The sequence below is a fragment of the Neobacillus sp. B4I6 genome (assembly GCF_050434045.1).
Lineage (GTDB): Bacteria > Bacillota > Bacilli > Bacillales > Cytobacillaceae > Neobacillus.
Genome location: NZ_JBNPWB010000002.1, coordinates 6,073,529 through 6,188,871, shown reverse-complemented (window position 1 = coordinate 6,188,871; position 115,343 = coordinate 6,073,529). Strand labels below are relative to the sequence as shown.

The window sequence follows — 115,343 nt, the reverse complement described above, 5'->3', positions numbered from 1 at the left end:
AAATCTACGTAGTTTATCCTCCTTCGGATCCTCGTGAATACGGTAAATAAACGGAACTTCCATCCAGTGAAAGTGCTCTGCCACGGTTTCATTGGCGGCAAGCATAAACTCTTCAATTAATTTTTCAGCCACCGAGCGCTCGCGAAGCACGACATCGGTCGGCTTTCCTTCCTCATCGACTAGAACCTTTGATTCCTTAAAATCAAAGTCGATCGCTCCCCGCTTCATCCGTTTGTTTCGTAAGATAGCGGCCAGCTCTTCCATCATTTCGAACATGGGCACAAGCGGTTCGTATCTAGCTCGCGTTTCTTCATCATGTTCAGCAAGAATCATATTTACAGCATGATAGGTCATCCGTTCGGTTGTCTTAATCACACTTTGAAAAATTTCATGCGAAACAACGGCGCCCTCTGAGGTAATTTCCATTTCGCAAGATAGTACCAAGCGGTCTACCTTCGGATTTAAGGAACAGATTCCATTCGATAAGCGATGGGGAATCATCGGGATGACTCGGTCGACTAAATACACACTCGTAGCCCGTTCTTCCGCTTCCAGGTCAATTGGCGTGCCTTCTTTTACATAATAGCTAACATCTGCGATATGAACGCCAAGCTTATAGTTGCCGTTCTCAAGTCTTGTTACAGTTACCGCATCATCAAGGTCTTTGGCATCGGCCCCATCAATCGTGACAATCGTTTCATTTCGAAGATCGCGGCGATTGGCCAATTCACTTTCATCAATGGTGTCAGGCACCTCGTTGGCTTGTTTTAACACCTCGTCTGGGAAGGCCATTGGTAAGCCGTGCTTATGTATGACTGAAAGGATGTCCACACCCGGGTCGTTTTTGTGTCCGAGAATGGTAATGACTTCGCCCTCTGCACTTTTTCGCCCTTCTGGATACGTAACCAGCTTAACAACAACCTTATGTCCCTCGACTGCCCCTTTGGACGCTGCCTTTGGAATAAAAATATCACTCGCAAATTTTTTATCATCCGGAATGACAAAGCCAAAGCTTTTGCTTTCTACATACGTTCCGACAATTTGCTGCACACCGCGTTCAATGATGCGGATAATACTTCCTTCCCGGCGCTGCCCCGCGCTTTCAGAGGAAACACGCGCTAAAACGATATCACCATGCATGGCTGTGTTGGTTTCATTTGGCGGGATAAAAATATCATCCATCCCTGGCTCATCTGGTGCGACAAAGGCAAATCCTTTCGCATGACCGATGAGCTTTCCGCGGATTAAGTTCATTTTCTCCGGAAGTCCGTAACGGTTGCTGCGTGTTCTGACAACTAAGCCCTTTTCCTCCATTTGCACGAGTGCTTTCACAAACTCCTTAAAATCACTAGAATCCTGGATGCCAAAGGCAGTTTCAAGTTCCTGCACGGTTAATGGTTTGTATGCTTCATCCTTCATATATTGTAAAACCTTATCAATATGCTTTTGTATATTATCTTCCAAACTAATCCTCCTTTGTGGGTGCTTTGTTAATCGCGCCAGTCGAGCTTTTCTAAAAAGGTATAGACATCCTCATGCAATTGTTCCCGTTCTTTGTCGAGCGTGATCACATGACCGGATTCTTCATACCATTTCAGTTCCTTCACAACTGATTCGATTTCATTGTAAATAATGTTGGCACTTTCTGTGTTTATCATTTTGTCATGACGTGCCTGAACGACAAACGTGGGTGCATAAATCATATCCACATTTTCACGCACATCTGCGATCAATGCCTGTAAGGCCTTTAACGTTTTCATTGGTGTTTTCTTAAACTCATTCATTTCCATTTCGATTTGCTCGTCTGTTTTTCCTTCACGTTTTTTAAATTCACGGGCATAATCGAGAATTCCTTCGTACATGACCTCTTCACTTTTTATATGCATCGGTGCGCACATCGGTATAATGGCTTTTATAGGTACAGTGTAACCCAATTTCAAGGAAAATACGCCCCCAAGTGATAATCCCGCCACGGCTATTTCTGAGTGACCTTGATTTTTTAAAAACTCATATCCATTTATCACATCCTGCCACCAATCCGATGGTCCTGTGTGAACAAGCTCTTCGGGTAGAACTCCATGACCCTTATAGTGTGGAGCATGACAAGTATAGCCTTTTTTTTCTAAAAAACGTCCTAGCATGCGAACATCCGCTGAATTTCCGGTAAAGCCATGCAAGAGAAGTATAGCTCTTTTTCCTCCTTTGAAAGTAAATGGCTTAGGTATAACAACTTTCATGATAAAAACTCCCTTAATATCAATTCATTTAGTTTAGTTTTAACAAAGCAAGGGTGAACATTCCAGAAAAAAGCTTATGTTTTTATAAAACAAACAAAAAACCCGGCGCTTGAGGCCAGGTTTGAGTGTAAATAATTAGATTTTAAAGTAAGTTACTGCGATAGAAAGCAGGATAAATAATACTGCTAATACAATCGTAATACGATGTAGAATCAAGTCAAGTCCTCTTGCTTTTTGCTTGCCGAATAGTGATTCAGCACCACCTGAAATGGCACCTGATAATCCAGCGCTTTTACCTGATTGAAGTATAACAACACCAATAAGTCCGATACTTACAATTACTAATAAGATTACAACTAATGTATGCATAAAGGCCACCTCCTGTTAGACGTACAATTCACAGTATATTAAATCTATCATATTTCCTCGCTTAAAACAATAGTCGTGATTGTGTCTTATGGAATGATTAAAAAGGCACACATCCGAAAATGTGCGCCTTTGATATCGTGAAAAATTATTTGCTTAGGTTATAGAATGTTTTCTTCCCTAAGTATTGAGCTGTTTCACCTAATTGGTCTTCAATGCGAAGCAATTGGTTGTATTTTGCGACACGGTCAGTACGAGATGGCGCACCAGTCTTGATTTGACCAGCATTTGTAGCAACAGCGATGTCAGCAATGGTGTTGTCTTCTGTTTCACCAGAACGGTGAGAGATAACAGCAGTGTACCCAGCACGTTTTGCCATTTCAATCGCATCAAATGTTTCAGTAAGGGTACCAATTTGGTTAACTTTGATCAGGATGGAGTTACCGATTCCTTTTTCAATACCCTCTGCAAGTTTACGTGTATTGGTAACAAATAAATCATCACCAACTAATTGAACTTTTTTACCAAGGCGTTCAGTTAAAAGCTTGTGACCTTCCCAGTCATTTTCATCCAAACCGTCTTCGATTGAAACGATTGGGTATTTAGATGACAGTTCTTCGTACCAATCAACCATTTCTGCAGAAGTCTTCACAACACCTTCGCCAGCAAGATGGTATTTTCCATCTTCCTTGTTGTAAAACTCAGAAGATGCAGCATCCATTGCAAGCATAACTTCTTCACCTGGCTTGTATCCAGCTTTTTCGATTGCTTCAACAATGGTTTGAAGAGCTTCTTCATTTGATCCTAGGTTTGGAGCGAAACCACCTTCGTCACCAACTGCTGTGTTAAGGCCTTTGCCTTTAAGAACAGATTTTAACGTATGGAAAATTTCTGCACCCATTCGAAGCGCTTCTTTAAAGTTTGGAGCACCAACAGGCATAATCATGAATTCTTGAATATCTACGTTGTTATCAGCATGTTCCCCGCCGTTAACAATGTTCATCATTGGCACTGGAAGCTGCTTCGAATTGAAACCGCCAAGGTATTGATATAAAGGAATATCTAAGTAATTAGCTGCCGCATGAGCAACTGCCATGGATACACCTAGGATTGCGTTTGCACCTAGTTTACCTTTGTTTTCTGTTCCATCAAGTTCGATTAAAGCTTGATCAACAGAAACTTGGTCAAGAACGCTGAATTCTTCGCCAACAAGATGTGGAGCGATAATTTCATTTACGTTGTCCACTGCTTTTAGAACACCTTTACCAAGGTAACGTTCTTTGTCTCCGTCACGTAGTTCAACAGCTTCATATTCACCAGTAGAAGCACCACTTGGAACCATTGCGCGGCCAAAGGCACCTGATTCAGTAAATACTTCAACTTCAACAGTTGGGTTACCACGGGAATCTAATACTTCACGAGCATATACGTCTGCAATAAATGGCATTTAAAAATCTCTCCTTAAAAATTAAATTGTTTTTCGTTTACTTTATTAATGATGTCCCAGTCATTTCGGCTGGCTGATTAAGACCTAATAAGTCTAACATAGTTGGCGCTAAATCCCCAAGTATTCCACCGTCACGCAATTGAATTCCTTGTTTTGTCACAATTACCGGCACTGGATTTGTCGTATGTGCTGTCATTGGATCGCCTTCAGGAGTGATCACTTCATCAGCATTCCCATGGTCAGCGGTGATAATCACAGATCCGCCTTTTTCAAGAATTAGATCAACGATTTTTCCAAGACACTCATCGACAGTCTCAATTGCTTTAATTGTTGGCTCAAGCATACCTGAATGCCCTACCATGTCTGGATTCGCGAAGTTCAGTAAAATGGCATCAAACTTGTCCTCCTGAATTTCTTTAAGGAGTGCGTCAGTCACTTCGTAAGCACTCATTTCAGGTTGAAGATCATAGGTTGCTACCTTTGGAGAGTTGATTAAGATCCGCTCTTCGCCAGGGAACTTCTCTTCACGTCCGCCGCTCATAAAGAACGTGACATGCGGGTATTTCTCGGTTTCAGCAATTCTCAATTGCTTCATATTATTTTGCGATAAGACTTCACCTAGGGTGTTGTCTAAGTTCGTCGGTTTAAAGGCGACATATCCATCCACAGATTCACTGAAGTGGGTTAAGCACACGAAGAATAAATCTTTCGGATGCTTCGGCCCGCGGTCAAAGGAGCGGAAGTCTTCATTTGTAAATGTATTAGAAATCTGAATTGCCCGGTCCGGACGGAAGTTATAGAAAATAACAGCATCATTGTCCTGAATCGTTGCAACTGGCTGGCCATCTTCTTTTGTGATGACAGATGGGATGACGAATTCGTCAAAAATCCCATGAGAATAAGAATCCTCAACCACTTCTAATGGATTCGTATAGGCAGGGCCATCACCATAGACCATGGAACGGTAAGATTTCTCGACACGCTCCCAGCGCTTATCACGGTCCATAGAGTAGTATCTCCCTGAAATCGTAGCAAATTCACCCACACCGTATTCCTTCATTTTATCCAGTGTCTGTTGAATAAATTTAGCTGCTGTTTTCTGACCGACATCACGGCCGTCAAGGAATGCATGCACGTATACCTTTTCGACGCCTTCTTCTTTTGCCAGTTTCAGCAGAGCAAACATATGTTGAATATGGCTGTGAACACCGCCGTCTGACAATAATCCGAATAAATGAAGGGCTGTTCCATTTTTCTTCACGTGCTCCATTGCACCTGTAAAGGTTTCATTTTTTTCAAATTCACCTTCACGAATGGCAATATTCACTCGTGTTAAGCTTTGGTAAACAATTCGACCGGCACCAATGTTCAAGTGACCCACCTCTGAGTTACCCATTTGACCTTCTGGAAGACCGACTGCCTCTCCAGAAGCTGTTAAATGAGAATGTGGATACTCGCTCCAAAACCGATCAAAATTAGGTTTTTTCGATTGTGCGACCGCATTCCCTTTTGTTTCGCCCCTGCATCCAAAACCATCAAGGATGATGAGAGCAACTGGAGATTTACTCATAGCTGCCTGCCTCCAGTAATTGTAAGAAGGATTGTGCTTCAAGGCTGGCTCCGCCTACTAATGCACCATCAATATCTGGTTGTGCCATGTATTCTTTAATATTTTCTGGTTTGACACTGCCGCCATATTGAATTCTTACCGCATCGGCTACGTCTTGCGAGAATTGTTGTGCAACTACTTGACGGATATGGGCACAAACTTCATTTGCATCAGCTGAAGTGGAAGATTTACCAGTTCCAATCGCCCAAATCGGTTCGTAGGCAATGACCGTTTGCTTCACTTGATCGTCTGTTAAACCAGTTAATGCTTTCGCCACTTGGTCTCCAACTAATTGGTTCGTTTCACCTTTTTCACGCTGTTCTAGTGTTTCACCACAGCATACGATCGGAGTTAAATTATATTTGAAGGCTGCAAGTGCTTTCTTGTTTACAGATTCATCTGTTTCATTGAACATTTCCCGGCGTTCTGAGTGTCCGATAATGACATATTGAACTTCAAGGTCAGCAAGTGCTTTCGGGCTGATTTCGCCTGTAAATGCTCCGCTTTCTTCAAAGTGCATGTTTTGAGCTCCAATTTTCACATTGCTGCCTTGTGTTACTTCGACAAGACTTTGTAAAAATAAAGCAGGCGCACAAATAACGGATTCCATTTTTTCTGGAGTTGGTACAAGTCCTTTTACTTCCTCTGCAAAGCTTTTTGCTTCAGAAAGTGTTTTGTTCATTTTCCAGTTACCTGCAATGATTGGTTTACGCATACTGGCACATCCTTTCATGATTAAAGCGCAAGCGCCCGTTTAGCGGCGTATGGACTGGAGCGCTTCGACTGAGATAAAGGAAACACGGAGAGCGACAGCGATCCGATGTTGACTTATCGTAGGGAGAAGAGCGATGTCCACTAGACGCTGGGTGCTGGAGCTAGATAGTCTTCTTCATTCAAAACTTATACTTTCTTTCTAATAAAAATTATTTATCGTTCAAAGCCACTACACCTGGAAGTGCTTTGCCTTCCATAAATTCAAGGGAAGCGCCGCCTCCTGTAGAGATGTGGCTCATTTTGTCTGCTAAATTGAATTTTTCAACAGCTGCTGCTGAGTCTCCGCCGCCAATAACTGAATATGTACCTTCTGCTTCAGCAAGTGCATCGGCCACCGCTTTAGTGCCGTTAGCAAACTTATCAATTTCAAAAACACCCATTGGTCCATTCCAAATCACTAGTTTTGATTTTTGAATGACGTCACGATAGATCTCAGCAGTTTTCGGTCCAATATCAAGTGCTTCCCAATCAGCAGGAATTTCCTCAATCGCAACTACTTTGGAATTAGCGTCTGCAGAGAAATCATCTGCAACTACAGCATCCACAGGCATATAGAAATTAACACCCTTTGCCTTAGCTTTTTCAATAAACGATTTTGCAAGATCAATTTTGTCTGCTTCAAGCAGTGATTTTCCCACTTCATGGCCCTGTGCTTTGACAAATGTATAAGCAAGACCGCCGCCAATAATTAAGTTATCGACTAATTCTAAAAGATTTTCAATAACACCAATCTTGTCCTTTACTTTGGCTCCACCGATGATCGCTGTAAATGGGCGTTCCGGATTAGAAAGTGCTTTACCAAGTACATCGAGTTCTTTTTCCATTAAAAGACCTGAAACAGCAGGCAGAATATGAGCAATACCTTCAGTTGAAGCATGGGCACGGTGTGCTGCACCAAATGCATCATTTACATAAACATCAGCTAACTCGGCAAATGATTTCGCCAACTCAGGATCATTCTTTTCCTCGCCAGGATAGAAACGGACATTTTCAAGCAGAAGGACATCGCCTTCCGTCATTGTTTCAATCAACGCGTTAACAGAATCACCATAGGCTTCATCTGCCTTCTTCACGTCTTTACCAAGCAGTTCAGATAGTCTGACACCGGCCGGGGTTAAGCGCATTTCTTCGACTACTTTTCCTTTTGGACGGCCGAAGTGGCTGGCTAAAATCACCTTCGCACCTTGTTCCACTAAGTATTGAATCGTTGGCAATGCTGCACGAATCCGCGTGTCGTCCGTAATTTGACCATCCTGCATAGGTACGTTAAAATCCACTCGGCAAAATACGCGTTTACCTTTTACATCGACATCTTTGAGAGTTTTCTTATTCATAAAGGACCTCCGAAAGTTTGGTATGAAGAAAATGAATTATCTAAAATCAGTAAAAAAAGGGGAGGGGGGCATATACTCCCCGCTCCCCTTTGGAAAACCTTTGTAATGTTCAACTTCTTATGATTGAAAACCAATCATCGTCCGTTCCGATATATTAAAGTCCTTTTTGTGCAAGGTAGTCAACAAGGTCAACAACGCGGTTAGAGTAACCAACTTCGTTATCGTACCAAGATAATACTTTTACCATGTTGCCTTCAAGAACCATTGTTGATAATGCATCGATTGTCGAAGAAACTTTAGCTCCGTTGTAATCAGTAGAAACTAATGGAAGTTCGCTGTATGCTAGAATACCTTTTAATGGGCCTTCAGCAGCTGCTTTTAATGCAGAGTTAACTTCATCAGCTGTTACTTCTCTGTCTAATTCTGCTACTAAGTCAACTACAGAAACGTTCGGTGTTGGCACGCGAATAGCCATACCGTTTAATTTACCCTTAAGTTCTGGTAAAACAAGCGCAACTGCTTTTGCAGCACCAGTTGAAGTTGGAATCATGTTTTCAGCTGCTGCACGTGCACGACGGTAGTCTTTGTGCGGCAAGTCAAGAATTTGTTGGTCATTTGTGTATGAGTGAATAGTTGTCATCATACCGCGTTTGATTCCAAAAGTATCATTTAATACTTTTGCAAACGGAGCTAGACAGTTTGTAGTACAAGAAGCGTTTGAAATAACATGGTGGTTATTTGCATCATATTTGTCTTCGTTAACACCCATTACGATTGTGATATCTTCGTTAGATGCTGGTGCAGAGATAATTACTTTTTTAGCGCCTGCTTCAAGATGTTTCGCAGCATCTTCACGTTTTGTGAAACGGCCAGTTGATTCAACAACTACGTCCACGCCAAGATCGCCCCAGCCTAATTGTGCAGGATCGCGTTCTGCAAGAACTTTCACTTTGTGTCCGCCAACTACTAGGTATTCGCCATCAACAGTAACATCTTCTTGTAGAGTCCCGTGAACAGTGTCATATTTTAGAAGATGTGCAAGCATATTTGCATCAGTTAAGTCATTAATTGCAACGATTTCCACATTGCTATTTCCTAAAGCCGCACGAAATACGTTACGACCGATACGTCCAAATCCATTAATACCAACTTTTACTGACATGATAAATTTCCTCCTTTAATTGGGTAAGGATGTTTTTTATTTTAAAAAGGATTTACCCTTTTAATAACTTTCTAGCTGCACCTTCATCTGTGATTAAAATCGTCGATGCTGGTGCTTGTTTTAAGTATGCCTTGATGGCCTTAGCCTTGGAATTCCCGCCTGCAACCGCGATGACATTAGGAATGCCAACCAGATCTTCTAACTGCAGGCCAATCGTTAATACCTTGTGAACAATTTCGCCTTGTTCATTAAAATAATAGCCAAAAGCTTCACCCACAGCTTTGCTGCTTTCAAGCATACTTAGAATCTCAGGATTGGTTTTTCGCCGTTCAGCCATTGTGATAGCATCTCCAATTCCATGAAGAACCATGCTAGCTGATTTAATTAGTTTTAATACTTCATGAATGTCAGGTTCTCTGATAAGCGATTCGTAGATATCTGTACTGACCTGATCAGGAACATAGAACACTCGATGTTTGGATTGGGTGTTTCTGGACATAATCGAACAAATCGTATTTGCCTGATTTTGAACATCCTCGCCTACTCCGCCTCTTGCTGGTACAAACAGTAATTCCTTTTGGGTAATCTCTGGTGATAGTCTTTCTGCGATAGCAGCCATCGTTGAACCGCCAGTTACAGCAATGATATTTTTTCCGCTGAGAAGCTTTTTCATGCAAATAGCACTTGCCTTGCCAAGCTCACCTTTCACCATGGGCGATTCATCACTATCGCCAGGTACAATGACGACCTTTTTAATGCCCAGCTTGTGCTTCAATTCCAACTCCATCACATCAATACCCTTTAACTCACGCATAAAGCCTTCCAAGTCTTCAAGCAAATTTTTCCCTTCAGGTGTTAAACTCATTCCCACATTATTTGTGTAGATTAAATTTTGCTCCCTTAGGAAATCAACTTCACCGCGAAGGACTCTTTCGGTATACCCGAGACTGACTGCTAAACTCCGTCTTCCTACCGGCTGCATAAAACCAATGTACCTTAGGATAGAATATCTCTTCTGTAGGACCTGCAGAAGGTCGGGTAATAATCTTTTTTGGATATCGATTAATGACTGCATGAATCTCATGCTCCTTTATTATATGTAGTTGGTCTCAAAATGTCCACCATAGACATATTATGTCCCGCTACATTCAAAAAAAATCACCCCTGCTACATTTTTCATTGTAACAGGAGTGAAAATCTATTTCAACTATTAAAATTGGCTTTTTTTTCATGCAAACGGTTACTTATGTCAAATTTGTTAATTACACCGAATCCTGCTTCTACTCCGTCAATATAAACAACTGGGATCATTAAACCATATTGTTCGGTTAATTCATCACTGGATTCAATATCAATTTCTTCTAATGTAAACTCCGAGTCTTTGTTTAGCTCCAGAAGTGTAGACTTTGCCTTGTCACATAGCGGGCAGCTTCTCCTTGTATATAATGTGATTGTTGTTTGATCCATCATTTTTGTTCCTTTCATTCAAACCTTTTTCTTTTCGAAGAGGAGGGAATTCCCAATTGATCCCGGTACTTAGCAATCGTCCTTCTTGAAACCACCATACCTTCCTCTATTTTTAAATGTTCGACAATTTCTTGATCAGAAAGCGGTTTTTGTTTATTCTCTTTTTCTATTAAAGTCGCAATTTTCTTCTTTACCTGTGTGGAAGATGTATTTTCATCATCCGAAACGGTTTGTATGGTACTTGTAAAAAATGTTTTCAACGCGAACGTCCCAATCGGTGTTTGCACATACTTTTCCCGGACTGCTCGGCTGACGGTGGATTCATGGATATCAAGTTCTCCAGCAACTTCCTTCATCGTCATCGGCACTAAGTATTGTGACCCTTTTTGGAAAAATGAAGCCTGTTTTTCAATGATTTTTGCTACAACCCTTGTCAGCGTCTCTTTACGCTGTTCAATGCTTTTTTGGATCCACTGGTAATCCTGGAGTTTATCCTGTAGAAAGCGGCTTACCTGTTGGTCTTGGTCTTTGAATTTATGATAATACTGCTCATTGAGGCTAATCCTTGGCAGCGATTCATCAGACATCCGTACGGTTAGTCCCTCGCTTGATTGCTCAACGATTGCATCTGGGATAATATAAGTGGTTGCTTCTTTTCCTAAAATGGCCCCAGGCTTAGGATTCAATGTTTGAATTTGATCGTAAACATCTTGTATATCCTTAAGGGTTACCTTTAGTTCTTTAGCAATTTTCTTCCACTTCTTTTCGGCGAATGGAATGAAATGATCGCCGATTATGTTTTGCGCTAGTTCGTTATCTGGATTTAGATAATAAATTTGCATCAATAGGCACTCTTGAAGGTTCCTTGCCCCGATGCCTGCTGGCTCCAGTGTTTGGATAATGGCCAAGCATTCTTCAACTGAATCTTCCATTACCCTTAGGTTTTGGGCGATTTCGCTAAGGTCCCCAAGAAAGTAACCGTTTTCATCTAAATTTTGGATAAGATGGCGTATTACACTTAATTGTTCCACCGATAGGTTCGTTATTTTTAATTGAGACAGTAAATAATCTTCAAGCGAAAATGGTTTGTCAGCTATTTGATCAATCCAGTCCTTTTCCGCTTTTTGGTGTTTGCGACGATTACGGTCAATGAGCGGATTCATTGGCTTGATATTGCCATTTTCAACCTGCAATAGGGGATTTTCAAGTGCCTTATCTTCTAAAAAAGCAGTTAACTCATGGGCAGAGTACTGCAACAATGCAATGGCCTGCGATAGCTCCTGTGTCATCGCCAATTTTAATGTTTGCTGCTGCCATAAACCGGCCTTCAAGTTCATTCGTATCCCCCCTGTTTTCTATTTTACACGAAAGAGGGAATTTCGGGTATTAGAAAATGATATTCGAGGATGGAAGTAAGCCTTTTTGAGGAATAAAGCTAAGTGGTTTTTGGATGAAGTTTTGTTTGTGTCCCGATTTCCGGTGGATTTGTGCCGATTTTCCATTTTATGAGCCATTTTGGAAAGGTTTTGTGCCATTTCGAGCATGTTTTGTGCCATTTTGGAAGGGTTTTATGCAATTAACCTTTTATTGGAAAACCTGAACTCTTTTTCAAAATAAAAAGCCTCCTGTTTTAAAAAACAGGAGGCTTTCATGATGCGCTCGGCGAGAATCGAACTCACATTTTAAGCTTCGGAGGCTTACGTGCTATCCGTTGCACCACGAGCGCTAAATTGTTGCGACTTACATATTATATGCCAGGTTCCGTCACATTGCAAGCAAAGAATTGTTTAAAATAGTCAGAAATGGTTATGCTGAATTAGGGAAAGTTGTCGAACATTTTTAAAGAGGTATTGTTTGACCTTTATTGACCATCAGTGTATGATAACTATACATATTACTTTTATCTTTACAATCAAAGGAGGAAGAAAAATGAATTTGATCCCTACAGTTATTGAACAAACAAACCGGGGCGAGCGTGCTTATGACATTTATTCCCGTCTGTTAAAAGACCGGATTATTATGCTTGGTAGTGCGATCGATGACCATGTGGCTAACAGCATTGTTGCACAATTATTATTCCTTGAAGCGGATAACCCTGAAAAAGATATTTCTTTATATATCAACAGCCCAGGCGGCAGCATCACCGCAGGTATGGCTATTTTTGATACAATGCAATTCATCAAACCAAAGGTACAAACTATTTGTATCGGTATGGCTGCATCCATGGGTGCATTCTTACTGGCAGCAGGTGAAAAAGGCAAGCGTTATGCGCTTCCAAATGCTGAAGTCATGATTCACCAGCCACTAGGCGGTGCACAAGGACAAGCAACTGAAATCGAAATTGCTGCAAAGCGTATCCTTTTCCTTCGCGAAAAATTAAATGGAATTTTAGCAGAACGGACTGGACAGTCGCTTGAAGTAATCAGCAAAGATACAGACCGCGACAACTTCATGACAGCAGAACGTGCAAAAGAATATGGTCTAATCGACCATATCATCACTCGTAATTTAATCGAAGATGAGAAAAATAAAAACAAATAAGTACAAAGAAGCAATCGGCATCCAGCCGGTTGCTTTTTTTTGCTAATAACCAAAAAAGGCCGGTTCCAATTGGCTCCGGTCCTCTTTCAGATCAATGTTCTTTTTGGATAAAATCAGCTAACGCTTCAATAGCAGATGCTTCATCATCGCCATCTGCTACTATATCAATCATGACACCTGAGCCAACAGCCAAGCTCATTAAGCCCATTATGCTCTTTGCATTTACTTTCTTGCCATCCTTCTCAAGGAAAATATCTGCAGAAAATCGGTTGGCTTCCTGAACAAAAAGAGCCGCAGGTCGTGCTTGAAGACCCGTTTTTAATTTTACTTCCACTTGTTTCACTAACATTACACAATTCCTCCTCATGGTTTTTTTACTCTATTTTTCTTGGAGCTTTGTACATAATTATTATCTTCAGGTAAGTCTTCACTCGATACATGTTATGTCTTTCACATGTTATCTTATACCTATGTTATTGTACTATAGGATAATCTACTCTCGAGTAACCATATCCCCTGCACGCAATTTCTCAGCAATCGCATCAATTTTTCTCAAGCGATGATTAATCCCTGATTTACTGATCGCACCACCGGAAACCATTTCCCCCAATTCCTTAAGGGTCACGTCCGTATAATTCAAACGGAGTTCTGCAATTTCTCTCAATTTTTCTGGTAAAATTTGCAGCCCGACCGTTGCATTGATGTAGCGGATATTCTCGACCTGCCGAATCGAAGCACCGATCGTTTTATTAAGGTTGGCGGTCTCACAGTTTACGAGACGATTGACTGAATTCCGCATATCTCGAACAATCCTTACGTCTTCGAAGCGAAGAAGGGCATTATGGGCACCTGCAACATTTAAAAACTCGGTAATCTTTTCTGCTTCTTTTAAATAGTTGATATAACCTTTTTTGCGCTCGAGAGTTTTGCTATTTAGTCCAAATGTATTCATCAATTCGCATAAAGAGTCATTATGTTCTTTATAGAGCGAAAAAATTTCCAAATGATACGAAGATGTTTCCGGGTTATTGACGGAACCGCCAGCTAGAAATGCACCGCGTAGATAAGAACGCTTACAACATTTCTTTTTTACAAGCTCTGGTGAAATATCATGGATGATGGTAAAACCCTCACCAATAATTTTTGTATCCTCGAGAATTTCTTTAGCCAGATGGGATAATCGGACAATATAGACGTTGTTCTTTTTCAGACGCATCTTTTTCCGAACAAGCAACTCTACCTGGACATCGTAACTCTTTTTTAATAATGTGTAGATTCTTCTGGCAATCGCAGCATTTTCGGTTTGAATATCAACAACTAACTTACGATTTGAGAATGAAAGGGAACCATTCATCCGGATTAAAGCGGATAGTTCTGCTTGAATGCAGCACGTTTTCACTTCCAAGTTAGTTAATTCTTTTTTCGTTTCCGAAGCGAAAGACATCCCTTCACCCCCCTTAAAAAAACAAAGCGTTTTTAGTAAGTACTATATTTACGTTTCATAACGCTTTTTGGTTTCAATTAAAAGCAAATTATATAAAATTTTTGCAACCTTTTTCGGATCATGTCTTAGCGCACCATTTTCCTGATAAGCGATGTCCGCGTGAACAACTTCTAGTCCTAATTCAAAAAGGCGTGGCAGATCATATAGAACAGGGTCAGCCAGTTCTTCATTATATCGGAGCTGAATATCCTGTGGTATCTCTTCATTATTTACAAGAATCGTATTAATAAAAGCACAGCTCATATGATCATATAAGGCCTTTACATGATCGCTCGCTGTAAAGCCATGGGTTTCCCCAGCCTGGGTCATCAAATTACAAATATACACCTTTTTGGCGTGTGACTGGCACAGCTCATCCCCGATTCTTGGAACGAGCAGGTTTGGCAGAATACTTGTATATAGGCTCCCTGGCCCAATGATGATTAAATCAGCCTGACGGATGGCTTGAATCGCCTCTGGTAAGGGACGAATATTTTCCGGCGTCATAAACACTTTTTTAATTCTCTTACCCGAGTATGGAATTTTTGATTCCCCTGAGACAATCGTTCCGTCTTCCATTTCAGCATGAAGGACGACACTCTGATTTGCTGCAGGCAGGACTTTACCATGAACATTTAAGATTTTACTCATTTCCTGGATCGCGTGGACAAAATTACCCGTGATTGAGGTCATTGCAGCCAAGATTAAATTTCCAAGCGAGTGTCCGGAAAGCTCATTCGATGTTTTAAACCGATGTTGAAACATTTCTTCAACGAGCGGTTCGACATCTGATAAGGATGCTAACACATTGCGAATATCTCCAGGAGGTGGAATATGCAAGTCTTCACGCAAGCGTCCTGAACTGCCGCCGTCATCCGCGACTGTCACAATGGCGGTAATCTCCACAGGAAACTGTTTTAATCCACGCAATAAAACTGGCAATCCTGTTCCCCCGCCAATGACGACAATTCGAGGCTGTCCGTAAATGCTCATGTTGTTTTTTCCTTTCTCCTCTCAATGTCACGATGGGATATACATGTCTTATAGTCTTGTTGGAAAAATTCACCTAGATGTTCAGCAAGCGTCACTGAACGGTGCTGTCCGCCTGTACATCCAATCGCAATCACTAACTGCGCTTTTCCTTCTCTTTTATAATGAGGCAGCATGAAAGAAAGCAGGTCGGTTACTTTTTCCAAAAACTTATGTGTTTCATTCCACTTTAATACATAACTGGAAACATCCTCATCAAGCCCCGTTTTAGGTCTCATATGCTCGATATAATGAGGATTTGGTAAGAAACGCACATCAAACACAAGGTCCGCATCAATTGGAATTCCATACTTAAAGCCAAATGACATGACATTGACAGTAAAGAGTGATTGTTTATTCGCCGTAAATTCCGTTAATATTTTCTCACGAAGTTCCCGCGGTTTCATCTGGGAAGTATTGTAAATCAATTGAGCCCTGCCTTTAAGTTCTTCAAGAAGTTCACGCTCAAGCGTAATTCCTTCAAGCGGCAGGCCTGTCGGTGCTAACGGATGCGACCGCCTTGTCTCTTTATATCTGCGCACTAATGTTGAATCATCCGCATCTAAAAATAAGATCTGCGGGGCCACCCATGAAGTTTCTGCCAGTTCATCCAATGCTTTAAATAGATGATCAAAGAATTCTCTCCCTCGCAGGTCCATAACAAGGGCAACTTTATTCATTTTATTCCCGGATTCCTTCATAAGTTCGAGGAATTTTGGAAGCAATGTTGGAGGCAAATTATCGACACAGAAGAAACCTAAATCTTCAAAACTTTGAATGGCTACAGTTTTTCCTGCACCAGACATTCCAGTAATTATCACCATTTGAATGTCACTTGCAGCACCGGTACTCATTATTAATTCCCCCTATTAGTTAGCTTGGATCTAATCGATAACTGATTAGTTGAAAGTCTTTTGTATAAGTAAAAGTACCGTAAATAATTCCTTTTCCATGAATCATATAATCAAGAATATGATAATCGCCAGCAGCCATTGGCAAATTTTTCAATTGATCAATCATTTGCCATTCAAGCTTACCTTCCTCAGATTCGTCTAAATCGATGCCGTCCGCATCAGTTGCTACAAACGTAAACATCATCCACTCGGAAAGAAGCTGGTCGTTTTCTTTCATAATCATTGTAAAAATCCCTTTTAACTGTGGATTTTTCAAATAGATTCCCGTTTCTTCACGATATTCCCTGATGCAGGAGTCTCGAACCGATTCGCCCGGCTCCATTTTCCCACCAGGAGCAACCCACCAGCCGCGGCGTGGTTTTTGCAGCAGCAATATTTTTTCGTCTCTTATCAATACACAATTGGTGACACGTTGCACAACATTCACCCTCTTAATAAAGCATACATGTTTTTAGCAGTCTTTGAAAAAGCATTCGCTTGTCCTTTTTGTAAAAGGGCCCTTTCAAAGTTTAATCGAATTACAAAAGAACCCTCTATAACTTTAAATTCATTCTTTTTATTATACTATTTTTAGGATGCAGCCACAATGAATACAAATTTGATATTTCTTTAATTATTATTATAGTTTGTCACTATTGCTAACATACTTTTTATTAATATACTTACGAGCAGATCTGCCTAAAAAAATAGCACAGGCTACGGGCCTGTGCATGAAAGGAATATATTTTTAAAGGGGGTCAATTACTGCTTTTATCATACCCTAACAATATTTCACTACTGTTACAAGAGAATTAAAACAGAGTTACGTTTTTGTAAAAACAATGGAAGATTTTTTAGCTTCTGCTTTTTTGTTTTAATTCTTCTTTAAGCTCCTCAACAAAATGCTGGGCACTTTGAGCGGCAATACTTCCATCTCCCGTTGCAGTGACAATCTGGCGTAACGTTTTTTCTCGGATATCTCCAGCTGCAAAAATTCCCGGTACCTTCGTTTCCATGCGGTCATTTGTTTCGATATAGCCATTTTCATTGGTAATTCCTAGGCTTGTAAATGGTTTCGATAATGGCACCATGCCGATATAAATAAAGACTCCGTCAGCCGGTAATACTTGCTCTTCGCCATTCTCTGTGGAAACCAATGTCACACTTCCAACTTTGCCATCTTTGTCATTAATTGACTTTATCGTGTGATTCCAAATAAAATCCACTTTCTCATTGGCAAAAGCACGGTCCTGGAGGATTTTTTGGGCACGTAGCTCATCACGGCGATGGACGATAGTTACTTTGGAAGCAAAACGGGTTAAATAAACCCCTTCTTCCACGGCAGAGTCCCCGCCGCCAATTACATAAAGCTCTTTTGCTTTAAAGAAGGCCCCATCACATACAGCACAATAGGATACACCGCGGCCGCCCAGTTCTTTTTCACCTGGAACACCAATTTTCTTATACTCTGCACCCGTAGTAATGATAACGGCGTAAGCTTTATATTGTTTTGACCCGGCAACGACGATTTTATAGTCGCCGTGATCAATGATTTCCTTAATATCGCCATAAGCATATTCTGCGCCAAACTTTTTCGCATGTTCGAACATCTTTGTTGATAAATCCGGACCTAAAATACTTTCAAAGCCAGGATAATTTTCAACGTCCTCGGTATTGGCCATCTGCCCGCCCGGCATCCCGCGCTCAATCATTAGTGTCGATAGGTTCGCACGAGATGTATAAACAGCCGCTGTCATCCCCGCAGGGCCAGCACCGGCAATAATGACGTCATAAATTTTTTCTTCAGACATATTTTGTCACTCCTTTATAGAAAAGCGGAAGCGCCTTGGTCAGGGGCGACAAGCATAAGACGAGCCGGCGGGAAGGTTGTTCTTTACCTTCTCGTCGGATTGGCTTAGACCATAGAGCCCTAGGCGCTGCAGCTAGACAGTAATATAAAAAAATACGATTAAGTATATTGTTCCCTTACTTAATCGTATATAACAATCGTTTTATCGTCCACCAATATGCTTAATTCAAATAGCTATTCACTATTTTTACATATTTGCCAATCGTTGCTGTGGAAATCCCATAGCGTTCAGCAACTTCCTGCTGGGATACCTTTTCACTGCGCAGCTTGTGCCACATATACTCAACTGCGCCAGCCCAGGCACGTTTATTTTTTCAAACGAAGCTTAGCTTTGGAAACCTCGACATACACGGAAAACCACATGAGGTATAACCCAGCCTCAATGGTGCCAATTGGTTGATGGGTTTCATAAAAAAGCTCGGCAATTTCTTGTGCATCCGAAGTCATGGATGGTTTTCCCGATCTGATTAACGAGATATAATCCTTTTCCAAGGCCGTAAATTTGTGGTTTTTAAAAAGCCGTTTAGAGGTGATAATTTCCTCTTTTTTACTTGAAACGGTCGTTAGGAAAAGGGCAAATAAGCGCTCTTCTACATAGTCGCTTTCAAGCTTTTGAAAAATAGATCCGGAAAGGTCCTCAAAACCATTAGCTGATGCGTTTTCTTTATTCCATGGTTCAGAGCCTTCTTTGTCAGGACTAAGGTCCAGCACCTTTTTCCAGATGCTTTTTGCAAAATTTTCATGGCCTGTGAAATAGGCCGAATAAGAAAGCCAATAATAATACGGACCATCGCCATCAAAGCCATGTTTATATAATTTTTTCAGCCATAAATAGGCAAGTTCATATTCACCAACCAAAGCAAACGAGGCACCCAGCTTAAATTGCTGTTCACTAAGAAGCGGTTGAATTTTCTTCAATGTTGCAATCAACCCAGCCACATTCTTTGATTGGCCCTGATAATGAGCAAATACAAGTCTGTTACAAAGAGCATGGAGATTTCCCGGATTTCGCTCCAACACATCGTCTAAGATGGATTCCGCCTTTTCTGTTTTGCCTAGATAGAAATAAGCGAGCGCCAAGTTATTGTATGCCGACCAGTACTCCGGATAATCTTTGACCACATCGTTTAACAGCTCAATTGCTTTTGGAAAGTAACCTGACTCCAGCAGGTCACGAGCTTGTTCTTGTTTGACGATCAGGTCATCCTGCGGATAAAGTTCATCCTCAAGATCCTCTGACTCAAATGTTAATACATCAAGCAAATCCTCTGTATCTTCGCTAAAATCACCATCTGGATCTAGCTCTAAATACAGCTTGGCGTGGTGATAAGCATCTTTAAAAAATCCCAAATGGGCATAATTATTCGCCAAAAAGTAATGGCATTCCACCATTTCTTGATCTAGTTCTTCAAGGATGAGGTGCAAGAGCCGGTTGGAATTTTCAAACTCGCCAAGTTCTGTTGACACGATCGCCAACTGGCATATAATCATCGGTTCACCCGGCTCAAGCTGCATCGCTCGCCCAAGATATTTTTTTGCTTTTATAAAATCACGTCGATGGAATGCCTTTAAACCCTTCGTGAAATAATATTCCCCCGTAGGAACAAATGAAAGTAATTTTCCCATATGCATTCTTGCTTTCGCGTCTTTACCCATGAAGTCCTCCACATTTTTAACATAACTAATGTAGTATACCACATCATGGAGTTGTTCGAGAAGGGATTGTAATGGGGGAGTTTCTGATTGTTTTAGAAAGATACGGCGAAATGGAAATGTTTTTACAATTTCTGTCGAATTCATCTAACTTTTGTATAATTATCGGTGCGTTTTGTAAAATAAGCTCTCAGTTTTGGATAATAGTAGCCTAATTTGTAAAATTACTCTTCAGTTTTGTTCAATGCAGTAATAAATAAAAAAAACCGGTCTATTTACGACCGGTCCTTGTGTCTTTCCTCTAATGTTCTCAAAATATCTTTGAATGGGAGGCCTTGTTCCACCAGCAATACCTGTAAGTGATAAAGCAAATCTGCTGCTTCCCATCTTAGCTCCTCAGGGTCACGGTTTTTTGCAGCGATAATTACTTCGGCCGCTTCTTCACCGACTTTTTTCAAAATCTTATCGACGCCTTTTTCAAAAAGATAGGTTGTGTATGCCCCTTCTGGCCGCTCACGTTCACGTTCGACGATCACTTTTTCAAGCGATTGCAGGATCTGATAATCGGCCAAGCTCGAAGACCCCTTAAATCCGCGTTCAGAAAAACAACTCACCGCACCCGTATGGCAGGCAGGACCTTTGGGATAGACAAGCACTAATAATGCATCTTGATCACAGTCATAGTTGATGCTGACAACCGTTTGCGTATTGCCGCTTGTCGCTCCTTTATGCCATAATTCCTGACGAGAACGGCTGAAAAACCAGGTTTCACCCGTTTCAATTGTTTTCGCGAGTGATTCCTCGTTCATATATGCGAGCGTTAATACTTCTTTCGTTCCAGCATCCTGGATAATGGCCGGCACTAACCCTTTTTCATCAAATCGTACATTCATCGAACCGTCACTCCTTTTTCCCGTAAATAGGATTTTACCTCATGAACAGAAGTCTCTTTATAGTGAAAAATAGAAGCAGCAAGGCCAGCGTCTGCCTTCCCAGCGCTAAATGCTTCCTCAAAGTGTTCCGAATTCCCTGCTCCGCCCGAAGCGATGACTGGAATCGGAACGGCTTCACTAACCGCCTTTGTCAGTTCTAGATCAAATCCATTTTTCTCGCCGTCACTGTCCATACTTGTTAATAGAATTTCACCTGCTCCAAGCTCGGCTGCTTCCTTTGCCCACTCAACCACTAGTTTGTCTGTAGGAGTCCGGCCGCCGTGCGTAAACACACGCCATGTCCCAATTTCTTCATCAAATTTCGCATCAATCGCTACGACGATACATTGCGAACCGAAGTAACTGGCACCTTCTTTAATGACCTCTGGATTCAAGACGGCAGCTGTGTTCAGTGACACTTTATCTGCCCCGGCCCGAAGAATTCTCTTCATATCTTCCAAGGCATTGATTCCCCCGCCAACCGTAAACGGAATCGCCAGCTCGGAAGCGACAGCCTTGACTACTTCCACCATCGTTTTTCTACCTTCAACCGATGCTGAGATATCTAGGAAAACAAGCTCGTCTGCACCTTGCTGGTCGTAAAATCGTGCCAATTCAACCGGGTCCCCCGCATCCCGCAGCTGGACAAATTGAATGCCTTTTACCACTCGACCGTCCTTTACATCAAGGCAGGGAATGATTCGTTTTGTTAATGTCATATACTCTCACCTTCCAATGCCTCTTTTTGCAGGGAATACTATGTAAACTCCTGTGTTATACTCCTGCCAGTTCCAATGCTTCTTTCAGGGTAAAACGATTTTCGTATAGCGCCTTACCTACAATTGCACCGCTTATGCCGTTTTTCGCTATCTCCTTTAAATCTGCAAGACTGCTTACCCCGCCAGAGGCAATGACATTTTTTCCAGTTACTTCTGCCATTTCACATACAGCTACTATATTCGGACCTGCAAGTGTCCCATCTGTGGCAATATCGGTAAAAATAAACGTCTCTGCGCCTGCTTCTGCAAAGCGCTTGCCAAGATCGACCGCCTTTAGTTCTGAGGTATCCAGCCATCCGTGTGTGGCGACATAGCCATTTTTCGCATCAATGCCAACCGCAATTTTTCCACCGTATTTCTTTATCATCTCAATTGCAAACTCCGGATTCGATACAGCAATGCTTCCGATGATGACCCGATCCACACCATTTTCAAGGTAGTGAACGATGTCCTCTTCCGAACGAATCCCGCCGCCAATTTGAATTTTTACATCAAGTTTGTTTGCCGCTTCAATCACGAACCGGTCATTAACCCGCTTGCCATCCTTTGCCCCGTCAAGGTCCACCATGTGGATCCAATCTGCGCCGTCAGCGGCAAAACTCTTAGCCATATCAAACGGCGAGTTCCCGTAAATCGTTTCTTGATCATAGTCCCCTTGGAGGAGACGGACGCAATTGCCGCCCCGCATATCAATTGCCGGATATATTGTTAAACTCATTGGACTGCCTTCCTTTCCTCCACCATTTGTAAAAAATTATCTAGAAGGGCCATCCCAAGCTTGCTGCTTTTTTCTGGATGAAATTGCATCCCCATCACATTGTCTCTGCCAACAACTGCTGAAACTTGTTCGTGGTAATCCGCCTTTGCCAGTAAAACATCGCTGTTTTTTGCATCCACATAATAGGAATGGACGAAATACACATAATCCTCTTCTACATTTTTTAACAGAGGTGAGTTGTTAACAAATTCAAGCCGGTTCCAGCCCATGTGAGGAACTTTGTAAGTCGCTCCCTCTGATGTTCGGCCTGGAAAGCGGCGAACACTTCCTGGTAACAATCCTAACCCTTTCGTTAGACCATTTTCCTCACTTTGCTCAAACAACAGCTGCATCCCAAGGCATATACCGAGGAGCGGTTTACCCGTTGCCACAAATTCCTTGATCGTCTCCACTGGCAAGCGTTCCATCGCATCACGAAAGGAACCCACCCCAGGAAGAATCAATCCATCAGCTTGAAGTAATTCCTTCTTATTGGCGGAAATAAAATAATCAGCGCCTAGTCGCTCAAGTGCTTTACTCACACTAAACAAATTTCCCATCCCATAATCAACAATGCCAATCATCGAAAACATCCCTTTCCTGGTGCCTCTTCATGGTGCCTGACACCCAAATTTCTTGCCTTCTGTTTGATGGTGCCTTCATGGTGCCTGACACCAAGGTTTTTATAACATCCCTTTTGTCGATGGCACGCCTTTGATGCGTGGGTCGATGGTCGTTGCTTCGTCTAGGGCACGTCCGAGTGCTTTAAAGACGGCTTCGATCATATGGTGTGTATTTTGTCCGTAATGTACGATAACATGAAGATTCATCCGAGCTTCTAATGCAAGCTTCCATAAAAATTCATGAACAAGCTCTGTGTCAAAGGTGCCCACTTTTTGTCCTGGAAACTCGGCACGCATTTCGAGATGCGGACGATTACTGAGATCGACGACTACCTGTGCTAAAGCTTCATCCATCGGTACAAAGGCATTCCCGTAGCGCTTAATGCCGCGCTTGTCCCCCAGTGCTTCACGAAGCGCCTGCCCTAAACAAATGCCAATATCTTCTGTTGTATGGTGATCGTCTACTTCTGTATCACCATTCGCATTAACTGTAAGGTTGAATTGCCCGTGCTTTGTGAATAAATCAAGCATATGCGTCATGAATGGGACACCCGTTTCAAGATTGGACTGTCCGTCACCATCTACTTCTAATTTCAATTGTATTTGCGTTTCATTTGTATTTCGTTCAACACTTGCGATTCTTTCCACGAACGGGACCTCCTTATTTTATGAAAGCTATAACTTTCCGTCATTTTTCAAACGAATTTCCACTGCTCTCGCATGGGCCTCGAGCCCTTCCATCCGGGCGAACTCAGCAATTTTTGCACCATTCTCGGTTAAAGCCTTTTCACTGTAGATAATCACGCTGGATTTCTTTTGAAAATCGTCCACATTTAGTGGACTGGAAAAGCGAGCTGTTCCGTTTGTCGGCAGAACATGATTGGGACCTGCAAAATAATCACCCACGGGTTCAGAGCTGTAACGACCAATAAAGATCGCTCCTGCGTGACGAATTTTCCCAAGCAACTCAATGGCATTTTCTGTGATGACTTCTAAGTGTTCAGGCGCTAACTGGTTTACAGTTTCGACTGCTTCGTCAATATCTGCTGTTACGTAAATCGCACCATAATCGGCAATCGAGCGGGCGGCAATGTCTTTTCGCGGCAGAAGTTCTAGCTGCTTTTCTACTTCCAAAGCAACAGCTTCGGCTAAAGTAAGCGATGGAGTCACGAGAACACTACAGGCACGTGGGTCATGCTCCGCTTGTGATAGCAGGTCAGCCGCCAATTCGTCCGCCTTTGCCGTGTCATCTGCCAAGATGGCAATCTCACTTGGACCGGCGATCATGTCGATGTCCACATCCCCGAAAACTTCTCGTTTTGCCAGCGCCACAAAGATATTTCCCGGACCGGTAATTTTATCAACGGAGCGAATCGATTCTGTTCCATAGGCGAGTGCCGCAATTGCCTGAGCCCCGCCAACCTTATAGATTTCTTCGACGCCGGCTTCCTTTGCAGCCACAAGTACCGCTGCTGGCAATTGACCTTGGTCATCAGGAGGTGATACCATCACAATCCGTTTCACACCAGCGACTTTCGCTGGAATCACATTCATTAGGACGGATGATGGATAGGCAGCCGTTCCACCTGGCACATACACGCCAACCGAATCGAGCGGCGTTATTTTTTGACCAAGAACGGTTCCATTTTCTTCGGTGGTCATCCATGATGGCCGGAGCTGCTTTTCATGAAAAGCTCGAATATTTTCCGCCGCTTCCTGGACGATCGAGATAAAACGATGATCGATCTGCTGATAGGCTGCCTCGATTTCTTTATCTGTTACGGAAAAAGAAGATAAGTTCACACGGTCGAACTTTTCGGTATACTCTCTTAACGCTTCGTCACCGCGAGTGCGAATCTCCGCAATAATTTTTTTGACAACATCCTGCTGTTCTGAGGTACCCGCTTCAATCGAACGTTTAATCGAAATAAGTTCACTCACTTTTAGTATTTTCATGTTAATAATCCCCCACTGAAACTACTTCACTAAGTCGTGTCACTAAATCGTCGATCTGATTGTCTTTGATCCGATAGCTGACAGGATTGACGATCAGCCGCGATGTTACATCGACAATTCTCTCGTACTCGACAAGACCGTTTTCCCTCATCGTCCGCCCAGTCGACACAATATCGACGATTCGATCTGATAAACCAATGATTGGGGCCAGTTCGATCGAGCCATTTAATTTAATAATCTCGACTTGTTCCCCCTGCTCACGAAAATAAGCCTCGGCCACATTCGGATATTTAGTGGCCACTCTCGGTGCAACATCATTCATTTTCGTATCGGGAAGACCCGCTACTGCCAAATAACAGGCGCTGATGCGTAAATCGAGGAGTTCATAAACATCTCGCTCTTCCTCAAGCAATACATCCTTGCCGGCAATACCAATATCAGCAACGCCATGCTCGACATAGGTTGGAACGTCTGTCGGTTTCGCTAAGATAAACCTTAGTCCCTCATTTTCAACCTCAATAATTAATTTTCGGGAATCATCGAATTCCGGCGGAAGCTGATAACCAGCTTTCCTAAGCAGGTCGGCCGCTTCTTCAAATATCCGCCCCTTCGGCATCGCAATCGTTAGTACATTATTCATCGGCACGCCCTCCTAATAAGTAGGTAGTATCCGCAAATTTCTTTGTATAGGCATCAAGATTTTTGACACCATTGATATCCTGAAGCACTGTCCGCCTTCCTTGTTGATGCATTTTTTCGGCTAATTGAAAGGCTTCTCTTCGTTGCTCTTGGCTGAAAAAGATGCAGGTCACTGTGTTTTCGATATCATAGCTTCCGAGTGCCTCTAAAAGTCGATCAAGGTGAACCCCAAACCCGGTCGCACTTGCTTTTTTTCCAAATTTCTCTATTAAGCTATATCGACCGCCATTCCCAATTGGAAAGCCAACCTTCCCTGCGTAAACTTCAAATAAAATACCAGAATAGTAGCTCATATGGCTGACGATGGTTAAATCAAATTTGACTTGATCCTGTACACCGTAATCATTTATACAATCCCATAATTCCTCTAGTTGTAAAATAGCTTGCTTACCTTTTTCATTTTCTATTAGGTCGAGTGCTGTTCCAATTATTTCCACTCCACCTCTAAGGTCAAGGAACTGCAGAAGTCTCTGCTTATCAATCGATGATAGCGATAGGGAGTTCACATGCTCGCGGTAGCCGACATAATTTTTTTCATAAAGAAATCTTCTTAACGAATCAGCTCGCTCATCTGTGCCGAGGATTTGTAAAAATAATTCCTGGGCAAAGCCAATATGGCCGATAGATACTTGGAACTCCGATAATCCTGCTTTTTTCAATGAAGAAATAAGTAATGATATGACTTCTCCATCACAAGAAACCGTTTCGTCATTCAAGCATTCTACACCGATTTGCTCAAACTCAGCAGGCCGGCCGCCTTCACGTTGCTGCGCCCGGAAAACGTTCGCAGAGTATGCTAACCGAAGCGGCATGTCATCCTGCAATAGTTTCGATGCTGCTACTCTGGCAATTGGTGCTGTCATGTCAGGCCTCAAAACGAGTGTATGGCCCTCTTTGTCAAGCAATCTAAACAGCTGGGCATCCTGAATGGCTGATGCGGCTCCAACGGTTTCATAGTATTCCAGTGTAGGTGTTTCAATAAATTGGCAGCCCCAAAGTTTGATCGTATCCTCCATTAAGGTCCGAACACGATGTTTCTTTTCATATAACTCCGGCAGCGTGTCTCTCATGCCTAAAGGCTTTTCAAACATAAACAAGCGACTCATCCTGCTCATCCTTTATCGTTAGATTACTTTGTTTTTATATTGCATATTTTCTAAATGCTTTAGTCTGCTAATGTGATAATGAATTAAAGTATTTTTAGTTTACCTCTAGGGAACCTTTTCGTCAATGAAATTTTGAAGGAATTGACCAAATCTAGATAGTTTTCCGCCAAACTCTGATTGAATTCCGCCAAAACTCAGAAAATTTTTGTTATAGCTTTGGAATTCGTTCGAACTAGGCGGGGATTCCGCCAAAGTTAGAGGCATTTCCGCCAAACTTGGATAGGATTCATCCAAACTTTAGTGGATTTCCGCCAACAAGACCATGAATTCCGCCAATTTCCTGATTATTCCGCGATAGAGTAATTTAATAGTAAGTTTACTACAAAAAAGCCTGGTTGCGAAAACCAGACTTCAAAAATTCTTCCTAATTATTTTTTGACCATAATAAAGAAGCACCCCTGAAAAATTTCAGAGGCACTTCAGATTACTACGCTAGTTTTTTACCAGAACTTTGAATTCCTTTTAACAAGAGTAACGGAAGTAGCGTTGCTTGTATTCCCAGCTGCATCCGTTGCAGTGAAGGTTAAGACTTTTCCATGTGTTTGAGCTGATTTAAATGAAATAGTGAATACTCCATCTTTATCAGCAACCGCACTGCCTATCATTGTTTTTCCTTCAAAAACTTTAACCGTTGAACCAGCCTCTGACTTTCCAGTAACGTTCTTTGCAGGGGCAATGATTTGTCCAACTTGCGGCGCGTTAGGTGCCACATTATCAATCAAAATTCTACCTTCAATTTGTGCTGAAATTGGTCCGGTAAAGGACTTTACATAATCAATAAACGCGTCTATATCAGTCATCTTTGTGAGCCGATCCGTTCCTTGTTTTAGAACAACAAAACCATCACCGCCGTCAGCCATGAAGTTGTTGACCGTAACAGAATATACTTTATTAGGATCAACTTTTGAACCATTTGGAAGGTAAATATCGAGCACCTTTTGCCCAAGCGGTAAATTATTAGTCCAAGTATACTTTAATCCTGAAATTTGCATGATACGGTTTCTGTCTGCTGCAAACTGTTGATTTAATAATGTTCTTACTTGCTCACCAGTAAGGTTCATTGTCACGATATCATTTCCGAATGGCTGGATGGCGAAAAGGTCGCCCCAAGTGATTGGACCCGCCTTTTTAATTTCATCACGGATACCGCCAACGTTCATAAAGGCAAAATCGGTGTTTGTAGCAGCTTTCATACCATCAGCAATCAGGTTACCAAGTGCCGTTTCTCCGTCTGCATTTGCAGTCCGAGAAATCGGTGTTGCTGCCTCGCCAACTATTTGACCTGTGATTGGGGCAATATCTGCCTGGTATTCGTCAAGCTCTGCTTTGATTTGTGCATCAGGAGTAATCGCATCTCTGAAGGTGGATGCAATTTCAGCTTGTTTCTCGACAATATCTTGTGTGACTGGGTCAATGGTCAAATCAACATCAGAAAATGCTGTACCATAAGAATAGGATTGAACTAACAATTTACCATCAACCGTTGAGTTCAGATACCTATGATCATGTGCACCATAGATAACGTCAACTTCATCATCAATCGCTTTGGCCATATCGACAACTTTACCTGTTGGATTGTCTCCATTTGTTGCTGAAGTTCCAGGATCATGGGCAAGAACCACGATAGATTCTACACCTTTGCCTTTTAACTCTGCCGCATATTTATTGACTGCTTCAACTTCATCTGTGAATTTAACGCCTGCGACACCGCTTGCCGTAACGATACTTGGTGTTTCTGTTGTAACGACACCGATGAAGCCAATCTTTACGCCATCCACTTCTTTGATTGCATATGGCGGTAAAATTAATCCGCCTGTTTTTTCATCCTCCACGTTGGCAACAACATATTGGAAGTCTGCTCCTTCAAATTCACCATACTTTTCAACCGTTTTTGGATGAGCACCACCATTGATTAAACGCTTCATTTCTGTTACGCCTTCATCAAATTCATGGTTACCGATTGTACCAATGTCCATACCGATTTCGTTCATAAAACGGATGGTTGGCTCATCTTGTAATAGCGCAGAAACTGGACGGCTTGCCCCTACTAAATCTCCAGCTTGTACCATTAAGGTATTAGCGGGGTTAGTTGCTTCTCTTTGTTTTAGGTAAGCAGCTAAGTATTCAATACCGCCGACTTCACGGTTAGACACTTTAGTTGTATAGTCTAATTGTCCATGGAAGTCATTGATTCCTAATAATTGAACGTGAACGTTTTGGTCTAATTCAAATAACTCGTATCCTGCTTTAGTTGTTGATGCTCCGAGGTCTTTTACCTCTGGTTGTTGTCCAAGGTATGCCATAGCATCCGGTGTAGAGTGGAATACTAATTTTGCAACCCCGCCAACAGGAGCAATCTTCCAGTTGTTGTCCGCTACAGGGTTGATTGTACCCTTTGCACTAATATAATCCATAAGGATTTGACGGTTTTCGAATGGAGAATCAACTACCACTTTAGCATTCTTCAATTCAGCTAGACCGCCGCTTCCGCCCGCACGATAGTTATTCGTTGCAACGATGAATTTTTGGTCCATCTGAACAGGTGTTCCATCCAACATCCTTAAGTTAACAACGCGCTCGCCTTTTGGCTTGGTTACATCAATTTCGTATTTAACACCGTCAATGACATCATAATTGTAAGGACGGAAATCATAATCAAGTAAATCCTGATTTCCTGCTTTATTCGGGTCAATCGTATTGAATTGTTTTGCTGATTCTTCGATCCATCTCTTCACTTGATCTCCTGTTACTTCAACCGCTTTTAAGGTGTTATCAAATAAATACAAATCAGCTGCACTCTTGATTGTTACGTCACCTTTAGCAATATTCGTGTAGTCAGCTACACCGCCTCGGCCACCCTTAAACGGTGCTGCCGCAGATAAGACTGGATAATCCTTATATTCAGAATTCGCAATCGCTTTTTTCACGTAATCCATTTGCGCATTGTTAACAATTTGTGTGGAAGCATCATCCATTACACGTGTGAAGAAACTGTGCATCGGAATCTCCGTCGTACCGATTTTTCCACGTACATACGCAAGTGTTTGGTCATGGATAGCTTGTGTATCACTTACAATTGTCGCGTCTGAAGCTGTATCAGCCGTAACGGCACGGTTAACCGATTTAGAATTGGCCTTATCAACAGTCCACTTGCCATTTGTATCCTGAACAAGCGCTAAGTCAAGCACACCAAGGTTATTTCCCCAGAAGCCAGCTTCAACAGCTTGAACATCATTTATTTTACCATTAGTGTTATCGATTCCAGTCTTGCCGTTAAATGATGCATCTCCAGGGAAGTTTACATGAGCATGTCCGAAAAGCATGGCATCAATGCCAGGTACTTTTGTTAAATCGTATACGGCATTCTCTGCTGCTTCTTGGCCTTCCGCAGCGATATCACAGCCAGAGTGTGCAATTGCTACAATTATATCTGCTCCTTCCGCCTTCATTTGCGGGATAAATTTTTTAGCTTGTGAAACAATATCTTTTGTAAAGACATGACCTGTTAGGTTATCTTTATCCCACTGCATAATTTGCGGTGGAGCGAAGCCGATTACCCCAACCTTAATGACATGTTCATTCCTGGCCTCATCCTTAATCGTTTTATTGACGATTTTATAAGGAGTGAAGTAGTTAACATCATTATCAGGGTTGGAATCATTATCATCTTTATATATATTGGCGTTTACAATCGGAAATTGTACTTCTTCCTGAACATCTTTTAAGTAGTCTAAACCATAATTAAATTCATGGTTACCCACAATCCCTGCATCATATTTTAAATAGTTCATTGCTTTGTAAATAGGATGAGTATCATTTGGGCCAAGTTTATTTACTTTTGCTACATAACTTGCCAGTGGATTTCCTTGAATCGTATCACCCGCATCGAATAGCATGGAGTTGGCAACTTCAGTTCTAGCTTGATGGATTAATGTCGCTGTTTTAGCTAATCCATAATTCGTAACTGGTGCATCTTTGAAATAATCATATGGTAAAACATTAGAATGTAGGTCACTAGTTTCTAAGATTCGTAGAGTAGCTGTGTTTCCGGAAGCAGCCTTTACATTATAAGGTATTGCGGGCGAGACAATAGTACTAAGTATCAAAGCTGTGGCAGCCAATTTGCTTAATTTATTAATATCTTTCTTTTTCTTCATACGCTTTATCACCTATCCCTTTGGATTATTCTTTCTACTAAGAACACAGGCCACGAGATTATGTAAAGGTCATCCTCTCCTTTTCTAAAGATCCCGACAAAAAACGGCAAATTTTTAATAGAAATGTAAACTATTAAAAATTTGCCGATACCTATTCTATGAACAGGGACTGAACCTTTTCGTATAGATGCACTACTATTATAAGGTTCTGCATCAAGACCAAAAACGTGCCTTAAATACTGTTTTTTTGAAGTATTTTAAAAATAGCAAAAAAAACCTAGTCGGAATTGACCAGGTTCATCTACTTTCTATAAATCGGGTCTTCTGCCCAACGCTTTTCTAGTTCTTCTTTCGTGTAAATAAGTCGCATCGGATTCCCGCCAACAAAACATCCAGGAGGAACGTCCTTATGAACTAAAGTTCCCGCCGAGACAATCGCCCCATCACCAATCGTCACGCCTGGAAGTATTGTCGAATTTGCACCGATCATCACTTCACTGCCAATAACAACCGGACCAAGCCGGTATTCTTTAATTAAATACTCATGCGCAAGAATGGTCGTGTTATAGCCGATAACGGTATTGCGGCCGACGCTGATTTTTTCTGGGAACATGACATCCAGCATAACCATTAAGGCAAAGGAGGTCTGCTCGCCCACTTTAAGGCCCAAAAAAACACGATAGAGCCAATTCTTCATCCCCAAGAATGGCGTATAGCGTGCCAGTTGGATCACAATAAAATTTCTGACAACCTTCCAAAAAGGCACAGTCTTGTAGACGTGCCATAAGGAATTTGCCCCTTCAACAGGGTAGCGGGTCGTATTTCTCACTCATTTCACTCCCCGAGAATGGTTAATAAGTCAGCCATGTTCTCTAGAATATAATCTGGTTCGTACTTTGCAATATACTCTCTACCTTTAATCGACCACGCACAGCCAGCCGTTACAGTCCCAGCATTTTTTCCTGCTAAAATATCGTGGTAATTATCACCGACCATCATCGTCTCTTCAGGCGAAGAATCCAGCTGTTCTAATGCTTTAAATATCGGTTCTGGATCAGGCTTGGTCTTGCTGACATGTTCGTAAGCAACAATCACCTCAAAGAATGGTTCAAGGTTCATCAAACGCAGACCCTTTATTGTCACATCATGACGTTTCGTCGTTACAACTCCGAGCTTATACCCTTTTTCTTTTAAGGTCCGAATCGTTTCCGTGACACCGATAAATTCCTTCACTAGCCTATCATGATTGGCAATGTTAAAGGTGCGGTATTCTAAAATCATTTCCTCGACCTGATCAGGGTCAATACTGCCAAACGCCTCGTGCAGCGTAGGTCCGAGAAATGGCAGGACATCCTCACGCTGGTACTTGCTTGGGTAGTATTTTTCCAGTGTGTGCAGGTACGTCGTAATAATCAATTCATTCGTATCAATTAATGTTCCGTCTAAATCAAATAGAATCGTAGTAATTTTGTTAGTCATAGGTTGCTTCCTTTCTTTTCACAAGCCCCGAGCGTTTCCAAATCGTACCGACAATTAAGGTTAACACAATGGCAACACCGATCCGGATGAGAAACAACGGCAAGACCGGAATCCCAAGCGGAATAAAGATTAACGTATCCTCGACAACCGCATGGCAGGCCATTAGAAAAATAAACGCCAAGGTTATATCCTTTTTGCTGACTCCATCTTCTTTAACTGCCTGAATCATCACACCGGCACCATAGGCTAAGCCGAACAACAGGCCGGCTGCCATCGTGGTCGAAGTGTTCTCCTGCATGCCTAAGGTTTTGGTAACCGGAGCCATCGTTTTTGAAAATTTATTTAACCATTGTATGTCTTTTAAGATTTGAATCACGATCATAAGCGGAATGACGATCATGGCCAGCTGCAATATGCCCAGCCCTGCTTTTTGAATGGCTTCGAGGAGAATTCCGCCGACTCCCTCTGCAGGTTCAGCACTCTGCTCAATAAATCCATATTTAGCAGTTTCTCCGCCTCCATGCCAGACAAGATTAATAACGGCTCCAGAAAGCAGGGCAAGTCCTGGTCTTGTGACGAGAACAATCCACAGCTTTACACCGGCTTTCATCGCAACGCCTGATTCAATAAATAAATTATGAGAAAACGACAGCATTACTGCTAAAATAAACACTTCTTTTACCGAAAAATCAAGCGTTAAAATTGCTCCAATCGCCGCATAAAGGTTGAGAAAATTCCCAAGTACAAGCGGAATGGCCGCATCCCCTGACAAGCCGATCAGCTTCATAAGCGGGGAAATCACTTTAATGATCCATGGCAGTACGGGTGTATACTGCAGCACGGCTACAATCAGGGTCACAGGAAAGATTACTTTTCCCAATGTCCATGTTGTCTTTAAGCCAACCAGCAACCCCTTTTTCAATGAATTAAATAGCATTTCCCCCATACTCTCCTTTAATAATTCCTGTTAGAGATTCTCTTGATCTAAATAACGTTTCTCCGAAATCTGCTTTGTTCGACGATAAATGAGAATAGCTAATGCACCAATCACTAATGCAATCGAAATCGTTTGCGCCATCCGAAGACTTCCAAGCATTAAACTATCGGTCCGTAAGCCTTCGATGAAAAAGCGGCCGATCGAATACCAAATCACATAGGTTAGGAACAGTTCCCCGCGCCGGAAATTGACTCTACGTAAGAAAATTAATAGGAAAAAGCCTGCAAAGTCCCAGAGAGATTCATAAAGGAACGTTGGATGATAGTAGGTTCCGTTAATATACATTTGATCAATAATAAATGTAGGCAAGTGTAAGTTTTCTAGGAAAGTTCTTGTTACTTCTCCGCCATGGGCTTCCTGGTTCATGAAATTACCCCAGCGGCCAATCGCCTGTCCGAGAATAATACTTGGTGCGGCAATGTCAGCAATCTTCCAGAAAGATAGGCCGCGTTTTTTGGAAAACACATAGGCGGTCAGGACGGAGCCAATTAATGCACCGTGAATGGCGATGCCTCCATTCCAAATTTGCGGGATATCCGCCGGATGTTTGACATAATAATCCCATTCAAAAATCACATAATAAATTCGGGCCGAAATAATCGCAATCGGAATGGCCCATAGCATTAAATCTGCAAACGTGTCTTTATCAAGTCCCCGCAGGTTCCCTTCCCTTATGGCAAGGTACAAGGCAAGTGCCAGACCTGATCCAATAATTACCCCATACCAATGCACCGAAATAGGCCCAAGTGTAAAGGCAATCGGATTTAGCGGTTGAATTGTTTCGTTCATCTGTCTATCTCCTCTTCCCCTTTAAATCTCTTCATGGTCACCGTCTTCAATGACATCAGACAAGCGCTCGGTAAATTGTTGCGCAGCATTCACTCCCATTCGTTTCAGACGGAAATTCATGGCCGCTACTTCAATAATAACCGCGAGATTTCGTCCCGGACGAACGGGGATGGTTAACTTAGGTACTTCCGTGTCGATAATTTTCATTGTCTCTTCATCCAAACCAAGACGGTCATACTGTTTTTTGGAGTCCCAAATTTCTAAATTCATAACGAGTGTGATACGTTTATTACTGCGGACCGCACCTGCACCGAACAGAGTCATCACATTGATAATCCCTAAACCGCGGATTTCTAGTAAATGCTCGATTAAATCCGGAGACGTCCCAACTAAGGTATCCTGGTCTTCCTGACGAATTTCCACGCAATCGTCCGCGATGAGACGATGACCGCGCTTGACTAATTCTAATGCGGTTTCACTTTTACCAACACCGCTTTTTCCGGTAATTAACACACCAATCCCATAAACATCCACTAAGACACCATGGACAGCCGTCGTTGGCGCCAGCTTGCTCTCTAAGTAATTGGTTAGCCGGCTGGAGAAACGGGTCGTTTTCATGCCCACACGTAGAACAGGAACTGATTCACGCTCTGATGCTTCAATCAGCTCTATGGGTACCTCAATATCTCTTGTGACAATAATCGCTGGAGTGATATCGGTGCATAAACGTTCCATTCTTGAAATCCGTTCGTTTTCGGAAAGCATTTCAAAAAATGATAGTTCTGTTTTTCCTAAGAGTTGAATACGTTCCGCGGGATAAAATTCAAAATATCCAGCAATTTCAATTCCTGGACGGGAGATGTCACTCATAGTAATCGGGCGGTTAATTCCTTCTTCACCGCTGACCAATTCAAGATTAAATTTCTCTAGTATATCTTTGGTACGAACTTTCGGCATGGAAACATCCTCCTTAACTAGAAAAGCGTAAGGCGCCTGCCTATCGGCGATATAGGGAGACTTTTCGATGGCAAGCGTAGCGTTGCCAGAGAATTAGTCTCCCTTAATGCGTACATAAAGCGTTAGCTTTATGTAGCCAAGCATAAGACGAGCCGGCATGAAGGTTGCTCTTTAACCTTCTTGACGGATTGGCTTATGACCTCGAGCCGATGGCGCCTGGAGCTAGACAGCAATAAATTTTGAAAACATAAAAATTCCATTTCCATTTATTTTAGCATTTTTTAATGAATAACCATACTTTCCTGTCTAAAAAATTGATTTGGATATTTTTTTCAAAAAAAAAGAGTGCACACCTATTAGGTGAACACCCTTACCATTAATCCTTCGATTTCCTTGATGGTTGCAGAAGCGTTTTTTGAATAATCAAGTTTACAAGTGACATAAGTACAGCGAAAAAGAATGCCATGCCAAAACTAGAAATCTCAAAGGCGTCACCCATCAAATAGTCCGTCAGTTCAAGCGTAATGGCATTGATGACAAATAGAAACAACCCTAAGGTTAAAACTGTCACTGGCAAAGTAAATAAAACCAGGAGCGGGCGCACCAAAACATTTAATATCGACAATAAAAAGCTTGCCTGAAGTGCGGCACTAAATCCGGTTAATTGAAAACTTTCGTGAAAATAACCCGCAAGTGCCATAAATAAAACCGCATTAATTAAACATCCAATCAGCCATCTCATTTTCGGCTCTCCTAGTTATACATCTTGTGATCTATGAATCGCGATGGAACCAGTTTTTGTGTCAGCATAAATTTTCACCATTTTATCAGGATGATTAATAGATTGGAAGCGGAGCGATTTCTGAATCATCTCGCTTTTCTCCTCCAATATCTGTACACCGACTAGCTGCACATTAAAACCGCCAAGATTGGTCTTAAGCTCCCCATTTACTGGCAACCCTTCAGGGACGAATAGGTCGATCCCGCCAGTGGTCGCTTTTACTTGTATTACTTCCGTTCGGTTACCGCTGATATTATAGCTGATGTTTCCATTAAAGGATTGGGTTTCTACTTTTTTGAAATCACCATCAAGTTTGATTCCCCCGTTTATGGTCTCTGCCTCAAGATCCTCAATTTGACTGTTGATAATCTTGATTTTTCCGTTCGCTGTTTCAACCTCTGCTTTTTTTCCTTTTATCCGTTCGAGGTTTATTTTCCCATTTGCGGTTTTCACCCTTAGGTCAGCTACATTCATTTCTTCCCCTAATATAGTGCCATTAAACATCCTAATGCGCACGCGCTCATACTCAGATTTTGGCACATAAATAACGGATTCAACTTTCATCCACTTTTGCTGTGTCATAAAACGTAATTTCCGATTCTCAACAGAAAAAACGACATCTCTTAAAAAGTTCTGCCGCGCTTGGTCTGAGTTTTCAACCCTAAATACCTTCGCCTGGCATTCAATTCGTACATCCGGCTGGTCCCATGCAGCAATCTTTATGGACCCGTTAGCTACATCAATGTCCATATTTGTCAGGTCGACATCACCTTGGTGGAAAATATGTGAGATTTCGATGGATTGGCCAAAGTTCAAATCAAAATCAAAATCTTTGATTTTTTTCAATGCTGTATCGACAAAATCAAAAATCTTCTCCTTTGTCGATTGGTATTTCGCCTGTAAGGGGTCTTCCTTTTTCGTTTCTTCAAAATTCACAGCTGTCGAGAGTTCATTCACAATTTGCTCTTGCTTCTGCTCCATCGTCTGCTGGGCCTTTTCGAGTTCATCAAGCAATGTTACTGCTTCATCAACGGTCAATTTGCCTTCTTCAACCATTTTTAAGATCCGCTTTTTTTCTTCTTTCATCTTTTCCACCCCAGAATCATAAATTTGTCTCACTTTATGCTTATTCAGAAACTAAGACCTTTACGCCTTTGATAATGTTCCAGATGACGACAACAAGCCAGATAATCAAAAGGACAACCATACTTATAATGGTAAAAGCAGGCACCCTGTCTTGAATAGTGGCGAAATCATAGTAGATACCGAATACAATAAATGGTGTTGGAATGAGTGGAATTAAATGCGATAGTAGTGATTTTTTGGCATGTCTTTTTGTGACTTCATCTCCCGTCGCAATAAACACGATCAGCGGAAAAATAAACCCAGCGAAAAAAATACTAAAATAGCACAAGCTTGAAAGAACCTTTCTCGTTTCCATTTCTGCGCCCAACTCCTTTATCTTTTATTTACGAAATAGGAGAGGAGAAAGTTTCGTATATTTTTAGAAAAAGTGGGTGCCTTCTTGGTTGCGTTTGAATTAGGCAGCTCTTTGGTTTAGATTCCGCCGAATTGACCCGGAATACCGCCAAACTTTAATTTATTCCGCCGGACTCACTATTTATTCCGCGAACTCTCATACTTATTCCGCTGATTCCAGCCGTAATTCCGCCAAACCCACATTTATCCGGAGTTCAGCTCATAAAAAAGAACCGAATTCAGAAGGCATCCCTCCGAATTTCGGCTCTTCATTACTATCTATGCTTTTATGGTACTCTTATCTTCAATTTCCTGTTTCATTCGTAACCGGTCACGTTCAAGAATTGGTTTTAAGTACTTGCCCGTATATGATTCAGGAACTTCGGCTATCTTTTCTGGTGTTCCGATTGCCACAATCGTTCCGCCCTTGTCGCCGCCCTCAGGTCCAAGATCGACAAGGTAATCGGCTGCCTTAATGACATCGAGATTATGCTCAATCACTAACACAGTATCGCCATTATCAACCAATCGCTGCAGCACAACGAGTAAGCGTGAAATGTCATCGACATGAAGACCTGTTGTCGGCTCATCTAAAATGTAAAAGGATTTCCCTTGCGAGCGACGGTGCAGTTCAGAAGCGAGCTTGACGCGCTGCGCTTCTCCTCCAGATAAAGTTGTCGCCGGCTGCCCTAATTTAATGTATCCGAGGCCAACATCATAAATGGTTTGCAGCTTGCGGCTGATTTTTGGAATATTTTCAAAAAATTCAACTCCCGTCTCCACGGTCATATCCAGGATATCTGAAATGTTTTTTCCTTTGTACTTTACTTCTAAGGTTTCGCGATTATATCGCTTGCCGTGGCAGACTTCGCAAGGTACATACACATCGGGTAAAAAGTGCATTTCAATTTTGATAATCCCATCACCGCGGCACGCCTCGCAGCGTCCTCCCTTCACATTAAAGCTGAAGCGGCCTTTTTTATAACCACGGACCTTCGCTTCGTTTGTGTTCGAAAACACATCACGGACGTCATCGAAAACCCCAGTATAGGTGGCAGGATTCGAGCGCGGTGTTCGGCCGATTGGCGACTGATCAATATCGATGACTTTTTCTAAATACTCAATTCCTTTAATGCTTTTATGTTCACCAGGTTTTGTTTTTGCACGGTGCAGCTTTTGTGAAAGTGATTTATGGAGGATCTCGTTGATAAGGGTACTTTTCCCCGACCCCGATACACCAGTTACTGCAATAAACATACCAAGCGGCAGCTTCACATTGACATTTTTTAAGTTATTTTCGGAAGCCCCTTTGATTTCAATAAAGCGACCATCCGGTTTGCGGCGCTCAAGTGGCAGCGGAATAAACTTCTTCCCTGATAGATATTGACCTGTCAGTGAATTCGGGTCAGCCATCACCTCAGCAGGTGTACCAGCCGAGACGATTTCACCGCCATGCACCCCGGCACCTGGGCCGATATCAATCAAATAATCGGCAGCAAGCATGGTGTCCTCATCATGCTCGACGACAATCAAGGTGTTGCCGATATCGCGCATGTTTTGCAATGCCCCGATTAAGCGGTCATTATCCCGCTGATGCAGTCCGATTGACGGTTCATCCAAGATATATAGGACACCCGTTAAACGCGAACCGATTTGTGTGGCCAAGCGAATCCGCTGGGCTTCCCCGCCTGAAAGCGTACCAGCTGTCCGGCTCAGTGTTAAATAATCGAGACCGACATTAATTAAGAAACCTAGCCGTTCACTAATTTCACGGAAAATCAATTTGGCAATTTGCATTTCTTTTTCTGAAAGGTCTAATTCTGCAAAAAATTGATTTGCTTCTTCAATCGAAAGGTCGGTAACATGGGCAATATGCCGGCCATTAATTAGGACAGCCAAAGTTTCTTTTTTCAAACGGTAGCCTTTACAGGTTGGACATGCCTGCTCGCCCATATATTTTTCCATTTGCTCCCGGATGTAATCAGAGCTGGTCTCTTTGTACCGGCGCTCAACATTACGGATGACACCTTCAAATTCTATATTGCCCTCACGAATCTGGCCAAAATCATTTTCATAGCGGAAATAAATCTTTTCACGCCCGCCCCCATAGAGGACTTTTTCCAATAGGTGTTCAGGGATTTCCTTAACAGGGGTATTCATATCCACTCCGAAATGATTGCATACGGCCTCAAGCAACTGCGGATAATATTGAGAACTTGTTGGCTCCCACGGGGCAATAGCATGCTCTTTTAGTGTCAAATCACGATTAGGAATGACCAAATCGAGATCGACTTCAAGCTTGGAGCCAAGTCCATCACATTCTGGGCAGGCGCCAAACGGACTGTTGAAGGAAAACATCCGCGGTTCTAGTTCTCCAATTGAAAAACCACAGTGCGGACAGGCATGATTTTCACTAAATAACAGTTCTTCTTGTCCGATTACGTCAACAATAACCTTACCTTCGCCCAGTTTCAGTGCGGTCTCGAGTGAATCGGCAATCCTTGCCGACACCCCTTCCTTGACAACGATCCGGTCGATAATAACCTCAATCGAATGCTTTTTGTTTTTTTCAAGTCCGATGTCATCACCAAGGTCAATCATTTCCCCATCCACACGGACACGGACAAATCCTTGTTTCTTGATATCCTCGAACACCTTCACATGTGATCCTTTACGGCCTGAAATAACTGGGGCTAGGATTTGCATTTTGGTCCGTTCCGGGTATTCTAAAATTCGGTCGACCATCTGCTCAATCGTTTGCGAGGAAATTTCAATTCCATGAATCGGACAGGTTGGGTGCCCGACCCTTGCAAATAATAATCGTAAATAATCATAGATTTCTGTCACCGTACCGACCGTTGAACGAGGGTTCCGGCTTGTTGTTTTTTGATCGATGGAAATGGCCGGGGAGAGACCCTCAATCGCATCCACATCCGGTTTATCTAACTGGCCAAGGAATTGCCGCGCATAGGCAGACAGGGATTCGACATAGCGCCTCTGCCCTTCTGCATAAATCGTATCAAAGGCAAGCGAGGACTTTCCTGAGCCGGAAAGTCCTGTCAGTACAACAAGCTTATCTCTCGGAATGGTGACATCTATATTTTTCAAATTGTGGGCTCTGGCGCCTTTCACAATCAGTTTTTCCATTGCCATTGTAACGTCATCCTTCCGCCTTAAGTTCCAATATTAAATCACGAAGCTCAGCGGCCCGTTCAAAATTAAGCGCCTTTGCTTCGACTTTCATTTCTTTTTCCATCGTGGCAATTAGTTTTTCTTTTTCTTTCTTCGACATCTTACTGAACGATGCCGCTGGTTTGTAATCTTCCTGATCTTCCGCTGCATGGGTGGCACGGATGACATCGCGAATATCCTTCTGAATCGTCATTGGCGTGATTCCATGCTTGCGATTATATTCTTCCTGAATGGCACGACGGCGTTTCGTTTCACTTATCGCTAATTCCATTGAGTTCGTGATTTTGTCTGCATACATGATTACATGTCCATGGGCATTCCGGGCGGCACGGCCAATCGTTTGGATTAACGACCGTTCGGAACGAAGGAAGCCTTCCTTGTCGGCATCTAGAATCGCGATGAGCGAAACTTCTGGTATATCTAATCCTTCTCGGAGCAGGTTAATTCCGATGAGAACGTCATATTTGCCGAGACGCAGTTCTCGGATAATTTCAATCCGTTCGAGTGTCTTAACCTCCGAATGTAAATATTGAACTTTGATACCGATTTCCTTTAGATAATCGGTTAGGTCCTCGGACATTTTTTTCGTCAAAGTGGTAACCAGGACACGTTCATTTTTCCTAACCCGTTCGTGAATTTCACCAATCAAGTCATCGATTTGCCCCTCAATTGGACGGACCTCAAGTGTTGGATCCAAAAGTCCTGTCGGGCGGATAATCTGCGAAACCATTTCCGGCGTATGCTCAAGCTCGTATGGTCCAGGTGTAGCCGAAACAAAAATGATATTCTGGATATGCTTTTCGAACTCATCAAACATTAACGGCCGGTTATCAAGCGCTGATGGCAGACGGAAGCCATGATCAACAAGCACTTGTTTCCGCGCTTTATCCCCATTAAACATCCCTCTCACTTGCGGCAAGGTAACATGCGACTCATCAATCACCATCAAAAAGTCCTTTGGAAAATAATCAAGCAGTGTATAAGGTGTCGAGCCCGCATCCCTTAAGGTTAAATGGCGCGAGTAATTTTCAATCCCTGAGCAAAAACCCATTTCACGCATCATTTCCAGGTCATAGCGCGTCCGCTGTTCAAGTCGCTGAGCTTCGAGTAATTTATTATCATCTCGCAGTTCTTCCAGACGAACTTCCAGTTCTTTTTCAATATTTTCAATCGCTATTTTCAGCTTTTCTTCCCTTGTAACGAAGTGGGATGCTGGAAAAATCGCTACATGTTCTCGTTCCCCAATGATTTCTCCGGTTAATGCATCGACCTCTCGAATCCGATCAATTTCATCACCAAAAAACTCGACACGCATGCAGTGCTCATCACGAGAAACAGGGAAAATCTCAACAACATCGCCACGGACACGGAAAGTTCCGCGCTTGAAATCGATATCGTTTCGGTCGTATTGGATATCGACTAATCGGCGCAATAGTTGATTGCGTTCCACTTCCATTCCCGTTCTAAGCGATAACACCATTTCACTATATTCTTCAGGAGAACCTAATCCATAAATACAAGAAACAGAGGCAATCACAATCACATCTTTCCGTTCGAATAGGGAAGATGTCGCTGAGTGCCGCAGTTTATCAATTTCATCGTTGATACTAGCATCTTTTTCAATGAAGGTATCGGTCTGTGGGACGTAAGCCTCTGGCTGAAAGTAATCATAATAGCTGACAAAATACTCGACTGCGTTGTTTGGGAAAAATTCTTTAAACTCACTGTAAAGCTGTCCAGCTAGTGTTTTGTTGTGGGCGATGACAAGGGTAGGTTTATTTACTTCTTTAATCACGTTGGAAATCGTAAATGTTTTACCCGTACCTGTAGCGCCAAGCAGCGTCTGCTGGCGTTTATTGTTTCGAATACCCTCGACTAATTGTCTGATTGCCTCTGGCTGATCCCCTTGTGGCGAGTACTTTGAAACTAATTCAAATTGGTCCTTCACAAATATTCCCCCTCCCGAAATATCAATCACTTTTCAGCATATGTACCTTGTTAATGGACCGGGATGGTTGCTTTCAAGTGTATCCACTAAAATTCATATTAACATTTTACCACATTCCCCTAAAAACAAACCAATAATATGCGAACGAATATTCGTTTTTTTAAATTTCAACACAAAAAGCCTGCCATTTTCCTGACAGACTCACTAAAACTTCGAATGTATTAACTCTTATTAATGGCTCTCTGCTTCATTTTTTCTGCCATCCAAAACCCTGCTGTTAACGAGAAGGCATCCACTACGATGAGCACAAATGTGTTGGTATACCCTTTATATACTGAAGTAGCAATCAGGGCAACGGTTAAAACTAGCCCGATGACCCGGTTGTAAGTAACCCTTGTAAAAAGCAGGACCAGCAACCCCGGAAGAATAAGTGCTGACAAATATCGAATAACGGTTTCCAATGAGTACACCTCATTCATACATTAATTTCTGTTAATTCATTCTAGAAATTATTGCACATAATTGCAACAAAAATGATAGATGAACTGCCTTTCGAAGCACCTTAGCTTATTTTTCCATTCTAACGTTGATCGTACCTTCGTTTTGCTGTGTAAATAAACTAGTTACCACGAATCCCAGGAGAGAAAGCAGAATAGGGAGGACCACCGTATGAAACCCAAATGCATTTGGATAAAATTGATCTAATAAAATATAAGAACCCATCCCTAAAACCATCGAAGTAATTGCCCCGTATTTATTGCCCTTACTCCAATATAGTCCTAAAATAACCGGCCAAATAAAGACCGACTCGAGTCCCCCAAAAGAAAACAGATTCAGCCAAACGATTAAATCAGGTGGACTTAACGAGAACAGAATGACCACAATTCCAATAATCGCCGTCACGCTGAAACTAACCTTTTTCACAAGGTCGTTCCCTGCATCCGGCTTGATGTAATTTAAATAGACATCTTTTACTAGTGCAGAGCTAACTAGAATTAAAAGAGCGTCCACCGTCGACATAATGGCTGCCATCGGTGCAGCGAGAACGATACCCGCAGCATAGGGCGGCAGTACTTTCATTGATAACAAAGGCATAACAGTATCACCGATTTTCACACCTGGTAGAACAGGTCTTGCAAACACGCCAATGAGATGCATACCCAGCATGATAAAACCGACGACAATGGTTCCAATAATAATCGCATTATGCATCGCCTTCGAATTTTTATAAGACATCGCTCGGACAGCAATTTGCGGCAAGCCGACGACGCCAATCCCTACTAAAATCCAAAAGGAGGAAACAAAGGATGGCGTTAAACTACGTTCTGCACCATAGGGACTGATTAAATTAGGATTTTCCGTTGCTAAATCTGAGATGATCTTCGGGATTCCTCCACCTGCTTTAATTGTAGCGATTAACAGGATTAACGTTCCCCCAAACATGACCACACCTTGGATGGTGTCTGTGATCGCAACCGCACGAAAGCCGCCGACAATAACAAAGACGAGGACGGAAAAAGCAAAGATTAATAAAGCAGTCGTATATGGCAAGCCTGTTAAACTTTCTACCAAACGTGCTCCGCCAATCCATTGGGCGGTCATCGATGAAAACAGAAAGATGATAATACTTGCGGCTGAGAATAACACGACCGCTTTACTTTTATAGCGCTCTTTTAGAAAGTCAATTAAGGTGATTGCCTTGTACTGACGGGATATAATCGCAAATTTCTTCCCCAATACCATTAACGTAAAATAACCGGTTGCTAATTGGGCCATGGCAAGCAGGACCCAGCCTAATCCTTGCGTATAAGCAACCCCGGGCCCTCCGATAAAGCTGCTGGCACTTCCATACGTCGCAACCATCGTCATCGCCAGGATGAATCCGCCCATTTGACGTTCTCCTAAAAAGTACTCCTCCAAGAAAGAATTGGATTTAATAACAAATTTGTTTGACCACATCCCAACAGCGAAGATAATCAATAAGAATATAAGTAATGGTGTAATGACGGCCCAGTTCACTTGTTTTCCCCCTCTTCCACTTCAAAGGGAACATCCTTGAATAAAACTCTTACGGCAAAAATAACGAGTATAACCATAACAATAAAGCCAAGAATACAGCTGTAAAAAAACCATGCTGGCAAACCATATATGTACGAATATTGTTCTACTTTGGCCGAACCAAGCCCATAGGCAAAACCGTACCACCAGATAAAATTAATCAAAACAAGAATAATTCCAATTAGGGCTTCTCTGTGAGCGATCTTGAAACGCTTGTCCAGTGGATTGCTGCTTTTTTTCATTTGATTCCTCCTGGGTGAAAATTCTCTCTAACATCATCAAGTTATTTTAACCAATAATGAAAAAATATCCAATTTAAAACTATTTTCCTCCATTAACTATTCATAATATCAACACCAAATCTCCCTTATTTCTGCAAATAAACTTATTCATAGTTTGTAGACAAAAGGCAACAGAATGAGCTCATTCTGTTGCCTTTTGTCTAATTCTAACCTTTATTTGGTTGAAAGTTCACTTTCTGTTACCCATTTATGATTTTTCACTTTTTCTCCCCCAGCAGCCGGAGTGTAATCAATCATATATACTGTTGTTTGTTCGGCCGAATCAATTGTCCCAGTTGCACCCTTCATACCTTCCATGTGGTCAGCTTCTATGGTAACTTCGGTTCCGGGTTTTAATGTTTCACTACCAGCATTCTTAATTTCTTCTTGAATAACCCATTCATGGTTCTTCACTTTTTCTCCACCTGTTGTTGGAGTATAGGAAACCGCGTAGGCTGTTGTATCATATGCACCCACAATTGTTGCTTTAGCACCGTTCATACCTTCCATATGGGCAGCTTGGATAATAGCTTGACTTCCAGTTTTATAGGTTGGATTCTCTTTCTCCATTAAACCTTTCGGAATTTGACCTGAACTAGAATGCTCCATATGATCCATATTCATACTTTTATGGTCCATATTTTTATTATTTTCATCATCACTTTTCTGATCACTGTTGCTCGCACAAGCAGATAACAAAAATATTAATACAAAAGAAACAAATCCTACTACCAATCTTTTACTCTTCATGATTACCTCCTAGAAATCTTATTTCTAAAGTATTCTACATCTAAAGTTTGCAGAAATTATGAAGAATTACCTTCTTTAATTAAACTCTGTGCATCATAGGTAGAGAGAATAAATAAATATTAGTGATCGCAAGAACAGTCATGAGTACGTAGTAAGGAAGCATGGCCTTAAATGCTGTCTTTTTGCCTTTTCCCATTCTGTACACAACATAACAAGTGCCTGCCAATCCAATTAAGATTACAATATATTGAATCATTTGTACGGTTGGTGTGGAAGCGAGACTTAAACTCGCTGGATTGGAATTGACCCCAAATAATCTGATCGAATTAAACCAAACGGCCTTTCCTTCAGTGAAGATATGGAACAGGTTATGAGCCAGATGTCCAGCAAGATCTAAAGGAATAATCGCATAACCAAAACGTGTAAAGTTCTTTTTGAGTGTGCCTTCCATTCCAAGGAAAGAAGCAATTCTTGCAGTGCCTAACAATAATAGGATTGGTAATGCCATGGCAATGATAAAGGCGATCGTAAAGTTAACAACATAGCTTGTAGTACCAGTAACAGATCCAATAGCAGTTAAAATTTTCTGCCAAGGTTCAAGCATCGTAATATTTTGTACAAACACGATTCCCATAATAACAGCAGCTAGAGAAGCATGCTCAAGCTTTGGATTTTTTAAGCTCCATAACTCTTTCGTTGGAACTCTTGTTGTAATTTTAACAGAATTATTTGGACAGTTTTTCACACAGTTCCCGCAAATATTACATTCTGCACTAGATTCCATTGTCCGTGGAAATTGGAACATTGGACATCCTTCAACACCCTCAGTTCCTTTATAACAGGATTGCACTTTACAGGGTTTACAAACATCAGGTGTTGCCTGAACTTTTAAAGCTCCAGAGCGTGAATAGTTTCCAGCAAGACCGCCAAGGAAACAAAGCGTCTTACAGAAGGTTCTTCTTTCATAAAAAACGGAGGTGGCTACAACCATTGTGACAAGTAAAAGCAATAAGTAACCTGAACCTCTTGGTGACTCGACAATTCCCCACACATGGTCACTATAAGTAATCATTATAAAGAATAAATCAATCAACCAAATTCCATATTTTTTTAAAAACTTAGGCATTGGTCGCTTGCTGCCAACAAGTTTCCGGACAATATCACTTAATTTACCGAACGGACAGATGGCACACCAGAAGCGGCCAGTTACTAAAAATAGAACGGGTATAATCGGCCACCATAACACCCATGTCATCGTGGTACCAAAGTTTTTACTTGGATCAACAGTTCCCATTACTAATTCATAAACAATAATGGAAAATACAAAGATAACGATCCATTGAAAGATTCCAGGATACCATTTGCTTTTAACAAATTTCTTCACAACTGGTATAGATTGAAGATCAAAAGATTCCTTTTCAGGTAAGTTTTTCTCAGGCATTGCCATTGTTTAAATCCCCCTTTCTTCTAAACCATTTATTCCAAACACCTATTAAGATAAATGATAGATTTACTGCTCCAAAGGTACCTAACACTTTATAATTTGGCGGTACTTCAACCACTGCTGCATGATGATCGTGAGCTTCTCCACCGCTACCTTCCATGTCTGTTCCACTGTCATGATTCATTCCTTCCATGTCCGTTCCACTGTCATGGTTCATTCCTTCCATGTCCGTTCCGCTGTCATGGTACATTCCTTCCATGTCATCACCCTCACTGGATGCATCTTGACTCTTTGTACCACTATTTTTGAGGTTCTCTGTTGCTTGTTTAATGTTTGGGCTATGAGAATGCCCCTCATCTGCTAAAGCCCTTACATCGAATGAGAAAATAAATACTAATGTAAAAATAAGTAAATATAGTTTTTTCAATTTTTCCACCTCCAGAAAGTTAATTATGGATCTCATGTTCATATGTATAATGTACTGGGGAAATTTGCAGTTTCTATGCATTTTTGTTGGAAATAATATGGCATATAGACTTTCTATTCATTTGTTCATATAATTGTAAAATCTGACCTCTATTTTTTAAATTTAGAATTAAATTACACTTTGACTTTAATCCAAACAAAAAAGAAGAACCGATGCGGCTCTTCTTTATTTCTATGATTATACATATTGTAAAGTAACCTTCACATAATGCTCACCTCTACATTTTAACTTTTTGCAAACGTAATGCATTGAGAACAACAGATACTGAACTGAATGCCATTGCTGCACCTGCAAGCCATGGCGCAAGGAATCCAAGAGCAGCGACCGGGATACCAAGTGTATTATAAGCAAGAGCCCAAAAAAGGTTTTGCTTAATATTACCGATTGTTTTTTTACTCATGAAAATGGCATCTGCGATACTATTTAAATCCCCGCGAATAAGAGTTATATCAGCCGCTTCCATTGCCACATCTGTTCCGGTTCCAATGGCCATTCCAATATCTGCCACTGCAAGGGCTGGTGCGTCATTGATTCCATCTCCGACCATTGCCACTTTATTTCCCAGTACCTGTAATTTCTTTATTTCATCTGCCTTACCTTCAGGAAGGACCTCAGCAATCACATGGTCGATCCCCACTTGAGCTGCAATGGCTTTTGCAGTCTGTTGGTTATCACCTGTAATCATAATTACTTCAATTCCCAAATTCTTAAGTCGACTAATAGCAGTTTTAGATGTCTCTTTAATAGTATCTGCCACAGCCACCATACCTGCAAATTGGCCATCTATAGCAGCAAGCATAGCTGTTTTCCCAACCATTTCTAATGCATTCATCTGATCATAGGCGTTTTCGACAGGTACGTTAAACATATTCATTAACTTCCTTGTTCCAACTAACAGCTCTTTTCCATCCACTTTAGCTTTTATACCAAATCCAGGGATGGCTTCAAATTTCGTTACATCCTTTAAAGATATACCTTTTTCTTTTATTCCTTGAACGATTGCTTGTGCTAGTGGATGCTCTGATTGTTTTTCAGCTGAACCAACCAGTGATAGGAATTCTTCTTCTATTAAATTTTGATCTGTGAAAACATCTGTTAATACTGGAGTGCCGTTTGTAACTGTGCCGGTTTTATCTAAAACAACAGTAGAAATTTTATGCGTCATTTCTAAATGTTCTCCGCCTTTAAACAGAATTCCGTATTCAGCAGCACGGCCTGAACCTGCCATGATGGAAGTTGGCGTTGCCAATCCCAATGCACACGGACAGGCTATAACAAGGACTGCTATCATTTTCTCAAGTGCATTCGCAAAATCACCAGGTGTTACCCATACATACCAAACGATAAACGCGAAAAGGGCAAGCGTAACAACAATAGGGACAAACACTCCAGAAATCTGGTCAGCAAGGCGTTGAATAGGAGCCTTGGAACCTTGTGCTTCTTCCACTACTTTAATAATTTGAGATAAAGCCGTATCCCTACCTACTTTTGTTGCTTCCACTTTTAAAAATCCATTTTTATTGATCGTTGCTCCTATTACTTCATCACCTATCTTTTTATCAACCGGGACACTTTCACCTGTCAGCATCGACTCATCAATAGCTGAGCTACCCTCAACAATTTTACCATCTACTGGAATTTTCTCGCCAGGCTTGATATGCAGAATGTCGCTAACGATCACTTCTTCAATTGGTACTTCCTGTTCCACTCCTGCTCTTTCAATGGTTGCTGTCTTTGCTTGAAGACCCATTAGTTTCTTAATCGCTTCAGATGAACGCCCTTTTGCTTTTGCTTCAAAAAGCTTCCCAAGAATAATTAACGTAATAAGAATGGAACTCGTTTCATAATAAAGTTCTACTGAATGGGCCATACTTCCGATTGAAAGCAGCGATAGATACAAACTATAAAAATATGCAGCTGATGTACCTAAAGCAACAAGAACATCCATATTAGCACTCTTATTTTTCAACGCTTTATAAGCTCCAACATAAAATTGTTTTCCGATAAAAAACTGCACCGGAGTAGCCAAAGCAAACTGCACCCACGGATTCATAAACATTTTTGGAACCCAAATAAAAGAGGTAAAGGAAAAGTGTCCAACCATTGCCCATAATAGTGGGAAAGAAAGGATCGCTGAAAAAATAAATTTTCCAGTTTGTTTATCAATTTCCTTTTGACGATAATCACTTGTGTCTATTTCATCTTCCTTAATATGAGCACCATAACCAAGGCTTTCCACCTTTTTAATGATATCGCCTGAAGAGAGTTCCGCACTTTTATATTCCACTGTTGCTTTTTCCAGTGCCAAATTCACATTTGCTTTCACTACCCCATCTAACTTATTTAGACCTTTTTCGATTCGAGTAGCACAAGCCGCACAGGTCATTCCGGTTATGTCAAATTCGTTTTTTTCATTTACAACATTTTGACTCATAAATGCCAACTCCTTATACCCTATATAGGTATATTTTTTTGTAAAAAGAACGTGCTATCAGCTAGCACGTCTTTTCACTATTTATTTCACATCGTACCCCTGGTCATCGATGGTCTCCTTAATCTTTTCTAATGAAACCTCTTGGTTATTAAACTCAACATCTACTTTAGCTGCTTTTAAATCAACTTTTACAGAGCTAACACCTTTAAGTGCACCGACACTTCCTTCTACCGCTTTCACACAATGACCGCATGACATTCCTTGAACATTCAATATTACCTTTTCCATTTTAAAACTCCCTTTCATATTAATTATTTTTTTATAAGCCTTTGAATAGTGGTTATTAACTCATCAACAACTTCATGGTCACCCTCTTGAATTCTCTCGACCACACAACTTTTCATATGGCCTTCCAAAAGTACTTTAGCAACGCTGTTTAAAGCTGCTTGAGTAGCTGCAATCTGAGTAATGACATCATCACAATACGTATCTTTTTCAATCAAACCTTTTATGCCACGAATCTGTCCCTCGATACGGTTTAATCTTGTGACAAGATTTTGTTTTGTTTTATCTGAATGATGGCTTTTTCGCCCAGATGTTAAAGTATCACAATGTTCACTACTATGATGAGGTTTAAGGTTAACAGGATCGTGATTATTCATTATCACCCCTCCTTCAACTTAATATTACCATACCCCCCTACCCTATGTAAATAATCAATTTTGCAGTCTTTATATTTTTTCTTAGGTAAAATAAATTTGTAAAAATAGTAAATTTTTTTATGCAAGTATTAACTTCCTTAATTAATAAATCTTACAAAACAAAAAAACAACGATTCTCATTCGTTGTTTTTTTGTTTTGAGACAATACGACAGGCATTAAGGTGACAAAGAATAGTAGAAACATAGTCGGACAGAATGCTAGTGAAAAACTAAATCCTAACATAAAAGAACCGAATGGATTTTCACTCTTGTATTCTTTTGATCCCTTTAATAAATTTAATGTTCCTTTTAATTTTATAAAACCCAACATAAACAACCCAACGATAATTAATAATGGGCCCATAATCTTCCGAAGCCACGGAAAATATAACGTAAGATTTTGATTTAATCACCTTAAATCAATAGTTGATACACAAAAGCTTAACATAAAGTGATGCAGAAATTATGGAGAATAACTAACCTCTATAACTTTATTAAATTTCTCTTACTTAATCGTTAGAGTACATTTATACATACCCATCCAAACCATCATTTTTATGTCTAAAACAGCAACTCCTAAAAAGAAACAACTGTTTTGTCTTAGTGGTTATATCGTACCTTCAGGTTGCAAGGAACAACTATAAGTTCCTTTTTCAATTTGAATAGTGGCATGTTCAATACCGAATTGGTCATGCAATTCCTTTGTTAATTTTTGAAGCAGCTCATCATTATCATCTATTTCAGATCGAATTATATGAACGGTTAAAGCAGCCTCTGTCGTACTCATTCCCCAAACATGCAGGTCATGAATTTCCAAAATCGTTGGTAAACCACTTAAGTAATCCTTAATTTTATTAATATCAATGCCTTCTGGTACAGCATCCAATGACAAATTAATGGATTCCTTTAATAATCCCCACGTACCAAATAAAATGACAATTGAAATTAAAAGACTTACTAGAGGGTCAAGCCATTGCCATCCTGACCAAAGAATAATAAGCCCTGCAATCACTACCCCAAGTGAAACTAAGGCATCCGCAGCCATGTGCATGAAAGCCCCACGGATATTTAAATCGTTTTTTCGTCCTGACATAAAAAGTAAAGCTGTAAGAGTGTTAATCACAATACCAATGATTGCTACGATGATAACAGTTTTTCCTGCAACTGGTTCTGGAGAAGAAAATCGTTGGATAGCCTCCCAAGCAATAGCACCAATTGCTACTAATAAAAAAACAGCATTGAATAGCGCAGCTAAGATGGAACTTCTTTTATATCCATAAGTCCGCTTTTTAGTAGGTGCTTTTTTTCCTAACCAAACGGCAATCCAAGCAATAATTAAACCTAAAACGTCACTTATGTTATGTCCTGCATCCGCAAGCAGTGCTAAAGAATCCCCTAGGATACCGTATATAATTTCAACAATAATAAAAATGGTATTTAAAATAATCCCAAATCCAAATGCAAAGCCATAATTGGCTGGTGGATGACTATGGCTATGTCCATGACCGTGACTGTGACTGTGCCCATGGTTATGACCATGGCTATGATTATGTCCCATTCCTATCTCTCCTACTTAAATTTAATTATGACAAGCATGCTCAATTGCTTGTTGTACCCTTCCATTAAAAGGCTTCCCACTTTGGGAAGCCCCACTTTATTTGTCTTTTACTCGGAGAAGTCGTAAACCATTAAGAGTCACAATAAGAGTTGCTCCCATGTCTGCGAATATCGCAATCCACAGGGTTAACCAACCTGGAATCACTAATAATAATGCTAAAAGTTTAATTCCTAATGAGAAAGTGATATTTTGCTTGATGATAAATAATGCTTTCCTGCTTAGTTTTAACGTAAATGGTAGTTTCCCTAAATCATCTGCCATTAAAGCTATATCAGCTGTTTCTATAGCTGTATCCGTTCCAGCTCCACCCATCGCTATTCCGACTGTGGATGCAGCTAGAGCTGGTGCATCATTTACACCGTCTCCAACCATTGCCACACGGTCAAATTTGTATCTTAGATCTTTAATAAAGGTTAATTTATCTTGAGGTAAAAGATCTGCTTGTATATCAGAAACTCCTACCTGCTTTCCAATCGCATTGGCGGTCCCTTTGTTATCACCCGTTAACATGATGGTTTTTTGAATACCTAATGAGTGAAGTTTCTGTATAACTGATTTACTGTTCACTCTCACTTCGTCTGCAACTGCGAGTAGTCCCAATATTTCAGTTGAAGTACCTGCAACCATCACTGTTTTACCCTTATTTTGCAGGTCAGAAATGGTAGCTTTTAAATTCGCTGGAATTCCATTTGATAGGATCTCATCGAATAAATTAGGGCTTCCCACATAATACATTTTACCGCTGACCCTACCTTTGATGCCTTTACCTGTAATGGAAGAAAAGTCTTCAATCACAAGATCTTGATAAGGTAAGTTTTCCTGCTCTGCTTTCTTCATGATTGCTGAAGCTAAAGGATGCTGAGAACCCTTTTCTAAAGCAGCGATAATGGAAAGAAGTTCATTCGAATTTGAATTTGGTTGAGGTAGATAATCCGTTACAACAGGAATTCCTTCTGTTAAGGTACCTGTTTTATCAAAGGCAATGGCTTTAATAGCTCCCATTTCCTCTAAATGAATCCCACCTTTGATCAGAACCCCGTTTCGCGCAGCATTTCCGATTGCTGTAACAATAGATACAGGCGTGGAAATGACAAGAGCACAAGGACAACCAACCACTAATACGGCAAGACCCTGATAAACCCATTTGCTCCAGTCCCCATCAAATAAAAGTGGTGGAAGTACGGCCACTAATAGCGAAATAAACATGATAACAGGAGTATAATACTTAGCAAAGCGATCAACAAATGCTTGTGATGGAGCCTTTTCTGCTTGAGCTTCCTCTACAAGGTGAATAATTTTTGCAATAGTCGTATCGTCCACATGTTTAGTAACTTTTACTTCAAGCAGTCCTTCTTCATTTAGTGTTCCTGCGAACACTTCATCATCTATGGTTTTCGAAACTGGAACAGATTCACCTGTAATCGCAGCTTGATTCACAGCGGATAATCCTTTAACTACTTTTCCATCCATGGCAATTTTCTGTCCTGGTTTTACAATTAAAATATCCCCAATCCGAATATCGTCCACTTCTACTGTAAATTCTTGATTACCTCTTCGTATTAACGCCTCTTTTGGAGCAATATCCATTAAGGAACGAATCGATTGTCTGGCTTTATCCATTGAATAGGATTCTAGAACCTCACTAATGGCAAACAGGATGACAACCGTTGCTCCTTCTCCCCACTCACCGATAATTGCTGCTCCAATAACGGCAATCGTCATCAAGGTTCTCATATCAAACTCTAATTGAAATAAGTTCTTCAATCCTGTCGTAAACAGGCGATGACCGCCTACTAAAATAGAAGCCCCATACGCTAAAATCGATGAGGTACTCTCTTCACCATACATTTGTCCTGCCATCCACCCAATGATCAAGAAAACCAATGAGGCGATAACAGATGAATGTTTTTTCAAAAACGGCTCTTTTTTCTCTTTAAATTTTTGTTTTTCAGGTATGACTTTAATATTTTCAAAGGCCCCTGCTTTCTCTATTTCCTCTATAGTTGTTACACCAAAAACTGTAAGTTTAGAAGCACCGAAATTTACACTTGCATTAGCAACACCATCCAGGTGTTGTACGTTCTTTTCGAACTTTGTCGCACAGCCCGCTCAGGTGAATCCCTGTACACGGTAAACGGCTTTTTCATTGGTTTGTTCTAAAGCGTTACTCATGAGATTTCACCTCCTTTTGATGTTCAAATGCAATCTTTATCAATTGTCTTACATGATCATCATCTAATGAATAAAATACTAATTTTCCCTCTTTTCGATATTTCGCTAATCCTAAATTACGAAGAAGTCGTAAATGATGGGATGCAGTAGCTGTCGAACTTCCTACAATGTTTGCTACGTCACATACACATAATTCATCTTCTTCACTTAAGGCGTAGGCGATTTTTATTCTAGTATCATCTGATAAGGCTTTGAATATTTGTGATACAGACATAGTATCTTGCTGTGAAATAGATCCTTTTAAACGTTTTACTTTGTCTTCATCAACACAGGTTACTTCACATATATCATCGTGCTTCATTTTTTCACCACCATTATTCAAACGTCTATTTGATTATTAGTATATGTTGGTTCAAAAAAATGGTCAAATATTTATTTGAATGTTTTATCATAAAATTTTAAATTTTCTATTGACAGAAAGAATGTCTCTGAAATAGAGTATTGACACAGACAAATAAAGTTGCATCGAGGAAACTTTTTAGGAGGAGGTAAAAGCATGTCAGACAAAAAAATTTCTCGACGAGATATTTTAAAAATAGGTACTACAGGAGCATTAGGGATAGCTGGGAGTGTTTATTTAAGTAAAGTAGCCCCATATTCCCAAATGGTTCATGCAGAAGAAAAAACAACAAGTCACAATAATCATTCTGCAAATCACTTAAACATGTATGATTCTTCAAAAACAGAAGGTTATAAGATGGCTAAACGTCTCTTAACTGAGTTTGATTATGGTAGAGTAACCAAACTTTTAGATGGTCGGACTATGCGTGAATATGAAATTGTAGCAGTTGATGAGGAAATAGAAATTGCAAAAGGAATTAAGTTTCCAGGATGGACCTATAATGGGACGATTCCAGGTCCCACATTCCGTTGCACCGAAGGGGATCTTTTACGCTTTCATTTTATAAATGGAGGGAGTCATCCACACTCTATTCATTTTCATGGGATTCACCCACCAGAAATGGATGGATTAGACCCTATCGCTCCTGGTCAATCATTTACCTATGAATTTGAAGCAAAGCCATATGGCTTACAACTTTATCATTGCCATGTTCTACCCTTAGCCCGACATATTCATAAAGGGTTATATGGAAATTTTATTATTGATCCAAAAACACCAAGAGAGTCAGCAAGAGAATTAAATATGGTCATGAATGCATTTGACTTAGATTTAGATGGTGCGAACGAATTTTATACAGTGAATGGGTACGCGTTTGCCTTTATGAATCATCCAATAAAAATCAAGAAGGATGAGCTTGTCCGTATCTATTTAAGCAATTTAACCGAGTTTGATTTATTAAACTCCTTCCATTTACATGCAAACTATTTTACCTATATTCCAACTGGCAGAAACGACAACCCGACTCAATTTACTGATACCATCATGCAGTGCCAAGGAGAACGAGGGATTATTGAAGTCCGCTTTCCATACAAGGGAAAATATATGTTTCACGCTCATGTAAGCGAATTTGCCGAACTTGGCTGGATGGGATTTTTTGAGGTCGAATAGAAAGGAGTATAAATCATGAAATTAAAATGGTTGATTACTGGACTCATACCACTTGTTCTGTTACTGCTTGTATTGGGGTGGGTATTTAAAAATGGGGCTGGAGTGGAACGAGATCCTGCTGCTCCAATAGAGGTTCTAAATGTTGAACAGATTAAAATTGTACCTTCAGGATTTGAGCTAGATGTCAGTAATACTGGCCCAGAGACATTGACCATATCTCAAGTGATTGTGGATGATTCTGTATGGAATTTTTCAATAACTCCTGATTCAACACTTAAACGATTTGAAGATGGAAAGGTGACGATTAAGTATCCATGGGTAGAAGGTGATCCTCATACTATTCTATTAATATCTGAAAATGGTATCATAACCGAAGCTGCAATTGATGCAGCCACCTTAACTCCTGAATTTTCATGGAGTAATGTGTTGAACTATGGATTTATTGGTTTTTACGTAGGGATTGTTCCCATTACTTTAGGATTACTATGGTTTCCATTTATGAAACGTTTGAAAAAAGGCTGGATTAATGCCATTCTTGCTCTCACAGTTGGCCTCCTCCTATTCTTATTCTTTGGTACGTTATTTGATGGATTTGAAATAGGAGCAGAAGCACCGTCTGTATTCCAGGGCAACATGGTGGTAATCATTTGTACGATTCTTTCATTTTTATTACTGGTTGGATTTGATCAATATCAACATCAAAGACAAAAACGAACGGGTTATTCTCCACTAGGAATTTCATTATTGATGGCAACAGGAATTGGTCTTCATAATTTTGGTGAGGGATTGGCAATTGGCTCATCATTTGCACTAGGTGAAGCAGCATTAGGTACGTTTTTAGTAATCGGATTTACTCTGCATAATATTACTGAAGGGATTGGGATTGCTGCCCCATTACTGAAGAGTAAGCCAAAGATTAGCCACTTTGTGTTATTAGGCACGATTGCAGGTGCCCCTGCGATATTGGGAACTTGGTTCGGAGGGTTTATTTTTTCACCAATTTGGGGTGCAGTATTTTTAGGAGTTGGTGCAGGTGCTATTTTACAGGTAATATTCGTAATTTCCAAAATGCTGATGGAAGAAAACAAAAGGAATAATGAACCTGTCGTATCATGGATGAATTTTACTGGATTTACAATCGGAATATTAATCATGTATTTTACAGCCTTTTTCGTAAAATAATTAAGGGGTGTATGGAATGGCAAATATAGGATTTGGTGGAGCCTTAATTATACTTGTTATTGCACTAATTGTTTTTGGCCCGAAAAAACTTCCAGAGCTAGGTCGTGCTGTGGGATCTACACTTAAAGAATTTAAACAGTCAACAAAAGGGATATTGGATGATGATCACGATAAAGAAAAATAAATAAACTTCTATATAAAAGGTGGCTCATCATGTTAAGACGATGAACTACCTTTTTTATATATTCCTAAATCACAAACAAAAAAGAGAATTGTCCTGATTGTTCTCCATTTCAATCTGATCAGCTTCTCTTCTATATTCCATTAACTAGCTTTGAGTATTTTCAATTTTCATATTATTTATAATGCTATTGTATTAAATAATATTATAGCATTATAATATGTTAGTGTAATAATTCGGTAACGTACTAAAGGAAATTTAAAATAAATAGCTAAGGTGGTAGTTCTATTATGAAACGGTTAATACCTATGATTCTAGTAATAGCAGCACTATTCTCGGTCCTTACAGGATGTTCGTCTAAATCATCAGGAGCAAAGGACAACACGCTCGTGATTGGGATTGATGATAAATTTGCCCCGATGGGTTTCCGCGATGAGAACAATAAAATTGTTGGTTTTGACATCGACTACGCAAACGCAGCTGCTGAAAAGATGGGGAAAAAGGTCAAGTTTCAACCAATTGATTGGAGCACAAAAGAAGCGGAACTTAGCAGTGGGCGGATTGACCTTATTTGGAACGGATACACTATTACGGATGAACGTAAAAAGAAAGTTCTTTTCACGAAGCCATATTTGAAGAATGCACAAGTGGTTGTTACATTGGCTGATTCAAAGCTTACTAAATTAGATGATTTAAATGGAAAGGTTGTTGGACTGCAAACACTATCTTCTGCAGCAGATGCTTTGGATGCTGCACCTATTAAAGCCAAAATTAAGACAGTTACCGAATTTGCTGATAATGTCCAGGCATTAACTGACTTAAAGAGCGGTCGTTTGGATGCAGTAGTAATTGATGAAGTTGTTATCGATTATTATATGAAAAAGGAAAAAGAGTCTTTTAAAGTACTACAAGAATCACTTGCTCCTGAAGAATACGGAATTGGCGTTAAAACAGGGAATGAAGCATTACTTGAAAAGTTACAAAAAGCACTCGATGAGATGAATGAGGATGGCACAGCAGCTGGTATCTCTGAAAAGTGGTTTGGCGAAAATAAAGTATTAAACTAATACCGAATATAAGGCGAACAGGATTTCCATTGGGAACCCTGTTTTGCTTTTGGAGGAACATATATGTCTTTTGATTATCTGATTTCCATACTTAAACCAATGCTCGAAGGCGCCCAGATGACAATCCTCTTGTTTGTCATTGCGATTGTGGTTTCGATTCCACTTGGGTTTATATTAACGCTGGCTGTCGGCAGCCGTTTTAAGCCTGTGTCCCTGCTTGCACAAGGATATATTTACGTGATGCGCGGTACACCGCTCTTGCTTCAGCTGTTATTTATCTGTTTCGGGCTGCCGATGATACCAGTAGTTGGAGAATATTTAGTTTTGGACCGCTTTGTCGCTGCCTGTTTAGGTTTTATCTTGAACTATGCTGCCTATTTCGCCGAAATCTTTCGCGGCGGGCTTCTTGCGATTGATAAAGGTCAATATGAGGCATCGCAAGTGCTCGGCCTGAATAAATGGCAGACGTTAACAAAGGTCATCCTTCCGCAAATGTTCCGGATCGCCCTTCCTTCTGTCGCGAACGAATCCGTTACATTGGTCAAAGATACAGCACTGCTCTATGCGGTTGCCGTACCGGAATTGTTGCATTTTGCGCAGACAGCTGTAAACCGCGACTTTACCATCGTTCCTTTCTTCGTCGCCGGTATTATTTACTTGATCATGACGCTCCTCTTAACGATGGTCTTTAAATGGCTCGAAAAACGGTTCAAATTTGAATAAGAAGGAGTGATAACACTATGCCTGTCATGGAAATAGCTAACCTCAAAAAATCGTATGGGAATTTGGATGTCCTAAAACAGATTAGCTTTGATGTAAATAAAAATGATGTGGTAGCCGTCATTGGTCCCTCCGGTTCCGGGAAGAGTACGATGCTCCGCAGTTTGGTCCATCTTGAAAAAATAGACGGTGGCACGATTTGTGTCTCCGGTAAGCATTTAGTAAAGGACGGCGTCTATGCGAAACCCCTGGAGATTAAAGAGATCAATGCAAAAATGGGGATGGTCTTTCAGCATTTCAACCTCTTTCCGCATCTCACGGTGAAAGAAAATTTGGAACTAGCTCCAAAAATGCTGAAAAAGGAAGTGCCCGCTAAAATTCAGCAACGAAGTAGTGAACTACTCGAGAAAATCGGGCTTACTGATCGGGCAGCAGCCTATCCAGCCAATCTCTCAGGCGGGCAAAAACAACGAGTCGCCATTGCCAGAGCGCTCATGTTAAACCCAGAAATTCTGCTTTTTGATGAGCCTACTTCTGCATTAGACCCCGAATTAACTGGTGAGGTATTACAAGTGATGAAGGATCTGGCCGAAGAACATATGACGATGATTGTTGTGACACATGAGATGGGATTTGCTAAGGAAGTAGCAAACCGGGTTATTTTTATGGACAATGGGGAGATTGTGGAATCTGGTTCGCCCGCGGAGTTGTTTACAAACCCTAAGAATGAACGAACGAAGGCTTTCTTGAAGCGTAGCTTATAAGAGTATGGTTGGATAATAAATGCGGGTTTCGATGTTCATCGAAGCTTCATGAGGACAATTTTCACTTTTCCATCCTTAGTTTTGTCCTCATGAACACCTCATGAGGACAGTTTTCACTTTTTCATCCTTAATTTTGTCCTCATGAACACCTCATGAGGACAGTTTTCACTTTTCCATCCTTAGTTTTGTCCTCATGAACGCCTCATGAGGACAGTTTTTACTTTTTCATCCTTAATCCTGTCCTCATGAACACTCCATACCGATTTTACAGTCAGTTGTTATTTTTCCACAGAATCATCTTTTGGAGCAATCCAAAACGCCACTACAATCGACACAATCATCACAAGAAACGGGGCATAAAAGAGCAAGAAATCATCCACGTTCATTCCCCCTAAGCATGTTCATCATTTCGATTCCCTTGTACATATTCCTTGTTAAACAGAAACAATTTTAGCAGAAGATATAGCGATGGCAGGAGTAATCCTAACCCTGCAATGAAGGCAACAATCAGGGCAATCGCCATCGATTGATTCGTAAAACTATCATAAAGGGTGAGATAGGGATACAGTAAATAAGGATAATGGGAAGCGCCATAGGCCAAAAAGGCAAGCGCAAATTGCCCGACTAATAACCAGAATGCCAAACCGTACGCACGCCGCTTCCAAATCAAATAAACGGTTCCAGCAAAGAAAACGACAGACAATCCGAACAACCACCAAAGGTCGAGTAAGCGCTGATAATGTTCCGGATTGTGTATCCTCATTTCTATGATAATACCCGCAGCCGTGATAATGGCAGGTCCTGCCCAACTAAGTGCATATTTGCGTAGAAGGTTCGTTGCCGCCTCATCCTTTGCATGATGGGCATACCATGTCAAGAATACAGCGGAGATATATAATACGGCTGTCAGACTAAGGACCACAATACTCCACGATAAAGGACTGGTAAACAATGCCCAATAATCAAGTACAGGCGCAGAACTTTCCATTGTCACAAAGCCGCCTTCTGAAATCGTCAAGACACTCGACAGCGATGCTGGAATAAATAATCCCGTCAACCCATACAAAATGGTGTACCGTTTATGTTTGAGTCCCCCGTAGGTTGTAAAGGCATAATAAGCTCCCCGAATCGCTAGCAAAATAATCGCAATGCTTGCCGGCACAAGTAAGGTGGTGCCGAAGTAATAAGCCGTTTTTGGAAAAAAACCAACCATCCCAACGAAGAAAAACACTAAAAAGACATTCGTGATTTCCCAAACTGGCGATAAATAGCGTTGAATAATCTTCGTCAAAATATGCTGTTTCCCGGTTAATGTACTAAACGCGTTAAAAAATCCTGCCCCAAAATCAATGGACGCAATGATAATATATCCAAAGAGAAACAACCCCAATGCGCTTATTCCGACGATTTCCAGTGTCATAGCACATCACCCGCTTTCTCGGAGGCTCTATCGGCCAATTCCCGTTCCACCGTGTTCTTCCGGAACATTCGCCAGAGTACAACTGCACTGCCAACCCCGAGGACAAGATAAAGCCCAGCAAATAAAACCAACATGATATCCACTTGACCGCTTGTTGTCGCTGCATCTTTAGTTCGCAAAATCCCACGCAGGGCCCAAGGCTGACGGCCGACCTCGTCCAGCCACCACCCCGCCTCAATCGCAAGAATGGAGAGAGGGCCGCCCAGCACTAGCAGCCAACGAAACCATTTGGATACAACGAAACGCCAGTGGCGCCAAGTACCAATTACATACACCAAAGACAAAACAGTCATCCACATCCCAATCGTCACCATCGTATCGAATAAATAGTGAATATACAGGGGCGGCACTTCATCCTTCGGAAACTGATCGAGTCCTATCACTTTTGCATTAGGGACTTCATGAGCCAGAATGCTGAGTGCAAAGGGAATTTTTAGTGCATATTTTACTTCGCCATTATCCAGGACACCGTATAAGACAAGTGGTACACCTTTCCCGGTTTCAAAGTGCCACTCGGCCGCAGCTAATTTTTCTGGCTGGTATTCGGCCAAATACTTTCCGGAGAAATCCCCTAAAAGAGCGGTTGCTACGGAAAAGACGAAACCGAGCTTCATTGTTAAAAACAAAGCCTTTTTATGATACGCATGGTTTGACCCCTTAAGTAAACGAAAGGCACCAATCGCAGCCAGGACAAACGCTGAAGTCATATAGGCGGTGACAACCACATGGGCTACCTTTGTCGGCATCGCCGGATTAAACATCGCGATAATTGGACTGACATTTACCAACTGCCCCCCAACCAAATCAAATCCTCGAGGCGCATTCATAAACGCATTGACAATCGTAATAAAAACAGCAGAAAAGGAGGCTCCCAACGCAACTGGAATCAGCAGGAGCAGATGTTTTTTCTGGTCCTTAAACCGATCCCACGTATATATGTAAATACCTAAAAAAATCGCTTCAAAGAAAAACGCAAATGTTTCCATAAATAACGGCAGGGCAATCACATTTCCCGCTAGCTGCATAAAATTGGGCCAGAGAAGTGAGAGCTGTAACCCTATCGCGGTCCCGGTCACAACGCCCACAGCCACGGTAATCACAAATCCCCTTGTCCACCTTCGGGCTAATAAAATATAGTGTTCATCTTGTTTCTTTATCCCCACCCATTGAGCAATCATAATCATCAGCGGAATCCCGACACCAATAGTTGCGTAAATGATGTGAAAAGACAAGGTCAATTCTGTGAGGACCCGACTAAAAAATACTGCTTCCTCATTACCCATTAAACTCCCTCCTTTCTTATCCTGAAAAAAGCCGTCCAATGATGGACAGTCCCATAATGGATGCAACAATAAAAGCCAGCCAAATGAGCTTCCGCTCTTGTTTTTTGTAAATAAAAATCCCACCTAATCTTTTGGCTAATTTAATTAATTAAGCACACTTCTTACATACCATTCCCAAAATTATGGCGGAATATATTTAACGGCACCAGAAAGTATCCGCACACAGAAAAAATAGTGGGAAGTGGCGGTCAGTCAACAATTCCCACCACATTCCCACTATTCATTTTTTTACCAAGACGAACGGTCAAGGTTAATCCAAATTTATGCATTCCCAACATTAGGATTCCCGCAAACAATTGATCAAGTCTTGTATTAAATGGTGATGGCAGTATATTGAGAGAACTTAATTGGGAAGGAGAGATACAAAGGTTTGCGGTTAGTTGTGTAAGAAGCGGATTATTCAATCCACCAATAAAGGCAGTTAATATGAAAAGCAAACAGGCAGGCATTAATACAAGCCCGCTCAATAATAGATAACGTTTATTTTGCCCTTTTGAACCATACTTCTTCGAGTCGGGAGAGGCTATTGGGCCCCACATCCTAAAAGAAAAGACAAACAGCACAAATAGGTACCCATTATGGACAAACGAATTTTGAGTGAGAGTCGTTAAAACTACTGGGAAATGGTACATCAAGAACATTGCGCCAAAAGCATAAAGTGCAGCAATTGGCGGTAAGAAAAACTTGCTTACTCTTACAAAGATGGAGAGATGACGAATTTGCTGGAGAAATGAATCTGGAATTCCTAATAAAAATAGAGGTGGGATAATAAAGTATAAAATGCTCATTTGCAGCATGTGCAAACTATACGACAAGTGACTTATGGCTTCAAATGGACTGCCAAAGGTTCCGTACATAATGCTTAAACTGAGGAAAAAAAGCAGGGGTTGTTTTTGATGAAGCTTTATTTTTGTAAAAGAAAGTACTAAGACTACATATAAAACAGCTATACAAATGAGGCAAGCTAGTAATGTTGTATTCCACAACGATTGACCTTCCAACCACATCGCATAGAACATGATATCCTCCTTCCTACTCTGGGGATATATACTTTTTAAGCGAGCAATTAACTTTAGATTTTATGACAGTTTAGCTGATTTATGACAAAAAAGAAGAACCTTAGTGGCTCTTCCTTTTCCATATTCAGTTTTACTTTCAAAGCAAAGTCCCTCTTTAACGCATACAAAGCCGCTGCCTCGTTCGGCTTTCTATCTTTTTCTGACTAGATGGGTCTTTTTTAAAAGATTACTCTCAATTTTCTCATAGTACTCAATTAACCAAAGGATTACTTTGTTCATTTCCTCGAATCGAACTAGTAAGAAATGGATGGCAAAAGCTACACTTGTCCCTATGAGCATTCCTGCTACCACATCTAAAGGATAATGTACTCCTGTCCAAACACGGGACAGAGCAATGCCTGCAGCCAATACCAACCACATCCAGCCGTCACGTTTTTTCCAAATCCAAATGGCCGTCGCAATCACGAATGCGGCAGTCGCGTGGTCACTTGGAAACGAGGCGTTTTTCACATGAGGGATTAACCAGTTTACATGATGGGTGACAAAAGGACGATTCCGGTAAAAAAAGTGACCTATTTCTCCATTTATACTTAGCGCAACGCACGCGGCCAGGATTGCTTCAATAACCATTTTTCGGTTTTGTGATTTATGATAAAACCAATAAAAAATGATTCCCGCAAAAAATAAATACTCTGCTTTTTCTGCTAAAAATATCATTAGTGGGTTTAAAAATCGCTCACTTATTGCAAGGTGATTTATTATTTGAAAGATACCATAGTCTATGTGAGACATCTTAACTAACCTCCAGATTCATGTGTTTCAACAAACTTAAATTCTCAAAGGAGAAGAATATCTAACCAATCTCGACTGTCTGCTGCTCGTCTTTTGGTCAAGGATTGTTTCTATCAACCCCACGATATTTTCCGGCTTCTCTAGCTCAATTCCCTGCTGGTAAGCATCAATAGCATCCTCCCAGCCTTTCATTTTTTTCTGGTTCGTTAAAACACTAAGCAGCTGTTTTTCCAATAGAGTGCTCTGGTCGAGCTCAAACACTAGCTCTTTCCGCTTTAAATATAGGAGATTTATTTCCTCCTGCCCTGGAAGTGCAGAATGAACAAAGATTGGCAGTCTTTTTCGGATTGCTTCACTTATAGTGACTCCACCCGGTTTTGAAATTATCGCATCCACTTCTTCATACAGTAAATTCATTTCTGATCTTGAAGAAAGATAGGTTAATGGCTTGATATGCTCTAAATCCCACGAAAGAATTTCATCATAAAGCTTCTTGTTATTACCACACAATACCAAGAAGTCTAAGTTTGAGGAGAGTTTTAACTCTTCCGCTAGTTTCAAAATCCCGCCCAAACCGCTATTTCCTCCAGATAATAAAATTTTGAGACGCTCATTTTCGTGTTTTCGATGGAGGGTTTTCGTAATTTCTTCATGGACAGGAATACCAGTGACCATCAGCCGTTGGTTCGTGGTTTGATATTTTCTGCTTAGTTTTCGTTTGATCTCTTGGCTAGGGAGAAAATGAAGATCGATCCCCTCTCTTCCCCAAACACTATTAATAAAGAAATCTGTGTAAACGTTAATAATCGGTATGTCGCATTTTCCCTTCATTTTTAACTTACTAAGAAGATAAGAAGGGAACCCATGCGTACAAATAAGTAAATCTGGTTTTTCCTCTGCTAACAATTGCTCCATTTTCTTCAAAAAGAGCGGTTGATACCATTTAAAGGAATGTTTTTTAGTTGGTGATACGTAAAAAAAGCTTTTATAGGCAAGATTATAAGTTTCTGGCGCGTAGCGAATCCAATTGAGATAGCCATTTGTAATCACTTTTTCTAACGATTTATTTGTATAACTTAACAAGTCGATTTTTTTAAATGTAAGATCATCTGTATGATTTTTTAACAGATCCATTAATGCCTCAGCAACTTGATGATGTCCCGATTGCATTTGTAAGAGTGGTAAAAACAAAATCTTCTTCACTTATTCCATCTCCTGTTCTACTAGAAATCGAACTTTGAAAATGATGATTTCTAAATTACCCTTTCAATGTAACACTCATTTCTTGAAAAACTCGTTTTTTAATGGATTTTTAATCTTACCTTCAGCTTTTTTTTAGCTTGTTCAAAAAACAAAAACCTGAAAATGCCTTTTCAGGTTTTTGTTTTATTTTCTCCTATTCAGCTGATGCAGTTCTTTTCCTTTTTATATACTTACGTATGACAAATAGCAGAAAAAGAATGAAAAATACCATTCCTAAATATGGAATATAGTCTGGATTTATATGAAATACCTTTCCTGCATAATAGCCTCCCACAATAAAAGGGATGGTCCAGAGAAGAGTGCCTAGCAGGGAAAAAAGGAAAAACCGCCGAAATGGAATGTTTGTAATCCCAGCAAAATACGGACTGATCTGCCTAATACCTGGCAGATAAAAACCGATAACGATTGTTTTGCGTACATTTTTCGTATATATACGACTTACTTTTTCCCAACGGTCATCACTAATCCCGACATACTTACCGAATTTTTTTATAAAAGGGGACCCTGCATATTTTCCAATCGAATAGGCTGTTTGCATTCCAATAAACGCTCCGAGAATGGAACTTAGTATGGCTAGCCCTATTGAGAGCTTATGATGAAAACTCAACACACCGATTAAAAAGAGCAGCGATTCTTCAGGAGCAGGAATACCCACAATACCAAAGAATAAAAAGAGAAAAATGACTAGGTAACCATATATATTAATATAATTAATAATTGTCTCTACATTCATAGCAGCCTCTAAAAGTTCACTTCTTTTAATGGGATAAATTTTGTGCCCTTATTTACATTTTCCTGTAAATAGATTTCTAAGCACTTTAGCATATAACGGGGAGCTAGCCTATCGGCACCCAAGGTTTCCCCACAATCATGAAGCAACAATACAGAGCCTGCTTCTGTCGTTTGGAGCAATTCTTCAAGCAGGCCGTTTTTACCCTTCGCTACCTTCCAATCACCGAAGATATGCGACCACATAATCACCTTATATCGCTTGCTCAATAATAGGCTGGCACTATTAAAACTCCCCCATGGCGGCCGGTAAAAGGTTACTGCTTCATTGGTGCAATCTTTGATTGCCTGTTCTGTCATTTGCAGTTGTTTTTTCAAGTGAAAGGGGGAAAGAATCCAACTCGAAATATGGTTATAATGATGAATTCCAATTGTATGTCCTTCCTGACTCATCCGTTTAATAATGGCAGGATAGGCTTTCACTTTACTGCCAACCACAAAAAAGGATGCCTTTACACCGTACTTTTTCAAAAGATCAAGTAATTGTGGTGTGTATTCAGGATTGGGGCCATCATCAAACGTTAATGCAATAGCTGGAGCATGGATCGTTTTGATGATTCCCCTTCCGCTAATCCGTATCAGGATAGTTGGCAATATGGAATAGATAAGAAACAAAATGAATAAAAGAATAACACTTACTATCAATATTTTAATCACTCGAAAAACATTTCCTTTCCAACTTTACGTTTGGGTAAGAACAACTCCACCTCTGTTCCCACTCCCTCCGTACTTTTTACGATAATTTCCCCTTGATGCTGCTTCATAATATTTTTGGCAATCGACAAGCCTAACCCTGTCCCGCCGGTCTCCCTGCTCCGCGCCTTGTCCACCCGGTAAAAACGTTCAAAGACATTCTCTATTTCACACTCTGGTATGCCGATCCCGTAATCTTTTACCGTAATGATTGTCAATTGCTCCTTATCCTGTAGGTATACATCTATTTTATCTGTACTATATTTAATTGCGTTATCGATTAAGATTATCATTGCCTGCTTTAGCTTGACTTCATCCGCCATAACCGTAATGGCGGGTTCTTGGTAATGGAGGTTAATTTCCCTCTTATAAGCACTTTTAAGCTGTTTGAAGATATTCTCGCACAAGGAAACTAAATTGATTACTTTTGGTTCTAAAAGATGACCTGATTCTGTATCGGCTAAATCAAGAAACCTTTCAGTCATTTTTTGAATTCTTGTTGCTTCTGAATGAATCGATTCAATCGCATCATGGGCAACCTCTTCATTTTTTAACCCCCGTCTTAACAGTAGGTCTGCATAACTCTTGATCACAGTAAGCGGGGTCTTCAATTCATGTGAAGCATCCGAAATAAATTGCCGCTGTTTTTCGAGATTTGCCTCTAATCTGCCAATCATCCGATTAAACGTAACGGCCAATTTTTGCAATTCATCCTTTGTCTCATGTTGGATGATGATCTTTTTCGGGATCCCGCTTTTTTCAATATCCTCCATTGTGTTAATCATATTAGAGATAGGTTTCATAATCAGATTTGACAACCATCTACCACCGAGCAGTGATAATACCGCACCTAAAATGGTACAAAAGACAAGAATGGAAAGTAATAAGTCTTTTCCTGTTTCCAATCCCACTAATTTCTCCCCGAACTCTAGTGTTCCAGTAACCTGTCCATTTGTATGAATCGGCACCCTGACAATGGCAATTTGTTCTTCTTGATGTTTAAGTCTAATGGTCCGCCTTTCCGTCCCTTTTTCAGTAGTGAATTGTGGTTTTATTTTAGCCGCTAATTTCGGATCATTCGTTACTTGATTAACTATTTTCGAATCTGGCTGAACGATCCTTATAAAGGACTGGTTCGTTAGATATGGGGTTAATTTTTCTTTAATAACCGCTAGAGAATCTTCCTTGCTGATTTCGTTTATCAAATAATCAGCCTTTTGAAGTAGTTCACCATCTTCCATATTGACAGTAATCTTCATAAATGAAAAAAAGACAACCGCATTCACAGCAAGTAACATACATAAAATCCATGCCGTAGTAATAAGATTTATTTTTGTGGTAATCTTCATTTGTTAATTCTCCCTTACGGTATAACCAATGCCCCTTACCGTCTGAATAATCGTTGGGTTAGAAAAACCTTCTTCAATTTTCTTTCGTAAATGTCTGATAAACACATCGATGACATTGGTTTCCCCTTCATATTCATAGCCCCAAACATGCAGGAGGATGCTCTCTCTCGTGACAATTCTATTTTTATTGGATAGCAAATAAACGAGTAGATCGAATTCCTTGGGAGTTAGCGTGATGGAAGTCTCCCCCCTAGTGACCTCTCTTGTTTCCAGATTAACAGTTAAATCTCTTATTTCTAATAAGGAGTCATTTGATTGTGATGCTATGACTGCAATGGTACTTTGACGAAGGCAAGAACGAATTCTTGCCAATAATTCCTCGATTTCAAATGGCTTGGTGATATAATCATTCGCCCCTTGATCGAGTCCTGCTACCTTGTCCATGGTCATATTGCGGGCTGTTAATAAAATAACAGGGATGAGGTCATTCTCTTTTCGTATTTTTCTTAAAACCTCAATGCCATTCATTTCAGGCAGCATAACATCCAATAAAATTAAATCCAATTTTTCATGTAAGGCTGCCTGCAATCCCGATTTCCCATCATAAGCAACATGTACTTCGTATCCCTCATACTCCAGTTCAATCTTTAATATCTTAGCGATCTGTTTTTCATCCTCTACAACCAAAATCCGCTGTTTCATCGTCACCCCTCCTTTATATGGCATGAACCTAGGTTACAAATTTACATATTTTATAAAACCATCTTATTTTTTTAGAAATGATCTACTTCAATTTAGCATGATTTCTGCTTAGTTTTCTTTTTTTCATTGAATTTTAATCTTTTATTCAGATCACACCTGCCACAATCATTCGTCGATTCAATTAAAATATCAAATCTATTTGCTCAAATTCATCATCCATGGCCATGTATGATGATTGACGTATACAAGCTAAAAACTCCTTCTTTTAAGTTGAAGGAGTTTTTTTTGGTATTGGGTGTCAGGCACCTATTGGATTGGATTGGTTGGTTCATCGGTAATAAGGTCCTGCAATGAATGTTTCCGGATGGCTAATACAAGATCGGCAAGGAAGTATAATCCTACTGCAGACCAGACCCAGGCCCAATATGGTTCAATTGCTCCGTACATAGATGCAACCGCAGGATGGATCCATTTTATGCAAAGAAGGGAGAGGATACTCCAGCAGGCCGAGAAGGGCAAACAAATATGTCCATGAAGCTGCAAGGGTGAATCGGAATAGTCCCACCATTGCCGGTTAAAAAGCTTTTGTAATAATACTCCCGTCACATATTCCACCATGGTTGGGATCAAGCAGCAGAGGAGGAATACCACTAGCCAATTTGTTTCTGGTGAAATCAAATATACCAGGAGGACAGGGGTAAAGCCGTACATCGGTTTAAATGGTCCAAATAAAAAATTCGGCTTAAAAAACTCCTGTTTAGTGAAAAAGTTATAACTGTTTTCGAGCAGCCAGCCTAACCATGAGTAGACTGTAAAATAAAAAACGATTGTTGCTGCTCCTTCAAGATTAAAAATAATCGGATTTTGAAACTCAATACCATTCAACAAGTTAAAGATCATGGCTAAACCACCTTTCATGGATAAGAATTTCCCATTTTAGGTTTAACAGCCACGCTGGCAAATATACAAAAAAATTCCTACTTCAAAATAGGAATCCCCTTTTGTTTATTCCAGAAAATTAATGTACACGATGTTTATTAACATCCACGATGTATATTATAATTTGTTGGACAGGTATGGCAATTAACAATTTTCAAGGAGGGATTTGACATGTCGGAAAAATCAACAGATAGGCGGATTGTACGGACAAAGCGATTAATTCGTGATGCTCTAACAGAGCTAATGGAGGAAAAAGGCTTTGAAGGAATTACGGTTCGTGATTTAACGAAAAAAGCGGATATTAATCGGGGTACCTTCTATCTCCACTATCGTGATAAATATGATTTGTTGGAGCAGAGTGAGGCTCAGATATTAAATGAAATTGAAAAAATGACCCAAGAGATAAATCCAAATGATTTCTTGAATTTTAATAGTGAAAATGATCCATTTCCCTTCATCATTAACCTATTTGAGTTTTTCCATGAGAATTCAAGTTTTATGAAAGTGATTTTGGGTCCCAAAGGTGACGCATCCTTCCAAGGAAAATTGCGAGATATCATTAAGAAGACCTTTTTCCAACATATTATGTCAAAGATAAAAGGGGAAGAAATGCTTGTCCCCGTAGAATATCTATTTTCCTATGTCAGCTCTGCCCACCTTGGTGTGATTCAACACTGGCTAGAAAACGGGATGGAAAAATCACCGCGGGAAATGGCGATGATCTTATCGCGGATCACATTATTAGGCCCAAGGCATGTTACCGGGTTGATAAAAAATTAGGCTACCTTTTTTCAAAAGTAAATGAAAAATTTGTTAACTAGTGGACCATAATCAACACATTGTTGTTTTTTGTTTATTGCTTATCTTTCACTGAGTTGTAAAATAAAATCATAACCGCGTCAACAATCCTAGGGGGAATGATTGATGGATTCAACCATAAAAGTAGAAGAAGTCAGCAAAAGCTTTGGAAAAAAAACCGTTTTAAATGACGTCAACTTAAAGATCGAGAAAGGGCAATTATTTGGGTTGATTGGACCTTCAGGGGCCGGGAAAACCACCCTTGTCAAAATGATTGTTGGCATGGATAAGGCGGATACCGGATCGATTCATGTATTAGATAAGAAAATGCCAAATCTTGCTTTACTTCAGGAAATTGGTTATATGGCCCAAGCGGACGCCTTGTATGGCGAATTAACAGGTGAAGAAAATCTGAAGTTTTTCGCTTCGCTATTCGGGTTAAATAAAGAAGCACAGAAAAAGCGAATCACTTATGTTTCCAACTTAGTAAACCTGACAGACGACTTAAAGAAACGGGTAGCTGCTTATTCTGGGGGGATGAAACGGCGCTTATCCCTAGCGATTGCCTTAATTCAGGACCCTAAAATATTAATCTTAGATGAACCAACTGTCGGCATTGATCCCGAATTAAAGTTATCGATTTGGAAAGAATTTTTACGATTGAAAAATGAAGAGCAAAAAACAATCATTGTCACCACTCATGTTATGGATGAAGCGGTGAAATGCGATTATGTTGCTATGGTGCGCGACGGCCGCATTTTAACGAGTGGAACGCCAGCAGAATTAAAGGTGTTCTACGGGACAGACGATTTTGATGAGGTATTCTTGAAGGCAGGGGTGAAACAATCATGAGAGTACTTGCGCTAATTAAAAGAATTTGTCAGCAGATGTTTCGGGACAAACGCACCTTAGCCTTGCTATTTGTGGCACCACTACTAATTCTGACCTTGATGTACTTTTTATTCAATGGCAACACCGTCGATCCAAAATTAGGTGTCACCGGCGTTAATAGTGGGTTAACAACCGCCTTTAAAAAGGCAGACATTAACCTTAAAGTATACAAGTCAGTAACAAACCATACCATTCTAAATGACGACCTTGACGGACTGCTGCAGCAGGAAAATGGAAAAATAAAGCTGATACTTCTGAATGACGATCCTACAAAAGCAAAAGCGCTGCAAATGAAGGTAAATCAAGTAATCTCGGCACAGTTCCAAGCACAGATTATGATGCAAAGCTCCGGAAAAGCGCCTGCGATGACACCGAAAAGTATCGATATAAACTACGTTTATGGTGACTCAGACACCGTCTTTTTTGATGTGTTAAGTCCGATCTTAGTTGGTTTCTTTGTCTTCTTTTTCGTCTTTATTATTTCAGGAATCGGATTATTACGCGAGCGGACAACGGGCACATTGGAACGGCTGATGTCTACTCCAATTCGGAGATGTGAGATCGTTACCGCCTATTTGGTTGGCTATGGAATATTCGCAGTGATTCAAACAATGATCGTTGTTTTCTATGCTATCAATGTATTAGATATCGTCCTTGTCGGGTCGATATGGAATGTACTCCTCATTAATTTAGTCTTGGCTTTGGTGGCACTCTCGCTTGGAATCCTGTTATCGACCTTCGCAGCCTCAGAATTCCAAATGATTCAATTTATCCCGATTGCAGTCATACCACAAATATTTTTTGCAGGAATTTTCCCGCTTGAAGGGATGGCCGATTGGTTACAGGCAGTTGCGAAGGTAATGCCAATGTACTACGCAGGTGACGCATTAAAAGATGTGATGTATAAAGGGTTTAGTTTGAGTGATATAAGCGGGGACCTTCTTGCCTTAGTGATCTTCGCCGCTATTTTCATTGTTTTGAATATCTTTTCATTGAAAAAATATCGATCCTTATAATCAGGTGACAGCCAAAGGAAGGACATCCTTTGGTTTTTTTATGTAAAAAAGTGTCTCCCTAGAAGGTTTCAGAATAACGGATGAGCCGTTTGTTCATTCTATACAATGAAGTATAAATCTAATTAAAGGAGACAATCATGGATCAAACACAAACACAAACACAGACACAAATACCTATTCCGAATCCGCCGCGCGCGATTACAACGAAAGACTTAATGTATTTAAAAGATGCGTTATCGTGGGAGCTTCTGGCGTTTAAAAAGTTCCATTCCCTAGCACAAAACGCTGAAAATCCAACCTTCAAGCAGGCGCTTGATAAGGCTGGGAGGATGCACCAGGATCATTTTAATCGATTGCTCCCTCACCTGCAAGTGAACAATAATCAAGCAATGGCGAATATACCAAGTCCTTCACAAGTCAACTAAACACCATCATAAGGAGGTACAACCGTGCAAAACCAACAAGCGCAAAACAATAATCAAATCGCTAATCCGCAAACCGGACAATTGCCAAAAGTTAAAGGGCCTAATATGAATGACCGTGACTACTTGAATGATGGGCTCAGTACTTGTAAATATTTAACGGATAGCTTGAACATTGCCGTTCGTGAAGCAAGTCATGAACAACTTCATGCTGATATCTTACAAATTTTAAACGAGACGCACCAAAGCTGCCGCGAGTTGTATACCCTGATGTTCCAAAATGGCTGGTACAAACTTGAAGCCGAAGACCAGCAAAAGCTTGACCAGGCTTATCAACAATTTAGCAATTATTCAACCCAATTTCCTTATTAACGCAACCTGGCATCCTTGATGCAAGGTTCATCTCTATTCAACTGTTTTCAAAATACAACAAAGGGGGATGAGTCATCATCCCCCCTCCTTGTTATTATCGAATTGTTTTTAATGCTCCACTCCAACTATTCACTTCGTCAAGCATAGCATTTACATTTGTAAGGTGTAATTCAGCTGGCTTGAATACACTGCCGTTTTCAAAGTCTGTAAATAACGACAAGGTTGGGTGTGTACGAACATCCGCCACTTTCAATTCGCCTAGAATTCCACGTAAATGTTCAGCCGCACGAGCTCCACCTGTTGAACCATAGCTTACGATTCCAGCAGCTTTGTCATTCCATGCTTCACGTGCAAAATCAAGCGCATTTTTTAATGCACCAGTGATGCTGTGGTTATATTCTTGAACAATGAATACAAAGCCATCTAAGTTAGCAAGTTTTCCATTCCATTCAGCGATACCAGGTTCTGAACCGTCAGTTGTACCTAAGAATGGTAAATTGAAGTCCGCGATATCAACGATTTCATAGTTTGCATCGCCGCGTTTGTCGGCAATCCCTTTCACCCATTCCCCTACTTGTGGGCTTACTCGTCCTTGACGTGTGCTACCTAAAATAATACCAATGTTTAATTTTGTCATTGTTTTTTCCTCCTTTGTTGTTGAATCACCAAATAGTCTACCTAAAAAACCCAACCTCAACACCACCTATAAAAATTTTTTATCTAAAGAGTTACGTAGTGTTCATGAATAAACAAAACACTTTTTGGCAGGACATAATCCTACTCAATATTACAGTGTAATCTTGAATTGGAATATTATCAATTAATATATCTCTAATTCAAAGTAATTTTATAATATAAAATGCATCTTGTCAACGAAATAATCTTATTTGTTTTTTACACAATTAGATTACCCAATAAAGAACATAAAAAAACACTTAGCAATTTTTGGCTAAGTGGTTTTTTGAATATGGTGTCAGGCACCATCGTTATCCTATTTTCTCATCATACTTGCGCTTATCCTGAACAAAGAGGATGCCCAGTTCGTGGTGGTCACCTTCGTAAAGGGCACGTTGGAGGAAGCGGATCTCTCCATTGGTATCAAGGACCTCTAGCTTGCAGTGCGCACGATTTTTTTGCAGGGCTTCGTAGAACACCTTTTCATCACGAACCAACAGTCCATTTGCTTTTGAGATGATTTCACCAACCTGCAGACCCATTTTACTTGCAGGGGACTCAGGGATGACTCCAATAATCATCAGGCCTTGATTTTTTTTTGAAAAATAAAACGGGAGATTATCATCCTTCATCATTGTCATTAATGTAATCAATTCACGGCCAAGGACAGCCAGAGCCGCTACCACGATCGAACTGAGCGGCAACCAATAGCCTGCGACAGAAAGTAATGTAACGAAAACCCCAAGGGCGATTACTCGGCGTCCATGAAGCTCAATGGCAACTTTGGGCAGCATCCCTTTGACTTTCTGGTGAAAGCCAATTGCAAATGGCACCAGAATTAGTGAGTACTCTTGTGATCCCAGATGAAAGACTGGCCACCAATCGAATGGAAGTTGCAGTGCATTACCTGGTATAAGTAAGAACAACGGAAGCATCCAGAGGCGCTTTCCTTCATGCAACCCTACGTTTTGACCGCGTTTGCTTTTGGCAAGTTTAGGTGAGGTCCCCTTTCCGCCATTTTTAAAAATTAGGATTCCTTCTGCAATTAACATCATTCCTAGCACAACGACAACAGAAGGATAAACCTTGTCACCCAGTGCTTGAAACGACTTCGTAAAGAGCGGGATCGACCAACTATTCTCAGCAATCAATATAATCGCGAAAAAGGCAGCCCCAATTGTATATGCAGGTGATATCCATCGAACATTTGTTGTCAGTGACCACAAAAACGTAAAGACAGCAATCAGTAGAATTGTTGCAAATGGAACGGCGATGCCTGCAGCAACAACAATAATAGAAAGAACCAGTCCGATCAGAACTCCCTGCGGAAATAACTGGCGGAGTTCAAAATAGGCATCATGTGCCCGAATATGAAAGTTTTTTCGCTCACGCTTCACTCTTGTAACTCCTAAAATCCCTGTTAGGAAAACAAGATAGTATAAAACAGGATGAAGAAATAACTTGCCTGTCCCTTTTAGAAGTTCCACAAGCCATGTTTCCACCATTTCCTGCCACCTGCCTCTATTAATTCTAGTAATTTATCATAAAAAATCTCTTAAAGATTATTTTACCAAATTAGAACCATAAAACATATTGCTAGTTTTTAGAAAATGGCAAAAATGTTGTAACAGTTACTACCCAAAATGAAAAACAGAGGCTAATGCCCCTGTTTACTATTTGGTAATTAATCTCAATGCCGTTTGCAGCTGGAGATCGTTTTTTTCTTTTTTCATTTCAGCAATCGCAGCTTCTTCCAGTTTGGCAGCTGTTTTGGGGCCGATTTTTCCTGTCGGATTCATGTTAACATGAAGTTGGAAGCCTTTTACGGCCATGGTCGTTTCCTTGCTGAAGTATCCATCCGTCCGACCTGGGGCAAATCCTAAACCAGCCAACACTTCTTGAGCATTCTTAACCTGCTCATTGTTCATATCCTCTTCCAGTGTCTCTTCCACTTGAATGGGATGGGTGGCGAATATGGCCGGTTGCTTAACGGCCACATCTGGTTGGATTCCCTTTTTGTGGATCCAATTTCCATCTGGGGTCAGCCATTTAAATAACGTTAACTTGATATTGCTGCCATCCCCCATTGGGACAGCTTGTTGAACCGTGCCTTTTCCAAACGTTGTTTCTCCGATGAGCTGGTAACCTGCCGCCTCTTGCAGTGAACCTGCGAGAATTTCCGATGCGGAGGCACTGCCTTTGTTGACAAGGACAAGCACTGGATAATCCTTTTTCTTCGATAGCGTCGAGAAGTAACGTTTTTTCTTACCGTTTCGCTGTTGGATTTGGACATACGGCTTATCCTTTGGTACAAATTCTTTTAAAATCTCACCGACACTATCCAGAAGGCCGCCAGGGTTTCCACGTACATCAATAATTAACCCTTTAATATCATTGTTTTCGAGGGACGATAATTCCTTTTCAAAATCAGCGGCCGTATCTTCAGAGAAGGAGGTTAATTCAATATAGCCAACCTTTTTGCCATCCTGCTTCTTAATGGAAGCATGTACGGTCTCAAGTGGAATTTCATCACGTGTGACATCAATGGCAAGTGGATCTTTTAACCCTTTTCTCGCAATCATTAATTGAACCGTTGTGCCTTTTTTGCCGCGGATTTTTAGCGTTGCTTTATTCAAGTCAAGTCCTTCCACACTTTTTCCATTCACCTTTAATATTTGATCATTCGGCTTGATGCCTGCTTTTTCAGCGGGGGAATTTTTGAATGGTGAGACAATCACAATTTTCCCATCGACCATTCCAACTTCGGCTCCAATCCCTTCGAATGAGGATTCCAAAGTTTGTGTGAATTGTTTGGCTGTTTCCTTGTCCATATAGACGGAATACGGATCCTTTAAGACTGAAAGCATCCCTTGGATCGCACCCTCTACTAATTTATCCTGATCCACTTTTTCAACATACCTGCTTAAAATAAGGTCATAGGCCTGCTCTACTTTTTCAAGATCAGCTGTATTTTCTTCGGAAATTATTTGATTATCTTTTGGTGATTGCACTAACTCAAGCTTCTTGTTTCCGATTTTATCATCTAATAACTGCATTCCTGCATATGTGCCCCCCGCTCCTGTCAGAAGCGAACCCGTCATCAACAGGGCAATCCATCTACGATTCATCCCAATCCTCCTCGAGTTAAAAATGCGTGTCCTATCTATTTTTATAATAAGGCTCCAAATTCCTGCCCGATTATTAACTTATATGTTAGGAGTGGACGAGTTATGATTGAATAAAAAAATGGAAGAAGTAAGAACTTCTCCCATTCCATTATTATAGCGGTACAATACCCGATGGATTGATTGCCGCATGATATTGCCAACGCCCTTTGTATAGTTCAAAGTGTAAGTGCTGACCTCTGGAATCACCCGTATTACCCATAACACCGATTTGTTGTCCTTTTTTCACGGTTGCACCTGCTCCCACCAAACTTCTTCTCATATGTGCGTAAACGGTGGTATACGTTTGACCATTGATGTTATGCAAAATATACACTACGTTTCCATAACTTGATGAGTAATGCGAAACATATACTTCCCCATCTGCAGCAGCGACTATTGGTACATTATCGCCCGGTTTTGCGATGTCAAAACCATAGTGGAATGATCCACCACGGGCTCCAAAGGTCGAAGTAATGACCCCAGGTGCTGGTCTTGTGAAACTACCACTTGACACCTTTGGTGCAGAAGATGATGCACTGCTTCCACTTGAAGTAGAAGAGGTCCCGCTGCTTCCACTTTTAGATTGATTACTTTTAGCTTGAGCCGCTTCCCTTGCCTGACGCTCTCGCTCATTTTGGATTGACCTTTTAATGGCTGCCTCTTGAGCCGCAAGGATTTGCTCTCTCTCCTGCATATCCAGCATACCTTCATGTGCTTCTTCTTCCTGATCTTTCAGGCTAGCTAATAGTTTTTCTTTTTCTTTCTTTTGTGCACTTAATTGCTGGTTCATATTTTTTAAGTCTACAAGCATTTTCTGAAGGCTAGCAAGGTTCGTTTCTACTCGCGTTTGTTTCTCGAGAAGTTCCTTTTTGTCGGCCTCATGCTGTTCTAAAATTTCCTGGTCCGCTTGCACGATGGTTGCCACTGCGTTGGCACGGTCAATGAAATCATTAAAGCTGGTGGATCCCATTAACACATCCAAATAACTAACCATTCCACCATTCTCTTGGTAGCTGCGCGCCCGTTCCTTCAAAAGTACATTACGCTTTTGAATTCGCTCCTTGATGACTTTTGTTTCAGCCTGGAGCTTAGCCACTTCGGCTTTCGTACTTTTGACCTTCTCAGTTTTATCATTTATTTTGTCAGTTGTATCATCAATCGCAAAGTCAAGGCGTTTCTTTTCACTCTTAACATCTGCCTGCTGCCTTTGTAATGTGTTAATCTTATCATTTGCTGAATTTATATCAGCTTTTATATTGGAACGTTGGTCCTGAATTTTAGTTTGTTCACCTTTCAATCCGGAAATCGATTCGGCCTCTGTTTTAACTGTTACTCCGCCAAAAATTGTTCCCAGCCCAACCGTCGTTGCAACGGCAATAGTAATTACTGATTTCTTCATTTCCGATTTTTCCTCCCATTCTCTCTATGTACAGGTTAAATCGTTCTTTATCTTTGTGTGAACGAATGTTGTTGTGTACGAAACTTTTGATGGTTCTCATGCTTTTATTCTAGTAATCTGATCGTTCATAATAAATCAGGAAGGACATGAAGACTGCCCTTCCTGATCTAATCAAATGCACTGCTCTCGCTTATCTAGTTAAACCTTTAAGAATTTTCTTACGGACATCAAACTGCCCCAAACGCCGATTAATGCGCCCATTAAAATCAAAATGCCAGAAACCTGATAGACAAACGGATCAAACGGCAAGATTTTGATAAAAGTCCCCTCTAGCTTAGGGCCAATGTAATCATAGGCACGATAATAGGCAATCGCAATCAGGATAATGGGCAAAATGGACCCAAGAAAACCGAGCCACAATCCTTCCAAAAAGAACGGCCAGCGAATAAAGGAATTCGTTGCTCCTACTAATCTCATAATCTTAATTTCTCTACGTCTTGCAATAATCGTAATTTTAATCGTATTAGAGATTAAGAAAATGGCAGTAAAGAATAAGCCGATAATTAAAACAACTCCGACGTTGCGGCTCGCTTTAATAAACTTAAATAATTTTTCTACCTTGCCCTGGCCATACTTTACCTTGGCAACATAATTGGATTGTTTGATTTGATTCGCAACTTCCATCGTATCTGTTGGTTTTTTCGTTTTTACGATAAATACATCGTTTAAAGGATTATCTTGTTCAAAAAGTTTAAAGGATTTTCCTTCCTCACCAAGACTGCTAACTAAATTATCTAGTTCGTTCTTTTTAGAAGAGAAAGTCACACTTTTTACTTCAGGCATTCTTTCAATCTCAGTTTTTAAGGTTTGCTGATCTTTTGGGGTTGCAGCAACATCGATGTGAACGCGAATTTGCACATCATCTTCAATGGTTTGTGCTACTCTGTTAAGATTCATCATAATAACGAAAAAGACTCCAACTAAAATCAAGGTAACGGTAACAGCACTAACGGATGCAAAAGTCATCCAGCCATTTCTGCTAATATTTTTAAAACTATCTCGAGCGTGACGGCCAATTGTTCTAATTTTCATAACCGTATTCACCTCTTTCATCATCACGTACTATTTTTCCGCCTTCAATGGCAATAACACGTTGCTGCAATGTATTAACAATCTCCCGGTTATGTGTTGCCATAACAATAGTGGTTCCTCGTGCATTAATTTCTTCAAAAATCTTCATAATTTCCCATGATGTTTCCGGGTCAAGGTTTCCAGTAGGCTCATCCGCAATGACCACTTTCGGTGAATTGACAATCGAGCGGGCAATAGAAACACGCTGTTGCTCACCACCAGAAAGCTCTGTTGGCAGCATTTTTATCTTATGCTTTAAATTTACAAGATCGAGAACTTCCATCACTCTTTTTTTAATGACTTTCGGCTGCGCTTCAATAACCTCTAAGGCAAAAGCTACATTTTCATAGACTGTTAACCGTGGTAACAGCTTGAAATCCTGAAAGACAACGCCAAGATTCCGGCGGAAAATGGGTACCTTTTTCATCTTTAATTTTGCGAGGTTGACACCATTCATTGTGATGGTCCCTGAAGTCGGAACTTCCTCACGATACATCATTTTAATGAATGTCGATTTTCCAGCACCACTTGGTCCAACGACATAGACAAATTCGCCCTGGTTTATCCGGACGTCTATTCCATTTATGGCAGAAACCCCATTCGGGTACTTTTTATATACATCTTGTAGTTCTATCATTTTTATCACCTTTATTTAAAGACTTCTCGAATGGCGATTCGACAATAATCTTTATTTATTTGCAAAATGGACTAGGATAAAAAAAAATATGTGCATAATTTCGCATATTCCTATTATAACATCATAAATTGCTAAAAAAAGCGGCAAAAATATTACAGTTTCTTTTCAAAGAATTACAAAACCCGACAAAGTTTGCGTTTTAGGCAAAAAAAAAAAAAAAACGCTCTATCTTTTCAAATAGAACGTTTTTGTAACTTTTATTTTTTAGCTGCTAGCCATTCAGCAACTTGATTCGCGTCATCGCCGCTAACAACGTTTGCCGGCATTTGACCTTTACCATTTTTTATAATACCTAAAATGTCGTCCTTAGAGTACTTTGAGCCAACCTTTGTTAAGTTTGGTCCCATACCACCCGTAAGATCACCGCCATGACAGCCAGAACATTTTTGGTCGAAAATCTTTGCTCCAGCATCACTGGTAACAGTGTCCGTTCCATTGTCCGTTCCATTGTCCGTTCCCTTGTCGTCATTGCCGCCTCCGCAGGCTGCAAGTCCCATAACTAATGCTGTTCCCATTAACAATGTAAGTAGCTTCTTCTTCATTACCTGGATCCCCTCCTGAAAATATTACCATCAATGCACTATTATACCAATCCTATTCCCGTTTGAAACCCTCTCCCAACACTTCTGCGGCATCCATAACGACTACAAACGCAGATGGATCAAGGGCTTTGACCAATTGTTTCAATTTTGTGAACTCCGTTTGGTCCACAACACACATCAGAACTGGCCTTTCATGGTCCGTAAAACCACCATATGCTGATAGTTTTGTCACACCACGGTCAATTTTATTCAAAATTCCTGCACGAACTTCTTCTTGTTTACTTGTAATGATCATCGCCATTTTTGATCTTCCAAAGCCAACCTGAACAAGGTCAATCGTTTTGCTAGTCACATAAAGGGCTATCAATGCATACAATCCCTTCTCGATATCAAACACGATGGCAGCAGTGAGCACGATTAATCCATCGATTAGGACCACACAACGCCCCAGTGTAAAACCTGTATATTTATTAATAATCTGCGCGGCGAGGTCGGTCCCGCCGGTGGATGCCTTCCCCCTAAAAACAATGCCCAGACCGAGCCCTACGCCTATTCCCCCAAACAAAGCCCCGAGTAGAGCATCATTGGTCCATGGCTCTAAATTTTTGGTAAAAAAAACAATGAACGGTAAAAAAATCGTTCCCACTAGCGTTTTGACGCCAAATTGCTTCCCTAAAAACACGATACCAGCAATGAACAAGGGTATATTAAATGCCCACTGTACATAGGCTGGTTCCCACCCCAGCACCGTTTTTAGAATCGTACTGATGCCGCTAACTCCACCAGAAGCCACTTGGTTCGGGAGTAGGAAAACGTTAAATGTAAGACCAATAATCGCCGCCCCAATCAGAACAAATAGATAATCTATCGCAATTCTCATTTTTGGATAGGTCAGTGTAAGATTACTTAAAATATTCATAAATCTATTCTCCTCAAAATTCATTCTTTAACCGAAGGCTATGTTAATGGTCATTGTTAATTTTGTACCACTGTTGATTGGAGCGGAAGGCGCGAGACTCCTGCGGGATTACGGTGCTTGGGAGACCCCTCGGCGCTTAAGCGCCGAGGAGGCTCCCCAAACCGCCCGCGGAAAGCGAAGCGCCTGGAGCGCAAATCAACAGACAAGTTTTACATAGCCTAACCGAGAGTGAGTATAGCACGGGTAAATTTTGGTGTAAATGGCATTAAGTTGACGTGTTAAAGGGTTAAAATTTTTATTATCATTTGCCAATAATGGGGTTTTGATAAGGAATTTATGATTCAATACGCTGTCATTTGTTTTGCTAAAACATTATCAATAAATGTTATAATATGTTGAAATGGAGGTGTACCATATGGAGCAGTTGTTACGACAAATGATGGAACAAATGAATCAACAGTTTGATAAAATTGATCAACGCTTTACCGCAATTGATAAGCGATTTGATGCCATGGATGACCGGTTTGATAAAATTGAACTTAGACTTGATGCTATGGATGACCGGTTTGATAATATTGAACTTAGACTTGATGCTATGGATGATCGGTTTGATGCTATGGATCAGCGGTTTAATGCTATGGATCAGCGGTTTGATTCGATGGATAATGAATTCATTGGTGTGAAACAACGGTTAGATAAAGTAGAAGCAAGTATTCACTCACTCGAGGATACGGTTAAAAATAATGCCACGGAATTTAGGAGTTATTTCAGACACATCGATAACAAATTGGAACATCATGATAAAATGTTTGAAATGCTTTCTGCAGAAGTGTAAATTCAAAATTTTAGGTAAATCCACTTAAACCACAAAGTAACGATCACACAACCTTCACCATGATCGGCAAATACATCCAAAAAAATAAGCCTTTGCCGAATGGGTCAGCAAAGGCTTGATACATTTATTTCAAATCCTTGTTTAAAAATTCCCGTTTTACGAAATCCTCGACCTTAGATACGCATCAATAAACTGATCCAAGTCCCCGTCCATCACAGCTTGAACATTTCCGCTCTCGGCACTGGTCCGGTGGTCTTTCACCATCGAATACGGATGGAAGACGTAAGAACGGATTTGACTTCCCCAGCCGATCTCCTTCTGTTCGCCACGAATTTCCAGAAGCTCTTGTTCTTGACGCTCAATTTCCAATTGATATAACTTAGATTTCAGCATTTTCATTGCCGCATCACGGTTTTTAATCTGTGAGCGCTCTGATTGGCAAGTGACGACAACATTCGTTGGCAGGTGGGTAATCCGGACGGCGGAATCCGTGGTGTTGATATGCTGTCCACCCGCTCCAGTCGCACGATACGTATCAATTTTTAAATCTTCTGTCCGAACTTCGATTTGAATGTCATCATTTAACTCAGGCATCACTTCACAGGAGACGAACGAAGTATGGCGACGGCCTGAGGAATCAAATGGGGAAATCCTTACCAGACGGTGAACCCCTTTTTCCGCCTTCAGGTAGCCATAAGCATTATGACCTTTGATCGCAAGCGTAACACTCTTAATCCCAGCTTCATCCCCAGGCAAGTAATCGAGTGTCTCGACCTTAAAGCCCTTTTTCTCAGCCCAACGGGTATACATCCTGAGCAGCATCGAACCCCAGTCCTGTGATTCTGTTCCGCCTGCACCTGGGTGAAGCTCCAAAATCGCATTATTTTTATCATACTCCTCACTCAAGAGAAGCTGCAGTTCAAATTGACTCAAGCGCCCTGTAAGCTGCCCGAGCTCATCTTCCAACTCGGTCCGCAATTCTTCATCATTTTCTTCTTTAACAAGCTCATAAGTTAATTCCAAATTTTCAAAGCTCTCATTAAGCTTGTAAAATTCATGGACCTGGTCCTTCAATCCGTTTGCTTCACTAATGACGGTCTGAGCTGCTTGCTGATCATTCCAAAAGTCAGGATGCAGCATCTCATCATCTAGCTCAGCAATTCTCGCTTCCTTATTTTCAAGGTCAAAGAGACCCCCTAAAGTCCGCTAATTTCTTAGCTGTTCTTTCAAGTTCATTACGAATTTCTGCTAATTCCATTTTCTTCACCTCTATAAAAATTAAAAATATGACCTGTATTGTATTTTATACCGAAAATCAATTGTCAGTTCCTTAACCATTATAGCGTGATAACCGTATAAAATTCAAAGTTTGGTCTTAAAAAAGCACAAACCTGTTGTTAAGGAATGATCGACAAATCTTTATTTGGATCATCCAAGACTTAAAATATCATTTCAATCAAATTTCATTAGTATTTTTATATTTCTGCCTGTCAAAAATGGTACTATTAAATTAAGTGGAAAGTGGATGAAATCCACTTTATTTCAGCTATTTTATACATAATTCACCTTTTAACATGAATGAACATACTACATCATGCAATTAATTAGTGCGCTGGATAAATAAATAGGGTAATCAAAGGAGCGGAATGAGTTGGAGAAAATAAACCGGAATGGTCCTTGTCCATGCGGAAGTGGGAAAAAGTATAAAAAGTGCTGCGGGGCTAATGAAGCCGTATCGATTACCGATATGATTGATAGTGAAATCGACGTCCTGCAAAAGCATATCCTCCATTATGCTTACTATCACTTCGGGCCAGAAATACAAGAGGATTTCGAAGTCCTTGAAGAAATGATGGAAATCGATAATGAACAGGAACGAGAATTTTATGAGTTGATTCATGCCATTTGGTTTACTCTTTTTGAAGGATTAGATGTTGGGGAAACCATTATCGAGAAGTTTATTGCGGCTGAGATTGGGAAAATTAAACGGCCTAAATTAAGAAAGATTTTACAAACATGGACGGAAGCTCGAACGATTGCTGGAAAAATCCTGGCTGTTGAAAATAATAGAGTAACGGTGGAGGACGGCTTTACCTCTGAAGAATTTGAAGCAATCATTGCGAATGTACCTATCACGGTTGAAGAAGGTTCCTTCTTCGTAGGAATCTTAGTTCCCTATGACCAAAATTATGTCTTCTTTCCATCTCCCTTTGATTTACCAGACCTAAAACCTGAAGATGCTTTTTCATACATTGAGGTTAGCAGTATCGAAGCAGATTACGACTCACCCCAGGAATACTTGACTGACTTTTTCCTGGAGGTCTTGAGCGAACTTCCGGTGGTCGGCAATTTTTTGGAAATCGATGAAATGGATTGGCCGGCACCAATCTATAAAGAAGTCGCCAATATCTTTAAGCAAAAGCTGGAATCTCTTGATGTACCAGCATCCATAGTCGATACGGGGGTTATTCTTTGGCTGAGTTTTTGCCAGAAAAGGCAAAAGCGAATCCAAAATCCGAATCTGTATGTTGCCGCCCTCCATTATTTACTGTCAACGATTGCACCGTTAGAAAAAACGTATACTCAAAAGGAGCTCGCCAAGCTGTATAGTGTTTCTACTGGGTCTGTTTCCTCCATATTCACGGAGTTGGAAACGGTATTACATCCAGAAATTGCCGAGTTGATTGGAATGGTTTATGGGTTAGATGAAGCGCCCCTACTGCCGCCATTTGAAAAGGCACCTGTTATTGATTTCCCAAGAAAAAGCGCGCCCGCAGCTGAAGAATCAAGGAAAACAGAAGCGATGCGGGATTCATCTGTTCAAACACTTACACTTGTCGATACTTCATCAAAAAAAACTAAAAGCCCAGTTCGTAAAGTTTCAAAGCAGGATGAAGAGCGGGCTAGAAATTTAATTTACGATGCCTATCAATCGGACGGCCAGCAGCGTTATAAACTGGCTGAAGAAGCAGTAAAGCTAAATCCAAATTGTTCGGATGCCTATGTCATCCTTGCTGAAAAAACAAAAAGTCTCGAAGAAGCCATCTTGCTCTATGAAAAAGGCATCCAGGCGGGGGAACGAGAACTTGGTAAAGCGTTTTTCAAGGAGAACAAAGGGTACTTCTGGGGGTTAATTGAAACAAGACCCTTCATGCGTGCGAAACTACATTACGCAGAGGCCTTGTCTCTGATCGGAAAAATAAACGAGGCCATCCTCCAATATGAAGAATTGCTGGAACTCAATCCAATGGATAACCAAGGCGTTCGTTACTCGTTGTTTGTAGCCTACCTAGATGCGGGAGACACTAAGAAAGCTAGTGACTTGCTCTACCAATATGAAGAGGAGTCAGCCCAAACTTCATACAATAAGTTGTTGCTTGAGATCCAAGAAAGAGGCTTTACGGCGAAGGCCGCGAAACTGCTGAAGGAAGCAAAAAAAGATAATAAGTATGTGATTAGCTATTTAACAGGCAAAAAACGCCTGCCCGCCTATCCACCTGACTATTACGGGTTTGGTGATGAAAATGAAGCGATTGCTTATGCAGATATGCATTTGCATTTGTGGAAGAAGATTGATGGGCTGGGGGAGTGGTTGAAAGGTAAATAAGTCTGGACGAATAGCCCCCTCACATTATATTTAAAGCCCCTGGCAACCCTAGTTGGAGTTACCAGGGGCTTTTTGTATGTGTTGGAAAACCTCTTGGAGTTTCCCCATTGCATATAGTTAGAACAGATTAATGCCATAAGAAAGGAAATCGATGAGAATTGAGTTTTAGAACAAAAAAGTTTATAAACATGACCGAGAGGGGGGGCACATCCCCCTCTCGTTTTGTTTATTTCAAATTCCTCTTTCGGTTTCAAACTTGGCAAAAACCTGTGAAACCTCCAGCAATTTTTCTATTTTGCACCATAATAGTAATAGTGGTCATTTTTTTGGATGACTTTATTGTTTAAAACCACTCCTAGTAGTTTGCTTTGTGCATTCACGAGTAGTTCTTTCGCCCTTCTAGCTGGTTCCATCCCCGTTTTGCCACTGGAAACAACAAGTATAGATCCATCACACTGATTTGCAATAATTTGCGCATCTGTTACCGCCAATAGAGGAGGTGTATCGAAAAAGATATAATCAAATTCTTCCCTAGCATCCTGAATAAACTGTGTCATATTTTTAGAGCTTAGTAATTCCGACGGATTCGGAGGTATTGGCCCGCTGGTAATGATAAATAGATTTTTCTCATTTGTTTCCGTAATTGCTTCTTCAATAGATAATTGCCTTGTTAATAAAGAAGTAAATCCATTTAGATTACTAACTCCAAAGGTATGGTGAACAGTTGGCTTTCTAAGGTCAGCATCAACGAGTAAAACTTTTAATCCAAGTTGAGCAAAAGTAGCAGCAAGGTTTGCGGTTGTCGTTGACTTTCCTTCACCAGGTCCAGAGGATGTTACCAAAATTGTCTTTAATTCTTTGTCAACCGAAGAATATTGTATATTGGTACGTATAGTCCTGTATTGCTCGGAAATAGGCGATTTCGAGTCAATTGTGGTAATGAGATTTCTACTTTTATTCGGTTTTTGTTTCTTTCTTCTATTAAAATTAAACACCAAAGGTCGCTCCTCTTTGCTTAGATTTCCTTAATTCAGAGCGCGTATTTTTCTCTATAATGCTATGGTTATCCATCAGTGCAATAACACCGATTAGAGGAAGCCCTAGTATCCTTTCAATATCCTGCTCATTTTTAAGTGTAGTATTGAAGTACTCAAATAAGAATGCACAACCCACACCTGCCATTAGGCCCACTACACATGTAATGGCAATATTTAATAAAGGTTTTGGCTTAATTGGGGATGGTTCTTTTTCCAAGTTTGCTTTCGCTAAAATGATTATATTATCGACATTCATTATTTTACTAATTTCACCTTTGAACACATTTACCGTTTCGTTTGCTATTAGTGCAGCTTCTTTTGGATCCTTATCCTGGACAGATATTGTTACCACCTGGGAATTCTTTTCGTTCACTACAGTAATTTTTCCAATGAGTTCTGCAGTTGTCGTATTCAAATTTAATTCATTCATTACCTTATTTAAAATAGCTGGACTCTTAATAATTACGTTGTATGTATTAATTAACTGGAGGTTTGTTTGCACTTCGTTGTAATTGTATAGTGTTTGCTCATTTCTAGATTGATTTACAAGAATTTGTGTGGAAGCTTGGTAAGTAGGAGTTATGACAAAGTAACTGATTATCCCACTAATAATCATTGCTATAAATGCTACAGACAGTATTAACTCTATTCGTTTTGTAATAGTACCTAATAGTTCTTTCAGACTTATGGTCTCATCCATCTTACGCCCCCCAAATATTAATAAAGCCAATGACATCTTATCATAGCGCGTTTTACTTATTGGGAATTTGTCTAATAGTTCGGAAATTCGTCAAACATTATATCTATAAAACTATTTTTTCGTTCACTTGACAAACATCTAATATATTAATTTGTTGATTAGCAACTTTATTACAGTAAATACCTACATTTAGGATGTATACCTAAACCCTTGTTATTGTTATATTGCAAAAACTTCACAATTTATCTTCAAAAGTGCCAATTTAGAGAAGTAAAGGTTAATTTTTAAAAAAGGCCCTCCATCTTTTACAGAATGACTGTTTTTGTTGATAAAAGCATACTTTTTTACAGCAAATATCTTCATTAAATACAATTACTCGCATTTAATTAATACAATATTTAATGAAAACCTTGGTACAAAATACAAAAAACCGAGAGGTAATTTCCTCTCGATTCTTTTATGGACTATAGATTGTTATAGGACCATGCACGGCCTCAATAAATGAATTGTTATTGCTATGACATGTTGAACAGACTTCTAGACTGTGCTTATCGTGACCAGATTTCGCCCTCACATTAGTGGTAATGAGTGAATCCCCATTTTCATCGTAAATCGCTTTGCCTGTTATACCGTAAATTGATGTTTTACCGTTGTGGCAGGCCAAGCAGAAATCTCGTTTCTTTAGGTCAGTCCAATCTTCCTCTGTGCTTAGAGAAAAATCACTTTGATTTTCATGACCTAGTTTATCTTTTAATAATAGAATATTTTTTGCCCCATGTGTTTCATGACACTCTGCACAAGGGATTTGACCATTTAGTTTACTACCGTCAATGGCGGTGATGATATGTTTTGAATCCTCATTTGTATAAGAGCTTAAAATGTCTTTTGCATTTTTCACTTTGTTCTCGTTGTTATGACAGCTAAAACATAAGTTGTAATCCTCAACTTCTGATATAACACTTGTTGGATCGTCCTTTACTTGTTCTGTTTTGGTTATTTCTCCTATTGCATTAGTTTGTTTCTTAAAGTTCAGAACTTTATAACCACCTGTCTCTTCTACCTTCTTTTTATATGAAGAGGTATACCTTCCATGACATGATTCACATAGTTGGATATTACTATCAATCTTGCCTACAGCGATATCTTCCCATTTATCTTCTGGTTGATGTTCATAGACAAAATGGTCTTTTAATAAGTTAGGATTTTCTTGACTCCAAGATAAATGTGGATTATGGCAGGATGTACAGGAAGCTGCTTTAGTTTTATGATCTAATCTTAGTTGAGTATCATGTTTATTCGTTATAGCGTTTCCGGCCCTAACTGGGCTTGTTATAGTTCCATCATGACAAGCCAAACAATAACCTTCCTTTACATCTTTGCCTTCCAAGCTTTCGTTCGCTGCTACATGGGTATTATGGCAGACACTACAGCTGTTGGTATTATTGTTATAAAATCCATGGGGCTGCTCTCGTAAATCTTTCATTTCTTCGAGTGTGTAGCCGTTAATAGGATGATTTTTCACCTGATTGGTTACAGTTGAGAATTTCTTAATTAAAGGAAAAAAAATACGTCCATCATCTGCTAAAAGTGTCGAGTCATTAGGTAGCCCATTAGAAAACAAACTGGAATTAAATTTCAAATAATATGTTTCCCCTGGATTGAGATTATTCAAGGATATTTCAATTTTATTATTCGTAGTTCTAGGTTTAACCGTACTCTCGACTGATTCATTGTTTTCATCATAAACAATGATTGGATTAACAATCGTATGTGAAAGGTCTTCACTAAGTTCAATAACAATGGTTTGATTTAGGGAAACTCTAGTTATGTCGCCTATGTTCAAAATATCAATATCTGCAGTTACATCTTCATCTCTGGAACCCCCGTCAGCATCGTACACTTTCTCTCTGTATTTGAAGACATTCATTGTAATAGATTTTATATATGGACGTTGAACAGGAATAGTTGTTGTATTATTCATCTCATCAGTGGCTTGTATTTTCACATTGTTTTGTTTAATAGATAATATATCGGTTGTAAATGTCCAATTTCCAGATATAGGAGTCAATACTATTTCTCGATCAGGATAGATTAATTTCATTGTTATTGGCTTATCTAAAGCCTGATTATCAGAGACCGTCCCAATCACTTGAACTCCAGTGCTAGTTAATGTAATACTCTCTACAATAATAGAGGGTGGGATTGTATCTGGTTCTGGAACTGGTTCTTCATTAGTAACTGTGTCTTTAGTTATAACTGGTTCTTCATTAGTAACTGTGTCTTCAGTTATTATGGGTTCTTCAACAGTAACAGGTACTTCAGTTGTAATTGGTTCTTCAACAGTAACAGGTGCTTCAGTTGTAATTGGTTCTTCAACAATAGCTGGATTTTCAGTTGAATTAGGATTCTCAACTGGATTAGAGTTTTCTGCTGGGACCTGATCTTCTGCAGTAACTCTAGAGGGAAGAATGATGGAGATAAACATAAATAGTAAAACAAAAATGATATTTAATTGTTTGATTTTAATTTGTGAAATCATTTTTGGTCATTCCTCTTTTAATTCGACATGTGTGATTTGATGATAAAAATTCTATGGCGATAAATTAACATATTATCAAGTTTATAAATCTTTAAATGTATTTATCTTATAATCTACATTATTATTATACTTTTATTGTTAATGCAATTGGGTAACAGAACTGTGAATAATAATTGTCAAATTTGTGAAGTTGAAGATTGACGATTTTGTGAACTTATGCTTAAATAAAAATAAGAAAACAGCCCACCGAAGTGAGCTGCCGTCTTTAAAACTTAAATATTCCATTCAGGGCTATCAAATAGTAGGGCTATTTGGTGGCTCTTTTTTAATAGTCGAACTCAATACCGTTACGGTCGTTATCTTCATCAGCAGTTGGATTGAATTGGAATGTGTCAGTGTTTCTTGTTCCTTCTGAGTGAGAAGATGTATGACATCCCCAACATACAGCCATGTTAGTGTAACGTTTTAAAGCAGAAGATGGGTTTTTATCCATCATGTAATCTGTCGCTAATGTTTGACGAGAAGCTGGATCAGTTACAGTTGAGAAGTAATTAGAATCACCAACGATATCAGCTACTTGTTTACCACGAGCGTCTCTCATGATTGTTACGTCAGTACCGTGAGCATAGTGACAGCGTACACAAGTGTAGCTATCAGAAGTTGTAGTGTGACGGTATGCATGGTCAAATGTACCAGAATCAGAACCAGATTTAGCTAGGTAATCTGTATGACATGCAGCACAGAAAGCAGACATTGCGACACCGCGGTTTGTTTTATAACCTGGGTTAGTAGAACCATCAGCTAATTTGCTAGCCCATAGAGAAGATGCAGTAGTTGTAGTTACATTGCTTGCATCGGGAGCGGAAACGTCTAATTTTACTACATAACCACGAGCAATGTCAGCTTTAGTTAATGCATTTACAGTTGTAACTAATGATGAAGTAGATTTAACAGCAGCGAAACCATTACCTAAAACTTCACCTTTTTTAAGTTGGTCGGTGTCGAACTTTTTAGATCCATCAGGATTTTGTAAAGTAGTCCAGTAAATCTTATTTGTATGACTAGCATCAAAATCATAACCATGTAACCATGGAGCTGTATCGATTTCATACATTGGAGCTGGTGTTACTTTATCGGCTGCTTTTTTATCTGGATTCCATTTCATTAATTGAAGAACAATGTCCCCAGCAACTAATCCCTTAGTAGCATAGTCAGGATTTAAAGAAATATTAGTTGCATCTAATGTGATTCTGTTTACTACATAGTTACTTGTTACAGGGTTACCAGCTGCATCATTAAATGAAAAGTTTCCAGCAGGATTAATTGTGTTAACGTCTTGGTTAGAGACAACAGGAACGTTAGTTACTTTCTTACCGCCTAAATCAGCAGTTAGGTTACCCATACCATTTGGATCTGGGTGTAATAATCGATCAGAGAAAGATCCGTGTGGTGCGTGACAGCTTGCACAAGTGAATTCTGCAGTCCAGTTATCTGAACCGTTGTTATTTCCACCAGGAGCTGCTTTTAATTTAACTGTTCCGTTAGCTAAGTGAACGGACATGTTTCCATCATGAGTTCCGCCGAAAGTACCAGCAGAATCAGAACCAGTAAATACGTTGTAGAAGCCCAATGTACCGTCATGACATGCTGTACAAGTTGCATATTCACCATTTTTAAACAATAAGTTAGCAGATGCGCCTGTATGTGTTTGGTGACAGCTAGCACAAGAGTTAGTGTTGTTCATGTATGAACCGTGTGTACGTTGTGTTCCGTGTGATCCGTCTGCTTTAACCATGTCATCAGATTTGATAACTTGACCGAAGTTAGCAGTCTGACCACCTACTCCAGAACCAGTTTTGTTGGCGTTGCTCTTGTCAACTGTGTTATAGCTGTTGTCTTTGGCAGTATCATCTGAAACTAAACCAGCCTTAACATCAGCAGGATCCCCTGGTGGTGTTACAACCGGATTACTACCTGCGGCAGAAGCCACGATGCTAAACATTGCTACTAACATTAATGTTAGCAGGAATGAAAAGCTTACTTTAATCTTACTCATTCCAAAAACCTCCCATAATTCTCTCTTTTTTTCTCTCTGTTTTTAAATCTAAAACTATGAAATTACTACTTTGACCCTACTTTGAGGCATCACCTCCTTAAATAGATCGATAGTTTATTTAATAGTAAAGTGCAACCCGTTGATTCAAGGTGTCCGTGATATAAACCCGGTCGTTGTCATCTACGTATAAGCCGTTTGGAAGATAGAATTGTTCGTTTTGGTCCCCCATAGAACCGAAGGTAAATACTTGCTCACCTTTTTCATTAAATCCATAAATCGTGTGAGATAAGTTGTTTACGACGTATAGAATGCCGCGTGAATCAACGCCAATTCCACGTGGATTAACGAAAACGGATGATCCTTTGCCGTCTTTTGAACCGTTAATAGTCCTTATATATTTTCCTTTTTGGTCGAAAGCTAAAATTCGCTGATTACCAGAATCTGAGATAAATAGTTCACCTGTTTTTTTATCTAAAGCAATAGCATTAGGTGCTTTAAATTTGTCATCCTTATTAGCACCAGAGCTAATTTCTAGTACCTTTTCGCCAGTAAGGTTAAAGACATAAACTTTGTTTTGTTGAACATCTGTCACGTATAATTTTTCATCAAAGATACGAATTCCAGCAGGTGTTTTTATTAATTTCTTTTTGTCGTCAAAGTATTTAATAAATTTACCTTTTTGATCATGTATGGATATTTTCCCATTATATAAATCGGCAACGTAGACATTTCCTTCTTTATCGCCTGCAATCCCATAAGGAAATTTAAATTGACCTTTTCCTTCGCCCTCTTTACCAAACTTAAATATTGGTGTTCCAGATGAATCAAATACTTGAACACGCTTGTTATTAGTATCAGAGACATATAAGAACTCACCAATTTTCGCAATATCCATTGGTTTATCCAATGAATTATCAAAGTCTCCATAAATAAGTTGGCTAAAGGTAGGAGGAGCATCAGGGTCAACCAAATTAGGTGCCTTTTTTACAACTGATTGCATATTCAAGAAGTAGATAGCGACGAATGCAGCAATTGATAAAACTACAATCGCGCTCATCCACTTATAGACGGTCTTTTTCTTCATTGTATTCAACCCCTCTAGCTATTTTTTAGCGACTCTTTCAAGTCCTTCTAATGCTGGTTTATACATTGGGTCGTAGCTGAGTGCGTCCTTGTAGATTTGTTCAGCATTCTTTTTATCACCTTGATCTTCTGCGACTCTACCAACCTCGTAGATAATATCCGTATTTGCAGGCATTAATTTATTTGCTTCGTTAAGCGCTTCAATAGCATCTTTATACATTTTAAGTTTTCTATAGGACATTCCTTTCAAAAGAAAGCCTTTGTAATCTTTAGGTGATATTTCTGTCGCTTTTTGAGCCATTTTAACTGAATCATTAAGTCTATCTTCCTTGTTATAGACAAGTCCTAGATTAAAGTATGCATCGAAATAATTTTTATCTAAATCAAGAGCCATTTTATATTGTTTAACGGCTTCTTCATTATCACCATTTAAGAAGTAGGCGTACCCAAGATTGACATGGGATTTTGGATCATTAGGCTTCGCTTCAGCAACAGCCTTTGCGCTATCTAATTGTTCGGCTAAACGATCATTATCATACTTCGACCAAAAATACTTTTGGCTGACATAATAACAGGCACCAACTGAGATAACTAAAGTCAGACTCAAAATCAGTAGTGTTTGCCACCATTTGAATTTTTCATTTTTTGTGCCTTTAGTCTTTTTCTTCTTTTTTTCAGGTTCTTTTTTTGATCGTGTCTCTTCTTGATTGAGCGTTTGTTCTTGAACTTCCATACGAACCCTCCTAATCTAGCAAATGTCGTCTGCCTATTTTATATGGCAGGCTGAACATGTTCTTTTTACGTGACAGGTATAACAAAAATCAGTTACTTTTTGATTTTCAGACAGTGTTACTGGATGTCTTTCTTTGTCGAATCCTTTATGCATCGCAGGATGACAGGATGAGCAGGCAACCATTGTGGCTTTAACCCCACCAGCTGCTTGATAGTTATGACATGCTAAACATTTCTGTTTATCCTTTGATGCCTGGTTACCATGGTTCGTCATCCACCGGCTGCTATGGCTAGCTGGCCGTTTGCTATGGCAATCTTTACAGAAAGTATTGTCTTTCGCATAATCATAATGATTCTTTTTCACCTGTTTTTGCTGGGAATCTTTTTTAAGATAAGTAGTTAAGGTTGAAACCTGATCATAACCCTCAACTGGTTCCATTGACATATCCTTGTGACACTGATTGCATTTTTGTAGATTTGTAGCAGCTTGGTTTCCATGGGTCTTTGTTGCAAAATCCTCTTTTTTGTGGCTTTTCGGAACCATTCCAGTTGTATGACAGGCACTACATTTAGTTGTAACCTTACGTGCTTTATGGCACTCGATACATGTATCCATATCTGGCCGAGTGAATTTGAGATCCGCCATGGCTGCTGTTCCGACTTTACTGTCCCACTTTTCGTAGTCAGTTGTGTAAGTCATTTTTCGATCAGCGACTTTACCATGGGCTACTCCGCTATGACACTGAATACATTCAACACCTTCACTTTTATGCTTATCATGGGGGATGATTAAGTCCCCTGATGGAGTTACTTCTCGTTTTAAAACGTCATGACATGATTCACATGCACTATCTTTTATTTCACCAGGCATCCGAATTGGTACAGCAGATGTGCTCGTTGAATGTTTTTTTAAAGCTTCAACTACCCCTTGAGCTTTATCTTTCGCTAATGTTTTAAACACAGGGTCCGTATGACAGTTGGTACAATCCACTTCACTGTGCGTAGAGGCTTTCCACGTATAGACCTCCGGTTTCATCTCATGACAGGATGCGCAAAACTCGGAGCTAGATGTTGTTTCTAGCCCCACAAAGCTGAGTCCGAAGAAGATGGCTAGAAACAACAATGTTAAAGTCGCAGTTTTGATTAATTTATAGCGAAATTTGGGAGTGGCCGACCGCTGTTGTTTAAGCTCCTCGTCCATAAAAGCGACCCTCCTGTTCAAAAATTATTATTTTTTCTTTTCTGCTTTAAAACCAGTTCGGTGACAGTATTGGCAGTAAACATCTGTTGGTGCTTTGACTTCTGTTGATCCTGGTTTTGGCTTTTCGCGATCGTGGCAAACGAAGCATTCTGATTTTTGATCCGCTGTTTTTGCTTTCGATGCGTGTGCTGTTAACCATTGATCACTGTCTACGTGTCCACTAGGACGGTTGCTGTGACAGGCACTGCAGAATTTATTGATTCGTGATTGGTCTTGAACGATTGTGATGTTTGGTGTATATTTTGTTTTTGTTTCTTTCATTTTAAGTAGAGAGATAATGTCTTCTTTTGGAATTTCTCTGATCCATTTAGAATCCTGGTGACAGTTCACACATTTATCTAGCTCTTGGACAGCCGTGCCGCCGTGTTGACCATTCCAGCCTTCAACCTTATGACTCTTAGGAACTTTTACTTTTTTATGGCAAGTTTCACATTCCATCGAAATTTTAACTTCTTTTTGTTGTTTTCCAATGGCTTGTAAGATGATATCTTGTGTTTTTTGATCATGCTCGGCTAACTCCTCAGCTTCGGTAGTTTCGCCTTCGTGTGTCGCCTCGGTTGTTGCTTCTGTTGAGACTTTTGTAGCTTCAGTTGAGCCTTCTTTTTTATTTTCTTCCAGTTTTTTCTCTAGCTCTTCTGGATTTTCCGGTAAGCTATAAGTTTCTTCTATCCATGGCTTTTCGCCGTTGTTTACTTTATCGTGGCAATCAATACATGTTCCCATGTTAGGTCTTAAATATTTCTTTTCCATCAATTTTTCAGCACTCTCTGCTGTCCACTTACCGCGTACTTCTTCGACGTTGATACCACGAGATGCCATTTTTGCATGGACAACCCCGGCGTGACAGGTGATACAAGGAATATCTTCTTCGATATGTCCTTTGTGATTTACCTTTAAGTCACCGGATGCTGTGACGAGTCGATTTTTGGAGTGACACTGTAAGCAGTTTTCATTTGAAACAGCTTCCGTTTGAACAATTTGTTCAGGTACACCAGTTACATGGTAGTACACTTCTTTCACTGATTTCATTTTGTGGGTAATCATATTGGTGAAACCTGGCTTGATATGACACTGAACACATGTGATCTGGTTGTGAGCACTAGCTGTGTAAGATGAATACTCAGGTGCCATTTCGTGACAGCTCGCACAGAATGTCGGCGAGTTTGTCATGGTAAGGACCCCGTATCCTCCACCAAAAACAACGATACAACCCACAAGTGAAACAAATAGTAATTTCCACCTGTTAACTGGATTCTTCCAATCTATTTCCCTGAACTTTCGCCAGAGTTTGCCTATTGGGCCAGTTTTTCTATCTTCTCTACTTTCGGGAACTTTATCTTTATTTTTTTTCCCCCAAATGGCCACTTAACTCACCCTTCCCATTTTGGATTCTATCTCTATATTTTTTCCATATTAACCTCTCTAAAGGTAGTATCTAACATTGTAAGAGTATATTCCAATGTACAACTTGTGAATATTTACTCATAGAAATCCGGAATGGAATTTCCACTGAAAATAACATAAAAACGTTGTTATTGAACGGTTGGATTAACACTACATACGCGTTGTTTAATATGCGTAATATTGTATTTTTATTCAATATTAGTACTATTTATTCAAAAACACATTAGGACTTATAGGTAGTTTTCCTGGTTGAAAGTTATTCTCAACAGTTGCCATTAGTCTGTCATATTTGACGATAAATCGAACATAACAAAAGGGCTAGCTTAGAAGTTTGACTTTAGTTGATTAATTATAGTAGATTGTACGAATCTTGCTTCCCTCTTACATTGTTGTCACTGTATTGAGGAAGTGGTAAGATTAAAAGGGAAATTATCGAATATTTTTGACTAGATTTTTTAAAAAAGAGTGTATTAGTCTCGATATAAAGGAGCGTTCATCAGATGATGGGGATTTTAAATAAAGTATTTGATCTGAACAAGCGTGAGCTGAAGCGGTTAGACAAGCTTGCAACGAAAATTGACGCATTGGCGACGGAAACAGAAAGACTGACCGATGACCAGCTGCGGGAAAAAACAGAGGAGTTCAAGGCCCGCTATCAAAACGGGGAAACACTCGATGATTTGCTCGTTGAAGCGTTTGCCGTTGTCCGTGAAGGCGCCCGCCGTGTACTTGGTTTATATCCGTATCATGTTCAGTTAATGGGGGGTATTTCTCTCCACGAAGGGAACATTTCCGAGATGAAGACTGGTGAAGGTAAAACGTTAACCGCGACCATGCCCGTTTATTTGAATGCTCTTTCTGGTAAAGGTGTTCATGTTGTTACGGTCAATGAATACTTAGCAAGCCGTGACGCCGATGAAATGGGTCAGTTGTATCAATTTTTAGGCTTAACGGTCGGCTTAAATTTAAATAGTATGGATAAGGATGAAAAGCAGGCAGCCTATGCCGCGGATATTACGTATGGAACAAATAATGAATTTGGTTTCGATTATTTGCGTGATAACATGGTCCTATATAAGGAACAAAAAGTACAACGCCCACTTTTTTATGGAGTGATTGACGAAGTTGACTCGATCTTAATTGACGAAGCCCGTACCCCATTAATTATTTCAGGTTCAGCTGCAAAGTCCGCTGCCCTTTATATTCAAGCCAATGCCTTTGTCCGTATGCTTAAAAGGGATACAGATTATACGTATGATGAAAAGACAAAGGGCGTTATGCTGACGGAAGAAGGGATTAGCAAGGCCGAGAAAGCCTTTGGGATTGAAAACCTCTTTGACATGGCGCACGTTACCTTAAACCATCATATTAACCAGGCTTTAAAAGCGAATGCCAGCATGCACCTTGATGTGGACTATGTTGTTCAAGATGGCGAAATTGTCATCGTTGACCAGTTCACCGGTCGTTTGATGAAGGGCCGCCGTTATAGCGAAGGCTTGCACCAGGCTATTGAGGCAAAAGAAGGTCTCGAAGTCCAAAACGAAAGCATGACGATGGCAACGATTACGTTCCAAAACTACTTCCGGATGTATGAAAAATTGGCCGGAATGACAGGTACCGCGAAGACGGAAGAGGAAGAATTCCGTAACATTTATAATATGAATGTTATCGTCATTCCTACTAACAGACCAATTGCCCGTGATGACCGACCTGATTTAATTTACTCTTCAATTGGTGGTAAATTTAGAGCAGTAGTAGAAGATATTGCGGAGCGTAATAAACAAGGTCAGCCTGTCCTCGTTGGTACAGTAGCTATCGAAACTTCTGAGCTTATTTCAGGGCTTTTATTGAAAAAGGGAATTCGCCACAATGTCTTAAACGCGAAAAACCATGAGCGTGAAGCTGAAATCATTGCTGAAGCAGGTCATCGGGGTGCAGTAACAATTGCGACTAACATGGCCGGTCGTGGTACGGATATTAAGCTTGGCGAAGGGGTAATTGAACTGGGCGGGCTTGCTGTCATTGGGACGGAACGTCATGAAAGCCGACGGATCGATAACCAGCTTCGCGGACGTTCTGGACGTCAAGGGGACCCTGGTATTACACAGTTCTACTTATCGATGGAAGATGAACTGATGCGCCGTTTCGGTTCTGATAATATGAAATCCATGATGGAACGCCTTGGAATGGATGATTCCCAGCCTATCCAAAGTAAAATGGTATCTAGAGCTGTGGAATCTGCGCAAAAACGCGTCGAGGGTAACAACTTTGATGCCCGTAAACAGCTCTTGCAATATGATGATGTTCTTCGCCAACAACGTGAGATCATTTACACCCAGCGTGATGAAGTATTAGAATCTGAAAACCTTCGTGACATTGTTCAGAAGATGATTGTGAACTCCATCGAGCGGAATGTGGATGCCCATGCATCTCGTCATGAGGATGAGGAAGAATGGAATCTTCAAGCCATTGTCGATTATGTGAATGCTACTCTACTACATGAAGGTGACATCGCGGTCGATGACCTTAAGGGGAAAGACCCCGAGGAAATCCGGGATACGATTTTTGCAAAAGTGAAGGAACGTTACGAGGAGAAAGAAGAACTTCTCTTCCCTGAGCAAATGCGCGAATTCGAAAAGGTGGTTACGCTGCGTGCGGTTGACTCCAAGTGGATAGATCACATTGATGCGATGGACCAGCTCCGTCAAGGAATCCATTTACGTGCATACGGACAAATCGACCCGCTTCGTGAATATCAGCATGAAGGCTTTGCGATGTTTGAGACGATGATCCATTCGATTGAAGACGAAGCAGCGACGTATATCATGAAAGCGGAGATCCGCAACAACCTTGAGCGCCAAGAAGTAGCCAAAGGCCAAGCGGTTCATCCAAAAGAAGACGGCGAACCGGTTAAGCAAAAGCCGAAAGTGAAGCAAATTGATGTGGGCCGTAATGATCCATGTATTTGTGGAAGCGGCAAGAAATATAAGAACTGCTGCGGGGCAGGGAAATAACTAGTTTTGTCAGAGCCGGCGATTTGATCGCTGGCTCCTTTTGTTGTTTGAGGGGGGATTATGTGGATATGTTGATAAGTGGTGGGGATTTGTTGATATCTTCTGAAAATTCCGTAGAAATAATGCATAGTTTTGTTGATATCTCTTCTAATTTTGTAGATATCCACAAGGGGATATCTTTTTTATTTGTTTATTTAGAAAAGGCAGCTTGATTTTGTGTGATTTCTCCTCTATGTGACCCATTTATCTGTTCTTTACTCTTTTCGGTCACGTAGACCCTACCCGAGCTCAAAAAAAACGCTGCCCCGTTAAGGAGCAGCGTTTGCTTTTCGTATATTTACTTATTGTGCTTCGATTAAGCCGTAGCGGCCGTCTCTGCGCTTATAAACAACATTGGTACGATGAGAATCTGCATTTGTGAATACATAGAAGCTATGACCTAGCATGTTCATTTGCAGGATGGCTTCTTCACTGTCCATTGGTTTAAGGTCGAAGCGCTTTGTACGAACTAATTCTAATTCGTCTTCGTCTAATTCATGAACTTCTGTGTTTTCAGTAGTTGCAAATGTAACAGGAAAGTCGCCTTTTTCGCGGAATTTACGGTTAACCTTTGTTTTGTGTTTTCGAATTTGGCGCTCTAGTTTGTCAGTAATCAAGTCAATCCCAGCATACATGTCCACATTTGTTTCTTCAGCACGAAGGACTAGTTGCGGCAGTGGGATGGTCACCTCTACTTTAGAAGTTTTATCTTGATTGAATCTTAGATTCACATTTACATTTGCATCTGGTGCTTCTGTAAAATAGCGTTCTAATTTAGCGATTTTCTTTTCAACATACTCTCTAATTGCTGGAGTTACCTCAATGTTTTCACCACGAACGTTATATTTCATTTGTGGATTCCTCCTTTAGTTAAGGCTATGTAATAACATTTCTATTTTACCCTATGATTATCCTGCTAAATCAGAACAAAAAGTTTGTCGATTTATTGACAAAATCAAAGGGAATATAGTGACAATGTTTTGTACAGCCTTTGAAACAGTTTAGTAATTTATTCTAAAATGAATGGTTATTCAAATTCAGTGTAATCTTTAGTGGGACAAATTTCCAGCGAAATGCTCACAGAATAGGTTAAATGGATGTTATACGAATAGGAGGATTTCTAGAATGGAGCAAGAGGAAAGAAAATTACTGGCCTGGCATGAGACGTTGGAATTGCACGAAATGGTTGCTTTTCAATCAGTTGGGCTAATGAAACTGAAAATGTCGATCAAGAAAATTACTGATTCTGAGCTAAAGGAACTTTATAGAAAATGTATTCATGAACTAGAGGGTAATCTTAGAGCTTTACTTAAGTTTTATCCATCTGCCGCGGGTACTCATGCTAGGGACGATGAAGATGTGCGCGAGGATGCAGGCTTTTTTGCCGGTGATTTGCTGGGACTTTCAAAAGCTTTGGTGAGAAATCTTTCTGTCGCGATTACAGAAACGGCGACACCTGCGTTACGAAAAACATTTACCAATCAACTGCTTGGGGCGATTCATGGACATGAGCGCATTTTTAATTATATGCACAAGCATGGTTATTATCCTTCCTATGATTTAGGTCGGTTGCTTGGCCATGACATTGAAAATGCACAAAAGGCGTTAAAGATGGGATTTTAATGTTATAGGGGCGGGCGGGTCCCTGTCTGGGGTCCCCCCTTAACTCCATCCCTGGTTGCGCACCGATTGGGAGATGCGCATGTAAGCTAACGAGCAAGTGTCAGTGATTGAATGCTCGCAGCACCGGCTGCTTTTAAAAGTTTTGCTGCATGCCGTAGTGTTGAGCCAGTTGTATAGATATCATCAATCAGGATGACCTTTTTTCCTGCTAAGTCAACATTAGGGTTGACCTGAAAGACCTGTGAGAGATGAATCCGCTCGGACCTAGATTTTTTAGATTGCTTTTCTGAATGGATTCGGCTGAGCACATTTTCGGGATGATAGCCTGCTTCTGCAAGGATGGCGGCTGCCTGGTTAAACCCCCGCTCATATAGCCGCTCTTTACTTAAGGGAATAGGTATAAATAGGTCGGGAGCGATCTCTGTCAACTTCTGCCTGAGCAATTCCGAAAAGATTCTCGCTAGTACATAATCGCCGCGAAATTTAAATTTTGCGATCACCTCTTTTAAAAAATCATTGTAGAGGAACAGGGAATGGTTCCTCTCAAGGTATCCCTGCCATTCGGGATCTTCCTCCCATCGGAAACAATCATGGCACAAATCACCTCTACGAAACTTCATATCTATGTTGCCAAATGGCCTGCTGCAGATTCGGCATTGATCGCCTTCAACTCTTTCTAACTTCCCTTCACAGGCTTGGCAAATAAGCTGTTCTTTATCTACGGAGAAAATGGCTCTCCAGCCAATGCTTGGCAGGATTACTTCGTGGCAGTTTAGACAGCGGTTTTGGATAGGGAATTTCATTTTTAATGCTCCTCTCTCTTTTTATTGATTGAGCAAGCCCCTTTTAATACCTTCTCGGTTCATCGAGACGATTTGCTTTCTTGCCTTTAACATCTCTTCGGTTTTTCCATAATGAAAATAGGTCACCACCCCATCAGGATGTTCCTTACTCCTCCCTGCTCTTCCGGCAATTTGGACGAGGGCACTTTCTGTAAAAATGGCATCTTCGGACCCAACTACGGCTACATCAATGTTGGGAAAAGTTACTCCTCGCTCAAGAATAGTTGTCGTTAACAGTAAAGGAATTCCTTTGGATCGCATTTTTTGCACCTTTTCTTTGCGGTCAGGGTCTTCGGCATGGACAGCTTCTATAGTTGTATCAAATTGGCGCAGGATGGGGAGGGCTTTTTCCATCAAAGGGATATGCGGAAAGAAGACTAAGGCTTGTTTGTTTGCTTGAATCCGCGTCGAAATCCAGCGGAGGACATTCGGTGGCAATTTATTTTTTTGCAACTGCTTTTGCCAGTTGCCACACCATACAAATTCGGGGACCGGGAGCGGATGGCGATGGAAACGAGCGGGGATCGTGGTGAATGCTCGTTTCCCTGTACGGCATTCCCTTTGCCACTTTTCATTGGGCGTGGCGGTTAGGTAAATCATTGCCGATGATAGCTTTCTCGCCTGAATGGCGGCATACTGGAGAGATTCCTCAACAGTATAAGGAAAGGCATCGACTTCGTCTAAAATGATCGTATCAAAGGCATGGTAGAAGCGGAGCAACTGGTGGGTTGTCGCAATCGTGAGCGGAGCATAGAGATGACGGTCCTCGCTTCCGCCGTAAAGAGAAGCAACTTTTATTTCCGGGAAGGCGGCTTTTAGTCTAGGAGTGAGCTCTAAGACGACATCCGTTCGCGGTGTGGCAATACAGATTCTTTTTTTAGCAGCAAGTGCGGCTTCAATTCCAGCGAATAGGACCTCAGTTTTCCCTGCCCCGCAAACGGCCCAAACTAAGTGCTCCTGATTTTGTTGAATGGCTTCAATTACATGCTCTGATGCTTCTTGCTGTCCTTGTGAGAGTGTCCCCTGCCATTGTTTGATTTTTGCAGGGAGATGGGTGTCAGGCACCGGGCCATTCCAGCCGATGAGTGGCGTGCATTCGCTAATTCTTCCCATTATGATGCAATGGCGGCAATAGAGACAGGTTTCGCCACATCGTAAGCATGGGTAAGATGCAAAATGCTGTGGGGCCTTATTTCCGCACCGGGAGCATATGGGCTTTTTTCCGTTGTACTCGATTCCTTTCCGGTAGGTGACATAGCCATTTTCATAATGTGCTTGCACTTCTTCTAATGGAATTGGGATATCTTCTAAGAGGAGTTGTTTGCCTGTGAGAAGCTCCTGAAGATCAGGATTGTATTGGAAGTTTGGATTTAGATGCGGCTGCGGGATGCTGGCGATGTGCGTAATTTGGAGTGAATCAACGTCCTTGATGCTAGGAATCAGGAGTTTATTTTTTATAACAAAACGCACGAGGACACCTCCTCTGGAGTCAGATAATAGAGTCGATCTTTTGTTTTACCTGTTGTTTGCAGGTTTAATTTATGAACAACTTTTTGAGTGGTATTAGGGGATGGGAGATGTAAATAGTTTCTCAATTCTAGATTGGTCATCGTTGACTTGTATAGGTAGAAATAGTGACTGAGGCTTTTTAGGATGGCATCTTTTGAAGAGGTTTGACAGGCGGGACAAATCCATTTTCCTCTTTTGAAATTCATTGGGATATAGTTACATTTATCATCTGGACAACAAACTCCGCTCCGGATATCTTTTTCGGTAAGATTGTATTCTTTTAAGATATCAATTGGTTTTGGACTGTGTTGACTTAAGAGCAATTTTCCGATCTTAGTCAAGGTATCGGTATCTACCCTTTCTTGATGATTTCGTTGTTCCATTGATTCGATTTTATTAAAAAGGTCTCTTCCCTTGCATACTTTACTAAAATCTGTTTTGTCTCCGGAGTTAGTTTTCAAGACCGTACTGGTACTTTTGAAAAAAACAAGGGTGTCTACCGGGAGAAGATTGCAGCCGTTTTTGACCAGCCAATTGCGTAAGAGGGATTGCAGTCGTTGGCATTGAACACGCGGGTCCTCGAATGATTCTTCAGTTCCATCATCATGGGTACGAATTAGCTGCTTGAAGACATTATCAAAAGTTAATGTGCCTGCGATGTTTTTTGCTTCGATGATTAGGATGTAGTTTTGTGAGAGGAGAAGTGTGTCGATTTGAAAGTGTATGCCATTGTATTTTAATTGGAGGTCATGGAAGAAAAGGTATTTATCATGTGGAAGTTCTTTAACGTAGTTTGCTAAGGCAATTTCGCCCCAGTAACCTGCCCATCGTTTGGCGAGATCTTTTTCAATTTCTTGATATTTGCTGTGACCGAGTATTAGTCTTATTTTTAAGATTTGGGTTAAGAATAGTCTTTGCGGAGGGGTTAATTTTTTCATGATCAATTCATTCGTCAGCTCCTTATTCTTTTTTGGAAGATTTCTTCAAAAAATGGAGAAATTCCTGCTAATTTGTCGAAGGTTTTTATATTTTTTGTGGATATGTGACGGTCTGGTGTCTTTACAATTGTTGCTAGGGGATTCCGCCAACTTTTGAAGTTATTCCGCCAAACCCCTTTTATTTACCTTTTTTAATATCTCGAGCCAAACCTCTGGTCATTTACGGCTTGGCTCATCGATTCCGCCAACTTGAGCCGGGATTCCGCCAACTATTGGAGTTATTCCGCCAATCTTCGTCCAGATTCCGCCGACTTCACAACCTTTTCCGCCGATTCCTCTGATGATTCCGCCAAACCCCTATTTTCCCACCAACCGCTTAAAATTAAAAACCATTCCGGCCGAAAGGACGGAATGGTAACTCACTTACTTTTCTAATTTTTTCATCCAGCCTAGGCCCATGGATCCTTCGCCGAGGTGGGTACCGATCACTGCACCGAAGTAGCCTATCGAGAATTCAACGTTTGGATACCTGGCAGCCAGTTCATCGCGCCACTCTTTGGCGGCTTCTTCGCGATTGGCATGAATAATGACGGCTTGATATTCGCTGCCACCTGACACATCCTCACTTAGCAAATCGACCATTCGATTCATTGCTTTTTTCCGGGTGCGGATCTTTTCAAACGGAACAATCACCTTGTTGTCAAAATGAAGCAATGGTTTGACCTGGAGGAGGCTCCCGATAAAAGCCTGAGCACTTGAAAGGCGGCCGCCTCGCTGCAGGTGCTGTAAATCATCTACCATGAAATAGGCACGAGCCGTTTTTTTCAATTCTTCTAAGCGGTCCATAATGGAAGCAGCGTCCTTGCCTCGGGATGCCAGCTTTGCTGCCTCGATCGCGTAAAAGCCTTGAACCATGCAGCTGATTTCTGAATCAAATGGGTAAACGACGATGCCTTCAACCATCGTACTCGCTGCGTTAGCCCCTTGGAAAGTGCCGCTGATCCCACTTGATAGGTGAACACAGATGACGGCATCATATTCCTTTGAAAGGTTTTCAAATAGCTCGACAAATTGGCCAATTGGCGGCTGAGAGGTAGTCGGCAGCGCTTTTGTCTTCACCTCATCATAAAACTGACTCCAAGATATATCAATTTCTTCCTGGTAAACCTCGTTACCGAAGATGACATGTAACGGGATCATATGTATATTCCATTTATCACGTACATCCTTTGGGATATACGCAGTACTATCCGTGACAACGGCTGTCTTCATAAAAACTATCATCCTTATCTATATAACCACTATATTGATTTTACTATTTTATATGAAATAGAGCTAAATTGCATTACTTCGCAAAAAAAACAAAAAGAGCATACCGTGAAGTATGCCCTTTACTATTTTATTAAATCTTACTTTACTTCAACCCAGCCATTTTTAATCGCAACAACCACTGCTTGGGTACGGTCGTTAACGTTCATTTTTTGTAAAATGTTTGAGACATGGTTTTTGACTGTTTTTTCACTGATGAATAAAGCTTCGCCGATACCACGGTTGCTTTTTCCATCGGCAAGCATTTGGAGTACTTCGCACTCGCGGCGTGTCAATAAATGCAATGGACGGCGAATTTCCATTGTTGGCATATAGCCTCCGCCGCCACGGGCCACACCCGCAGCAAGCTTGCGATATTCGTTCACCAAATTATGTGTAACCTTTGGATGTAGATAGGAACCGCCATCCGCCACAACACGCACTGCTTCAATCAGGGCATCGGCATCCATTTCTTTTAATAGATAACCTTGTGCACCCGTCTGTAAAGCATGGGTCACATAGTTTTCATCATCATGTATGGATAAGATAATAATTTTCGTTTTCGGATATTTTTCAACCAACTCACGAGTTGCTTCGATCCCGTTCTTTTGCGGCATGTTAATATCCATGATGACAACGTCGGGTTGGAATTCTTCTACTAATCTTAGTGCTTCACAGCCATCATCGCCTTCAGCCACAACTTGGAACGATTTTTCAAACTCTAGTATTCTCTTAACGCCTTCTCTAAATAGTTGGTGATCGTCTATAATGACAATTTTTGTAATCAATTGGTACGCCCCCTAATCCTTCTAATTTCGAAATTTTTCTCCATTGGCGGTAGGTTCATTTGTTTTTTAGTTAATTAGTGGAACTCGAATGAGTACTGCGGTTCCCTTGCCTATTTTTGAATCAAAGGTAATTTCGCCTTCAAGCAGGTCGACACGCTCGCGTATCCCTATCATGCCAAATGACTCAGGTTTCTTTTGCGTGATATCAAAACCGACCCCATTGTCCTTGATCAAGACGGTAACTGAGGCATTGGTTATTTCTAATCGAACTTTGATTTCACAAGCATTTGCATGCTTCAGTGCATTTTGCACCGATTCCTGGATCATCCGGAAGAGCGCGACTTCATACTTAGTAGGAAGCCGGCGTTCTAGGCCTATATTCACAAACTCGATTTTCGAATGGTTATGATATTCTTCGATTGTTTGTAAGTATTTTCTGAGGGTAGGGACAAGACCTAAATCATCCAATGCCATCGGACGAAGGTCATAAATAATGCGCCGGACCTCATAAAGTGCCGATCGGACCATTTTTTTAAAGCTTTTGACCTCAGAAAAAGCCTCATCCGCGCCCTTTTCCCTATAAACACGTTCGATTAAGTCGGAGCGCATGATGACATTGGCAAGCATTTGGGCGGGACCATCGTGAATCTCCCTTGAAAGCCGCTTGCGTTCCTCTTCCTGTGCTTCAATTATCTTTAAGCCAAAATCTTGTTTGGCTTTCGCATGTTCTAGGACTTTACCAACCTGTTTTAAATCACTCGTCAAGTAATTCATCACGACGGAAATTTGCGAAATAAGCTGGTCGGCACGATCAATTGTTTCATCTAATCCTACTAGACGGTTTTCAAGGTCTGCCCGTTTATCCAAAAGCTGCTTTTTGTACTGCCAATTAATCGAAAGATCCATTTGCAGTTGATGGGCCTTTTCGTAGGCATCACGGACCTCTTCTTCAGAGTAATTTTTAAAATTCATACTGACTTCTGACAGCATACTCCGCGCCTCGAGGACTTGTTTCTCGAGCTTCTCGCCTTCTTTTATGAGTTTGCTCATCATTTTCTTGATATTGTCTAATTCATTGATCATATTTTCGTAATCTTGACGGCATTGCTCGCCTATCTGGAAGATGTCGGTTTTGCTGCAAGTAACAGTTTCAATCATTTCTTCACGAATTTCATCAATTGATTTCATATTAATCTGCTTAAGCTTCATACACATTCCTCCGATAAGAAAAGCAATAAGCGCCTGGACGCTAAGCTAAACAATAATCTAATTTCAGTGAATGATATTTTATTATCTTTGGATTTCAAAATTCATCATACTACCTTTTAACATATTTTACCTTGAATTTTATCAATATGCGAATATGAACTTACATTGTATCCTTAATTTCAGTAAAAAAGTAGTATAATGGTAGTATCTCTTTTTGTCTATAAAAATAGGTTTTCACTACCTTTATCTTTTTTATTATAACACGGAAACTTTACTGCCATATTAAAGTTATATTACACCAATATGATATTAAGGAAGGAGTGCGCAATATGTTGCCTCGTTACCATACAGTAAAACAAACTGGTGAACATGAAATTATTATTCAAAAATCAAGATTTATTGCCCACATCAAAAGAACCGAATCGGAAGCGGAAGCCCAGGAATTCGTTCAAACATTGAAGAAAAAATATTGGGATGCCACGCATAACTGTTCTGCCTATCTGATTGGCGAGCACGATCAAATTCAGAAAGCCAATGATGACGGCGAACCAAGTGGTACAGCCGGCGTTCCAATCCTTGAAGTTTTGAAAAAAAGAAAGCTGAAGGATACAGTTGTGGTCGTTACCCGCTATTTTGGCGGGATTAAATTAGGTGCAGGCGGTTTAATTCGTGCCTATGGGAAAGCCACGTCGGAAGGCCTGGATGCAGTTGGGATTGTCGAAAGAAGGCTAATGCGGGTCTGCCATGTAAAAATTGATTATTCTTGGCTTGGCAAGATTGAAAATGAATTGCGGTCGTCCATCTATATCCTTAAAAATATCCAGTACCAGGAGAATGTCGAAATTGAAGTATTTGTCGAAGAAGAGAACCAACCGGCTTTCTCAGAATGGATGATTGAAATGACAAATGGACAAGCCGATATTACTGCTGGAGAAGTTACCTATCTTGAGTCAGATAACTAGGAAATTTCTTTCCTCTCTACCTATTGAGAATAGTAATAATATTGTAAAGAAAATTTCATTTTACCAATCTCAATAAATATTATAAAATAGAGTAGATTTTCAACAAAAATTGACAATTTTCTATTTAAACTACTAGGAGGCAATCTATGTCTATCAATAGACAAGTGTATAAAAATAATAACAAGGGTAAGGTAAAGAGAAGACTAAGACGAAAACGAATCTTCCTATGGATCGTAATGCCCCTTCTACTATTAATAATAGGCGCAACAGCTTACGGCGGATTTTTGTATAATAAGGCTGAATCAGTGATGAATAAATCCTACAAGCCAATTGATCGTGATACCAAAGCGAAGGCCAATGTAAAACTTGAAAATACATCGATACTATTTATTGGTGTCGATGATAGTGAAAAGAGAAAATCAAATGGGCGATCTCGTTCAGATGCCTTGATGCTGGCTACTTTTAATAAGAAAGAAAAATCTATTAAGCTATTGAGTATCCCGCGTGATTCATATGTTCACATCCCTGAGAAGGATATTTATACAAAAATTACTCATGCCCATGCTTATGGCGGCGTGAAACTTACGCTTGAAACAGTAGAAGAATTGCTTGATGTACCAGTCGATTATTATGTTAAAATGAATTTTAACGCCTTTATTGACGTTATTAATGCGCTAGATGGTGTGAAAGTAGACGTTCCATTCACATTTTCTGAACAAGATTCCCAGGACCATGCGAAAGCAATCACCTTGAAAAAAGGCGTACAAGAATTAGATGGTGAACAAGCTCTTGCGTTTGCACGGACAAGGAAAATGGATAGTGATATTCAAAGAGGACAGCGCCAGCAGCAGATCTTTAAAGCCATCCTCTCAAAAGGATCATCCATAAAGTCTATTTCTAATTACACAGACGTGATGGAAGCTGTTGGAAAGAATATGTCAACAGACTTAACGTTTGACCAAATGAAATCGTTTATTAGCTATATCCAGGCTGGTAGTGGAATCGATGTTGAATCACTATCACTAAAAGGGTCCGATTCATATATTGATCGTGTTTACTATTATCAGCTTGATGAAACGGCCCTAGAGGAAACAAAATCAACACTTAAGACACACCTTAACAGAACAAATACAGCAAGTGCAACGAAAGTTGAATAAGAAGCAACCCGGATCAGATAGTATCCGGGTTCTTTTTTTACATAAATATCAAATAAAAGAAAACAATAAAAGGGTAAATCACAACGCCTTCCTCTGTTGTGATTTACCCTTTTATTATCTATTTTTGTTCAGAATCCCCATGATTCGAAGGAGCGGCCGGTAATTCTTATTGATTAAACCAATCGTTTCAACAAATAATTCAATGGCCAGCACGATAATGGTAATGATTAAGATCGAGCCCCATACGGTTGTAATCGTAAAAATAAAGGCTGCGAGGCCAAACATGGCGCTCATAGCATAAATTAACAAAACCGTTTCTCGATGCGTAAAACCTAATTCTAGTAAACAATGATGTAAATGGGACTTATCTGGTGCGGATAATGATTTCTTATTGTAAATACGACGAATGATAGCAAAAAAAGTATCTGAAATCGGAACACCTAAAATAATAATTGGAACAATAAACGAGATCAAGGCAACATTTTTAAAACCGAGTAAGGCTAGAACTGAGATCATGTAGCCAAGGAAGAGTGCCCCAGAATCTCCCATAAAAATTTTTGCCGGATGGAAATTATATAGTAGAAAGCCTAACGTACTCGCAAGCAGGATTGTCCCCATGGCAACTACATAACCGTTTCCCATTACAATCGCCATCCCGGAAATAGTGATAAAGGCGATCGAGGAAACACCAGCTGCCAATCCATCAAGTCCATCGATTAAATTGATTGCATTGGTAACGCCAACAATCCAGATGACTGTAATTGGAATACTAAAGATACCAAATTCTAAGGTCCCATTAAACGGTAAGTTAATAAATTCTACTTCCACCCCGCCCCACATCACAACGATCAGGGCAGAAACAATTTGTAAGGTAAATTTTATTTTGGCCGATAATTCAAAGATATCATCTAAAATACCGGTAGCTAGTATGATTAAACCACCAGCAACAATAGCTGCATGGTAGGGACTGCTTGGGTGCAGGATTAAAAGACCGAAGAGAAAACTGATATAAATCGCCAGTCCGCCTAAACGAGGCATAATCTTAACATGTACCTTACGCTGATTAGGACTGTCCGTTGCTCCTAATCTAAAAGCCAATTTTTTTACGATTGGAGTGATTAATACGGAGCATAAAAAACATAATATTAAGGTCAGATATAACATGAAGACCCTCCCTATGAATATAATGCCCCATTAATAAATTTTAGAAACAGGCACATATTTCTAAGTACACAACGAACATATTATAGCACATATTTTTTACTTTGGTATATTTTGTTGAATTGTCGGAAAATTCACTCTCAATTAGCTAGCGTTACTAGGATTTATTAGTAACGATCCAACACCATGTAAGACGATTGGTTACTCTAAAAAGTTACATTTATTTTAGAATAATCGCTTATTTGGTGAACTTTAATTGGAAGATTTCCAGTAAAAACCGGGGGATGGCTAACATTCTCCTCCACCTCGACGGCTGCGAAATCAAGCGATAAAACCATTCGAGGTTCATTTTTTGCCAGAAACGAGGGGCACGCTGGACCTCTCCAGCGAGGACATCGATGCTGCCGCCAACTCCCATACATACTCCTTTTGGAAATTGATCCAGATTCCTTGCGATCCATTGTTCTTGTTTAGGGAACCCTAATGCCACGAAAATCAAATCAGGGCTTGAGGCTTTAATCTCAGCAGTGATCGGATTGTTCTCCCAATCAAAAAAGCCATGATGACTGCCCACTATTTGAACATGCGGAAATTGACTGTTGATATTAGCCACAGCTTTTTGATTGGTCTCTTTGCGCCCGCCCAATAGATAAATTTTCAACTTATTCTCGTTCCCAAGTTCCAGTAGACGGATCATTAAATCATAACCTGCGACCCTTTCCTTAATCGGGGTGTTTAATATTTTTGACGCTAGAATAATCCCATAACCATCAGGAACCACCATGTCGGCCGATTGAATGATTTTTTTATAGTCGGGATGTTCATGAGCGTACATGACAATTTCCGGGTTGGCTGTGACAATGAAAGCTTTGCGATTACTTTTTATCATTTCATTAAGAATGTTAACTACTTCATTAAATTGTTTATTGATAAAATTAATACCTAATATATCGACGGTGTTGTTCTGCATGGTTTTTATCCTTTAGTATTTTTTCATATTTATAAAAAAAGGCTCAAAAAAATGGATCTAGCCAATTATTTTTGAGCCTCTTTTTATTATCTAGCTGTATTTAATACTAATCTGCTCTGCTTTTCTAAGGCTGTTTCTCTAAACTTTCGCTGTTCCTCTTTAGACATGGCCTTAAATTCTTTGAGAAACGCTTCATATTGCGGAACCACTTCTGCAGTCGTCCCATACGCTTTGATTTGACCAAATTCTAACCATAAAGCTTTTTGGCAAAAATCTTTAATCTGGCCAATCGCATGGCTTACAAAAAAGATGGTTTTGCCTTTCTCTTTAAAGCTGTACATTTTTTTCTTTGATTTTTCTGCAAATGCTTGGTCCCCAACGGAGAGCGCCTCGTCGATAATTAATATATCGGGATCCACTGTCACGGAGATGGCAAAACCAAGCTTTGATTTCATACCACTTGAATAGGTTTTTACAGGCTGATCAATAAACCTTCCTAGTTCGGAGAAATCAATAATTTCGGGTTCGAGCTCCCGGATTTCTTTTTTACTAAAACCGAGCATTAAACATTTCAGTTCAATATTTTCTCGACCCGTTAAATTATTGTTTAACCCAGAGGCAATCGCAATTAAAGATGTTTGTCCAATCGTTTCGACCTTTCCATTTGTAGGTGGAACTACGCCTGCAATAATGTTGGATAGAGTCGATTTTCCGGAGCCATTTACACCAATTAAACCAATCACATCGCCTTGTTCAGCGGTGAAACTTATATTTTGCAACGCGTAGAAATCATCACCATAGCCATTGGGCAAAATGATATCAAGAAGCTTATCAGATGTTCTATTATACAATTTATATTTCTTTGATACATTATCAATAATAACTGTTTTAGTCATTTTTTCCACTTCCACTTTACAAGTAGTCTACAAATCGATTTCGAAATTTCAAGTGCAGTGCGGAGCCTATAAATAACAACACGAAAACAAGTCCCCAAAAGTAGGCGGTATATTTAATGTGTTCAATTAGATACCAGCTATGCCCTAACAGAGCAGCGCGATAACCTTCAGCAATATAGTATAATGGATTAAACTTCATTACGCTTTGAACGATATGTGGAAGTCTTTCAGGCGTCCATAATAATGGTGTCAGATAAAGCAGCATTCTGACAATCGCTTGGACAATCATTTGTACATCCCGTACAATTGTCGCTAAGGTAGAGGTAATTAATGAAATAGCTACCAGTAGAATAATGGTGGCAAACATATAATAAGGTAACGACAAATAATAGATCGATATAGGATAGCCTGTAAATTGAAAGATAACCACAATGACTCCAACTAACATGAGATGCTGATAAAATTTCGATATAATGACATAAGTTGGAATAACACTCATCGGAAAGCTCATTTTTGCGATTAAGGCGATCCTCGTATAGATCGACTTTGATGCGTCCAATATTGCTGGATTAACAAAGAACCAAACTAAAATACCCGCCAGCATCCAATAGAAATACGGAATCCCCTCTACTGCACGTCCACCACGGATACCATAACCGAATACAAAATAATAGATACCTATTTGAATCATGGGATTGATTAATTCCCATAATATCCCTAAATAATGACTGTTATTTGCACTTTTTAATTCAAAAAGGGATAATCTTCTGATGAGATAAAAACTGCTAATCTGTTCCCTTATGACCTTAAACATTGACATCGTGTGTTTGATCCTTCCTAAACGATTTAATTGGGGATATAAGATAAGACCTTTTCATAAAATGAATCATTCCCCCTCAAAGACCATAACATTTTACCATAAAAAAAGGATAAATTCTAACTCAATTAGACATATGTAGTTAGTTTGAGTTCTTATCCCTTTGATACGAGTCGCTTTGTGATTCTTTAAAAATGTAATCTACGAGCTTCTGGCTGGATATCCCGTTTGAATATTTATTCCAAATGTCAGAAAAACTGGTAACCTTCTGATAATCAAATAAGTTATCTTTAATAATCGTAATGATTTCATCCGTATGTTTCGTTATCGGACCTGGAACGGTCTCTTCAAAATCCTCCCACAATCCTCTTTCCACTTTGTATTGTTCAATATCATAAGTAAAAAAGATCATGGGTTTATTTAATAATGAAAACTCATATGGTATGGAAGAATAATCTGTAATCAGCAAGTCA

At 40.4% G+C, this 115,343-nt stretch carries 107 protein-coding genes, 1 tRNA gene and 1 pseudogene (2 of these 109 running past the window's edge); 19 read left to right on the top strand and 90 right to left on the bottom strand.

The features are described from left to right. The 12 genes from rnr to QF028_RS32540 all read right to left on the bottom strand — a co-directional run. A protein-coding gene (gene rnr / locus QF028_RS32595) for a ribonuclease R (protein WP_429471951.1) crosses the window boundary here: on the bottom strand, positions 1–1,464 show its 5' portion. The gene continues 903 nt to the left of window position 1, outside the view; only the first 1,464 of its 2,367 coding nucleotides appear in the window; its start codon is at positions 1,462–1,464; its stop codon lies off the left edge, out of view. 26 nt (positions 1,465–1,490) lie between these two features. Then, positions 1,491–2,237, bottom strand: coding sequence for an alpha/beta hydrolase (locus tag QF028_RS32590; protein ID WP_429471949.1), 747 nt, complete (start codon positions 2,235–2,237; stop codon positions 1,491–1,493). Between the two features lie 135 nt (positions 2,238–2,372). Further along, complete coding sequence (gene secG, locus QF028_RS32585; RefSeq protein WP_088089548.1) at positions 2,373–2,606, bottom strand: preprotein translocase subunit SecG; 234 nt, start codon at positions 2,604–2,606, stop codon at positions 2,373–2,375. Positions 2,607–2,751: 145 nt separating this feature from the next. Next, positions 2,752–4,050 (bottom strand): phosphopyruvate hydratase, encoded by a 1,299-nt coding sequence (gene eno, locus QF028_RS32580; RefSeq protein WP_088089549.1) that lies wholly within the window; start codon positions 4,048–4,050, stop codon positions 2,752–2,754. Positions 4,051–4,087: 37 nt separating this feature from the next. Further along, positions 4,088–5,620, bottom strand: a complete 1,533-nt coding sequence (gene gpmI, locus QF028_RS32575; RefSeq protein ID WP_429471946.1) for a 2,3-bisphosphoglycerate-independent phosphoglycerate mutase — start codon at positions 5,618–5,620, stop codon at positions 4,088–4,090. Further along, positions 5,613–6,374: a triose-phosphate isomerase gene (gene tpiA / locus QF028_RS32570; protein WP_429471944.1), complete on the bottom strand. Its 762-nt coding sequence runs from the start codon at positions 6,372–6,374 to the stop codon at positions 5,613–5,615. The genes gpmI and tpiA overlap by 8 nt, the downstream gene beginning before the upstream one ends. 208 nt (positions 6,375–6,582) lie before the next feature. Then, positions 6,583–7,767 carry a phosphoglycerate kinase gene (locus QF028_RS32565; protein WP_429471942.1) on the bottom strand — a complete coding sequence of 395 codons (1,185 nt, stop codon included), beginning with the start codon at positions 7,765–7,767 and terminating at the stop codon, positions 6,583–6,585. A 154-nt stretch (positions 7,768–7,921) separates the two neighbouring features. Beyond that, positions 7,922–8,929 (bottom strand): type I glyceraldehyde-3-phosphate dehydrogenase, encoded by a 1,008-nt coding sequence (gene gap / locus QF028_RS32560; protein ID WP_088089553.1) that lies wholly within the window; start codon positions 8,927–8,929, stop codon positions 7,922–7,924. Positions 8,930–8,981: 52 nt separating this feature from the next. Continuing rightward, positions 8,982–10,004, bottom strand: coding sequence for a sugar-binding transcriptional regulator (locus tag QF028_RS32555; RefSeq protein ID WP_429471939.1), 1,023 nt, complete (start codon positions 10,002–10,004; stop codon positions 8,982–8,984). A 128-nt stretch (positions 10,005–10,132) separates the two neighbouring features. Further along, a complete protein-coding gene (locus QF028_RS32550; protein WP_410882480.1) occupies positions 10,133–10,414 on the bottom strand; it encodes a glutaredoxin family protein in 282 nt (93 codons plus the stop codon). Beyond that, on the bottom strand, positions 10,411–11,733 hold the full coding sequence (gene rpoN / locus QF028_RS32545; RefSeq protein WP_429471937.1) for an RNA polymerase factor sigma-54: 1,323 nt from the start codon (positions 11,731–11,733) through the stop codon (positions 10,411–10,413). The genes QF028_RS32550 and rpoN overlap by 4 nt, the downstream gene beginning before the upstream one ends. Before the next feature lie 317 nt (positions 11,734–12,050). Then, positions 12,051–12,122 (bottom strand) — tRNA-Arg (locus QF028_RS32540). Positions 12,123–12,325: 203 nt separating this feature from the next. Here QF028_RS32540 and clpP point away from each other — a divergent pair. Then, entirely contained in the window at positions 12,326–12,937 is a 612-nt protein-coding gene (clpP, locus tag QF028_RS32535) for an ATP-dependent Clp endopeptidase proteolytic subunit ClpP (protein WP_088089556.1), read from the top strand. Positions 12,938–13,028: 91 nt separating this feature from the next. Here the strand turns inward: clpP and QF028_RS32530 are convergent, their stop codons facing one another. The 38 genes and pseudogenes from QF028_RS32530 to QF028_RS32345 all read right to left on the bottom strand — a co-directional run bounded on the left by QF028_RS32530 (position 13,029) and on the right by QF028_RS32345 (position 54,862). After that, entirely contained in the window at positions 13,029–13,286 is a 258-nt protein-coding gene (locus QF028_RS32530; RefSeq protein ID WP_066258757.1) for an HPr family phosphocarrier protein, read from the bottom strand. A 144-nt stretch (positions 13,287–13,430) separates the two neighbouring features. After that, positions 13,431–14,381, bottom strand: a complete 951-nt coding sequence (gene whiA, locus QF028_RS32525; RefSeq protein ID WP_215005548.1) for a DNA-binding protein WhiA — start codon at positions 14,379–14,381, stop codon at positions 13,431–13,433. A gap of 48 nt (positions 14,382–14,429) precedes the next feature. Next, entirely contained in the window at positions 14,430–15,413 is a 984-nt protein-coding gene (locus QF028_RS32520; protein WP_215005551.1) for a gluconeogenesis factor YvcK family protein, read from the bottom strand. Then, positions 15,410–16,303 carry an RNase adapter RapZ gene (gene rapZ / locus QF028_RS32515; protein ID WP_429471934.1) on the bottom strand — a complete coding sequence of 298 codons (894 nt, stop codon included), beginning with the start codon at positions 16,301–16,303 and terminating at the stop codon, positions 15,410–15,412. Before rapZ ends, QF028_RS32520 begins: the two co-directional genes overlap by 4 nt. 19 nt (positions 16,304–16,322) lie before the next feature. Beyond that, on the bottom strand, positions 16,323–16,781 hold the full coding sequence (locus QF028_RS32510; protein WP_088089559.1) for an NUDIX hydrolase: 459 nt from the start codon (positions 16,779–16,781) through the stop codon (positions 16,323–16,325). Between the two features lie 415 nt (positions 16,782–17,196). After that, positions 17,197–18,153 carry a thioredoxin-disulfide reductase gene (trxB, locus tag QF028_RS32505; RefSeq protein ID WP_429471931.1) on the bottom strand — a complete coding sequence of 319 codons (957 nt, stop codon included), beginning with the start codon at positions 18,151–18,153 and terminating at the stop codon, positions 17,197–17,199. Between the two features lie 220 nt (positions 18,154–18,373). Beyond that, a pseudogene (locus QF028_RS32500) lies at positions 18,374–19,868 on the bottom strand (tetratricopeptide repeat protein). A 272-nt stretch (positions 19,869–20,140) separates the two neighbouring features. Then, positions 20,141–20,758 (bottom strand): bifunctional phosphoribosyl-AMP cyclohydrolase/phosphoribosyl-ATP diphosphatase HisIE, encoded by a 618-nt coding sequence (gene hisIE / locus QF028_RS32495; protein ID WP_215005559.1) that lies wholly within the window; start codon positions 20,756–20,758, stop codon positions 20,141–20,143. Then, positions 20,755–21,516 (bottom strand): imidazole glycerol phosphate synthase subunit HisF, encoded by a 762-nt coding sequence (gene hisF / locus QF028_RS32490; protein ID WP_215005562.1) that lies wholly within the window; start codon positions 21,514–21,516, stop codon positions 20,755–20,757. The genes hisIE and hisF overlap by 4 nt, the downstream gene beginning before the upstream one ends. A gap of 55 nt (positions 21,517–21,571) precedes the next feature. Next, positions 21,572–22,294 (bottom strand): 1-(5-phosphoribosyl)-5-[(5-phosphoribosylamino)methylideneamino]imidazole-4-carboxamide isomerase, encoded by a 723-nt coding sequence (hisA, locus tag QF028_RS32485; RefSeq protein WP_429471927.1) that lies wholly within the window; start codon positions 22,292–22,294, stop codon positions 21,572–21,574. Continuing rightward, on the bottom strand, positions 22,291–22,917 hold the full coding sequence (gene hisH, locus QF028_RS32480; RefSeq protein WP_429471925.1) for an imidazole glycerol phosphate synthase subunit HisH: 627 nt from the start codon (positions 22,915–22,917) through the stop codon (positions 22,291–22,293). Before hisH ends, hisA begins: the two co-directional genes overlap by 4 nt. Positions 22,918–23,016: 99 nt before the next feature. Beyond that, a complete protein-coding gene (gene hisB / locus QF028_RS32475) occupies positions 23,017–23,604 on the bottom strand; it encodes an imidazoleglycerol-phosphate dehydratase HisB (protein WP_168245660.1) in 588 nt (195 codons plus the stop codon). Positions 23,605–23,631: 27 nt separating this feature from the next. Next, positions 23,632–24,912: a histidinol dehydrogenase gene (gene hisD / locus QF028_RS32470; RefSeq protein ID WP_429471923.1), complete on the bottom strand. Its 1,281-nt coding sequence runs from the start codon at positions 24,910–24,912 to the stop codon at positions 23,632–23,634. Position 24,913: 1 nt separating this feature from the next. Continuing rightward, positions 24,914–25,552 (bottom strand): ATP phosphoribosyltransferase, encoded by a 639-nt coding sequence (hisG, locus tag QF028_RS32465; protein WP_168245662.1) that lies wholly within the window; start codon positions 25,550–25,552, stop codon positions 24,914–24,916. Then, positions 25,545–26,717, bottom strand: a complete 1,173-nt coding sequence (locus QF028_RS32460) for an ATP phosphoribosyltransferase regulatory subunit (RefSeq protein ID WP_429471921.1) — start codon at positions 26,715–26,717, stop codon at positions 25,545–25,547. Before QF028_RS32460 ends, hisG begins: the two co-directional genes overlap by 8 nt. 500 nt (positions 26,718–27,217) lie before the next feature. Next, positions 27,218–30,934 (bottom strand): bifunctional 2',3'-cyclic-nucleotide 2'-phosphodiesterase/3'-nucleotidase, encoded by a 3,717-nt coding sequence (locus QF028_RS32455; RefSeq protein WP_429471919.1) that lies wholly within the window; start codon positions 30,932–30,934, stop codon positions 27,218–27,220. A 301-nt stretch (positions 30,935–31,235) separates the two neighbouring features. Beyond that, on the bottom strand, positions 31,236–31,763 hold the full coding sequence (locus QF028_RS32450; RefSeq protein ID WP_088089571.1) for an acyltransferase: 528 nt from the start codon (positions 31,761–31,763) through the stop codon (positions 31,236–31,238). Positions 31,764–31,768: 5 nt separating this feature from the next. Further along, positions 31,769–32,413, bottom strand: coding sequence for a pyrophosphatase PpaX (ppaX, locus tag QF028_RS32445; protein ID WP_429471917.1), 645 nt, complete (start codon positions 32,411–32,413; stop codon positions 31,769–31,771). Next, positions 32,406–33,350 carry a nucleoside recognition domain-containing protein gene (locus tag QF028_RS32440; protein WP_429471915.1) on the bottom strand — a complete coding sequence of 315 codons (945 nt, stop codon included), beginning with the start codon at positions 33,348–33,350 and terminating at the stop codon, positions 32,406–32,408. The genes ppaX and QF028_RS32440 overlap by 8 nt, the downstream gene beginning before the upstream one ends. Positions 33,351–33,380: 30 nt before the next feature. Continuing rightward, on the bottom strand, positions 33,381–34,199 hold the full coding sequence (lgt, locus tag QF028_RS32435) for a prolipoprotein diacylglyceryl transferase (RefSeq protein ID WP_429471913.1): 819 nt from the start codon (positions 34,197–34,199) through the stop codon (positions 33,381–33,383). 21 nt (positions 34,200–34,220) lie between these two features. Further along, a complete protein-coding gene (gene hprK, locus QF028_RS32430) occupies positions 34,221–35,156 on the bottom strand; it encodes an HPr(Ser) kinase/phosphatase (protein WP_429471911.1) in 936 nt (311 codons plus the stop codon). 376 nt (positions 35,157–35,532) lie between these two features. After that, a complete protein-coding gene (locus QF028_RS32425; protein WP_429471908.1) occupies positions 35,533–35,898 on the bottom strand; it encodes a phage holin family protein in 366 nt (121 codons plus the stop codon). A gap of 15 nt (positions 35,899–35,913) precedes the next feature. Then, complete coding sequence (locus tag QF028_RS32420) at positions 35,914–37,023, bottom strand: DUF4097 family beta strand repeat-containing protein (protein WP_429471906.1); 1,110 nt, start codon at positions 37,021–37,023, stop codon at positions 35,914–35,916. A 40-nt stretch (positions 37,024–37,063) separates the two neighbouring features. Further along, positions 37,064–37,378 (bottom strand): DUF4870 domain-containing protein, encoded by a 315-nt coding sequence (locus QF028_RS32415; RefSeq protein ID WP_088089577.1) that lies wholly within the window; start codon positions 37,376–37,378, stop codon positions 37,064–37,066. 317 nt (positions 37,379–37,695) lie between these two features. Next, positions 37,696–40,569 (bottom strand): excinuclease ABC subunit UvrA, encoded by a 2,874-nt coding sequence (gene uvrA, locus QF028_RS32410; protein WP_429471904.1) that lies wholly within the window; start codon positions 40,567–40,569, stop codon positions 37,696–37,698. 7 nt (positions 40,570–40,576) lie between these two features. Next, positions 40,577–42,556: an excinuclease ABC subunit UvrB gene (uvrB, locus tag QF028_RS32405; protein ID WP_429471902.1), complete on the bottom strand. Its 1,980-nt coding sequence runs from the start codon at positions 42,554–42,556 to the stop codon at positions 40,577–40,579. A gap of 221 nt (positions 42,557–42,777) precedes the next feature. Continuing rightward, positions 42,778–43,017, bottom strand: coding sequence for a DUF2198 family protein (locus tag QF028_RS32400; protein WP_429471899.1), 240 nt, complete (start codon positions 43,015–43,017; stop codon positions 42,778–42,780). Between the two features lie 106 nt (positions 43,018–43,123). Further along, the gene (gene panF, locus QF028_RS32395) at positions 43,124–44,575 is read right to left on the bottom strand and encodes a sodium/pantothenate symporter (RefSeq protein ID WP_429471897.1); all 1,452 of its coding nucleotides are present in this window, start codon (positions 44,573–44,575) and stop codon (positions 43,124–43,126) included. Further along, positions 44,572–44,856 (bottom strand): YhdT family protein, encoded by a 285-nt coding sequence (locus tag QF028_RS32390; RefSeq protein WP_335402021.1) that lies wholly within the window; start codon positions 44,854–44,856, stop codon positions 44,572–44,574. Before QF028_RS32390 ends, panF begins: the two co-directional genes overlap by 4 nt. A gap of 213 nt (positions 44,857–45,069) precedes the next feature. Beyond that, positions 45,070–45,645, bottom strand: a complete 576-nt coding sequence (locus QF028_RS32385; protein WP_429471894.1) for a YdhK family protein — start codon at positions 45,643–45,645, stop codon at positions 45,070–45,072. 79 nt (positions 45,646–45,724) lie between these two features. Next, entirely contained in the window at positions 45,725–47,092 is a 1,368-nt protein-coding gene (locus QF028_RS32380) for a 4Fe-4S binding protein (RefSeq protein ID WP_429471892.1), read from the bottom strand. Continuing rightward, the gene (locus tag QF028_RS32375) at positions 47,079–47,516 is read right to left on the bottom strand and encodes a hypothetical protein (protein ID WP_429471890.1); all 438 of its coding nucleotides are present in this window, start codon (positions 47,514–47,516) and stop codon (positions 47,079–47,081) included. Before QF028_RS32375 ends, QF028_RS32380 begins: the two co-directional genes overlap by 14 nt. Before the next feature lie 277 nt (positions 47,517–47,793). Next, the gene (locus QF028_RS32370) at positions 47,794–50,010 is read right to left on the bottom strand and encodes a heavy metal translocating P-type ATPase (protein ID WP_429471887.1); all 2,217 of its coding nucleotides are present in this window, start codon (positions 50,008–50,010) and stop codon (positions 47,794–47,796) included. Between the two features lie 81 nt (positions 50,011–50,091). Further along, the gene (copZ, locus tag QF028_RS32365) at positions 50,092–50,298 is read right to left on the bottom strand and encodes a copper chaperone CopZ (protein ID WP_410882435.1); all 207 of its coding nucleotides are present in this window, start codon (positions 50,296–50,298) and stop codon (positions 50,092–50,094) included. A 23-nt stretch (positions 50,299–50,321) separates the two neighbouring features. Further along, complete coding sequence (locus QF028_RS32360; RefSeq protein WP_429471885.1) at positions 50,322–50,672, bottom strand: metal-sensitive transcriptional regulator; 351 nt, start codon at positions 50,670–50,672, stop codon at positions 50,322–50,324. 646 nt (positions 50,673–51,318) lie between these two features. Next, positions 51,319–52,269 (bottom strand): cation diffusion facilitator family transporter, encoded by a 951-nt coding sequence (locus tag QF028_RS32355; protein ID WP_429471882.1) that lies wholly within the window; start codon positions 52,267–52,269, stop codon positions 51,319–51,321. 96 nt (positions 52,270–52,365) lie between these two features. Next, on the bottom strand, positions 52,366–54,501 hold the full coding sequence (locus QF028_RS32350) for a heavy metal translocating P-type ATPase (protein WP_429471880.1): 2,136 nt from the start codon (positions 54,499–54,501) through the stop codon (positions 52,366–52,368). Further along, positions 54,494–54,862: an ArsR/SmtB family transcription factor gene (locus tag QF028_RS32345; protein WP_410882427.1), complete on the bottom strand. Its 369-nt coding sequence runs from the start codon at positions 54,860–54,862 to the stop codon at positions 54,494–54,496. The genes QF028_RS32350 and QF028_RS32345 overlap by 8 nt, the downstream gene beginning before the upstream one ends. A gap of 195 nt (positions 54,863–55,057) precedes the next feature. Here QF028_RS32345 and QF028_RS32340 point away from each other — a divergent pair, with 195 nt between their 5' ends. The 6 genes from QF028_RS32340 to QF028_RS32315 all read left to right on the top strand — a co-directional run bounded on the left by QF028_RS32340 (position 55,058) and on the right by QF028_RS32315 (position 59,985). Then, positions 55,058–56,071, top strand: coding sequence for a multicopper oxidase domain-containing protein (locus QF028_RS32340; protein WP_429471878.1), 1,014 nt, complete (start codon positions 55,058–55,060; stop codon positions 56,069–56,071). Between the two features lie 15 nt (positions 56,072–56,086). Next, positions 56,087–57,253, top strand: a complete 1,167-nt coding sequence (locus tag QF028_RS32335) for a ZIP family metal transporter (protein ID WP_429471876.1) — start codon at positions 56,087–56,089, stop codon at positions 57,251–57,253. A 16-nt stretch (positions 57,254–57,269) separates the two neighbouring features. Continuing rightward, positions 57,270–57,437 carry a twin-arginine translocase TatA/TatE family subunit gene (locus QF028_RS32330; protein ID WP_410882421.1) on the top strand — a complete coding sequence of 56 codons (168 nt, stop codon included), beginning with the start codon at positions 57,270–57,272 and terminating at the stop codon, positions 57,435–57,437. A 287-nt stretch (positions 57,438–57,724) separates the two neighbouring features. After that, on the top strand, positions 57,725–58,501 hold the full coding sequence (locus QF028_RS32325; protein ID WP_429471874.1) for a transporter substrate-binding domain-containing protein: 777 nt from the start codon (positions 57,725–57,727) through the stop codon (positions 58,499–58,501). A 63-nt stretch (positions 58,502–58,564) separates the two neighbouring features. Further along, positions 58,565–59,224: an amino acid ABC transporter permease gene (locus QF028_RS32320; RefSeq protein WP_429471871.1), complete on the top strand. Its 660-nt coding sequence runs from the start codon at positions 58,565–58,567 to the stop codon at positions 59,222–59,224. A 17-nt stretch (positions 59,225–59,241) separates the two neighbouring features. Beyond that, positions 59,242–59,985, top strand: a complete 744-nt coding sequence (locus QF028_RS32315; protein ID WP_429471869.1) for an amino acid ABC transporter ATP-binding protein — start codon at positions 59,242–59,244, stop codon at positions 59,983–59,985. A 278-nt stretch (positions 59,986–60,263) separates the two neighbouring features. On the opposite strand, the gene cydS is transcribed toward QF028_RS32315, so the two are convergent. From cydS to QF028_RS32260, 11 genes are all read right to left on the bottom strand, one after another. Next, positions 60,264–60,365: a cytochrome bd oxidase small subunit CydS gene (gene cydS / locus QF028_RS32310; protein WP_374103889.1), complete on the bottom strand. Its 102-nt coding sequence runs from the start codon at positions 60,363–60,365 to the stop codon at positions 60,264–60,266. Between the two features lie 11 nt (positions 60,366–60,376). Further along, positions 60,377–61,405 (bottom strand): cytochrome d ubiquinol oxidase subunit II, encoded by a 1,029-nt coding sequence (locus tag QF028_RS32305; RefSeq protein ID WP_410882413.1) that lies wholly within the window; start codon positions 61,403–61,405, stop codon positions 60,377–60,379. Next, a complete protein-coding gene (locus tag QF028_RS32300) occupies positions 61,402–62,748 on the bottom strand; it encodes a cytochrome ubiquinol oxidase subunit I (protein ID WP_429472644.1) in 1,347 nt (448 codons plus the stop codon). The genes QF028_RS32305 and QF028_RS32300 overlap by 4 nt, the downstream gene beginning before the upstream one ends. A 248-nt stretch (positions 62,749–62,996) precedes the next feature. Next, a complete protein-coding gene (locus QF028_RS32295; RefSeq protein WP_429471865.1) occupies positions 62,997–63,827 on the bottom strand; it encodes a cytochrome c oxidase assembly protein in 831 nt (276 codons plus the stop codon). A 189-nt stretch (positions 63,828–64,016) separates the two neighbouring features. Next, positions 64,017–64,619 carry an undecaprenyl-diphosphatase gene (locus tag QF028_RS32290; RefSeq protein ID WP_429471863.1) on the bottom strand — a complete coding sequence of 201 codons (603 nt, stop codon included), beginning with the start codon at positions 64,617–64,619 and terminating at the stop codon, positions 64,017–64,019. Between the two features lie 36 nt (positions 64,620–64,655). Next, a complete protein-coding gene (locus QF028_RS32285) occupies positions 64,656–65,822 on the bottom strand; it encodes an MGDG synthase family glycosyltransferase (protein ID WP_429471861.1) in 1,167 nt (388 codons plus the stop codon). Positions 65,823–66,015: 193 nt separating this feature from the next. Beyond that, positions 66,016–66,615, bottom strand: a complete 600-nt coding sequence (locus tag QF028_RS32280; RefSeq protein WP_429471859.1) for a DedA family protein — start codon at positions 66,613–66,615, stop codon at positions 66,016–66,018. Between the two features lie 8 nt (positions 66,616–66,623). Next, a complete protein-coding gene (locus tag QF028_RS32275; RefSeq protein ID WP_429471857.1) occupies positions 66,624–67,328 on the bottom strand; it encodes a polysaccharide deacetylase family protein in 705 nt (234 codons plus the stop codon). Then, complete coding sequence (locus tag QF028_RS32270) at positions 67,325–68,713, bottom strand: ATP-binding protein (RefSeq protein ID WP_429471855.1); 1,389 nt, start codon at positions 68,711–68,713, stop codon at positions 67,325–67,327. The genes QF028_RS32275 and QF028_RS32270 overlap by 4 nt, the downstream gene beginning before the upstream one ends. A gap of 3 nt (positions 68,714–68,716) precedes the next feature. Beyond that, positions 68,717–69,415: a response regulator transcription factor gene (locus QF028_RS32265; RefSeq protein ID WP_429471853.1), complete on the bottom strand. Its 699-nt coding sequence runs from the start codon at positions 69,413–69,415 to the stop codon at positions 68,717–68,719. 306 nt (positions 69,416–69,721) lie between these two features. Next, positions 69,722–70,315 (bottom strand): putative ABC transporter permease, encoded by a 594-nt coding sequence (locus tag QF028_RS32260; protein WP_429471851.1) that lies wholly within the window; start codon positions 70,313–70,315, stop codon positions 69,722–69,724. Positions 70,316–70,525: 210 nt separating this feature from the next. On the opposite strand from QF028_RS32260, the gene QF028_RS32255 reads away from it, so the two are divergent. The 5 genes from QF028_RS32255 (at position 70,526) to QF028_RS32235 (ending at position 73,853) form a co-directional block, all read left to right on the top strand. Next, complete coding sequence (locus QF028_RS32255; protein ID WP_429471849.1) at positions 70,526–71,134, top strand: TetR/AcrR family transcriptional regulator; 609 nt, start codon at positions 70,526–70,528, stop codon at positions 71,132–71,134. 144 nt (positions 71,135–71,278) lie between these two features. Further along, positions 71,279–72,004, top strand: coding sequence for an ABC transporter ATP-binding protein (locus tag QF028_RS32250; RefSeq protein ID WP_410882391.1), 726 nt, complete (start codon positions 71,279–71,281; stop codon positions 72,002–72,004). Next, positions 72,001–73,059, top strand: coding sequence for an ABC transporter permease (locus QF028_RS32245; protein WP_429471847.1), 1,059 nt, complete (start codon positions 72,001–72,003; stop codon positions 73,057–73,059). The genes QF028_RS32250 and QF028_RS32245 overlap by 4 nt, the downstream gene beginning before the upstream one ends. Before the next feature lie 137 nt (positions 73,060–73,196). Continuing rightward, entirely contained in the window at positions 73,197–73,484 is a 288-nt protein-coding gene (locus QF028_RS32240) for a ferritin-like domain-containing protein (RefSeq protein WP_429471844.1), read from the top strand. A 24-nt stretch (positions 73,485–73,508) separates the two neighbouring features. Continuing rightward, positions 73,509–73,853, top strand: coding sequence for a spore coat protein (locus tag QF028_RS32235; protein ID WP_256942474.1), 345 nt, complete (start codon positions 73,509–73,511; stop codon positions 73,851–73,853). A gap of 94 nt (positions 73,854–73,947) precedes the next feature. On the opposite strand, the gene QF028_RS32230 is transcribed toward QF028_RS32235, so the two are convergent. The 8 genes from QF028_RS32230 to QF028_RS32195 all read right to left on the bottom strand — a co-directional run bounded on the left by QF028_RS32230 (position 73,948) and on the right by QF028_RS32195 (position 82,344). Further along, positions 73,948–74,544, bottom strand: coding sequence for an NADPH-dependent FMN reductase (locus QF028_RS32230; protein ID WP_215005685.1), 597 nt, complete (start codon positions 74,542–74,544; stop codon positions 73,948–73,950). A gap of 295 nt (positions 74,545–74,839) precedes the next feature. Continuing rightward, entirely contained in the window at positions 74,840–76,033 is a 1,194-nt protein-coding gene (locus QF028_RS32225; RefSeq protein ID WP_429471841.1) for a PDZ domain-containing protein, read from the bottom strand. Between the two features lie 168 nt (positions 76,034–76,201). Beyond that, entirely contained in the window at positions 76,202–77,656 is a 1,455-nt protein-coding gene (locus QF028_RS32220; protein ID WP_429471839.1) for a S41 family peptidase, read from the bottom strand. Between the two features lie 151 nt (positions 77,657–77,807). Then, the gene (locus tag QF028_RS32215) at positions 77,808–79,094 is read right to left on the bottom strand and encodes a murein hydrolase activator EnvC family protein (protein WP_429471837.1); all 1,287 of its coding nucleotides are present in this window, start codon (positions 79,092–79,094) and stop codon (positions 77,808–77,810) included. Positions 79,095–79,292: 198 nt separating this feature from the next. Further along, positions 79,293–80,186: a permease-like cell division protein FtsX gene (gene ftsX, locus QF028_RS32210; RefSeq protein ID WP_429471834.1), complete on the bottom strand. Its 894-nt coding sequence runs from the start codon at positions 80,184–80,186 to the stop codon at positions 79,293–79,295. Next, entirely contained in the window at positions 80,176–80,862 is a 687-nt protein-coding gene (ftsE, locus tag QF028_RS32205; RefSeq protein ID WP_429471832.1) for a cell division ATP-binding protein FtsE, read from the bottom strand. Before ftsE ends, ftsX begins: the two co-directional genes overlap by 11 nt. A gap of 257 nt (positions 80,863–81,119) precedes the next feature. Beyond that, complete coding sequence (cccB, locus tag QF028_RS32200) at positions 81,120–81,464, bottom strand: cytochrome c551 (protein ID WP_429471829.1); 345 nt, start codon at positions 81,462–81,464, stop codon at positions 81,120–81,122. Between the two features lie 52 nt (positions 81,465–81,516). Further along, complete coding sequence (locus tag QF028_RS32195; protein WP_374103890.1) at positions 81,517–82,344, bottom strand: YitT family protein; 828 nt, start codon at positions 82,342–82,344, stop codon at positions 81,517–81,519. Positions 82,345–82,798: 454 nt separating this feature from the next. Here QF028_RS32195 and QF028_RS32190 point away from each other — a divergent pair, with 454 nt between their 5' ends. Further along, on the top strand, positions 82,799–83,218 hold the full coding sequence (locus tag QF028_RS32190; RefSeq protein ID WP_410882373.1) for a hypothetical protein: 420 nt from the start codon (positions 82,799–82,801) through the stop codon (positions 83,216–83,218). Positions 83,219–83,374: 156 nt separating this feature from the next. Here QF028_RS32190 and prfB read toward each other — a convergent pair. Continuing rightward, positions 83,375–84,476 (bottom strand): peptide chain release factor 2 gene (prfB, locus tag QF028_RS32185; RefSeq protein WP_168245711.1). Its coding sequence is split into 2 segments (ribosomal slippage): positions 83,375–84,403 and positions 84,405–84,476, totalling 1,101 coding nucleotides; the frame shifts between segments, so codons are not numbered across the junction. A 393-nt stretch (positions 84,477–84,869) separates the two neighbouring features. Here prfB and QF028_RS32180 point away from each other — a divergent pair. Beyond that, entirely contained in the window at positions 84,870–86,825 is a 1,956-nt protein-coding gene (locus QF028_RS32180; RefSeq protein ID WP_429471826.1) for an SEC-C metal-binding domain-containing protein, read from the top strand. Positions 86,826–87,115: 290 nt separating this feature from the next. Here the strand turns inward: QF028_RS32180 and QF028_RS32175 are convergent, their stop codons facing one another. From QF028_RS32175 to QF028_RS32140, 8 genes are all read right to left on the bottom strand, one after another. After that, complete coding sequence (locus QF028_RS32175; protein ID WP_429471824.1) at positions 87,116–87,820, bottom strand: CpsD/CapB family tyrosine-protein kinase; 705 nt, start codon at positions 87,818–87,820, stop codon at positions 87,116–87,118. Further along, positions 87,813–88,562 (bottom strand): YveK family protein, encoded by a 750-nt coding sequence (locus QF028_RS32170; protein WP_429471822.1) that lies wholly within the window; start codon positions 88,560–88,562, stop codon positions 87,813–87,815. Before QF028_RS32170 ends, QF028_RS32175 begins: the two co-directional genes overlap by 8 nt. A gap of 457 nt (positions 88,563–89,019) precedes the next feature. Beyond that, positions 89,020–91,101, bottom strand: a complete 2,082-nt coding sequence (locus tag QF028_RS32165; RefSeq protein WP_429471820.1) for a hypothetical protein — start codon at positions 91,099–91,101, stop codon at positions 89,020–89,022. Positions 91,102–91,426: 325 nt separating this feature from the next. After that, positions 91,427–93,157 (bottom strand): cytochrome c3 family protein, encoded by a 1,731-nt coding sequence (locus tag QF028_RS32160; protein ID WP_429471817.1) that lies wholly within the window; start codon positions 93,155–93,157, stop codon positions 91,427–91,429. Positions 93,158–93,275: 118 nt separating this feature from the next. Further along, positions 93,276–94,241, bottom strand: coding sequence for a 6-bladed beta-propeller (locus tag QF028_RS32155; RefSeq protein ID WP_429471815.1), 966 nt, complete (start codon positions 94,239–94,241; stop codon positions 93,276–93,278). 18 nt (positions 94,242–94,259) lie between these two features. Next, positions 94,260–94,973, bottom strand: a complete 714-nt coding sequence (locus QF028_RS32150) for a tetratricopeptide repeat protein (RefSeq protein ID WP_429471813.1) — start codon at positions 94,971–94,973, stop codon at positions 94,260–94,262. 33 nt (positions 94,974–95,006) lie between these two features. Continuing rightward, a complete protein-coding gene (locus tag QF028_RS32145) occupies positions 95,007–96,173 on the bottom strand; it encodes a NapC/NirT family cytochrome c (RefSeq protein ID WP_429471811.1) in 1,167 nt (388 codons plus the stop codon). 27 nt (positions 96,174–96,200) lie between these two features. Further along, the gene (locus tag QF028_RS32140) at positions 96,201–97,598 is read right to left on the bottom strand and encodes a cytochrome c3 family protein (protein ID WP_429471809.1); all 1,398 of its coding nucleotides are present in this window, start codon (positions 97,596–97,598) and stop codon (positions 96,201–96,203) included. A 539-nt stretch (positions 97,599–98,137) separates the two neighbouring features. On the opposite strand from QF028_RS32140, the gene secA reads away from it, so the two are divergent. Next, positions 98,138–100,651: a preprotein translocase subunit SecA gene (gene secA, locus QF028_RS32135; RefSeq protein ID WP_429471807.1), complete on the top strand. Its 2,514-nt coding sequence runs from the start codon at positions 98,138–98,140 to the stop codon at positions 100,649–100,651. Between the two features lie 62 nt (positions 100,652–100,713). Further along, the gene (locus QF028_RS32130) at positions 100,714–100,863 is read left to right on the top strand and encodes a hypothetical protein (protein ID WP_429471805.1); all 150 of its coding nucleotides are present in this window, start codon (positions 100,714–100,716) and stop codon (positions 100,861–100,863) included. 129 nt (positions 100,864–100,992) lie between these two features. Here QF028_RS32130 and hpf read toward each other — a convergent pair whose 3' ends face one another. After that, the gene (hpf, locus tag QF028_RS32125; RefSeq protein ID WP_429471803.1) at positions 100,993–101,541 is read right to left on the bottom strand and encodes a ribosome hibernation-promoting factor, HPF/YfiA family; all 549 of its coding nucleotides are present in this window, start codon (positions 101,539–101,541) and stop codon (positions 100,993–100,995) included. A 274-nt stretch (positions 101,542–101,815) separates the two neighbouring features. On the opposite strand from hpf, the gene QF028_RS32120 reads away from it, so the two are divergent. Then, a complete protein-coding gene (locus QF028_RS32120) occupies positions 101,816–102,313 on the top strand; it encodes a spore coat protein (RefSeq protein WP_429471800.1) in 498 nt (165 codons plus the stop codon). Between the two features lie 86 nt (positions 102,314–102,399). Here the strand turns inward: QF028_RS32120 and QF028_RS32115 are convergent, their stop codons facing one another. From QF028_RS32115 to QF028_RS32090, 6 genes are all read right to left on the bottom strand, one after another. Continuing rightward, positions 102,400–103,116, bottom strand: coding sequence for a ComF family protein (locus QF028_RS32115; RefSeq protein WP_429471798.1), 717 nt, complete (start codon positions 103,114–103,116; stop codon positions 102,400–102,402). A 21-nt stretch (positions 103,117–103,137) separates the two neighbouring features. Next, entirely contained in the window at positions 103,138–104,625 is a 1,488-nt protein-coding gene (locus QF028_RS32110; RefSeq protein ID WP_429471796.1) for a DEAD/DEAH box helicase, read from the bottom strand. After that, a complete protein-coding gene (locus tag QF028_RS32105; RefSeq protein ID WP_429472642.1) occupies positions 104,610–105,602 on the bottom strand; it encodes a nuclease-related domain-containing protein in 993 nt (330 codons plus the stop codon). Before QF028_RS32105 ends, QF028_RS32110 begins: the two co-directional genes overlap by 16 nt. Before the next feature lie 423 nt (positions 105,603–106,025). Then, positions 106,026–106,874, bottom strand: coding sequence for a DegV family protein (locus tag QF028_RS32100; RefSeq protein ID WP_429471794.1), 849 nt, complete (start codon positions 106,872–106,874; stop codon positions 106,026–106,028). A 137-nt stretch (positions 106,875–107,011) separates the two neighbouring features. Then, positions 107,012–107,695 carry a response regulator gene (locus tag QF028_RS32095; RefSeq protein ID WP_179196042.1) on the bottom strand — a complete coding sequence of 228 codons (684 nt, stop codon included), beginning with the start codon at positions 107,693–107,695 and terminating at the stop codon, positions 107,012–107,014. Positions 107,696–107,764: 69 nt separating this feature from the next. Beyond that, positions 107,765–108,907: a sensor histidine kinase gene (locus QF028_RS32090; RefSeq protein WP_429471791.1), complete on the bottom strand. Its 1,143-nt coding sequence runs from the start codon at positions 108,905–108,907 to the stop codon at positions 107,765–107,767. A 329-nt stretch (positions 108,908–109,236) separates the two neighbouring features. On the opposite strand from QF028_RS32090, the gene QF028_RS32085 reads away from it, so the two are divergent. Together QF028_RS32085 and QF028_RS32080 are read left to right on the top strand one after the other, a co-directional pair. Continuing rightward, entirely contained in the window at positions 109,237–109,869 is a 633-nt protein-coding gene (locus tag QF028_RS32085; RefSeq protein WP_429471788.1) for a YigZ family protein, read from the top strand. A gap of 146 nt (positions 109,870–110,015) precedes the next feature. After that, positions 110,016–111,026, top strand: coding sequence for an LCP family protein (locus QF028_RS32080; RefSeq protein ID WP_429471786.1), 1,011 nt, complete (start codon positions 110,016–110,018; stop codon positions 111,024–111,026). A 114-nt stretch (positions 111,027–111,140) separates the two neighbouring features. Here QF028_RS32080 and QF028_RS32075 read toward each other — a convergent pair whose 3' ends face one another. From QF028_RS32075 to QF028_RS32055, 5 genes are all read right to left on the bottom strand, one after another. Further along, entirely contained in the window at positions 111,141–112,190 is a 1,050-nt protein-coding gene (locus QF028_RS32075; RefSeq protein WP_429471784.1) for a glycosyltransferase family 4 protein, read from the bottom strand. A gap of 235 nt (positions 112,191–112,425) precedes the next feature. Continuing rightward, the gene (locus QF028_RS32070) at positions 112,426–113,157 is read right to left on the bottom strand and encodes a WecB/TagA/CpsF family glycosyltransferase (RefSeq protein ID WP_429471782.1); all 732 of its coding nucleotides are present in this window, start codon (positions 113,155–113,157) and stop codon (positions 112,426–112,428) included. Positions 113,158–113,243: 86 nt separating this feature from the next. Then, a complete protein-coding gene (gene tagH / locus QF028_RS32065; protein ID WP_088089635.1) occupies positions 113,244–114,053 on the bottom strand; it encodes a teichoic acids export ABC transporter ATP-binding subunit TagH in 810 nt (269 codons plus the stop codon). A gap of 16 nt (positions 114,054–114,069) precedes the next feature. Continuing rightward, complete coding sequence (locus tag QF028_RS32060) at positions 114,070–114,873, bottom strand: ABC transporter permease (protein ID WP_246869604.1); 804 nt, start codon at positions 114,871–114,873, stop codon at positions 114,070–114,072. Between the two features lie 139 nt (positions 114,874–115,012). Then, positions 115,013–115,343, bottom strand: partial view of a CDP-glycerol glycerophosphotransferase family protein gene (locus QF028_RS32055; RefSeq protein WP_429471779.1) — the 3' portion only. 818 nt of this gene lie beyond the right edge of the window; only the last 331 of its 1,149 coding nucleotides appear in the window; the start codon falls outside the window, past its right edge — the gene reads right to left on this strand; its stop codon occupies positions 115,013–115,015.

Excerpts from the sequence above, each read along its gene's own strand:
- hprK (WP_429471911.1), bottom strand. The coding sequence starts at position 35,156 with ATGCCGAAAGTTCGTACCAAAGATATACTAGAGAAATTTAATCTTGAA.
- QF028_RS32320 (WP_429471871.1), top strand. The coding sequence starts at position 58,565 with ATGTCTTTTGATTATCTGATTTCCATACTTAAACCAATGCTCGAAGGC.
- QF028_RS32295 (WP_429471865.1), bottom strand. The coding sequence starts at position 63,827 with ATGTTCTATGCGATGTGGTTGGAAGGTCAATCGTTGTGGAATACAACA.
- QF028_RS32190 (WP_410882373.1), top strand. The coding sequence starts at position 82,799 with ATGGAGCAGTTGTTACGACAAATGATGGAACAAATGAATCAACAGTTT.
- hisF (WP_215005562.1), bottom strand. The coding sequence starts at position 21,516 with ATGACATTAACAAAACGAATCATTCCCTGCCTTGATGTAAAGGACGGT.
- copZ (WP_410882435.1), bottom strand. The coding sequence starts at position 50,298 with ATGGAAAAGGTAATATTGAATGTTCAAGGAATGTCATGCGGTCATTGT.
- QF028_RS32420 (WP_429471906.1), bottom strand. The coding sequence starts at position 37,023 with ATGAAAGAAGAAAAAAAGCGGATCTTAAAAATGGTTGAAGAAGGCAAA.
- uvrA (WP_429471904.1), bottom strand. The coding sequence starts at position 40,569 with ATGGCAATGGAAAAACTGATTGTGAAAGGCGCCAGAGCCCACAATTTG.
- QF028_RS32555 (WP_429471939.1), bottom strand. The coding sequence starts at position 10,004 with ATGCAGTCATTAATCGATATCCAAAAAAGATTATTACCCGACCTTCTG.
- QF028_RS32340 (WP_429471878.1), top strand. The coding sequence starts at position 55,058 with ATGTCAGACAAAAAAATTTCTCGACGAGATATTTTAAAAATAGGTACT.
- QF028_RS32160 (WP_429471817.1), bottom strand. The coding sequence starts at position 93,157 with ATGAGTAAGATTAAAGTAAGCTTTTCATTCCTGCTAACATTAATGTTA.
- QF028_RS32415 (WP_088089577.1), bottom strand. The coding sequence starts at position 37,378 with ATGGAAACGAGAAAGGTTCTTTCAAGCTTGTGCTATTTTAGTATTTTT.
- QF028_RS32250 (WP_410882391.1), top strand. The coding sequence starts at position 71,279 with ATGGATTCAACCATAAAAGTAGAAGAAGTCAGCAAAAGCTTTGGAAAA.
- QF028_RS32290 (WP_429471863.1), bottom strand. The coding sequence starts at position 64,619 with ATGTCTCACATAGACTATGGTATCTTTCAAATAATAAATCACCTTGCA.
- QF028_RS32280 (WP_429471859.1), bottom strand. The coding sequence starts at position 66,615 with ATGAATGTAGAGACAATTATTAATTATATTAATATATATGGTTACCTA.
- hisG (WP_168245662.1), bottom strand. The coding sequence starts at position 25,552 with ATGAATAATGTACTAACGATTGCGATGCCGAAGGGGCGGATATTTGAA.
- QF028_RS32120 (WP_429471800.1), top strand. The coding sequence starts at position 101,816 with ATGGAGCAAGAGGAAAGAAAATTACTGGCCTGGCATGAGACGTTGGAA.
- QF028_RS32360 (WP_429471885.1), bottom strand. The coding sequence starts at position 50,672 with ATGAATAATCACGATCCTGTTAACCTTAAACCTCATCATAGTAGTGAA.
- QF028_RS32300 (WP_429472644.1), bottom strand. The coding sequence starts at position 62,748 with ATGGGTAATGAGGAAGCAGTATTTTTTAGTCGGGTCCTCACAGAATTG.
- tpiA (WP_429471944.1), bottom strand. The coding sequence starts at position 6,374 with ATGCGTAAACCAATCATTGCAGGTAACTGGAAAATGAACAAAACACTT.
- ppaX (WP_429471917.1), bottom strand. The coding sequence starts at position 32,413 with ATGACTAACAAAATTACTACGATTCTATTTGATTTAGACGGAACATTA.
- QF028_RS32090 (WP_429471791.1), bottom strand. The coding sequence starts at position 108,907 with ATGAAGCTTAAGCAGATTAATATGAAATCAATTGATGAAATTCGTGAA.
- QF028_RS32060 (WP_246869604.1), bottom strand. The coding sequence starts at position 114,873 with ATGTCAATGTTTAAGGTCATAAGGGAACAGATTAGCAGTTTTTATCTC.
- QF028_RS32440 (WP_429471915.1), bottom strand. The coding sequence starts at position 33,350 with ATGCTATTTAATTCATTGAAAAAGGGGTTGCTGGTTGGCTTAAAGACA.
- QF028_RS32325 (WP_429471874.1), top strand. The coding sequence starts at position 57,725 with ATGAAACGGTTAATACCTATGATTCTAGTAATAGCAGCACTATTCTCG.
- rpoN (WP_429471937.1), bottom strand. The coding sequence starts at position 11,733 with ATGAACTTGAAGGCCGGTTTATGGCAGCAGCAAACATTAAAATTGGCG.
- lgt (WP_429471913.1), bottom strand. The coding sequence starts at position 34,199 with ATGAACGAAACAATTCAACCGCTAAATCCGATTGCCTTTACACTTGGG.
- hisIE (WP_215005559.1), bottom strand. The coding sequence starts at position 20,758 with ATGAATGTACGATTTGATGAAAAAGGGTTAGTGCCGGCCATTATCCAG.
- hisA (WP_429471927.1), bottom strand. The coding sequence starts at position 22,294 with ATGAGTTTAACAATATATCCGGCAATTGATATGCGGGGCGGCAATTGC.
- ftsX (WP_429471834.1), bottom strand. The coding sequence starts at position 80,186 with ATGAAAATTAGAACAATTGGCCGTCACGCTCGAGATAGTTTTAAAAAT.
- QF028_RS32520 (WP_215005551.1), bottom strand. The coding sequence starts at position 15,413 with ATGAGCATTTACGGACAGCCTCGAATTGTCGTCATTGGCGGGGGAACA.
- QF028_RS32075 (WP_429471784.1), bottom strand. The coding sequence starts at position 112,190 with ATGTTATATCTGACCTTAATATTATGTTTTTTATGCTCCGTATTAATC.
- QF028_RS32345 (WP_410882427.1), bottom strand. The coding sequence starts at position 54,862 with ATGAAGCACGATGATATATGTGAAGTAACCTGTGTTGATGAAGACAAA.
- QF028_RS32115 (WP_429471798.1), bottom strand. The coding sequence starts at position 103,116 with ATGAAATTCCCTATCCAAAACCGCTGTCTAAACTGCCACGAAGTAATC.
- secG (WP_088089548.1), bottom strand. The coding sequence starts at position 2,606 with ATGCATACATTAGTTGTAATCTTATTAGTAATTGTAAGTATCGGACTT.
- QF028_RS32240 (WP_429471844.1), top strand. The coding sequence starts at position 73,197 with ATGGATCAAACACAAACACAAACACAGACACAAATACCTATTCCGAAT.
- QF028_RS32385 (WP_429471894.1), bottom strand. The coding sequence starts at position 45,645 with ATGAAGAGTAAAAGATTGGTAGTAGGATTTGTTTCTTTTGTATTAATA.
- QF028_RS32565 (WP_429471942.1), bottom strand. The coding sequence starts at position 7,767 with ATGAATAAGAAAACTCTCAAAGATGTCGATGTAAAAGGTAAACGCGTA.
- QF028_RS32380 (WP_429471892.1), bottom strand. The coding sequence starts at position 47,092 with ATGGCAATGCCTGAGAAAAACTTACCTGAAAAGGAATCTTTTGATCTT.
- QF028_RS32270 (WP_429471855.1), bottom strand. The coding sequence starts at position 68,713 with ATGAAGATTACCACAAAAATAAATCTTATTACTACGGCATGGATTTTA.
- gpmI (WP_429471946.1), bottom strand. The coding sequence starts at position 5,620 with ATGAGTAAATCTCCAGTTGCTCTCATCATCCTTGATGGTTTTGGATGC.
- QF028_RS32530 (WP_066258757.1), bottom strand. The coding sequence starts at position 13,286 with ATGTTAGTGAAACAAGTGGAAGTAAAATTAAAAACGGGTCTTCAAGCA.
- gap (WP_088089553.1), bottom strand. The coding sequence starts at position 8,929 with ATGTCAGTAAAAGTTGGTATTAATGGATTTGGACGTATCGGTCGTAAC.
- QF028_RS32315 (WP_429471869.1), top strand. The coding sequence starts at position 59,242 with ATGCCTGTCATGGAAATAGCTAACCTCAAAAAATCGTATGGGAATTTG.
- QF028_RS32170 (WP_429471822.1), bottom strand. The coding sequence starts at position 88,562 with ATGGATGAGACCATAAGTCTGAAAGAACTATTAGGTACTATTACAAAA.
- whiA (WP_215005548.1), bottom strand. The coding sequence starts at position 14,381 with ATGTCTTTCGCTTCGGAAACGAAAAAAGAATTAACTAACTTGGAAGTG.
- hpf (WP_429471803.1), bottom strand. The coding sequence starts at position 101,541 with ATGAAATATAACGTTCGTGGTGAAAACATTGAGGTAACTCCAGCAATT.
- QF028_RS32590 (WP_429471949.1), bottom strand. The coding sequence starts at position 2,237 with ATGAAAGTTGTTATACCTAAGCCATTTACTTTCAAAGGAGGAAAAAGA.
- QF028_RS32155 (WP_429471815.1), bottom strand. The coding sequence starts at position 94,241 with ATGAAGAAAAAGACCGTCTATAAGTGGATGAGCGCGATTGTAGTTTTA.
- QF028_RS32195 (WP_374103890.1), bottom strand. The coding sequence starts at position 82,344 with ATGAGAATTGCGATAGATTATCTATTTGTTCTGATTGGGGCGGCGATT.
- QF028_RS32260 (WP_429471851.1), bottom strand. The coding sequence starts at position 70,315 with ATGATCTTTAACTTGTTGAATGGTATTGAGTTTCAAAATCCGATTATT.
- QF028_RS32425 (WP_429471908.1), bottom strand. The coding sequence starts at position 35,898 with ATGAGATGGCTGATTGGATGTTTAATTAATGCGGTTTTATTTATGGCA.
- QF028_RS32335 (WP_429471876.1), top strand. The coding sequence starts at position 56,087 with ATGAAATTAAAATGGTTGATTACTGGACTCATACCACTTGTTCTGTTA.
- QF028_RS32330 (WP_410882421.1), top strand. The coding sequence starts at position 57,270 with ATGGCAAATATAGGATTTGGTGGAGCCTTAATTATACTTGTTATTGCA.
- hisH (WP_429471925.1), bottom strand. The coding sequence starts at position 22,917 with ATGATTGGCATTGTTGATTATGGGATGGGAAATTTGTTTAGTGTGAGT.
- QF028_RS32215 (WP_429471837.1), bottom strand. The coding sequence starts at position 79,094 with ATGAAGAAATCAGTAATTACTATTGCCGTTGCAACGACGGTTGGGCTG.
- QF028_RS32150 (WP_429471813.1), bottom strand. The coding sequence starts at position 94,973 with ATGGAAGTTCAAGAACAAACGCTCAATCAAGAAGAGACACGATCAAAA.
- trxB (WP_429471931.1), bottom strand. The coding sequence starts at position 18,153 with ATGTCTGAAGAAAAAATTTATGACGTCATTATTGCCGGTGCTGGCCCT.
- QF028_RS32460 (WP_429471921.1), bottom strand. The coding sequence starts at position 26,717 with ATGAGTCGCTTGTTTATGTTTGAAAAGCCTTTAGGCATGAGAGACACG.
- QF028_RS32145 (WP_429471811.1), bottom strand. The coding sequence starts at position 96,173 with ATGGACGAGGAGCTTAAACAACAGCGGTCGGCCACTCCCAAATTTCGC.
- QF028_RS32255 (WP_429471849.1), top strand. The coding sequence starts at position 70,526 with ATGTCGGAAAAATCAACAGATAGGCGGATTGTACGGACAAAGCGATTA.
- hisD (WP_429471923.1), bottom strand. The coding sequence starts at position 24,912 with ATGAAAATACTAAAAGTGAGTGAACTTATTTCGATTAAACGTTCGATT.
- QF028_RS32080 (WP_429471786.1), top strand. The coding sequence starts at position 110,016 with ATGTCTATCAATAGACAAGTGTATAAAAATAATAACAAGGGTAAGGTA.
- QF028_RS32455 (WP_429471919.1), bottom strand. The coding sequence starts at position 30,934 with ATGAAGAAAAAGAAAGATATTAATAAATTAAGCAAATTGGCTGCCACA.
- QF028_RS32550 (WP_410882480.1), bottom strand. The coding sequence starts at position 10,414 with ATGAAAGGAACAAAAATGATGGATCAAACAACAATCACATTATATACA.
- ftsE (WP_429471832.1), bottom strand. The coding sequence starts at position 80,862 with ATGATAGAACTACAAGATGTATATAAAAAGTACCCGAATGGGGTTTCT.
- QF028_RS32370 (WP_429471887.1), bottom strand. The coding sequence starts at position 50,010 with ATGAGTCAAAATGTTGTAAATGAAAAAAACGAATTTGACATAACCGGA.
- cccB (WP_429471829.1), bottom strand. The coding sequence starts at position 81,464 with ATGAAGAAGAAGCTACTTACATTGTTAATGGGAACAGCATTAGTTATG.
- QF028_RS32390 (WP_335402021.1), bottom strand. The coding sequence starts at position 44,856 with ATGAAAAAAAGCAGCAATCCACTGGACAAGCGTTTCAAGATCGCTCAC.
- QF028_RS32165 (WP_429471820.1), bottom strand. The coding sequence starts at position 91,101 with ATGATTTCACAAATTAAAATCAAACAATTAAATATCATTTTTGTTTTA.
- QF028_RS32085 (WP_429471788.1), top strand. The coding sequence starts at position 109,237 with ATGTTGCCTCGTTACCATACAGTAAAACAAACTGGTGAACATGAAATT.
- QF028_RS32355 (WP_429471882.1), bottom strand. The coding sequence starts at position 52,269 with ATGGGACATAATCATAGCCATGGTCATAACCATGGGCACAGTCACAGT.
- QF028_RS32100 (WP_429471794.1), bottom strand. The coding sequence starts at position 106,874 with ATGAAGACAGCCGTTGTCACGGATAGTACTGCGTATATCCCAAAGGAT.
- QF028_RS32225 (WP_429471841.1), bottom strand. The coding sequence starts at position 76,033 with ATGGTGGAAACATGGCTTGTGGAACTTCTAAAAGGGACAGGCAAGTTA.
- QF028_RS32245 (WP_429471847.1), top strand. The coding sequence starts at position 72,001 with ATGAGAGTACTTGCGCTAATTAAAAGAATTTGTCAGCAGATGTTTCGG.
- tagH (WP_088089635.1), bottom strand. The coding sequence starts at position 114,053 with ATGACTAAAACAGTTATTATTGATAATGTATCAAAGAAATATAAATTG.
- QF028_RS32070 (WP_429471782.1), bottom strand. The coding sequence starts at position 113,157 with ATGCAGAACAACACCGTCGATATATTAGGTATTAATTTTATCAATAAA.
- eno (WP_088089549.1), bottom strand. The coding sequence starts at position 4,050 with ATGCCATTTATTGCAGACGTATATGCTCGTGAAGTATTAGATTCCCGT.
- rapZ (WP_429471934.1), bottom strand. The coding sequence starts at position 16,303 with ATGAGTACCGGTGCTGCAAGTGACATTCAAATGGTGATAATTACTGGA.
- clpP (WP_088089556.1), top strand. The coding sequence starts at position 12,326 with ATGAATTTGATCCCTACAGTTATTGAACAAACAAACCGGGGCGAGCGT.
- secA (WP_429471807.1), top strand. The coding sequence starts at position 98,138 with ATGATGGGGATTTTAAATAAAGTATTTGATCTGAACAAGCGTGAGCTG.
- QF028_RS32265 (WP_429471853.1), bottom strand. The coding sequence starts at position 69,415 with ATGAAACAGCGGATTTTGGTTGTAGAGGATGAAAAACAGATCGCTAAG.
- QF028_RS32105 (WP_429472642.1), bottom strand. The coding sequence starts at position 105,602 with ATGAAAAAATTAACCCCTCCGCAAAGACTATTCTTAACCCAAATCTTA.
- QF028_RS32220 (WP_429471839.1), bottom strand. The coding sequence starts at position 77,656 with ATGAATCGTAGATGGATTGCCCTGTTGATGACGGGTTCGCTTCTGACA.
- QF028_RS32305 (WP_410882413.1), bottom strand. The coding sequence starts at position 61,405 with ATGACACTGGAAATCGTCGGAATAAGCGCATTGGGGTTGTTTCTCTTT.